The organism is Streptomyces sp. WZ.A104 (assembly GCF_002382885.1).
In the GTDB taxonomy this organism is placed as follows: Bacteria; Actinomycetota; Actinomycetes; order Streptomycetales; family Streptomycetaceae; genus Streptomyces.
In genome coordinates this window covers 1-114,859 of record NZ_NWVL01000006.1, presented here as the reverse complement: position 1 = coordinate 114,859, position 114,859 = coordinate 1, and the positions used below count along the sequence as shown (strand labels likewise).

The 114,859-nt window shown below is 70.8% G+C and carries 112 protein-coding genes (1 of these 112 cut by a window edge); 65 read left to right on the top strand and 47 right to left on the bottom strand.

Features of this window, described 5'->3' with window-relative positions:
- The 3 genes in view from CIB93_RS04980 to CIB93_RS04970 are tightly spaced (at most 49 nt apart) and all read left to right on the top strand, a layout consistent with a single transcriptional unit that may run on beyond the window.
- Positions 1-2,300: the 3' portion of a helicase-related protein gene (locus tag CIB93_RS04980; protein WP_257002021.1), read on the top strand. It extends 937 nt beyond the left edge of the window; the window shows 2,300 of its 3,237 coding nt (coding positions 938-3,237); its start codon lies off the left edge, out of view; its stop codon occupies positions 2,298-2,300.
- A complete protein-coding gene (locus tag CIB93_RS04975) occupies positions 2,297-5,017 on the top strand; it encodes a DUF1156 domain-containing protein (RefSeq protein ID WP_096624441.1) in 2,721 nt (906 codons plus the stop codon). The genes CIB93_RS04980 and CIB93_RS04975 overlap by 4 nt, the downstream gene beginning before the upstream one ends.
- A gap of 49 nt (positions 5,018-5,066) precedes the next feature.
- The gene (locus tag CIB93_RS04970; RefSeq protein WP_096624439.1) at positions 5,067-8,069 is read left to right on the top strand and encodes a DUF499 domain-containing protein; all 3,003 of its coding nucleotides are present in this window, start codon (positions 5,067-5,069) and stop codon (positions 8,067-8,069) included.
- A gap of 141 nt (positions 8,070-8,210) precedes the next feature.
- Here the strand turns inward: CIB93_RS04970 and CIB93_RS04965 are convergent, their stop codons facing one another.
- Positions 8,211-8,498, bottom strand: a complete 288-nt coding sequence (locus CIB93_RS04965) for a hypothetical protein (RefSeq protein WP_096624534.1) — start codon at positions 8,496-8,498, stop codon at positions 8,211-8,213.
- Between the two features lie 26 nt (positions 8,499-8,524).
- A complete protein-coding gene (locus CIB93_RS04960; RefSeq protein WP_096624437.1) occupies positions 8,525-10,231 on the bottom strand; it encodes a hypothetical protein in 1,707 nt (568 codons plus the stop codon).
- A gap of 341 nt (positions 10,232-10,572) precedes the next feature.
- Here CIB93_RS04960 and CIB93_RS04955 point away from each other — a divergent pair, with 341 nt between their 5' ends.
- The 3 genes from CIB93_RS04955 to CIB93_RS04945 all read left to right on the top strand — a co-directional run bounded on the left by CIB93_RS04955 (position 10,573) and on the right by CIB93_RS04945 (position 13,552).
- Entirely contained in the window at positions 10,573-11,298 is a 726-nt protein-coding gene (locus CIB93_RS04955) for a hypothetical protein (protein WP_096624435.1), read from the top strand.
- Between the two features lie 34 nt (positions 11,299-11,332).
- The gene (locus tag CIB93_RS04950) at positions 11,333-12,475 is read left to right on the top strand and encodes a hypothetical protein (RefSeq protein WP_096624433.1); all 1,143 of its coding nucleotides are present in this window, start codon (positions 11,333-11,335) and stop codon (positions 12,473-12,475) included.
- A 240-nt stretch (positions 12,476-12,715) separates the two neighbouring features.
- Entirely contained in the window at positions 12,716-13,552 is an 837-nt protein-coding gene (locus tag CIB93_RS04945) for a hypothetical protein (protein WP_096624431.1), read from the top strand.
- A 7-nt stretch (positions 13,553-13,559) separates the two neighbouring features.
- Here the strand turns inward: CIB93_RS04945 and CIB93_RS04940 are convergent, their stop codons facing one another.
- A complete protein-coding gene (locus CIB93_RS04940) occupies positions 13,560-14,060 on the bottom strand; it encodes a hypothetical protein (protein WP_096624429.1) in 501 nt (166 codons plus the stop codon).
- 225 nt (positions 14,061-14,285) lie between these two features.
- Here CIB93_RS04940 and CIB93_RS04935 point away from each other — a divergent pair, with 225 nt between their 5' ends.
- Positions 14,286-14,924 (top strand): hypothetical protein, encoded by a 639-nt coding sequence (locus tag CIB93_RS04935; protein ID WP_096624427.1) that lies wholly within the window; start codon positions 14,286-14,288, stop codon positions 14,922-14,924.
- A gap of 26 nt (positions 14,925-14,950) precedes the next feature.
- Positions 14,951-16,117, top strand: coding sequence for an NUDIX hydrolase (locus CIB93_RS04930; protein ID WP_096624425.1), 1,167 nt, complete (start codon positions 14,951-14,953; stop codon positions 16,115-16,117).
- 56 nt (positions 16,118-16,173) lie between these two features.
- Here the strand turns inward: CIB93_RS04930 and CIB93_RS04925 are convergent, their stop codons facing one another.
- From CIB93_RS04925 to CIB93_RS04885, 9 genes are all read right to left on the bottom strand, one after another.
- Positions 16,174-16,860 (bottom strand): HAD family hydrolase, encoded by a 687-nt coding sequence (locus CIB93_RS04925; RefSeq protein WP_257002020.1) that lies wholly within the window; start codon positions 16,858-16,860, stop codon positions 16,174-16,176.
- Positions 16,861-16,998: 138 nt separating this feature from the next.
- Complete coding sequence (locus CIB93_RS04920) at positions 16,999-17,517, bottom strand: hypothetical protein (protein ID WP_096624423.1); 519 nt, start codon at positions 17,515-17,517, stop codon at positions 16,999-17,001.
- A 95-nt stretch (positions 17,518-17,612) separates the two neighbouring features.
- The gene (locus CIB93_RS04915) at positions 17,613-18,341 is read right to left on the bottom strand and encodes a coenzyme F420-0:L-glutamate ligase (RefSeq protein WP_096624421.1); all 729 of its coding nucleotides are present in this window, start codon (positions 18,339-18,341) and stop codon (positions 17,613-17,615) included.
- Positions 18,342-18,469: 128 nt separating this feature from the next.
- Positions 18,470-18,901: an NUDIX domain-containing protein gene (locus tag CIB93_RS04910; RefSeq protein ID WP_096624419.1), complete on the bottom strand. Its 432-nt coding sequence runs from the start codon at positions 18,899-18,901 to the stop codon at positions 18,470-18,472.
- A gap of 74 nt (positions 18,902-18,975) precedes the next feature.
- Positions 18,976-19,932: a phosphotransferase family protein gene (locus CIB93_RS04905; protein WP_179499971.1), complete on the bottom strand. Its 957-nt coding sequence runs from the start codon at positions 19,930-19,932 to the stop codon at positions 18,976-18,978.
- 100 nt (positions 19,933-20,032) lie between these two features.
- Positions 20,033-20,590 carry a peptide deformylase gene (locus tag CIB93_RS04900; protein ID WP_257002019.1) on the bottom strand — a complete coding sequence of 186 codons (558 nt, stop codon included), beginning with the start codon at positions 20,588-20,590 and terminating at the stop codon, positions 20,033-20,035.
- A 259-nt stretch (positions 20,591-20,849) separates the two neighbouring features.
- On the bottom strand, positions 20,850-21,320 hold the full coding sequence (locus CIB93_RS04895; RefSeq protein ID WP_096624415.1) for an NUDIX domain-containing protein: 471 nt from the start codon (positions 21,318-21,320) through the stop codon (positions 20,850-20,852).
- Positions 21,321-21,368: 48 nt separating this feature from the next.
- Positions 21,369-21,965, bottom strand: coding sequence for an AAA family ATPase (locus CIB93_RS04890; protein ID WP_096624413.1), 597 nt, complete (start codon positions 21,963-21,965; stop codon positions 21,369-21,371).
- A 375-nt stretch (positions 21,966-22,340) separates the two neighbouring features.
- Positions 22,341-23,171 (bottom strand): bifunctional 2-polyprenyl-6-hydroxyphenol methylase/3-demethylubiquinol 3-O-methyltransferase UbiG, encoded by an 831-nt coding sequence (locus CIB93_RS04885; protein WP_096624528.1) that lies wholly within the window; start codon positions 23,169-23,171, stop codon positions 22,341-22,343.
- Between the two features lie 137 nt (positions 23,172-23,308).
- On the opposite strand from CIB93_RS04885, the gene CIB93_RS04880 reads away from it, so the two are divergent.
- The 9 genes from CIB93_RS04880 (at position 23,309) to CIB93_RS04840 (ending at position 33,481) form a co-directional block, all read left to right on the top strand.
- Positions 23,309-23,929, top strand: a complete 621-nt coding sequence (locus CIB93_RS04880) for a nucleotidyltransferase domain-containing protein (protein WP_096624526.1) — start codon at positions 23,309-23,311, stop codon at positions 23,927-23,929.
- Positions 23,929-24,405 carry an NUDIX domain-containing protein gene (locus CIB93_RS04875; RefSeq protein WP_096624411.1) on the top strand — a complete coding sequence of 159 codons (477 nt, stop codon included), beginning with the start codon at positions 23,929-23,931 and terminating at the stop codon, positions 24,403-24,405. The genes CIB93_RS04880 and CIB93_RS04875 overlap by 1 nt, the downstream gene beginning before the upstream one ends.
- Before the next feature lie 539 nt (positions 24,406-24,944).
- Positions 24,945-25,790, top strand: coding sequence for a hypothetical protein (locus CIB93_RS04870; protein ID WP_143659990.1), 846 nt, complete (start codon positions 24,945-24,947; stop codon positions 25,788-25,790).
- Positions 25,787-26,689 (top strand): hypothetical protein, encoded by a 903-nt coding sequence (locus tag CIB93_RS04865; protein WP_257002018.1) that lies wholly within the window; start codon positions 25,787-25,789, stop codon positions 26,687-26,689. Before CIB93_RS04870 ends, CIB93_RS04865 begins: the two co-directional genes overlap by 4 nt.
- Positions 26,686-27,576, top strand: coding sequence for a hypothetical protein (locus CIB93_RS04860; protein ID WP_257002017.1), 891 nt, complete (start codon positions 26,686-26,688; stop codon positions 27,574-27,576). The genes CIB93_RS04865 and CIB93_RS04860 overlap by 4 nt, the downstream gene beginning before the upstream one ends.
- Positions 27,573-28,373, top strand: coding sequence for an AP endonuclease (locus CIB93_RS04855; protein WP_096624407.1), 801 nt, complete (start codon positions 27,573-27,575; stop codon positions 28,371-28,373). Before CIB93_RS04860 ends, CIB93_RS04855 begins: the two co-directional genes overlap by 4 nt.
- 38 nt (positions 28,374-28,411) lie before the next feature.
- Complete coding sequence (locus CIB93_RS04850; RefSeq protein ID WP_096624405.1) at positions 28,412-29,449, top strand: phosphotransferase enzyme family protein; 1,038 nt, start codon at positions 28,412-28,414, stop codon at positions 29,447-29,449.
- 59 nt (positions 29,450-29,508) lie between these two features.
- The gene (locus CIB93_RS04845) at positions 29,509-32,214 is read left to right on the top strand and encodes a Gfo/Idh/MocA family oxidoreductase (RefSeq protein ID WP_257002016.1); all 2,706 of its coding nucleotides are present in this window, start codon (positions 29,509-29,511) and stop codon (positions 32,212-32,214) included.
- A 55-nt stretch (positions 32,215-32,269) separates the two neighbouring features.
- Positions 32,270-33,481, top strand: coding sequence for a hypothetical protein (locus CIB93_RS04840; protein ID WP_096624403.1), 1,212 nt, complete (start codon positions 32,270-32,272; stop codon positions 33,479-33,481).
- A gap of 514 nt (positions 33,482-33,995) precedes the next feature.
- Here the strand turns inward: CIB93_RS04840 and CIB93_RS04830 are convergent.
- Positions 33,996-34,622 carry a hypothetical protein gene (locus CIB93_RS04830; RefSeq protein WP_096624399.1) on the bottom strand — a complete coding sequence of 209 codons (627 nt, stop codon included), beginning with the start codon at positions 34,620-34,622 and terminating at the stop codon, positions 33,996-33,998.
- 288 nt (positions 34,623-34,910) lie between these two features.
- Positions 34,911-36,332 carry a hypothetical protein gene (locus CIB93_RS04825; RefSeq protein ID WP_143659989.1) on the bottom strand — a complete coding sequence of 474 codons (1,422 nt, stop codon included), beginning with the start codon at positions 36,330-36,332 and terminating at the stop codon, positions 34,911-34,913.
- Between the two features lie 221 nt (positions 36,333-36,553).
- On the opposite strand from CIB93_RS04825, the gene CIB93_RS37695 reads away from it, so the two are divergent.
- From CIB93_RS37695 to CIB93_RS04815, 3 genes are all read left to right on the top strand, one after another.
- Positions 36,554-36,724, top strand: coding sequence for a hypothetical protein (locus CIB93_RS37695; RefSeq protein ID WP_179499970.1), 171 nt, complete (start codon positions 36,554-36,556; stop codon positions 36,722-36,724).
- Between the two features lie 65 nt (positions 36,725-36,789).
- On the top strand, positions 36,790-36,963 hold the full coding sequence (locus CIB93_RS04820; RefSeq protein WP_257002031.1) for a helix-turn-helix domain-containing protein: 174 nt from the start codon (positions 36,790-36,792) through the stop codon (positions 36,961-36,963).
- Between the two features lie 327 nt (positions 36,964-37,290).
- Positions 37,291-38,127 (top strand): TrmH family RNA methyltransferase, encoded by an 837-nt coding sequence (locus CIB93_RS04815; protein WP_096624395.1) that lies wholly within the window; start codon positions 37,291-37,293, stop codon positions 38,125-38,127.
- 7 nt (positions 38,128-38,134) lie between these two features.
- Here CIB93_RS04815 and CIB93_RS04810 read toward each other — a convergent pair whose 3' ends face one another.
- From CIB93_RS04810 to CIB93_RS04770, 9 genes are read right to left on the bottom strand one after another with little or no spacing between them, the layout of a single operon-like run.
- Complete coding sequence (locus CIB93_RS04810) at positions 38,135-39,136, bottom strand: glycosyl hydrolase (protein ID WP_096624393.1); 1,002 nt, start codon at positions 39,134-39,136, stop codon at positions 38,135-38,137.
- Positions 39,133-39,987, bottom strand: coding sequence for a glycosyltransferase family 2 protein (locus tag CIB93_RS04805; protein WP_179499969.1), 855 nt, complete (start codon positions 39,985-39,987; stop codon positions 39,133-39,135). Before CIB93_RS04805 ends, CIB93_RS04810 begins: the two co-directional genes overlap by 4 nt.
- The gene (locus CIB93_RS04800) at positions 39,984-40,763 is read right to left on the bottom strand and encodes an HAD family hydrolase (protein ID WP_096624391.1); all 780 of its coding nucleotides are present in this window, start codon (positions 40,761-40,763) and stop codon (positions 39,984-39,986) included. Before CIB93_RS04800 ends, CIB93_RS04805 begins: the two co-directional genes overlap by 4 nt.
- Positions 40,760-41,782, bottom strand: coding sequence for an NAD(P)-dependent oxidoreductase (locus CIB93_RS04795; protein WP_096624389.1), 1,023 nt, complete (start codon positions 41,780-41,782; stop codon positions 40,760-40,762). The genes CIB93_RS04800 and CIB93_RS04795 overlap by 4 nt, the downstream gene beginning before the upstream one ends.
- A gap of 25 nt (positions 41,783-41,807) precedes the next feature.
- A complete protein-coding gene (locus CIB93_RS04790; protein WP_096624387.1) occupies positions 41,808-43,013 on the bottom strand; it encodes a polysaccharide pyruvyl transferase family protein in 1,206 nt (401 codons plus the stop codon).
- 14 nt (positions 43,014-43,027) lie between these two features.
- Positions 43,028-44,062, bottom strand: a complete 1,035-nt coding sequence (locus tag CIB93_RS04785) for a glycosyltransferase (protein WP_143659987.1) — start codon at positions 44,060-44,062, stop codon at positions 43,028-43,030.
- Entirely contained in the window at positions 44,059-45,072 is a 1,014-nt protein-coding gene (locus tag CIB93_RS04780) for a glycosyltransferase family 2 protein (protein ID WP_096624383.1), read from the bottom strand. The genes CIB93_RS04785 and CIB93_RS04780 overlap by 4 nt, the downstream gene beginning before the upstream one ends.
- Positions 45,069-45,728: a phytanoyl-CoA dioxygenase family protein gene (locus CIB93_RS04775; protein WP_179499968.1), complete on the bottom strand. Its 660-nt coding sequence runs from the start codon at positions 45,726-45,728 to the stop codon at positions 45,069-45,071. The genes CIB93_RS04780 and CIB93_RS04775 overlap by 4 nt, the downstream gene beginning before the upstream one ends.
- A complete protein-coding gene (locus tag CIB93_RS04770) occupies positions 45,725-46,681 on the bottom strand; it encodes an NAD-dependent epimerase/dehydratase family protein (RefSeq protein ID WP_096624379.1) in 957 nt (318 codons plus the stop codon). Before CIB93_RS04770 ends, CIB93_RS04775 begins: the two co-directional genes overlap by 4 nt.
- Before the next feature lie 451 nt (positions 46,682-47,132).
- Here CIB93_RS04770 and CIB93_RS04765 point away from each other — a divergent pair, with 451 nt between their 5' ends.
- The gene (locus CIB93_RS04765; protein WP_218839754.1) at positions 47,133-48,431 is read left to right on the top strand and encodes a hypothetical protein; all 1,299 of its coding nucleotides are present in this window, start codon (positions 47,133-47,135) and stop codon (positions 48,429-48,431) included.
- Positions 48,428-49,141, top strand: coding sequence for an SDR family NAD(P)-dependent oxidoreductase (locus CIB93_RS04760; RefSeq protein WP_096624375.1), 714 nt, complete (start codon positions 48,428-48,430; stop codon positions 49,139-49,141). The genes CIB93_RS04765 and CIB93_RS04760 overlap by 4 nt, the downstream gene beginning before the upstream one ends.
- A gap of 88 nt (positions 49,142-49,229) precedes the next feature.
- On the opposite strand, the gene CIB93_RS38645 is transcribed toward CIB93_RS04760, so the two are convergent.
- Positions 49,230-50,231: a DUF6624 domain-containing protein gene (locus CIB93_RS38645; RefSeq protein ID WP_179499967.1), complete on the bottom strand. Its 1,002-nt coding sequence runs from the start codon at positions 50,229-50,231 to the stop codon at positions 49,230-49,232.
- A 551-nt stretch (positions 50,232-50,782) separates the two neighbouring features.
- Here CIB93_RS38645 and CIB93_RS04750 point away from each other — a divergent pair.
- From CIB93_RS04750 to CIB93_RS04690, 12 genes are all read left to right on the top strand, one after another.
- Complete coding sequence (locus tag CIB93_RS04750; RefSeq protein WP_096624371.1) at positions 50,783-52,447, top strand: ParB/RepB/Spo0J family partition protein; 1,665 nt, start codon at positions 50,783-50,785, stop codon at positions 52,445-52,447.
- Between the two features lie 140 nt (positions 52,448-52,587).
- The gene (locus tag CIB93_RS04745) at positions 52,588-53,145 is read left to right on the top strand and encodes a hypothetical protein (protein WP_096624369.1); all 558 of its coding nucleotides are present in this window, start codon (positions 52,588-52,590) and stop codon (positions 53,143-53,145) included.
- A 129-nt stretch (positions 53,146-53,274) separates the two neighbouring features.
- Positions 53,275-53,508 (top strand): hypothetical protein, encoded by a 234-nt coding sequence (locus CIB93_RS04740; RefSeq protein WP_096624367.1) that lies wholly within the window; start codon positions 53,275-53,277, stop codon positions 53,506-53,508.
- Positions 53,509-53,628: 120 nt separating this feature from the next.
- Positions 53,629-54,072 (top strand): hypothetical protein, encoded by a 444-nt coding sequence (locus CIB93_RS04735; RefSeq protein ID WP_096624365.1) that lies wholly within the window; start codon positions 53,629-53,631, stop codon positions 54,070-54,072.
- 81 nt (positions 54,073-54,153) lie between these two features.
- Positions 54,154-54,915 (top strand): hypothetical protein, encoded by a 762-nt coding sequence (locus CIB93_RS04730; protein ID WP_096624518.1) that lies wholly within the window; start codon positions 54,154-54,156, stop codon positions 54,913-54,915.
- Positions 54,912-55,838 (top strand): hypothetical protein, encoded by a 927-nt coding sequence (locus CIB93_RS04725; protein WP_096624363.1) that lies wholly within the window; start codon positions 54,912-54,914, stop codon positions 55,836-55,838. Before CIB93_RS04730 ends, CIB93_RS04725 begins: the two co-directional genes overlap by 4 nt.
- Complete coding sequence (locus CIB93_RS04720; RefSeq protein ID WP_096624361.1) at positions 55,835-56,836, top strand: DUF6884 domain-containing protein; 1,002 nt, start codon at positions 55,835-55,837, stop codon at positions 56,834-56,836. The genes CIB93_RS04725 and CIB93_RS04720 overlap by 4 nt, the downstream gene beginning before the upstream one ends.
- Positions 56,837-56,940: 104 nt before the next feature.
- Positions 56,941-58,167: a hypothetical protein gene (locus CIB93_RS04715; protein WP_096624359.1), complete on the top strand. Its 1,227-nt coding sequence runs from the start codon at positions 56,941-56,943 to the stop codon at positions 58,165-58,167.
- Positions 58,168-58,467: 300 nt separating this feature from the next.
- Positions 58,468-59,031: a hypothetical protein gene (locus CIB93_RS04705; RefSeq protein ID WP_096624355.1), complete on the top strand. Its 564-nt coding sequence runs from the start codon at positions 58,468-58,470 to the stop codon at positions 59,029-59,031.
- 245 nt (positions 59,032-59,276) lie between these two features.
- Entirely contained in the window at positions 59,277-60,125 is an 849-nt protein-coding gene (locus CIB93_RS04700) for a hypothetical protein (protein ID WP_096624353.1), read from the top strand.
- Positions 60,125-61,276, top strand: a complete 1,152-nt coding sequence (locus CIB93_RS04695; protein ID WP_096624351.1) for a hypothetical protein — start codon at positions 60,125-60,127, stop codon at positions 61,274-61,276. The genes CIB93_RS04700 and CIB93_RS04695 overlap by 1 nt, the downstream gene beginning before the upstream one ends.
- Positions 61,277-61,644: 368 nt before the next feature.
- Entirely contained in the window at positions 61,645-62,694 is a 1,050-nt protein-coding gene (locus tag CIB93_RS04690) for an XRE family transcriptional regulator (protein ID WP_257002015.1), read from the top strand.
- Positions 62,695-62,765: 71 nt separating this feature from the next.
- On the opposite strand, the gene CIB93_RS04685 is transcribed toward CIB93_RS04690, so the two are convergent.
- The 10 genes from CIB93_RS04685 to CIB93_RS04640 all read right to left on the bottom strand — a co-directional run bounded on the left by CIB93_RS04685 (position 62,766) and on the right by CIB93_RS04640 (position 74,910).
- Positions 62,766-63,578: a class I SAM-dependent methyltransferase gene (locus tag CIB93_RS04685; protein WP_096624349.1), complete on the bottom strand. Its 813-nt coding sequence runs from the start codon at positions 63,576-63,578 to the stop codon at positions 62,766-62,768.
- A 44-nt stretch (positions 63,579-63,622) separates the two neighbouring features.
- Entirely contained in the window at positions 63,623-64,471 is an 849-nt protein-coding gene (locus CIB93_RS04680; RefSeq protein ID WP_096624347.1) for a phytanoyl-CoA dioxygenase family protein, read from the bottom strand.
- Positions 64,468-66,627: a phosphoketolase gene (locus CIB93_RS04675; protein ID WP_096624345.1), complete on the bottom strand. Its 2,160-nt coding sequence runs from the start codon at positions 66,625-66,627 to the stop codon at positions 64,468-64,470. Before CIB93_RS04675 ends, CIB93_RS04680 begins: the two co-directional genes overlap by 4 nt.
- Positions 66,624-67,787, bottom strand: coding sequence for a hypothetical protein (locus CIB93_RS04670; RefSeq protein WP_096624343.1), 1,164 nt, complete (start codon positions 67,785-67,787; stop codon positions 66,624-66,626). The genes CIB93_RS04675 and CIB93_RS04670 overlap by 4 nt, the downstream gene beginning before the upstream one ends.
- A complete protein-coding gene (locus tag CIB93_RS04665; RefSeq protein ID WP_096624341.1) occupies positions 67,787-68,494 on the bottom strand; it encodes an HAD family hydrolase in 708 nt (235 codons plus the stop codon). The genes CIB93_RS04670 and CIB93_RS04665 overlap by 1 nt, the downstream gene beginning before the upstream one ends.
- Positions 68,491-69,630, bottom strand: a complete 1,140-nt coding sequence (locus CIB93_RS04660) for an enolase C-terminal domain-like protein (RefSeq protein ID WP_257002014.1) — start codon at positions 69,628-69,630, stop codon at positions 68,491-68,493. Before CIB93_RS04660 ends, CIB93_RS04665 begins: the two co-directional genes overlap by 4 nt.
- A gap of 23 nt (positions 69,631-69,653) precedes the next feature.
- Positions 69,654-70,718: a radical SAM protein gene (locus CIB93_RS04655; RefSeq protein ID WP_096624337.1), complete on the bottom strand. Its 1,065-nt coding sequence runs from the start codon at positions 70,716-70,718 to the stop codon at positions 69,654-69,656.
- A 257-nt stretch (positions 70,719-70,975) separates the two neighbouring features.
- Positions 70,976-72,223 carry a helix-turn-helix domain-containing protein gene (locus CIB93_RS04650; protein WP_096624335.1) on the bottom strand — a complete coding sequence of 416 codons (1,248 nt, stop codon included), beginning with the start codon at positions 72,221-72,223 and terminating at the stop codon, positions 70,976-70,978.
- Between the two features lie 86 nt (positions 72,224-72,309).
- Positions 72,310-73,458 (bottom strand): helix-turn-helix transcriptional regulator, encoded by a 1,149-nt coding sequence (locus tag CIB93_RS04645; protein ID WP_179499966.1) that lies wholly within the window; start codon positions 73,456-73,458, stop codon positions 72,310-72,312.
- A gap of 492 nt (positions 73,459-73,950) precedes the next feature.
- On the bottom strand, positions 73,951-74,910 hold the full coding sequence (locus CIB93_RS04640) for a hypothetical protein (RefSeq protein ID WP_143659986.1): 960 nt from the start codon (positions 74,908-74,910) through the stop codon (positions 73,951-73,953).
- A gap of 188 nt (positions 74,911-75,098) precedes the next feature.
- Between CIB93_RS04640 and CIB93_RS04635 the strand changes: the two genes are divergently transcribed.
- From CIB93_RS04635 to CIB93_RS04600, 8 genes are all read left to right on the top strand, one after another.
- Positions 75,099-75,425 (top strand): hypothetical protein, encoded by a 327-nt coding sequence (locus CIB93_RS04635; RefSeq protein ID WP_143659985.1) that lies wholly within the window; start codon positions 75,099-75,101, stop codon positions 75,423-75,425.
- A 394-nt stretch (positions 75,426-75,819) separates the two neighbouring features.
- On the top strand, positions 75,820-77,856 hold the full coding sequence (locus CIB93_RS04630) for a hypothetical protein (RefSeq protein ID WP_096624327.1): 2,037 nt from the start codon (positions 75,820-75,822) through the stop codon (positions 77,854-77,856).
- Positions 77,857-77,903: 47 nt separating this feature from the next.
- Positions 77,904-78,149, top strand: coding sequence for a hypothetical protein (locus CIB93_RS04625; RefSeq protein ID WP_096624325.1), 246 nt, complete (start codon positions 77,904-77,906; stop codon positions 78,147-78,149).
- Positions 78,146-78,520 carry a fic family toxin-antitoxin system, toxin component gene (locus CIB93_RS04620; protein ID WP_257002013.1) on the top strand — a complete coding sequence of 125 codons (375 nt, stop codon included), beginning with the start codon at positions 78,146-78,148 and terminating at the stop codon, positions 78,518-78,520. Before CIB93_RS04625 ends, CIB93_RS04620 begins: the two co-directional genes overlap by 4 nt.
- A 190-nt stretch (positions 78,521-78,710) precedes the next feature.
- Positions 78,711-80,207, top strand: coding sequence for a hypothetical protein (locus CIB93_RS04615; protein ID WP_143659984.1), 1,497 nt, complete (start codon positions 78,711-78,713; stop codon positions 80,205-80,207).
- Between the two features lie 297 nt (positions 80,208-80,504).
- Entirely contained in the window at positions 80,505-81,239 is a 735-nt protein-coding gene (locus tag CIB93_RS04610; protein ID WP_096624321.1) for a hypothetical protein, read from the top strand.
- A gap of 38 nt (positions 81,240-81,277) precedes the next feature.
- Entirely contained in the window at positions 81,278-81,700 is a 423-nt protein-coding gene (locus tag CIB93_RS04605; protein ID WP_143659983.1) for a hypothetical protein, read from the top strand.
- A gap of 74 nt (positions 81,701-81,774) precedes the next feature.
- On the top strand, positions 81,775-82,125 hold the full coding sequence (locus CIB93_RS04600; RefSeq protein WP_096624317.1) for a hypothetical protein: 351 nt from the start codon (positions 81,775-81,777) through the stop codon (positions 82,123-82,125).
- 50 nt (positions 82,126-82,175) lie between these two features.
- On the opposite strand, the gene CIB93_RS04595 is transcribed toward CIB93_RS04600, so the two are convergent.
- The 3 genes from CIB93_RS04595 to CIB93_RS04585 form a co-directional block, all read right to left on the bottom strand.
- The gene (locus CIB93_RS04595; protein ID WP_096624315.1) at positions 82,176-82,562 is read right to left on the bottom strand and encodes a hypothetical protein; all 387 of its coding nucleotides are present in this window, start codon (positions 82,560-82,562) and stop codon (positions 82,176-82,178) included.
- A gap of 208 nt (positions 82,563-82,770) precedes the next feature.
- Positions 82,771-83,040, bottom strand: a complete 270-nt coding sequence (locus CIB93_RS04590) for a hypothetical protein (protein WP_179499965.1) — start codon at positions 83,038-83,040, stop codon at positions 82,771-82,773.
- Between the two features lie 74 nt (positions 83,041-83,114).
- Positions 83,115-83,843 carry a recombinase family protein gene (locus CIB93_RS04585; RefSeq protein WP_257002012.1) on the bottom strand — a complete coding sequence of 243 codons (729 nt, stop codon included), beginning with the start codon at positions 83,841-83,843 and terminating at the stop codon, positions 83,115-83,117.
- Between the two features lie 483 nt (positions 83,844-84,326).
- Here CIB93_RS04585 and CIB93_RS04580 point away from each other — a divergent pair, with 483 nt between their 5' ends.
- Complete coding sequence (locus CIB93_RS04580) at positions 84,327-84,932, top strand: hypothetical protein (protein ID WP_143659982.1); 606 nt, start codon at positions 84,327-84,329, stop codon at positions 84,930-84,932.
- Positions 84,933-85,194: 262 nt separating this feature from the next.
- Here the strand turns inward: CIB93_RS04580 and CIB93_RS04575 are convergent, their stop codons facing one another.
- On the bottom strand, positions 85,195-85,599 hold the full coding sequence (locus CIB93_RS04575) for a ribonuclease domain-containing protein (RefSeq protein WP_096624307.1): 405 nt from the start codon (positions 85,597-85,599) through the stop codon (positions 85,195-85,197).
- A gap of 541 nt (positions 85,600-86,140) precedes the next feature.
- On the opposite strand from CIB93_RS04575, the gene CIB93_RS04570 reads away from it, so the two are divergent.
- The 12 genes from CIB93_RS04570 (at position 86,141) to CIB93_RS39400 (ending at position 98,063) form a co-directional block, all read left to right on the top strand.
- A complete protein-coding gene (locus CIB93_RS04570; RefSeq protein ID WP_096624305.1) occupies positions 86,141-86,761 on the top strand; it encodes a DUF11 domain-containing protein in 621 nt (206 codons plus the stop codon).
- A 182-nt stretch (positions 86,762-86,943) separates the two neighbouring features.
- Complete coding sequence (locus CIB93_RS04565; protein ID WP_096624303.1) at positions 86,944-87,612, top strand: response regulator transcription factor; 669 nt, start codon at positions 86,944-86,946, stop codon at positions 87,610-87,612.
- Complete coding sequence (locus CIB93_RS04560) at positions 87,609-88,736, top strand: histidine kinase (RefSeq protein WP_373558711.1); 1,128 nt, start codon at positions 87,609-87,611, stop codon at positions 88,734-88,736. Before CIB93_RS04565 ends, CIB93_RS04560 begins: the two co-directional genes overlap by 4 nt.
- A gap of 152 nt (positions 88,737-88,888) precedes the next feature.
- Positions 88,889-90,175 (top strand): sodium:proton antiporter, encoded by a 1,287-nt coding sequence (locus CIB93_RS04555; protein WP_096624301.1) that lies wholly within the window; start codon positions 88,889-88,891, stop codon positions 90,173-90,175.
- A gap of 315 nt (positions 90,176-90,490) precedes the next feature.
- Positions 90,491-91,069: a SigE family RNA polymerase sigma factor gene (locus CIB93_RS04550; protein ID WP_096624299.1), complete on the top strand. Its 579-nt coding sequence runs from the start codon at positions 90,491-90,493 to the stop codon at positions 91,067-91,069.
- A gap of 279 nt (positions 91,070-91,348) precedes the next feature.
- Positions 91,349-91,504 (top strand): hypothetical protein, encoded by a 156-nt coding sequence (locus CIB93_RS37690; protein WP_179499964.1) that lies wholly within the window; start codon positions 91,349-91,351, stop codon positions 91,502-91,504.
- A 238-nt stretch (positions 91,505-91,742) separates the two neighbouring features.
- Positions 91,743-92,318 (top strand): TerD family protein, encoded by a 576-nt coding sequence (locus CIB93_RS04545; RefSeq protein ID WP_096624297.1) that lies wholly within the window; start codon positions 91,743-91,745, stop codon positions 92,316-92,318.
- A gap of 131 nt (positions 92,319-92,449) precedes the next feature.
- A complete protein-coding gene (locus tag CIB93_RS04540; protein ID WP_096624295.1) occupies positions 92,450-93,031 on the top strand; it encodes a TerD family protein in 582 nt (193 codons plus the stop codon).
- Between the two features lie 339 nt (positions 93,032-93,370).
- Positions 93,371-94,609 (top strand): DUF418 domain-containing protein, encoded by a 1,239-nt coding sequence (locus CIB93_RS04535; RefSeq protein ID WP_179499963.1) that lies wholly within the window; start codon positions 93,371-93,373, stop codon positions 94,607-94,609.
- 189 nt (positions 94,610-94,798) lie between these two features.
- Complete coding sequence (locus CIB93_RS04530) at positions 94,799-95,038, top strand: hypothetical protein (RefSeq protein WP_096624291.1); 240 nt, start codon at positions 94,799-94,801, stop codon at positions 95,036-95,038.
- Between the two features lie 109 nt (positions 95,039-95,147).
- Positions 95,148-96,935 (top strand): ABC transporter ATP-binding protein, encoded by a 1,788-nt coding sequence (locus CIB93_RS04525; RefSeq protein ID WP_096624289.1) that lies wholly within the window; start codon positions 95,148-95,150, stop codon positions 96,933-96,935.
- A gap of 75 nt (positions 96,936-97,010) precedes the next feature.
- Positions 97,011-98,063: a TerD family protein gene (locus CIB93_RS39400; protein WP_096624287.1), complete on the top strand. Its 1,053-nt coding sequence runs from the start codon at positions 97,011-97,013 to the stop codon at positions 98,061-98,063.
- Between the two features lie 139 nt (positions 98,064-98,202).
- Here the strand turns inward: CIB93_RS39400 and CIB93_RS37685 are convergent, their stop codons facing one another.
- On the bottom strand, positions 98,203-98,379 hold the full coding sequence (locus CIB93_RS37685) for a hypothetical protein (RefSeq protein ID WP_179499962.1): 177 nt from the start codon (positions 98,377-98,379) through the stop codon (positions 98,203-98,205).
- Between the two features lie 209 nt (positions 98,380-98,588).
- On the opposite strand from CIB93_RS37685, the gene CIB93_RS04515 reads away from it, so the two are divergent.
- The gene (locus tag CIB93_RS04515; RefSeq protein WP_096624285.1) at positions 98,589-99,023 is read left to right on the top strand and encodes a hypothetical protein; all 435 of its coding nucleotides are present in this window, start codon (positions 98,589-98,591) and stop codon (positions 99,021-99,023) included.
- Between the two features lie 513 nt (positions 99,024-99,536).
- Here the strand turns inward: CIB93_RS04515 and CIB93_RS04510 are convergent.
- Together CIB93_RS04510 and hemC are read right to left on the bottom strand one after the other, a co-directional pair.
- The gene (locus CIB93_RS04510; protein ID WP_096624283.1) at positions 99,537-102,575 is read right to left on the bottom strand and encodes a Tn3 family transposase; all 3,039 of its coding nucleotides are present in this window, start codon (positions 102,573-102,575) and stop codon (positions 99,537-99,539) included.
- Between the two features lie 27 nt (positions 102,576-102,602).
- A complete protein-coding gene (gene hemC, locus CIB93_RS04505; RefSeq protein WP_179499961.1) occupies positions 102,603-103,355 on the bottom strand; it encodes a hydroxymethylbilane synthase in 753 nt (250 codons plus the stop codon).
- 131 nt (positions 103,356-103,486) lie between these two features.
- Here hemC and CIB93_RS04500 point away from each other — a divergent pair, with 131 nt between their 5' ends.
- Complete coding sequence (locus CIB93_RS04500; protein ID WP_096624279.1) at positions 103,487-104,143, top strand: hypothetical protein; 657 nt, start codon at positions 103,487-103,489, stop codon at positions 104,141-104,143.
- Positions 104,140-104,994, top strand: a complete 855-nt coding sequence (locus tag CIB93_RS04495) for a hypothetical protein (protein WP_096624277.1) — start codon at positions 104,140-104,142, stop codon at positions 104,992-104,994. The genes CIB93_RS04500 and CIB93_RS04495 overlap by 4 nt, the downstream gene beginning before the upstream one ends.
- Before the next feature lie 694 nt (positions 104,995-105,688).
- On the opposite strand, the gene CIB93_RS04490 is transcribed toward CIB93_RS04495, so the two are convergent.
- Together CIB93_RS04490 and CIB93_RS04485 are read right to left on the bottom strand one after the other, a co-directional pair.
- A complete protein-coding gene (locus tag CIB93_RS04490) occupies positions 105,689-106,147 on the bottom strand; it encodes a hypothetical protein (protein WP_096624275.1) in 459 nt (152 codons plus the stop codon).
- Positions 106,148-106,173: 26 nt separating this feature from the next.
- Complete coding sequence (locus CIB93_RS04485) at positions 106,174-106,386, bottom strand: helix-turn-helix domain-containing protein (RefSeq protein ID WP_096624273.1); 213 nt, start codon at positions 106,384-106,386, stop codon at positions 106,174-106,176.
- A gap of 108 nt (positions 106,387-106,494) precedes the next feature.
- Between CIB93_RS04485 and CIB93_RS04480 the strand changes: the two genes are divergently transcribed.
- The 7 genes from CIB93_RS04480 to CIB93_RS04450 all read left to right on the top strand — a co-directional run bounded on the left by CIB93_RS04480 (position 106,495) and on the right by CIB93_RS04450 (position 112,653).
- Entirely contained in the window at positions 106,495-107,307 is an 813-nt protein-coding gene (locus CIB93_RS04480) for a 3'-5' exonuclease (protein WP_257002011.1), read from the top strand.
- Positions 107,308-107,381: 74 nt separating this feature from the next.
- A complete protein-coding gene (locus tag CIB93_RS04475; RefSeq protein WP_096624269.1) occupies positions 107,382-107,912 on the top strand; it encodes a hypothetical protein in 531 nt (176 codons plus the stop codon).
- Positions 107,913-108,180: 268 nt separating this feature from the next.
- Positions 108,181-108,966 (top strand): hypothetical protein, encoded by a 786-nt coding sequence (locus CIB93_RS04470; RefSeq protein WP_096624267.1) that lies wholly within the window; start codon positions 108,181-108,183, stop codon positions 108,964-108,966.
- Positions 108,967-109,026: 60 nt separating this feature from the next.
- Complete coding sequence (locus CIB93_RS04465; RefSeq protein WP_096624265.1) at positions 109,027-110,016, top strand: hypothetical protein; 990 nt, start codon at positions 109,027-109,029, stop codon at positions 110,014-110,016.
- A 485-nt stretch (positions 110,017-110,501) separates the two neighbouring features.
- Complete coding sequence (locus CIB93_RS04460; RefSeq protein ID WP_096624263.1) at positions 110,502-110,981, top strand: hypothetical protein; 480 nt, start codon at positions 110,502-110,504, stop codon at positions 110,979-110,981.
- Positions 110,982-111,156: 175 nt separating this feature from the next.
- Entirely contained in the window at positions 111,157-111,624 is a 468-nt protein-coding gene (locus tag CIB93_RS04455) for a hypothetical protein (protein ID WP_096624261.1), read from the top strand.
- Positions 111,625-111,825: 201 nt separating this feature from the next.
- Positions 111,826-112,653: a sugar nucleotide-binding protein gene (locus tag CIB93_RS04450; RefSeq protein WP_096624259.1), complete on the top strand. Its 828-nt coding sequence runs from the start codon at positions 111,826-111,828 to the stop codon at positions 112,651-112,653.
- A 134-nt stretch (positions 112,654-112,787) separates the two neighbouring features.
- Here the strand turns inward: CIB93_RS04450 and CIB93_RS04445 are convergent, their stop codons facing one another.
- The 4 genes from CIB93_RS04445 to CIB93_RS37680 form a co-directional block, all read right to left on the bottom strand.
- Positions 112,788-113,069, bottom strand: a complete 282-nt coding sequence (locus tag CIB93_RS04445) for a hypothetical protein (RefSeq protein WP_096624257.1) — start codon at positions 113,067-113,069, stop codon at positions 112,788-112,790.
- 21 nt (positions 113,070-113,090) lie between these two features.
- Positions 113,091-114,368 carry an integrase gene (locus CIB93_RS04440; protein WP_096624255.1) on the bottom strand — a complete coding sequence of 426 codons (1,278 nt, stop codon included), beginning with the start codon at positions 114,366-114,368 and terminating at the stop codon, positions 113,091-113,093.
- A 5-nt stretch (positions 114,369-114,373) separates the two neighbouring features.
- Complete coding sequence (locus CIB93_RS04435) at positions 114,374-114,580, bottom strand: hypothetical protein (RefSeq protein ID WP_096624253.1); 207 nt, start codon at positions 114,578-114,580, stop codon at positions 114,374-114,376.
- Positions 114,577-114,859, bottom strand: a 283-nt coding sequence (locus CIB93_RS37680; protein ID WP_179499960.1) for a hypothetical protein, incomplete at its 5' end; no start/stop codon positions are given. The genes CIB93_RS04435 and CIB93_RS37680, both read right to left, overlap by 4 nt.

The following is a 114,859-nucleotide window of genomic DNA, read 5'->3' as shown; positions in this document are numbered from 1 at the left end:
TGGTCGACTACGACGGCAAGACGCGCCTGTTCAAGGGCCGTACCGCCCACAACCACAGCGTCGCCCTGTCGCAGACCGAGTACGGCTTCTACCAGGCCGCGCTGGACATGGTCGACCGGTACTTCGCGCCCTCGGCCCAGCCGCTCGCCCGCATGGTCTACGGCAAGCGGGCCGCGTCCAGTCTGCATGCGCTCGCCGAGACGCTCCGCCGGCGCCACGACCACATGGGCGCCATGAGCGAGGCTGAAGCGGCCCTCATCGCCGACCGCGACGACCAGGGCGACGAGGCGGAGATCGACGAGGCCAAGGTCATCCACTCGGGTTCGACGTCCACGCGAGCCGAGCGGACGGCGATCAAGAACCTCGCGGACCAGATCAATGCCACGATCGGCAACCCGGCGTGGACGCCGTCGAAGTGGAAGCGGCTGACCGAGGACTGCCTGTCCAAGCACGGAATCCTCCCGGGCAACGGCGAGCAGGCCGTGGTGTTCACCGAGTACGCGGACTCGGCCGAGTGGATTGCCCGGCGCCTCGAAGCAGAGGGGTTCACCGCCCGCCTGTACTCCGGGCGGCAGAACAAGGCCGAGCGTGACGAGGTGCGCCGGGCCTTCATGCGTGGCGAGTTCCAGGTCATCGTCACCACCGACGCCGGCAACGAAGGCATCGACCTGCAGGCCGCGCACGTGCTGGTCAACTACGACATCCCCTGGTCCCTGGTCCGCCTTGAGCAGCGCATGGGACGCATCCACCGCGTCGGTCAGCTCCGCGACGTCCACCTGTACAACCTGGTCGCCACCGATACGCGCGAGGGCGAGACGCTCCTGCGGCTGCTGGACCACTTCGTCACCGCTGCGAACGAGCTGCGCGGGCAGATGTTCGACAGCCTGTCGGCCGTCGCCGAGATCACGGGCATTGACTACGACAAGTGGCTGTCCGACCTGTACGGCAACGACGAGATCAAGAAGCAGCAGGCGATCGACGCCGCCCGCGCCGTCCAGGCACAGGAACTCACCCGCGCGGCCCGGCAGGTGCGCGACAACGAGCGTCGCCTGGCCAGCCAGGTCGACGCGGTCGCCGCGCTGACCCTGCTCCAGCGCGACCTGTTCGCCCGGATCAACCCCGCCATCGTCGAGGCGTACCTCGATCGGCTCGCCGCCGCTGGCGTGCTGCGATCGGCCCCTACCGCCGCCGGCACCGGATTCCGGCGACTGTCGCTGACCGGCGGGGCACGGTTCCCGGCCACGCTCGGCAACGCGAGCGAGGTCCACATCGCCACCAGCGGCGACGCGGTGCGTGAAGCCGCGGAGAGCATCGACGTCGGCGACACCATCACCCTCGGGCCCGGCGAGCCGGGCTTCGCCGACCTGATCGGCATGGCCGAGCACGCCCTGGCCGAGGACCTGCACCAGTCCGGCGCCGCCGCCGATCCCACCAGCCTCACCCCGTACGACCTGTACGCGTACACGGCGACCATGACCGAGAGCGACGGCAAGCGCGCCAGCATCTGGGCGAGCCTGGTCAAGGTCGACGACAGCGGCAACGCCCGTCCGGTGCGGTGGGAGACCCTGGCCAACCTGGTGCCCACCGGCCAGCACGGGACCGCGCCCCATCCCGCACGCGAAGGGCATGCGCTCACGACGGCCCGCGAGGTGGCCGCCGCCACGGTCAACGAACACCGGCGGGTACGGGCCGACTGGTTCGCCCAGGCACGCCGGGACCTGACCAACCTGCCGCTGAGCCTTACCGAGAACATCGACGACCGGACCAAGCGGGTCGAGCTGCGGCGCCAGCTGCAGGCCCAGACCGCCCAGCGGCTCGACGAACTCGAACGGCTCGCGGACGTGCAGCTGACCGACCCCAAGCTGATCGGCCGGATCCGTGTCCTGGCCGCGGCCGACGTCACAGTCCAGGCGGAGATCGATGCCGAGCTGGTCTCCATGCGGCACGTCCAGAACCTCCTCGAAGACGACGGGTGGACCGTGGAAGACGTCCACACCGAGAGCCGCGGCTACGACCTGGAAGCCCGCCGCAACAGCCAGATCCGGCACGTCGAGGTCAAGGGCGTACTGGGCAGCGCGGCCAGCGACGGCATCCGGATGACCGGCAACGAGGTCCTGATCGCCACACAGCACCGCAAGGACTACTGGCTCTACGTCATCGACCAGTGTGCCGACGGCCGGGGCCGCTTCTTCGGCGCCTACCAGGACCCCGCCACCCTTTTCGCCAACGACATGACCGGGAGCGCGGTCTTCCGCGTCCCCGGCAGCAGCCTCAAGAACGCACCGGGGAGCAACGCATGACCAGGATGATCGAACGATGGTTTCCCAGCGCGGAGGTGTCGGCCAACAGCGACAAGGGCTGGGGGTCCGGCAACAGCGAGATCTCCCTGTTCATGTGGTTCGCCAAGCGGCCCACCGCTCAGGCCAAGGCCGCCACCATCTGCTCGCTGCTGCCGTGGCCCGACGACGCCGAGGAGCAGACGCGGCTGCAGAATCTGGTCCGGGACGCGATGACAGGCCGCTACGCCGCATGGGGCGACCTGCAGGCCGAGATCGCCAAGACGAATCCCGAAGGCGCGACCACGCTCGACCCGTTCTCGGGCCGGGGCATGATCCCCCTGGAATCCGCGCGCCTGGGCGTGCGGGCATCGGCCGTCGACTACAGCCCGGTCGCGGTACTCGCCAGCCACCTGCTCACCTCCGCGCCGTTCGAGGACTGGAGCGAGGAGCCCGAGCTTCCCTTCGGGGAAGAGCGCGACCACCTCCTGATGTCCCGTACGGACCGGCTGCTTGGCGATCTCGAATCGCTGTTCGCGGAGATCCAGACCCGGCACGCGGCCGCCATGAGCGACGTCTACCCCCGCCACAACGGCGCCCTGCCGTGGGGCTATCTGTGGTCCGTCACGATCCCCTGCCAGGAATGCCACCACCGGTTCCCGCTCATCGGCTCCTACGAGCTGATGCCGGCCCGTGGCGACAGAGGCGCCGTGTCGTTCTACATCGACGCGGACCGGGCCTCCGGCACGTGGGAAGCGGTCGTGACCCCCGGAAAGCCCACCCGGACGCCCACGCTGACCAACGCCGTGGTGAACGGCAAGAAGGTAGCGGGCAAGAGCGCGATCTGCGTGTTCTGCAACCACGTCCACCCGCTCGCCGTGCACCGCCGCCTGCTGGACGAGGAACAAGGTCAGGACGCTCTGGTCCTCGCTGCGGACACCGACGCCAAGAGCCAGAAGACCTTCCGCCAGCCCACGGACGCAGAACGCGAGGCAGTCGCAGCGGCCGACCGGGCGCTGATCGCGGAGCCGGCGTTCAGCCCGTTCCTGCCAGCCGTTCCGGACGAAGGCATCGCACCGGGCAACAACAACATCATCGGCCCGAGCATCTACGGGGCGAAGACCTACGGCGACTTCATGGTCACCCGCCAGACCCTGTCGTACGTACGGCTCGCGCGCATCATCAACGAGCTCGGCGACGAACTGACCGCCGCCGGAATGTCACGGGACTACGTGCGGGCCCTGACCGGGTATGCGACCGCGGTCGTGGTGAAGAAGCTGCGCCGCTCCACACGCGGCGCCCGGTTCCAGAGCAAGGGCGGTGCGCAGGTCGGGGACCTGTTCGTCAACGAGGGGTCGATCACCTTCTCCCACGACTTCTTCGAGGCCGGCATCGGAGACGGCCCCGGCACATGGAAGTCGATCGCGAGCAACGTGCTGGCCGCGTGCCGCAACCTGTTCGCCGACCTGCGCGGTGCACCGGCCTCCGTACAGCGGGGAACCGCCACCGCACTGCCCTTCCCGCCCCGTACCTTCACCGCGGTCGTCACCGACCCGCCGTACGACCAGATGATCGCGTACGCGGACGCCTCCGACCTCTTCTACACGTGGGCGAAGCGGTGCCTGCACAACACCTGGCCGGAACTCGCGATCACGGCCGATCCGCACGGCTGCCAGGACAAGAGCCAGGAGATCATCGTCAAGCGGGTACGGGGCGAAGCCCCCGACGAGCACCGCACCCGCGAGCACTACGACACCCTCATCGCCGACGCCTTCGCCCAGATGCGGCAGGTCGTCCGGGACGACGGTGTGGTCACGATCGTCTTCGGCCACGGGGAACCCGAGGTGTGGCAGCGGCTGCTGCACTCGATCGAGCGAGCCGGACTGGTGATGACCGGCTCCTGGCCGGCCAACACCGAGTCCGGCGGCCAGCAGGGCAAGGCCAACATCGAGACGACCCTGACCATGGCCTGCCGCCCGGCTCCGGCGGGCCGCCCGGCCGGCCGTAAGGGCGCCGTCGAGGCGGAGATCAAGACGGAGATCAAGCAGCGCTACCCCGACTGGGAGCGGTGGGGCCTGGCACCCGCGGACATGCTGATGGCCGCCGCCGGCCCGGCCATGGAAGTCGTGGGCCGCTACAGCGAAGTCCTCGACGCCAAGGGCGCGCCCGTCGACATCCACACGTTCCTGCCGCTGGCGCGCGCCGCGGTCCAAGAGGCCATGGCGGTCGAGGTCAACCGGCAGCCTCTGGCAGCCTTCGACGCCCGCACCCGGTTCGCCCTGTGGTGGATCAGGCTCTACGGCCGTCAGGTCCAGGCGAAGTCCGAGCTGCGGTGGCAGGCGCTCGCGTCCTCCCTCGACCTGGCCTCGGTGCGCAACCTCGTCGCAGACGCCGACAAGGGCGTCCGCTTCATCACCTCCCGCGAATACAGCGGCAAGGTCGACGGGGACTCCGCTTCCATCGACGTCGCCTTGGCGCTCGCCGCAGCATCCGGCGAGGGACTGCAGGCCATGGGTCAGGTGCTGGCGGCTTCGGAGCGAGGAGTCGACGACACCTACCTGTGGTCGACCGTGCAGTTCCTCGCCGACCGGCTCCCCGACAACGACCCGGACTCCATCGCCTTCACCCGCGTCCTGCGCACCCGAGCCGGAATCGGCAGCGCCGCCGAAGCCGCCGCTGCCAGCGCGTTCGCGAGCGCACGCCGCCAGCAGGAGCAGGACGCCCAGCTGAGGCTGCACTGATGACGAACACCGTACGAGCCCCTATGACCACCAGCCCAGGAGACCAGCAGTGACGACGAGCGTGACACCGTGGTGGAAGGCACTGAAGATCCGTGACGAGATCCTCAATGCCTCCGGCCAGATCGATGACGTGCAGATGTCACTGTTCCGGGCCGTCCACGCAACCGGCACGGACCGGCCGCCGTACGCCGACGCCGGCTACTACGGCGACATCACCCACCCCACCGAGCGCCTGATCGACCTGCTCACCGAGATCGCCGTCCGCATCGGTGGCGGCGAGGACCACCTCAAGGCCCGGGCCGTCACCCGCCTCGACCAGGGCATGGGCGGCGGCAAGTCACACGCCTGCATCGGCGCCTTCCACCTGGCCTCCTCCCCCGAGGCCCTGCTGGCCACAGAGCTCGGCGAGAAGGTCGCCGAGCGGGCACGGGCCAAGATGGGCCGCCCGCTCGCCCACGACCTCGGCCAGCCGCACGTCGTCGTCCTGCCCTGCGACAACATGACCGCAGGGGCCGGAGTGAAGGAACTCGACGGGCCGGCCGTCAGCCTCCACGAAAGGTTCCTGTGGCGGCTGTTCTCCAAGGACTACGCCCTCTATGAGCGCTATCAGCCGTTCTGGAGCGACAAGCACAAGATCGCCGAGGCGATCCGTGCAGTGAACCGGCCCGTGCTGATCATCGTCGACGAGATCCTCGACTACATCGGCAACGGCCTCGACGGCAGCAACAAGCCCGACCTCGCGGCCCAGGACATGGCCTTCCTCCGAGCCCTGCTCGACACGGTCAACGACGTGCCCCACGTCGCCATGCTCGTGGTGATGATCGCCTCCGACACCGACAAGACCGCTCTGTCGGCGGCCGCCAAGGAGCGCCGCGACGACCTCAACACCCTGCTCGAACGCAACGGCTTGCCGGCCACGGTCACCGAGGTGGGAGACTTCGCCGACATCCTCCGCCGGCGACTGTTCGACACCGAGCCCGCCCGCGAGGTCCTCACCGCGACAGCCGCACTCTACGAACCGGTGCTCACCGACCGAGCATGGGCCAAGCACGTCTGGGAGCAGATCGGTGCTGACTGGCGGCGGAACTGGTCCGACGAGGTCGCCGCCTGCTACCCCTTCCATCCCATGCTGATGGCCCTGGCGAAGGACGAGTGGAGCCGGGTCACCGGGTTCCAGCGTGTCCGCTCCACGATCCGCATCTTCGCCGCCACCGTGTACGCCCTGCAGCAGCGGGGCAAGGCCGGCGCGTGGGCACCGGCACTCATCGGGCCGGGTGACCTTCCCCTGTCCGACAGCACCGTTCGTGAGGCGCTCCTGGGCAGCGGCCTCGTCGAGGACGACCGCACCATCGCGAACTACCGCAGCCTCGCCGAGATCGAGATCGTCAACCACGACGGCTCCACCGGAACAGCACGCCGCCAGGACCTCGAGCGTCCTGAAACCCCCTGGACCGAAGCCAATCCGCACGCGGCCGAGCGCGCGGCCACCTTCATCTTCCTGGCGAGCATCGTCGGCACCCTTCGCCCCGGACGGGGCCGCGGCGCCAGCGCACCCGAGGTCAAAGCCGTCACCAGCGTGCCGGACATGCGCTACACGATCACGGACGCCGACAGCGTGGTCGACGAACTCGTCGACCAGGGCAGGGGCATAAGCGCCCTCGACATCGTCCGCGGGCAGGGCAACAACAAGCCGGCCCGGTACTTCCTGTCGACCCGGCTCACCCACCGGATGCTCGTCACCAATATCCGGCGCACCATCACCGATGACGAGCGTGACCAGGTCATCTCCGAGTTCGCCCAGAAACTGGCCAGCACCGGCCCGTTCCGCGAACTCAAGTTCCTGCCCGCCGACCCCCAGCGCACCGCGGCCGAGGTCATGGCCACGAGCGGCCTGGACACCGCCTACACCACCCGCCTCATCGTGCTCGACCCCGCGCAGTTCAGCCTGCGCAACGGCATGGAGAAGGCGACCCTCGAGGCGCTCACAATCGCGATGGGACTCGGCCAGGGCGCCCAGCAGCTCCCCGTCCAGTGGGCCAGCAGCGCCGTCTACGCGGTAGCGAACACCCAGCGCCGCAGCCTCGTACGCTCCCTGGCCGTCGAGTACCTGGCCCGGCAGCGAGCCCTGGCTGCACCCGAAGTGCAGAACGACAGCGAACTCAAGACGACCGGAACCAAGGAGCTCGCCGCCGCGAAGGACCAGCTGGAGAAGGCCCTCAGGCGGGCCTACCAGCACATCGTCTTCCTCGCCCAGCCCGACCCGGACGGAGAACGCTACCTCGACGAGCTCACGCACGACGACGACAACTTCACCGCTCTGAACGGCACCGCCGTCTGGAAGGCGCTCGCCGCCCGGGACAAGGTCTTCGACGTAGGGGAATTCACCCCCAGGGCCCTGCAGCACAACCTCCGAGACCAGGACTACGGAAAGACCCTCTCGGACATCCGAGCAGCGTTCTACAGCGCCCCGCGGCTGCCCCTGCTCTACGGCGGCGACCGCGACCTTCAGCAAGCGATCCACGACGCCGTCAACGAGGACCTCGTCAGCATCGTCGACGGCACGGGCACAGAAGTCGCCGTCACCGCACCTGGGCAGGTCAACCTTTCGAGCACCAGCCTGCGGCTGGCGAAGCCACAGCCCCGGGCGTGCCCGACATGCAGCGCACCGGCTCACGAGGGCCCGTGCGCGACGAACAGTGCTCCCGAAGCCCCGGGTGGAACCGCCCCGAGCGGGGCGACCAGCCCCGGCCCGTCCAGCGGCCCGAGAGACAACGACAGCCGTGGAACCAGCGGCCGCGGTTCAGACGTCGACACTCCTCCAACCGCTAAGGACAAGCAAGCGGCGTTCTCGTTCACCAGCAACCTGCTGGCCAGCGCCGACGGTGCCGACGGGTTCGCCGCACTGTTCCGGGCGTTCTACATGGCCCTGGACGAGCGGCAGATCAGCTACCTGCAGGGAACGATCCAGGTCGTCCTCAGCGCCGATGCCGCCGAACAGATCCAGCAGCGCCTTGAGGAGCTGGGCATCACGGCCAACTTCAAGGAGATCTAGGCACCGGATCGAGCACGCGCCCGGGCCACGCCACCGTGCGCCAAGGGTTGGGAGCTCACGTTCCCGTCGGCGACCGAGCTTGCACGGTCGCCGACGATGAGCCGCGTCGTCGATGCCCCGTGTCTGGCTCCACACCGAGGTCTACGCCGTGGGCCCAGCAATGTGGCCGATCAGCTCGTGCCACTGCTCGATCCTCACGACGCGCGTCTGGTCACGCCGAGAGGACATGCGCAGGAAGACTTCTTCGCCGCCGGGCAGCAGGGCGAACTCGACGTGGTCCTCGTCCCGCGTCCCTACGGGGTAGTACCAGTCGAGGCCGTCGCCGTCCTTCACGGTGGCGACGGTGCGGACTTCCACGGCCGCCGCCAGCGCCTCCAGGGCGGCCTTGGGGATCCGCAGCTCCGCCTTCTCGGGCTCGGGTATCTCCATCACGATCAGCCTCTCCATCCCTCGTCTCAGCGCGCCGCGGGCGTACCGGTCAGGAGCCAGAGCGTCGTTTCCGAGAGCACGTTCGGTTCTGGCGGCCACGGCGCCGGAAGCTTGCGTCCGGTCAGCGCCCCGGCGTCCTGGAGTTCGGCCCCGGGCGTGCAGATGCCGGCGAGTACCCCGGTGAACAGGCTCAGAGCGTACGCGTGTTCGGCGTACAGGGCTTCATCCGTGGGATGGGGTTCCGTGCCGTTCTGGACCGCGGCGTGGTCGTAGTACGCCTGCGTGGCCTTCACGGCGTCGAGGAGGGTGTCGCCGCTGAGGAACACGGTGAGCTTGGTGATGTCCTCGAGCATGCGGGTCGGCTGGCCGTAGTTGGAGATGAGGACGAGTTCGGCGTCCGCGGTGCCGCGATCGTCGACTTCGTCGAGGTAGGCGAGCATCAGGTGGACGGTGCCGTTGTCGTCGATGACCAGGCCCAGTCCGGGAGCGGGCATGGTCTCGGTCAGTTCTGCGGGGACGCGACCGCTGGCGGTGGCCTGCAGCGGGAGCGTGGTGAGGACGCTGTGGCGCCCTCCGCTGCGCCAGGCCCCCAGCGCGGCGATCCTGGGCCCGTCCCACGAGGCTTGTTCGATCGGCGCGTCGTACATCTTGATCAGCCATGCCGAGACGCGGATGCTCGGCATCCAGCACCAGGGCTGCCACTGCGAGCTGTTCTGTGCGCGCAGTTCTTCCAGCCCCTCGAAGATGCCGGGGTACCGCTGGGTGACCTGCATCTCCAGGCGGTGCCAGTGGTCGGCCGCCTCCCGGTAGATGTGGGCGAGGCGCCGGTGGCCGGCGTCGAGCTGGTGGTCGAGGGTCACGTCGAAGACGCCGTGCTCGGCCTTCTTCGTGGTGGCGGCGAGCTCCGGCGCGGGGTCGAAGTAGTCGGCCCCGTCCAGGTCGCGCATCGTCTGCGCGGCGCGGTCGGTGATGCCCCTGTGTGCGGTGCCGGCTCCGCTGGTCGTGGCGACCTGGACACCACGCTTCTTCGCCTTCAGTTCCTTGAGCGCCTGCGTGACTGTGGCCTGTGGCCGCTCCTCGCGGAGCGTGGTGCCGTCCGCGGTGAGGGCGTACCAGGCGGCGACCACGCTGCGCAGCGGGACGGCCGAGTAGATCAGCCCGGAGGGCAGCTGCTGGCGGTGCAGGCGGGTGTCGAAGTGCGGGAGGAAGGACAGGTGGAGGTCGAAGTCCGGAACGATCGGGATCAGCCGACCCCGGGCAGCAGCGTCCTCTTCCTGATCTTCCTCCCGCATCGGCGCCCACCAGGTCAGATGCACTCCCGGGGAGAAGCCGTCCATGGGCGGCCCCCAGGTGACCGCGACCACCGGGAGCCCCGTGGGCAGATGGGCCAGCGGCTCGTCGGCGGAGAAGACGAGCATGCCCGACGGCGCGGGCAGCACGTCCGGGGTGAACGGCAGGGGGATCGACTGGTCCTGGCCGATCTCACGCGCCGCTCGCACGAGGTCGTTGGCCATCGCGAACGTCGTACCGTCCGACACCCGTTTCCCCTCTGCGGCGAGCAGCCCCTCGATCTGGCGAGAGCGGGGCAGGGCCGACCACGCGGCCGGCATCACGAACGTGTGCCCCCGGTCGACGAGCATGTTCCAGAACTCGCGGCTGACCGGGGAGCGCAGGAACGCGAGAGTGCGGGAGCGCAGGCCGGCTGCCAGGTCAGCAAGGGGGTGGGCAGACATACGGCCAACCCTAGACGGCGTCTTCGCGCCTGCGGTAGCCGTGACCATCCCCCTCCGCGGATCCCTCGTGGGGCGCACGACTGCCCGCACGCCGCGCGTCTCGCACGCCACCGGCCTGGCCTGCGGTGTTCAGCTGACGCTCAGCCAGGACGACGTCGTGAACCGGCCATCCAGCTTGTACGTGCGGGTGTTGGCCGACCAAGATGGCATCCAGTCGATCGACGCCGCCGGCGGCGGAGTCTTCCTCATCAGCTCCGGCCGCCGGTGCCTTCCCGGCCCTGGCGGCGTGCCTGCCGGACCGGCCGATCGCACCGGAACTGCATACCAGGGGGGAGCACGACGTGGGCAAGGGCAAGCGGCTGCGGGCGCAGCGGGTGAAGGAGCAGGCGGCACGGCTTGCACGGGAGCTGGCCCCGGAGCCGGCCCGGCCGGTATCGACGGATGACATGGGCGGCGGGCGGCTGTCCTCGTACACGCGCCGGGAGATCGGCAAGCAGGTGTACGCGTGGATGATCCTCCTGTCCTACCTGGAGGGTGCCCTCGACGGCGGCGACGGCCTTCCCGAGGACCTGTTCGCCCCGCAGAAGCCGGGTGAGAGCGAAGAGGACTACGCGGCGCGGATCAGGGCAGATCGCCTCGTGGTGGAGACTCAGGCCATGGCGGGCAGCCCGGCGGAGCAGGTCGCCGAAGTCCTCTCCAGCTGGGTGCCGCGCTCCCTGGTCTCCGGCGTGGTCGAACAACTCTCCGCGGAGGGCTTGCGACACCTCGACACCGCAACTCCGGACCCTGACCAGTGGCAGTCCGGAGCCCGGCCCCTCCTCGGCATCCTGTGCCCTGCGAAGCACTGGGAGGCCGCGCTCGACCAGCTCGAAGCCCTCGCCGCCAGCCGCCTCAAGGTCACCGGCACCATCGCCGAGCGCCTGGACGACCACCCGGTTGCCACGGTGCACGCGGCGGCCGCCCTGGTCACCTGGCTGTACGGGCGCCCGGACATCGTCGCCGATCCGGCCGCTGCGCGCCTCGAACTCGCCGAGCGGGCCGGTAAGTTCGGGGAGTTCGTCTTCTAGGCCCGCGCACCGACCAACCGGCAGGAGCCAGCCCATGCCCCCTCGTTCGCCGGCCCCCGACCCGTGGAGCGAGGCCGTACGGCGCGCCACCGACGCCACCGCGGCCGACCAGCCCGGCGGGATGGACGAGCAGTGTTGGGACGACGTGGCGATGCGCGGCATCGTCGCCACGGTCCTCTACGCCCTGCACCTGCGCGAGCGCCGGCCGGTCGACGCGATCGGCTGGCCGGCGGTGCTGTGGCAGCTGCGCGACGACGAGCGGGTGACCGAGTTGGTCACCACCGTCCTCCCCCGCGCGGGCCACGACCTGTCCCGCACCGCTGCGCCCGGCGACCCGGTGACCGAGTGCTGGCGGTGGTTGACGCGGACCTGGGACCCCCACGCACCTGTGAAGTCGGCCTTCCTTCAGCCCGCCCTCTCGCACAGCTCTTACAGCGGTTGGGTGCCTGACGCGCCGGAGCCCCGGTGGGGCGGCATGAGCCGGGGCATCGCAAGAGGCCTGCCCGACCCTGCGCTGGAGGTGTGCACGCACTGGGCGGCGGGCGTCGTCCAACGGCAGATGATCACCGAGCGGGGCCACCACGCCCTCGACCGGGTCAAGGTCACCTCCGGGGCGTTCACCGGACACCGCGGGTACGTACGGGATGTCGGCTGGTTCTTCGACGACGCGACCGAGACTGTTCACGGGCCGGCCGGGTACGTGGTCGACCTCGACGACGTCGAGGGAACCCAGGACATCGACGCCGACCAGGTGGAGGCGTGCGCCGATCTGCACTGGCCTCACCGTCCCGAAGGAACCCTCAAGGACGGCCCTCCCCCGGGCCTGAACGATCCGCTCCCGCCGGCGAAGACCTGCGCCGAGGACCTGCGGGAGCTCCTCGACCGGGCCGGCAACCCCGACGTCGTTCCGGAGGAGCTGCGCCGTGCCGTCGCCGCGGCCCACCATCATCACCATCTCGAACTGGACTGGCAGGCCAGCCCCGCCCCGCAGCGCTTCACCTGGCGCGTCCTGCACCACTGGTACCAGCTGACCGAGCACTACGCCGACGACCAGCGCGCCGACTTGTACGAGGTCGTTGTCACCCGGTACCTCCGCGATGCCGAACCCGCCCATCACCTGGCCCTGAGCAAGGACGAGCTCCCCGGCCTGATCGCGCGGTGCACCACCGGAGCTTGATCTCGACCGCTCCCCCGTCGCACGCCCGTGCGCTACGTTGGGTGCGGCGCAGGACATGCACGCGCCGAGACCGCCGGGCGTCGCGCCCACGCCGCACTGCCCGGCACAGGGTCGAAGGCTCGCCGGACACTAGTCCGGCACCCGGACCGGTGTCCGGCGCGGGCCCATGCCGCTTCGCTCTGACCCGACACGGACTTCAGGGCGGGAGGGCGTGGGCACCCCGCCCGCCGGGAGCCGGTCATGACCAAGCGTGGGAGCAACGACCGCAAGGCCAAAGCACGCCGCCTCGCCAAGGCACGCGGTATCCGGATCACCGAGGCACACGGTCTCCTGATCCGGGAGAAGAACCGCAACGACCCCCCGTCGTCCGGTGCGCCGGCCGGGGAAGCCGCCGCCACCGGCGTAGCGCACGAGCTGAGGATCCACCGCACCGCCGCCGACGGCACGGTCGAGGTCCTCGACGGCGATGCAGCCGCCCACGCGGTGTGGTGGGACAGCACCGGTGCCCTGACAGCCGGGTGCCGGTGCGGCTGGGTAAACCCCCACGCCGGGCCGCGCTTCCCGGACCTGCCCGCGCCCTACGGCGTGGAGCCCAACGAGCAGAAGCACTGGCGGTGGTACCAGGTGGTGGCCTGGGCCGAGCACGCCGGCGACGCGGAAGGAGAACCGCCATCGGCCGAGTTCGTCCAGGACCCGAGCGTCACGGTCAACGACGTAACCGTCCAGGTGATCTTCGACTTGCGGCTGCTCCTGCACCACGCCCAGGACGACCGCGAGGCTGTGTCCGCCATCTACGAGGCGGTGGAGACCCTTCTGCGGACCGCGCGGGTGCGCGTCGCTCACGAGCGAGCGCGGGGCTCGGGTCGGCAGGCGGACGGACAGCCGGATCAGGGCGAAGCCTCGGCATCGGAGGAGATCCCGGCCAGCCTCGATGTCCTCCTCCGGCGTACCGATTCTGGAAGGAGCGGCGGGTACTGGGAGCTGCTCGCCGTCGAGTTCGCCGCCGCGGAACTGCGCCGCCTGGTGCTGCACGAGCGCTCGGCGCTCGGCGCTGACCGTGCCGACGTGCCTGTGTGATGAGTGGTCAGGCCGCCGCGGGCAGACGGCGAGCGGACAGGTCGTGTCCGGTGAGCGCCGCCAGCTGCGGTTCCAGGGCGGCCAGCTGCTCGGCCAGCACGCCGACGCGCTGCCGTGCCGTCTCGTAGCGGGGCCAGGCCCGCACCCGGGCCGGGTCGGGGAACTCGCGGTCCAGGGCGACGACGATGTCGTCGGCGCCCGGCCGAGCCCGCTCAGCGCAATGGGAGACCCAGCTCTCGTGGAGGAGGGACACGTCTGCGCAGGCGCGGCCCGTCTCGAAGACCGGCAGGGTCAACGCATGGTTCGGGCCGAGGACGTTCAGCAGCCTGGTGAGCGACTCATCGATGTGGACGCTGTGCTCGACGGTCGCACCGACGACGCTGTCCGGCTCGGCGGCGGCGGACCTGGCAGGGTTGCGCGTGGCGAGCATCAGCTGGGCATTCCACACCGCGGCGCGGACCTCCTCCTCGCGTGCCCTCGTCCTGCGCCTCTTCACGATCCACCGCATGTGCGGGCCCCTCTCCTGAGCTGATCCGTTGATCGCCACCGTCACTGTGCCAGCCCGCCACACCTCGTACCAGGGGCCGCCGGTCTTTCAGTCAGTCTCCCGAGACAGACCCGGCAGACCTCCGCGCCAGGCGCAAGAAGATGACGCACGTCCGGAATCCGCAGGCGCCCCATGGACTTCCCGATCCGGCCTCCGAGCCCGCGGCCGAGGCGATACGTTGCCCGGATGAAGCCGTTCGTCTTCCAGCAGGGTCAAGATTCCTGGGTGAAGGGGTCCCTGCTCCACGTGTACGTCACCGTGGACCTCGGCCGGAACCCGGAACTCGCCGACCTCGTACGCGGCGTACGCGCCGCGACCGCCGGCGACCCGCTCACCCACGTCGGCGACGAGTGGCTGCACATCACGCTCTACCAGCTGTCCCAGAAACCGGCCGCGGACATCCCCGACGACGTGCGCCGGACCCTGGCCGCCGAACTGGCCCGGCAGCTATGCCCCGTCGAGCCCTTCACCGTCACGGTCGGCAGCCCTCTGGCGTACGGCACCGGCATCATCTTCGACCTCGGCCCCGACGAGCCGCTGAACGCGCTGCGCACCGCCACCACCCGCGCGTTCGAGACGGTCCTCGGCAAGGACGCCACCGCCTACGACACCGGCGTCCCGCACCTGACCGAGTCGTACGCGACCGACGAGGTCACTCTGGAGCACTTCCACCAGATCCACCGCCGGCTGCGCCGCGTGCGCCCCAGCCACGCACCCCTGCGCGTCGAGACCGTCGAACTCGTCGACGTGACCGCCGACCCGGCGAAGAAGATCATCACCTGGGAGCCCGCAGCCCCGCCGATCCCGCTCACCGGCCGCGCTTGAGTACCGGAAGGAAGCACCGAGAGCCCGTGACCGCCCCCAGCGACGTACAGCCCGTCTACGCCGGGGAGGAGCCGCCCGAGATCTACACCGCGAGCCTCTACCTGGCCGGCGCCCCACTCGATCCGCAGTCCTCCCGGGAAGTCCTGCGCGAGGCGACCCTCCAATGGCGCCAGCCCGGCTCCCTGGTGGTGCTGCTCCCGCACCCCCGCGGCAACGCCCAAGGCCCGGGCGCCGCACACCGGCTCGCCTGGGAACGGATTCAGCGCGCCCGCGCCGACGAGATCATCCACTGGCACCCCCAGCCCGGCCCGGGCACCGAAGCGTGGCTGGGCGATGGCCTGGACGACGGCCGGTCCGTCCTCGGCTGCCCCGACATCGCGGCCGACGCCGGCCGGCGTCGGCGCCTGCTCGCCGAGGACCTCCAGGTCCCCGTCGCCGATACCCTGCCGCAGGCCATCGCCCTGGCCCTGGACCGCATCGGCCCCGGCGCCCCACGCGCCGGCGGACAGCGCGATGTCCCGCTCCTGCTGTGGCGGACCCCGTCCTTCAGTGCCTGGCTCGCCGCCCAGGAAGACGCCGGAAACACGCTGCTCGGCGGCCGGGTCTCCTGGACCTTCCGCGTCGGCCCCGATCGGTCCCACGTCCTGTTGTGGGCGTACGCCGCCCGCATCCACGTCGCCGCCGAGGACCGCGTGAAGGACACCGAAGTCGTCCTGGGACGACCCGACCTCACCAGCGTCGTCGCCTACCGGCCCGCAGCCCGCTGGCAGGACACCGAGATCGTGCTCGTCCGCGAGTTCCGCTCCCCCGCCCGCACTCCGGACGCCTACATCCGCGAAGTCCCCGGCGGATCCAGCGCCAAGCCCGGTGACCCCCGGCTCACGGCCGCGGCCGAGTTCACCGAGGAGACCGGCCTGCCCCTCTCCCCGGCCCGGCTCCACCTCGTCGGCACCCGCCAGGCTGCGGGCACCCTGTCCGTCCACACCCAGACCGCGTACGCCGTCGAGCTCAGCGCGCACGAGCTCGAGGAGCTACGGGCCGACACGACCAGCCACGGCAATGCCGCCGAGACCGAGCACACCCACGTGGAAGTCACCCGCCTCGCCGACATCCTCCGCCCGGACAGCCCCCACGCCGTGGACTGGGCGACGCTCGCCGTCATCATCCAAGCCCTGCAACCGCTGATGCGGTAGCGGGCTGGCCGGGGAACAGCCGATTTTCGTCGGATGAGGTGGCGCGCGACTGACGGTCACCTGGCCAGGAGCCAGGCGCACGCCTCCACGACGTCGTGGACGGTGTGCCAGGGCAGCGGGCCGCCGGGGTGGGGACGGCCGTAGGAGGTCCAGAGGGTGCGGAGCCCTGCGCGGTTGCCTCCGGCGATGTCGGCCGTCAGGCTGTCGCCGATGACCCAGATCTCCTCCGTGGCGGAGGTGTCGAGCTGGTCGAGGGCGGCGTGGAAGAGGGCGGGGTCGGGCTTGCGGACGCCGTGATCGGAGGAGACGACGAGGGTCGGCAGCAGGTCGGTGAGGCGGGCGGCGGCGAGCTTGGCGTGCTGGGCGTCGTGGTCGCCGTTGGTGACAACCGCGAGTTGCCAGCCGTGGGAGGCCAGGGCCTGGACGGCGGCGTTGACGGCAGGCCGGTACGGGACGAGCTGAGGGGTGCGGCGGCGGAAGGCGTCGTAGTGCTCCTCGACGGTGCCGGGCAGGTCGTAGGTGGCCTTGGCAAGGGCGAAGAAGTCGCGGCGGCGCCCGGAGTGCGCGGCGTCCGCCTCGTGGAGCCACTGTTCGGGGATCGAGTGGGCGGCGGAGAACTCCGTGGCCCAGGCGGCGAAGGCGGCGGCGCGGTCGGTAAGAGTGTCGTCCAGGTCTAGCAGGGCGATGGGCCGTGCAGAGGAGCCCATCCCGGCGTCGGGGTGCGGGTAGGGGGTGGGAGTCATGAGCGCCGACGATAGCCCGGGGCGCAGGGATCCGCCGGACTGCTCCCGCAGCCCTGGGGCGATCACGTCGGTCGTCGGTGTGGACGGTCACGAAATTCCCCACCGCCGCGCAGCGCGGCGGTGCCCGAGCTCAGGCGCTCAGGCGAGGGTGTCGAGCCAGCGCTCGCAGTCGCTCCTCAGCGTGGCCAGTTCCTGTTCCAGGCTTTCGGGCAGCTGCAGCGGGCTACTCGTCGCGGCGTCGCGGAGTGCCGTGACGAGCTGAGTGGCTTGCTGTGCGGGCATGAGGGGAACGAGTCCGCCGAAGAGGCCGAACCGCAGTGCCTCCTCGAAGGCGTCGAGGTCGCGCTTCATTTCCGCAGGCTCGGCGCTCTCGGGGAACTCGAAGAAGAGCCGTACGGGAGAAAGACGGCGGCAGACTGTGGTGCAGGCGCGCCGGACCAGCCGCAGGCCCAGGTTCACGACGGCGATCGCGGCAACGACGGTCCCGCTGACGAGCACCCCGGAGAGGAACGAGGGCTCCATGAGCAGGGCGAGGACCGCGGCGATCCCGAGCAGCACCAGCCCGGCCGCCGTCGGCAGCAGCGCAAGCCTCCGGAGTCGGGCGCGTATCACGGTGTGATCGCCGCTGTGGCGATTCTGCAGGTGGGAGCCGGTCATCTCAGCACTTTACCTGTCGGCCGACGGGGCAGGAGCGCCTCGCGGGTGGGTCAGGGAGGGCGCGCAACTCGATGGTCCCCCCGTGATCAGCAGTGTCACGGCCGGTGGTGGAGCATCGTGGAAACTCCCTCATCGCTGGCGGTGTGGGCGATGCCGCGAAGTACGGCGACGGGGGCGCCCCGGCCGCGCTGCCCGAGGATGATTCCGGCGGCGGCGGCGATGAGGTCGGTGAACGTCTCCTCCTGCCGCTTGCCGCTGTGCTCTGTCACCCGAAGAGGTGTGACGCCGGCGGCGCCGATGGAGATGACTGTGGCCCCGCGCCGGTCGGCGCGGCCGTCGGAGTCCGCGACGACCACGGCGACCTCGGTGCCGGTGTAGGTGATCAGAGCGTCGCGCAGGGCGCGGGCGGAGGCGTCTGGGTCCACGGGCAGCAGCCAGGCGCCCTCGGTGCCGGCGCGGTCGATCCCGGCGGAGGTGAGCTGGTAGCCGAGGGTGTGCCGGGCGATGATGGGGCCCTTCTCGGTGGCCAGGAAGTGATCGCTCGATGAGTCCAAGATCAGTTGCACGATCTCGGCGGGCTTGCCCGTCAGGGCAGACAGCTCCAGGGCCCGTGGACCCGGGGTGACGCTGGCGAGGTCGACGTAGCGCTTCTCCGCGATGGAGACGACCTTGCTGGCGACCACGACGATGTCCCCGTCGCGCAGATGAGTGCCGGTGCTGCTGAGTACGCCGGCGATGGTGCCCGCCAGGTCGTCGCCGGGCTGGAGCTCGGGGAAGGGCTCCAGGGCGAAGGCGGAGAAGCCGGAGGTCGGGGCGGCGGTCATCGGCAGGGCTCCTGCGGTGCGAAACGGCGGTGTGCAGGCGGCGTGTGCGGCGGCCAGGGCGTGGTGGTAGGGCCCACGATCAGGCGAGGGTATCGAGCCGAGCCCCCCAGCCGAGCCCCGTTCCCCGCCTACACGGCGAGCAGGCTTCCCCTGTCGAGGGCCTGGCGCAGGACGGTGGAGATCTCCCGGGGCAGCAGGTTCAGGTTGGCGATGGCCTCGGCGGTGAGCGGGACTTCTTCGAGGATGTACTCGCCGCGGTCGGTCCGGGCGAACTCCGGGCCGGTCCGGCGGTCGAAGTCCCAGGTGTCGATGCGGGCCAGGTAGAAGTACTCCTTCTCGCCCTTGGCGTTCTCTGTCTCGTGGAACAGGCGGACGATCTCGGCGTCGCCGGCGATCTCCTCGCGGACCTCGCGCAGGAGCGCTTCCTCGCGGGTGGCGTCGCTCTCCTCAACGCCACCGCCGACGATGACCCAGTAGGGGTCGATGCCGGGGCGGACGCGCTTGATCACGAGCGTGGTGTCGTTCGGCGTGACGAGGACAGCGCGAACGCGCTCTTTCATGGGGTTCGTCTCCATGGTGAGTGGTGGGGCGGGACAGGCACTGGCGGCGGGGTCGACGTGGGGCGGGAAGGCCATCAGCTCCCCCAGTCCAGGTCGCGCAGGACGGTGACGGCCCACTGGTAGTGGCCAGTGGCCTGGAGAGGCTTGTGGTTCTCGGGATACAGGTCGCAGGTGAGGATCGCGATGATCTCGGCGTAGGCGCGCAGGAGGTGGCGGCGGCTGGAGGGCGTGCGGTCGGCGGCCTGGTCGAGCAGGCGCCGCCAGACGGTGAGGCGGTCGGCCTCGTACTGGCGGTAGTAGACGCAGGCGCCGGAGACGTCGTAGAGCGGGTCGCCGGTCATGGTGAAGGTCCCGAAGTCGACGACCGCGGACACGCTCCCGCCGGCGAACAGGAGGTTGTCGGGGTAGAGGTCGCCGTGGACGACGGCCTCGGGCCCGGTGTAGGGGCTGTCGAGCAGGGTGTGCAGGTCCTTGACGATGGTGTCGATGCGGGGGACGTCGGCGCTCAGGATGTCGTGGACGGCCTCGAGCCGGGTGTCGAGCAGGCGGCGCAGGAAGGGGTGCCAGCCGAGGCCGGGCTCGGCGCCGGGCGTGCCGGGGCCGGCGAGGAGCATGCGGGGGCCCGCGCCGCTGGGCGGGGGCAGGGCGCCGAGGGCGGTGACGGCGTCGAGGTAGAGGGCCTCGGCCTCGGGGATGGTCAGGTCGCAGACCTCGCCCATCGGGCGGCCGGGCAGGAGCGCCTCGCGGGTGGCCAGGAGCGGGCCGTGCTGCTCGACCGAGTGGATCACGGGCAGGGCGTAGGGCACCCGGCCGCGATCGAGCCGGTCGTAGAAGGTGCGCAGGGTCTGCAGTCGGGCGGCCTGGGTGCCGTCGGGGTCGGCGTACACCTTGAGCACCTGCTCGGAGTCGAGGAGGTAGACCTTGGCCTCGGTGCCGGTGGCGATGAGGTCGGCAGAGTTGAGGTGATGGGCGGCGAGGAGGTCGCGTTCGGCCTGGGCGGTGATGCCGCTGACGTCGCGTCGGTGGATCACGGGGTGACTCCCGGAGGCGATGGCGGTGGTGCGGTTGGCGGGCCGGTTGGATTTGAAGGAGAAAGTCACCGGACAGAATTCGGAGGCACCGCGTCGGCCTTCACTGCTCGTAGGCCCATGCCCGGCCGGTCTGGCGGTACTCCTCGACGGGCATGGGCGCGACGCCGGCCCGCATCCGCGCGGTGTAGAGCACGCCGTTCAGGTGGTCGATCTCGTGGTGGACCAGTCGGGCGATCCCGCGCTCGTAGATGGTGGTCACCGCCTGGCCCTCCAGGGTGGTGGTCTCCACTGTGATCCGCAAGGGCCGAGGGACGAGGCCGCGGACGTCGAAGAACGACAGACAGCCTTCGAACTTCTCGTCCGTCTCCTCCGAGGCGACGGTGATGCGGGGGTTGAGCAGCACGATCGGGTCGGCCCCAGGGGGCTGGATGACCGCTGCGGACCGCGGGATGCCGATCTGCGGGGCGGCTACGCCCAGGCCCTTGCCGGAGAAGTCGTGCGCGCCGCGGATGCGCTCCATGGCGTCAAGGAGCTGACCCACGACGGTGTCGGCGGTCTGCCGCTCGTCGGGGAGGGCAAAGGGGCGGGCAGGCTCGCCCAGGCCGGGCGCGCCGTACTGAACGACGCCGAGATCGCGCATCTTCTGGCTGGGTCGCACCGGACCAACTCCCCCTTCACGGACGGTCAAAGGAAGTCTGCACCACGGCTTGCCGCGAGGCGGCTCGTTTCGCCCTCAACGGGCGGTGACCGTCCGTGGCGGCCGTTCACCTTGGTGTGGGCGTGCCGGTGGTGAGGAGAAGGGCGGGTGCGCGGACTTCGGCGTCGATGGCCAGCGCTGCATCGGGGAGGAGACGGAGGCGCGCCAGCACAGGTCCAGGCGCCGCTGGTCGGCTGGAGGGGCCCGTCCGTGGCCGATGTCAGGCGATGTCGCCGAGGTAGCGGGTAGGGGACTCGGTGTGGGCGAGGCCGGCGATCAGGGGGCGCAGGCCGTGGGGCAGCAGGTTGAGGGCGGGCACCTTCGCCAGCTCCACCCATTCCAGGCCGGTCTGCGCGTCGTCTTCGGCGTGGCCGCCGAGCTTGTCCGGGTCACCCTCGGCCCGGCACAGGAAGATCGCTTCGACCCGGTGGTCCTGCGGGGCGCCGCCGTGGTTGGCGCCGATGTACTCGCGCAGCCACAGCAGTCGCTCGGGTGTGACGTCAAGGCCGGTCTCCTCAAGGACTTCGCGGCGGACCGTGGTGTCCAGGGCCTCGCCGGGCTCCTGGCCGCCGCCGGGCAGGAAGTAGCAGTCCTGGCCCTCCCAGTGGGCGCGCTGGAGCAGGACGCGGCCGTCGTTCAGGACGACAGCCTTGGCCGCGTTGCGGACGGTCGCGGTGACGGAAGGGCCCATGCTGGGTTTCCTCTCGTGCTGGTCATGGGGTCCGAACGGGGGCACGATTCAGTGCGGATCCGCTGATCGGCCTCCGGACAACGTCCGGTTGCGAACGGGTGCGAGAGCGAAATCGGCGATGTCGTGGAGGCCCGGCTGGTAGCCGTCCGAGGTGTCCACCGTCAGGGTGGGGACGTCCAGGGAGATCGGCGCCCAGGAGTCGAGGGAGTGTTCTCCGGCGGCGATGGCTTCGAGCAGGTCCTGGTCGCCGTGGGCGGCCCGGTGCGTGTCGGCCTTGGCGCGCTGGACGATGCGGTCGTGGGCGATGTCGGCCTGGGTGGTGCAGCGGATGACGCGGAGGTGCGCGAGGCCGGTGAGCGGCTCGAGGTTCGGGCGCCACAGCCGGTCTTGGAAGGCGGCTTCGGCGACGAGCGTGACGCCGGCCTTCAGGAGCACGTTGAGCGTGCCGAAGAAGGCATGCAGGGTGGGGTCGTTGAGGGGGTCTTTGCCGCCGCTCTGGTAGCCGGGGTGTGACAGGACCATGCCCTGCTTGATCTCGTCACGGATGATCGCGGGGCATCCGAGGACGCGGGCGAGCTCATGCGCAAGGGTGGTCTTCCCTGTTCCGGGTCCGCCGCTCACGACGACCGCGGTCGGTGTGCTCATCGCGTGTTCTCACAGGTCAGCATGGGGATTTCCTGTTCGTGGCGTTGTCCCGTCAGGGCAGGGGTGGATCGACGTGGTGTTCCCTGTGAGCCGGAGAGCGATGATTCCGGTCTCGCGGGCTAGTTTGGCGTATTGGCACGGATGAGGTGGGGCCATCGTGGTCGACGACGGCTTCTCCTCCGCCCTGCCGTGCCCAGTGCCGCAAGGCCTCTGGCAACGCCGAGCCGTCGACCACCGCCGCCGGGACGGCGGGTGGCTTCGGCCCCCGGCGGCCGGTGCCGCCTCTCCGCCGCCCCGGCATTCACTGCGAGAAGGACCAGGGCGACGGTCTGGAGCGAAGCTGCTCCCATAGCAGCAGGTCACACCGTGGGTGGTTCATTCTCGGGCCCGTCCGGTGACGAGAAGGTGCGCGGATGCGTCGGCGAACTCTGGATGCCCGTCGGCAAGCCGCGCCGTCTCGAGGGCGCCGGGTAGCAGCGGCGAGTCGTAGAGGGGTGTGCCGGCGGTGCGCTCGGCGGCACGGAGGTAGGCCCAGCCGGGGCCTTCGATCCCGGTCACGGTGATGCCGGTCAGGCCTGCGTCGGCGGCCTCGGCCGTGAGTTCGGCGGCGGTGTGAAAGTGAGCGGTGGTGAAGCCGCGGCTGCCGTCGTACGAGCCGCTGCGCAGGACGGTGGCGACTTCGCCGTGGAGGAGCTCGGGGGTGAGTTCGGCGTGCACGGTGTAGTCCTGCAGGAGGCTGTAGCGGCTGATGCCCGCGGCGGCGACAAGGGCTCCGGGCCTCGCCGCTCTGGCGGCTTCTTCGAGGGCGCGGACGCGGTCGGCGCGGGCGGTGAGGTGGTAGAGGGGCCCGAGCAGCAGGACTGCTTCGTAGGAGTCGGTGGCGGCGGTGAGGTGTCGGGCGTCGCCGAGTTCGGTGGTGCATCCGGGGGCGTGAACGGCGGCCTGGTCGAGGTGCCGGCGGACAGGGTCGATCAGGTGGACGGTGTGGCCGTCCTCGATGAGCCACCGGGCGTGGGTGCCGGGACCGCCGCCGACGTCGAGCACCCGTGCGGGGGCGGGCGGAAGGTGGCCGCGGAGGAGCTCGCGAGTGCGGAGGAGTTCGAGGCGGCCGCTGGCGGTGGTGTGGAGCCGGTCGGCTTCGTCGTACTGGGCGGCGTAGTAGGTGACGATCTCGGACGCTGTCTGAACAGGGCGCGATGTCGGCATGACCGGAGGGTAGGAGCAGGAGGCGGGGCGGGGCATCCGGTTTCCCGGGCGCTTTGTGAAGCTCGGTGTGCCCCTCGTGGCTGAGCGGTAGGGTTTCGCATCCACGCTGGGCGACGTTGCAGGGGAAGGGTGCGGTGATGCGGGAGGGACAGCCCGGGCGGGACTGGGAGCCCGCCGACTTAGCCGAGGTCGTCGCTTTGTTCTCGAAGACGCCCCGCCCCTGGTGGGTTGCGGGCGGCTACGCCGTGGAACTCGCCGTGGGCCGGCCGTTTCGGGAGCACGACGACATCGACGTCCTGCTGCTGCGCCGAGACCAGCTCGCGGTTCAAGAGGTCCTTGCCGGGTGGGAGTGGTGGGCTGCGGACCCGCCGGGCTCGTTGCGCCGGTGGCTGTCCGGCGAGCTGCTGCCGGTCGGCGTGCACGACGTGTGGTGCCGGCCCGGTCCGGGTACGCCGTGGCGGATTCAGGTGATGCTCGACGAGGCCGACGGCGAGACCTGGGTGTCGCGCCGCGACGTCCGGGTCCGGCGGCCTGTGAAGCGGCTCGGGGCAACAGCCGCTGACGGTACGCCGTTCCTCACGCCGGAGGTCCAGCTCTTCTACAAGGCGAAGGCTCCTCGGCCGAAGGACGAGCAGGACTTCACCGAGGTACTGCCTCACCTCGGCCAGGAGGCCCGGACGTGGCTGGCCGAGGCACTTTCGGCCGCGTACGGGCCGCACCCGTGGGCCGAGATCCTGCAAACCAGGAAGGAAGGCTGATGCCGCAGAAGACCGCCCCGTCCGGTTACTCCTACGCCGCGCACTACGCGGACGTGCACCTGCTCGTCCGCCGGGGGAACGAGATCCTCATGAGCCGCCGCGTGGAGACACAGCGCGTATTCCCGGGCATGTTCCAGTTGCCCGCCGGGCTCATGGAGGAGGGCGAACCCGCCGCCGTGGCGGCCGCCCGCGAATTCGCCGAGGAGACCGGCGCCGGCGTCGACCCGGCCGACGTCCGGTTCGTGCACCTGATGCACCACGTATCGACGCACGCCGGTGACCAGCGGATCGCGTTCTTCTTCGAGACAGACCGGTGGCACGGCGAGATCGGCAACCCTGAGCCGGACAAGTGCGAGGGCTGGACCTGGCACAAGACAGCGGCGCTGCCCGAGCCGATGCCGCCGTACCTCGCGGTCGCGCTGCGGCACATCGCCACCGGCACCCCCTACAGCGAATACGCGTGGCCCGCGATGTAGAGCCAGGGAGGACGGCCGCGGGAGCCCGGTCCCGTGGGGCTCGACTCGGCCTGATCTGGGCGGCCCGACCGGTGATTCCCGTACTGAACGCCTCTGCGGCTCATCGGAGCGTCGCCGCCAGTAGATCTTCGAGTGTCAGCGCGATTCGCTTCGTCTGCTTGTGACTTGGGGTACCTGCGCATTCGCCCTGAAACGGGGGGCAGAGTGCGTTTCCGATTCTTTCGTGTCCGAGAAGGGGCGTATTGGTGGTCGTTGACGCTGCACTTGGCGATGCGGGCCCCGCTGGGGGCGTCTCGGCGCAGAGGGAGCGGATCGCTTTGGTCCTTGAGGGGTGGCGGTTACAGGTGGCATCACCCTCGCACGGTGCTCTTGGATCCGTCGTGGAGATGCTGGCTCCGGCGTGTTCCGTGGAGTCGTCGGGTGCGGGTGCGCAGTGGAGGCTCGAGGTCGAGCGAGGCGCAGGTGCTCCGCTGCTGGAGGCGGAGGATGCCTCTGGTCGCGGAGGGCTGGTTCTCGGGCTTCCGTACGGAGGTCGCCGCTTGGCAGTGGTCGGGCTGACGGACGGCGTGATGAGGCTGGTGGCGCGCTACCGGTCCGGGGCGCCGCCGGCTGAGATGGAGGTCGATGCCGTTGCGGGTGTGACTCGCCTGATGGTGTCGCCCGGTGACGTGGTGGGGCTGCGGTGGGCGGACTGGCTGGCCCGGGTCTTCTTCGCGTCGCGGCTGCTGACGTCGGGGTGGCGGATGCTCCACGCTTCGGCGGTTGCCGTGGAGGGGAAAGCTCTGGTGTTCCTGGCGGGGCGGTGTGGGGGGAAGTCCACGCTCGCCCACCGTGCGGTGCGGGAGCTGGGCGGCCGGTTCCTGGCCGACGATCTGGTTCTGATCGGCCCGGGCGGCATGGTGGTGGGCTGGCCGACTCGTGTCGCTGTGCCCGAGTCGCTGGTAGGGGGTGTCACCGGCGGGCGGCGTGATCGCTCGGTTGTGGCCGGGGTGGCGCGTGAGCGGGTCCTGTTCACTCCGGCCGAGCACCGTGCTGCCCTGGGGATCTCGTATTCGCCGCCCGTCCGGCTCGGTGCAGTGGTGGTCGTCGACGGTTCCGGTGCGGCCGGAGAGGGGGTTCGGGTGTGCGAGGCGGAAGCCGGCGTGCTGGAGCGGGCGGTGGCCGGGGCGGCGGACATCACGGATCAGATGGTGTACGTGAGTGATCCGCTGGGCCTGATGGGCGGAGCGCGGCTGGCGGACCAGTCGGCCGGGATGGGGCCTGTGGACGGGTTGTTGTCCGGCGTCCCCGCCACCGTGCTGCGGGTGGCGGTGGAACAGCTGCCGACGGCGCCGGTGTGGCGGGCCTTGGAGGGCGCTGTTCCCGCAGCCGGTCGAGGCCGGTGAACATCTCGATGGGACGGGTGTACGAGGTGGTGAGCGCCGGGCGCGGGCTTGAGGTGAGGGCGGACTCGGTGTTCGTCTCCCGGTGGGAGGAGATCGCGCCGCACCTGCCCGGTGTGCCCCGTGACGGCCTGCGGCCCGGCCCGGATACGTCGACGGACGCAGTGCGACTGCCCCAGGGGGCGCGGGTCGGCGATGTGCGCCGGCTGTTGAACGCCCATCTGCATCTGCTGCATCTCGCCCATGGAACGCTGTGCCTCCACGCCGTTGCCCTTCGGCATCCGGCCGACGGCCGGGTGGTGGTGCTGCTCGGCGGGCACGGAGCGGGCAAGACGCTGGTCGCGCTGGCGCTGTTCCTGCGCGGCTGGCGGGTGATGGCCGGGGACGTCACGCTCATGGACTGCTCGGCCCAGGGCCTGTCGCCTCGCGTGGTGGGCGGCACGGCGGCGTTCCTTGCCCGCCCCGGTCCGACGCGGCGTTGGTTCCCTGACCTCGTACCGTCGGTGGCCGGAGAGGATCGTGTGGACCTGAGCCGCGTGCCCGGGCTGTGGGAATCTCCGCTAACTGCGCCGGGTGCGGTGGCCGCGGCGGTGCTGGTCGATGTCGATGGTGATCCGGCGGCCGGTGAAGGGGCGGTCGGGGTGCTGGACGGTCACACGGCTGCCAACGTGTGGTGGCGGGCCAGCGGTCATCTGCTGGAGCGACTGCTCGACGACGCCCCGGTGGTGCTGCGCCTCCTGGAGGACGACGAGGCCGCTGTCCGGCGTCTGTCCCTGGTGCGAGCCCTGGCCCGCACGATTCCCCTCCATGCGGCGTGGGGGGCGCCTGAGCCGATAGCGGACCGGATCGAGCGCCTCGCCCACGCCGCCATGCCCGTACCGGTCACGGAGGTTTCTTCATGAGGGGGCAGGAAGGGGTGCGCCGGTACGCGGGAGCCCGGGTGCGCGTCGGTCGCGGCCAGGCGCGGCTGCTGCCGGCGGTAGGTCCCGGGCCGGGCATGGTGGCGGGGCAGTTCAGCGTCCTCAGCCCGGGAACCGAGCGCCGGCATCTGGCCGGCGCGGACCGCGAGGCCGGATATATGACGCTCGGGCGTACGGACGAGGCCGCGGGATGGCTGGTGGCCCCGGTACCGCACGGAGCCGCCTTCGACCCGGCGTGTCCGGGTGCCGTCACGGCCCCCGCGGGTACGCCGCCGAGCCTTGCCGCACTGGCCCGGTTTGGGCAGATGGCCTGCCTGGGCCTGGACCGCGTACCGGCTGTCGCCGTGAACGGCGCCCTTGTCGTCGGCTCCGGCCCGGTCGCTTTGGGCTGCGTACTGGAACTGCACCGCCGCGGCGCCACCAGGATCCGGGTGGTGACCTCGCGCAGCAAGGCGCCCATCGGCCGGGCCCCCGGGGTCACGTGCGAGCCGCCGGACACGGCAGGGCGAGGCCACCTGGTCATCGACACGACCGGCGATGCCCGGCGCGCGGCCGCCCTGACCGCACCCGGCGGAGTCCTCGGACTGCTGGGCACACCCAAGGCCGGCGACGCGCTCGGGGCGCTGGAGGTGCACCGGGGCGGGTGGACGGTGGTGGGCATGCACGAACTTGCGCCCGCGGCCCCCGGCGCCTACCAGGCGGCTTACACCACCGTGGCGTCCTGGCTGGTCGAGCATCTCGATCCGGCCCTGGTAGGCCCGTGGTGCCGGACGGTTCCCGGAGTGTGCGCGCCGGAACTGTTCGCTGTGCTGGACGCGCCCAGCCGCCCGGCCGAGCCCGTCGTGCTGCTGGACTGGAGGACCTCGTGACAGAGATCGGCGTCGGCCTCTACAGCATCGGTGTGCGCGGCCTCGGGGTGCCCGAACTGCTGGAGTGGACGGCGTCCCAGGGGATTCCGTTCGTGCATCTGCGGGGCGGGCCGCGCGGATACGACCTGGCCCGGCAGGAGCGGGCGACCCTGAAGTCCTGGCGCGAGTGCGCACGGCAGTTCTCGCCGGTCACCGGTGTGACCGCGGATCTGGACCTGGCCGACCTGTTCGCCGCCGACGAGAGCGCCTGGGACCGCGCCCGGGTGGAGCTGGAGCAGCTCGCTGTCGCCGCGGCGGTGCTGGGCGCCGGATGGGTGCGGCTGCTGGGCCGCACCGTGCCGCGGGGCCAGTTGTTTCAGGCCATGTACGGTGGCGGGCTGCCGGAGGTCGAACTCCCGCTGCTGGTCGAGCTCCACGATCCCGGCTGGCTCGAGCCCGCCGCGCTGGACGCTCTGGAGGTGCTGCTGGAGCGATGGCCCCGCCTGCGGCTGCTGGCCGATACCGCGCAACTGGCCGCTGCCGTACCGTCCGCAGGCCAAGGCGCGGACGAGGCGCTGCATCGGCTGCTCGCGTTCGCCCGGGTCGTGCATCTGTCCGACGACGGCTCCGGCCTTCACACGGCGGGCCACAGGATGGTCGCGGCGCAGGCCGCGCGACAGATCGCGGGCGGGCGGGACATCGAGGTCGCCGTGGAGTGGACCGGCCGGCCCCGCACGACACGGGCGTGCCTGGAGCGGTACCGGTCCGCCTGCCGGTGGTGGGCCGAATATGGTTCCACCACTCCGGCGAGGCCATAGAGTGTCCCCCTTGTCACGACAGGTCACAAGGAGGGGTCGTGTTGGACCCGGACGCACACGCTGATCTCGCCTCGGTCCTCGCGGGCGCCTACGCCTTGCCTGCCGTGGCCCTTGAGCGGCTGCCGATCGGCCAGGTCACCGTCAACTACCGCGCCCAGGCCGGGGATGAGGTGCTGTTCGTCAAGCAGTACCAGGACGGCGCGGACCTGGCGGCCGAGCAGGAGGCGGTCGACCAGGCCGCCCTGGCCGGCACGCACCAGGTGCCGGTCGCCAGGGTGCGGCGCTCGACCGACGGGCGCAGCATCGTCCAGCAGGACCGAGTCGCGGTCTCCGTGTGGGAGTGGGTGTCCGGCACGGTCGTCGACGACGGGCTGAGCCCCGCCCAGCAGCGTGCCGCCGGCGCGGCGCTGGGCCGCATCCATGTGGCGTTCGCCGATCACCCGGCCGGGGAGCGGCCGTCGTCGAAGCTCGACAAGTGGATGCACCCGGACATCGACAAGCTGGAAGCCACCACCGTCAAGCTGCTGGGCATCGCCGGTGAGCGCGCCCAGCGCGACGCCTTCGACGAGGAGGCGCTTCGGACCCTGGCCGAGCGTCGCGCGGTCCTGCACCGCATCCCCGAGCTCCTGGCCGGCCTTCCCCAGCTGACCTGCCAGGTCCTGCACGGCGACTACTCCGCGGTCAACCTGCTGTTCGACGGGGACACCTTGGCGGCCGTGCTGGACTTCCTTCCCCCGGACCCGTTCCTGGTCGCCTACGAACTGGGCCGCATCGCCTTCGACCCGCGCACCGTCGTCCTCAACGACGACTGGATCACCGCCGGCGTGAACCTCGTGGCCGCCTACCTGGACACCAACCCTCACCTGCCAGCCGCCGACGTCACCGCGTGCGCCCGCGTGGCGCTGCTGCAGCTGATGACCAGCCTGTACGGGGTCAAGCAGCACTACCTCAAGCCAGGTCTGCTCCAGGACGACCTGGACCAGTTCTGGCTGCTGCGGCACGCGGCCGCCCAACGGCTGCTGGAGAACCTGGCCGACGTCGAAACCGAACTCGCCCAGGTGTCCCGCAGCCGCTGACGGCTCTCGACCGGCGCCACAGGGACGGGGAGGGTGTGATGTCCATGACAGTCTTACCAGTGGCTGAGGGTGACTGGACGGTCCTGCGCGGGCCGGTCGGCTCCGACGAGGTGATCGCCACCGCGACCGCGGTCGCCGGACGCCATCAGCTCCAGTGCGACCAGGCGGGCCCCGGCACGATCCACCTCACCAACCCCGACTCGGGCCCTCTGGTGACGGTGCGGTGGAAGACGCTGCCGCCCCAGGCGCCGCGCACGCTGGGCTTTCAGATCCCTGCTCCGGCCGCCGTGGACATCCTGATCGATCCCGCCCCCGGCGCCGGCCGGCTCGCCGCCGAACTCCATGACGCCCTGTCCGCGCGCGCCCTGCCCTACACCGACAGCGAGCTGGACGGCATCCGCGCCGCCATGCCGCTGCTGGAGCGCTACAGCACTACTCCGCAGCAGGCGTTCGACGGCTGGGCGTTGCTCTTCCGCGACCACTACCTGGAACACAGCACCGGCTTCGTCCTGGCGATGGAACGGGCCGGCATCCCCGCCGAGTGGATCTTCACCCTGGACAAAGGGGACCGCACCTGGAACAGGCAGCGGGTCCATGCCACCTTCCTGGCGCGCGGCTACCGCAGCGACGTCCTGGACAACAGCGCCGTCAACGACCCGGCCGCGCACCACACCGACCTCGCCCGGGTCCAAGCCGAAGTCGACGCGTTCCTCGACGCCGCCCACACGGCGCGCCGACGGGTCCTGGTCGTCGACGACGGAGGCCTGCTCGCCCGCGGCTACGGCGCGGCCGGCGCCCCGCGCCGTGTGGATGCCGCACTCGAGCTGACCGTCAGCGGCATCAAGCGCATTGCCGCAGCCGGCCCCTTGGCCATCCCCGTCCTCAACCTGGCCCGCTCCCAGGTCAAGACCCGCCTCGGCTACCGCGAGATCGCCGACTCGTGTCTGCGCCGCCTGCGCGCCCTGCTGACGGACCGCAAGATGATCGGCCGCCAGGTCCTCCTGCTCGGCTACGGCACGCTCGGCTCCCGGCTCGCCGCCCAGCTGCGGGCGCTGGGGTGCCGCGTCGATGTCGTCGACACCGACCTGCCGGCCCTCATCGACGCCACCGAGGACGGCTTCACCACCTACCGCACCGCCGCTGACGCTCTGGCCTCCACCACACCGTTCCTCGTCATCGGCACCTCCGGCGAACTCGCCCTCACCCCGGACGACCTTCCTCATCTGCCCGACGGCGCGCTGCTCGCCCCGTTCGCCACCCGGGACTTCTCCGCCCTGACCGAAGGCCCCCACCGCGCCCGCGCGACCGACATCCCCGGCGTCGGTATGCGCTTCGACCTCCCGGACGGACAGGCCGTCACCCTGCTGGGCAACGGCCGTTCCATGAACCTCTTCGAGGCCGACTCCATCCCCAACCAGGGCTACGACGCCTACCGCGCCGGCACCCTCATCGCCGCCGCAGCGCTGTGCGCCGACCCCGGCCGCGTTCCTCCCGGACTGCACACCGCCCCCGCCGACACGGCCATCGCAGCCGCCGGACTCTGGGAGGCGTACTACGACCTGTACGCCGCGCCGAGACCCGCGCCCCGCCAGCCCACCACCGTCCCCGCCCCTCGCCCGGCGAAACCGGCCGCCGTAACCGGACTGCGGCGCGCCGCGGTCGTCGGCTACGGCGTCGCCGGCCGGCTGCACACCGCAATCCTCACCGACCTCGGCGCCACCCCGGCCGTCATCGACCCCAAGCACCAAGACCTGCCCGCAGCCGTGCGCACCTTCCCCCACGAGGTCGGCGAGCTGTCCCCGGCTGTCGCCGCGGGTATCGACCTGTGGTCGATCTGCTGCCCCACCGCCGAACACCTTCCCGTACTGCGCGCGGTGCTCGCCCACAACCCGGCCGCCCGAGTCCTGATGGAGAAACCGGCCTGCCGCGGGCACGAGATCGACGCCTTCACCCGCCTGCTGGCCGAGCACCCGGACGCGCGGATCGTCGTCAACGACCAGTACCGGCACTCCACCACCCTGCCCGCGTTCACCGACCTCATCGCCACGCTCGAGCCCGACGCGCCCATCCAGAAGGTGTCGGTGCTCTTCACCAAGGACCGCCGCCCCGACAGCACCTCGGGCCGCTTCATCGACCGCGACTACGGCGTCCTCGGCTACGAGTGGCTCCATATGCTCGCCGTGGTGCGCGGCATCCTGCCCACGCCCGCGTGGGAGAACTACCTCGCCTCCGACCCGGCCACCACCACGACCGCACCGACGTACGACCCGGGCCTTTTCGTCGCCGCCCTGACCGAACGCACCCACCTGCCCCAGCCCGGCACCGGGACGGGGCTCCAGTTGGAGCTCACCTCCTCCATCCTGGGCCCGGGCCAGGCCGAGGACACCGCGCCCGCGCCCCGACCGCCCTGGCGCCAGGGACTGCGTGCCGCCGACGACCGCTACCGGCACGTCACCGTCCACGCGGGACGGACCCGGTTCACCCTGCACCTCGAACCCGTCACCGCGCCCGGCGGCTGGCAGTTGGAACGCAACCACCACCGCCTCACCGCCGTACGCGACGGCGCCCTCCTGCACGACGAAGTCCTCACCGACTCCCCGCTGGACACCTCCGTCCGCCATGCCGCCACGGTCCTGTTCGACGACACACCTCTGCCGCCGCCCGACCTCGCCCCCTTGCGGCACATCGCCCGGCTGGCCGACGTCCTGCGTGAGAGGGCACCGCGCACCCACCGCCCACAGGCCGAGTCCCCGACAAGCGCGTAGCCACGCGTCCCTCACCCCGGCCCTGCGGGGCCGGCCCACCGGAAGGGCTCCGCTCATGACGCACACCCTCACGCTCGCGGCAGGCCGACGAACCGTCAGGGTCCGTTCCAACAGTGCTTCCGTCACCGACTGGGCAGCCCGGTACTTCGGTCCCTACTGGCGGGCAAGCCCCTCAACCAGCGCCGAGGGGCCGACGGTCACCGCCACCGACGCAGACCACCAGGCGCCCGCCCCCCTCGCTCACTCCCAGCACGCCGTCTTCGCCCGTGAAAGCATCGGCTACACCCGCCACCCCGACGGCACCGTGACCGCGCAGACCCTGTCCGACCCGGCACTCGGCTACCACTACAACCCCGCAGAGCAGCACCTTGCGATCACCAGCCGTGAGGACCTGACAGCCTCCTCCCGCCCCGGTCGGCCGACACGGCTGGCCACCGCGACCACCCGCTTCGCTCGCGAGATGATGCGGGCCCAGCTCATCGCCGACGGATGGGTCCTGCTCCACGCCTCCGCCGTCACCTTCCCGGGCGGGCGGACGCTCCTGGCACTCGGCGACTCCGGCGCGGGCAAGACCACCACCGCTCTCACCCTGGCCACCCAGGGCACCGCACTGCTGGCCAACGACTGCTGCTTCGCCCGCCCCCAACCCGACGGCACGCTCCGACTTCTGCCGTGGCCCTCCGCGGCCGCCATCGGCCTCGGACTCCTCAAGGCCCTCTCCCTCTCCACCGCAGCCGGTCATCACCTACGGACCGGTGAACCACCCCACCCCACCCAGGACCAGCGCGTCACGGACGCCCTCGTCAACGGACAGGTCACGCCTCTGAGATCCGAGTCCGGGCGGGAGCTCAAGGCGCACATCTGGCCCGAACAACTCACGCGGTGGCTCGGCCTGCCCCTTGCTACCTCCGGAACCGCGACGGCCGTCCTCCTCCCCCGCATCACCCCGTCCCTCACGGCTCCGGCCGGCATCGACACCAGCCGCGACGCACACGTCACAGCCGAAGTCTTCGTCGCCTCTGACACAGAGCGGTACCCCGACCTGTTCGGCTTCCATAACGGCAGCAACGCCGGCATGCCCAACGCCCAGTCCGCGGTCCTTCAATACCTGAACCGGCTGCCACGACACGCAGTACGCCTGGGCCACAACCACGAGGCGAACAGGGAGTTCCTCACCACGCTCTCCGCGCCGTTCGTCGCGCCGACACTCGACGGAGGGGCAACATCATCTCCGGCATGGGCAACAAAGGGCAGTCCGGGCGAGTAAGAGCGGTCTCACCCAAGGGGAGCCGCGCTAGGCGCAGCTTCACCACCCACCACGCCCCCGCGTGTCCTACTCGTACGCCACCGGTCCGTCACTCCGCAGGAGTCCGCCGATGAGCTCTGCCCCGACCACCGGCTTCTCCGCCGTCGCTCTGGAACCCTCCCCTGAGCTCCAGCCCGGTGACGACCTGGCGGGCACAATCACCGCCGTTCCCACCCGCACCAGCACCGGGCCGAAGGACGCAGACGTCGTGGTAGTGCCTTCCAAGGTCGTGTCGAGAAGCGGTACGTCGACCTGGCCAGCATCATCCCGGGCTCCGAAGCCGTCCAACTGCCCGCCAGGACAGGCATCGTCCATCTCGTCCTGGACCACTCCACCGACTACTCTCTGGGCACGGAACGCGGACCGATAATCGCCCGGCACACGCTCGGCTACCAGGTCACCTCGGCTGGGGTCGACAGCACTGGCACTCGACCGGCACAGACGCGTGTCGGTGGAACTAATGAGGCGACGCCACTCAGCCAGTCAGGGGCGGGCGAGTCAACCACCGCTTGATCAGCACGCCGGGCATCCTGACCGGCTCGTAGGGCGCGATGGACTCGGCGATGACCTCGGCCAGCTCGTCGACAGTCTGCACGGTGTGCCCAGGCGGGGTGATCCAGATCCGGGGTTCCGCGTCCGGGCCGTCCTGGTTGGGGATCAGCTGCGCGTATAGGTGCTGGTGTCCGCTCGGGTCCTGCTCGTAGCCCCAGGTGCTGTACTTCTCCCAGCCGGGGAGCCAGAACGGGTGCGGGCCGCCGCGGGTCAGGTCGGGCTCAGCGGGCCGCGGCTTGGGCGGGCGGGTGTACGACGGCCCGTAGACGATTTCCCACAGGCCGTCGGAGTGCTCCAGGACGTCCATCTTCACGTGCTGCTTCAAGGCGCGCAGCTGCTCGCGGAACTCCTCCGGGTCGAGCCCGGCCCGGACGGCGAGCGCGGGGAGGTCAGAGTTCTGAAGGTGCACGCCCATGATGTCGGGGATGTCGTCGGGACGGCGGGGGTCCCCTGGTGCGTCCGTGCGCTCGGCCAGCACCTGCAGAACGGTACGGACGGTCGCGTCGGTGATGCCGAGACTGTTCACGTACGCAGTGGCGTGCCTGCTCATCCTGCTGGTCCTCCCCAAGTCGGGGCCGTGGCGGCCGGAGACGTGTTGATCACGCTACCGCTGAGCAGCCGGCATCGTGGCGTGATGGATCAGATGGCCGGATCACGGCCGTCCGGCGGGGCATCGTCCACCGCTCTACTCGATCAAGGCGAGCGCGTCGAATCCGGTGTTCTGCAGGGTCCCCGCTTGTATGTGCGAGCGGATCATCGGGGTCGACGCGCGGTGCCGCCGGAGACGGCTGCTCCGGCGGGCCGGGACGGTTGTGCCTGCCCACCCGGTCAGAGCCGGTCAGCGGCCGGGTCGCATGGAGACGACGATGTCTTTGTCCGTGTTGCGGGTGATGAAGAGGCCGGAGTCGTCCGGTGTGGTCAGGTAGGGGAGCTCGGTGCCGACGCTGAGCACCTTCGGGTCCCCGGTGACGGTCCTCAGGTTGAGCTGGGCGGGGACGGGTTCGGTGTCGCTGCCGATGGAGTCGTCGCGCACGGCGCCGTAGGCGGTGCCGTCGTCGCGGATGGATGCCAGGACGATGGTCTTGCGGTTCCCGTCGCCCTGGAGGCAGATGCCCCGCTTGGTCTGCAGGTCGAAGGCGAGGGGACCTGCGGCGAGGTAGCGTCCGTCGGGTGAGGTGATGACGGGGTAGTCGCGGCTGGCGCTGGTTTCGTCGGGGATGTCGTAGTCGCAGACGACCTGGGCGGTGAGCGTGCCGGTGCGCAGATCGTGCACGGACCACACGGCGTTGTCGTCACGGCCGTACCTGCCGCCGGTGTTCCAGCCGGCCAGGACGTACCCGTGGGCGGCTGCGTAGACGGTGCCGTTCCAGGAGTCGAGGATGCCGGTGGTGGCGTTGACCTGCTTGGGCTTGATGGAGTCGCTGAACCACTTCCCCGGGATGCCGAAGCCCCCGCCGCCCATGCCGACCAGCGGCCCGTCGCTGGTGGCGGCCATGACGCGGCTGCTGTTGCAGGCGGCCGCCTTCTCGCACTGCGGCAGGAGCTTGTTGGCGTCCTCGTAGACGGTGATCTTGCCCGTGGCGGCATCCACCGTGGCCGACGAGCGGGGGAACGAGCCAGTTTCTCCCCAGGCCACGAGCAGCCGGCCGCCCGATGCCTGCACGCGGATCCTCCCGGGGCCGGCGGAGACGGGCACGTCGATCTCCTTTACCGGCTTGGCCGAGGACCCGGACGCATCCGCCGGGTAGAGGGCCAGGCGTACCACCTCGACGCCCTCGTGGAGATCGTCCCTGCCGCGCATCCCATGCGCGTACGCCACGACGTAGCGCTGGCCGTCCTGCTCGAAGCCCATCACGTCGGGAATCTCGATGGCGCCGTCGGTCGAGCTATCGCCCTGGGCACCCTCGACGGGCGTGGGCGGGTTCCACGGTGCGGACCGCCAGACGACCTTGCCGCTGCTCCCCGACCGCGCGGTGACCGTGTAGCCGTTGGACGCCGCCTGCATCACCGCGACCGTCTGCGTGCCCGGAACGGTCGTCACCGGCAGCGTCGTCACCGACTGCGAAACCCAACCCAGCTTCTCGTCCCAGCCCTTCGCCGCGTCGTAGGCCGCCGGCACGCTCAGCTTGGTCAGTGGCTCCGCGCGATCCAGCGGCCCCGTGCCGCCAGACTTGGCCGAATCGGCATCCGGCCCGGAGCCCGAACAGCCCGTCAACACCGTCAGCACCAGTGCCCCGGCCACCGCCGCACGCGCTCGCATGATCCCCCGCCCTCGTGATTGCCATGACCTGAACAGCTCCGAACCCTAACAACGCACCCCGGACCCCTTCGTCCACCAGGTCCGCGATCAAGCCACCGCCTGCGACATCGCCCGACGAGCACCCACAGGACGGGCAAGACGAGAGGCGGCAGGCACGCGTCTGGCCCCGGCCTCCGGCCGGGCGTGACTATCCTCAGCCCGGTGAGGGGGAACATCAGCTCGTGATCTATGCAAGCCACCGCGTCAAGGGCGCCCCGGTGCTGGGCGCCCTCCCCGGACAGGAAGGCCCCTTCGGCCGCCGACCCGCCCCGGGCGAGGACGAAGACTCGTTGAGGGACCTCGAGGAGCGGGCCGCTGACGTGCCCGCTCCCCGGGCCCGGAGCGAGCGGTGACCCTATGGCGGCAGGTGTTGGCCGCACTGAGTGACGACACCCTCGACGACGCGACACGTGAGGCGATCGTGGCCCCCGCGGTGCCGCCCAGCTCGCCGTCCGCCGTGCGCCCGAGGGCCAGCATCCGGGCGCTGGCCGAGGAGACAAGCCGCTCGTACGGTGGCGTGCACCGCCTGCTCGACGGCGCAGGAACCACGTTCCGCTCGCGCAGCGGCGTCCCGCGCCGTCCCGAGTCCTGACGTTCCCGCCACCTCGGGTTCCTCCGCAGGGGGCCGAGCATGGTCGCCAGGTCCCACCTGGGAAGAGGACGGTGCTCTCGGTCGGCGTTGCCTGGCCGGGGAGCCGAGGCCGACACGAGGACGGGTGCAGGGGCACGGTCCCGTACGGGCGCGACTCGACCTGATCTGGGCAGCCCGACCGGTGATTCCCGTACTCACCGCAGCGCCCGTGGCGCCGGTCGTGAGCCCGTATGCGTGGTTGTGCCGGTGTAAAGTTCCGAGCTGCGCTGGTGCGGACTCCGCCGTGGTCGGAACGCATCGAAGTAGTCGGCTCATCTTGGAGGACAGGTGCCAGCGATCCAGCGGATCACCTCCCGCAACGCGAAGTTCCAGCAGTGGGAAGCGCTGCTCACCAACCGGAAGAAGCGCAACCAGCTCGGTGAGTTCCTGGTCCAGGGGGTTCGGCCGATCTCGCTGGCCGTGGAGTACGGCTGGCCGATCAACGCGCTGCTCTACGACGACCGGCGGAAGCTGTCGGGCTGGGCGCAGGAGCTGTTGCGGACGACGCGGGCCGAGCGGATCGTAATGGCGCCGGGGCTGCTGGCGGAGCTGGGCGAGAAGGCCGAGGGCGCGCCCGAGGTGATCGCGGTTGTCGGCATGCCGGCGGACGACCTGGGCCGGATCGAGGTTGGACCGGACTTCCTCGGTGTCCTCTTCGACCGGCCGACCACGCCGGGCAACATCGGGAGCATCATCCGGTCGGCGGACGCCTTCGGCGCGCACGGGATGATCGTTTCGGGTCACGCCGCCGACGTCTACGACCCGAAGGCCGTGCGGGCGACCACGGGCAGCCTGTTCTCGCTGCCGTCGGTCCGGGTGCCGGGGCCGAACGAGGTGATGGCCTGGGTGGAGCAGCAGCGTGCCGCCGGTCACCCGCTGGTTCTGGTGGGCACGGACGAGAAGGGCGACGCCGACGTCTTCGACTTCGACCTGACCCAGCCGGTGCTGCTGCTGGTGGGCAACGAGACGACCGGGCTGTCCAGCACTTGGCGGGAGCTGTGCGACTTCACGGTGAGCATCCCGATGACGGGGGCCGCCAGCTCGCTGAACGCGGCGAACGCCGCGACCGCGGTCCTGTACGAGGCTTCCCGGCAGCGGATCGCGGCCGGGAAGCGTTCGCGTTGATCTCGTGTCAGGTCCAGGTGCCGCCCTCGGCGGCGCGGCGGTAGACCTCCAGGTACTTCGCGGCGATCACGTGGTGGCCCCAGTGCTCGATGGCGGCGGCGCGGAGGTGCTCCGGGGCCGGGAGGCCGGCCAGGATCTTGGCGGCCTCCTCCCCGGTGGGCGTCTGCTCGACCGGTAGGGCGATGCCGACGTGCGGGGCGATCTCGCCCAAGCATCCGTTATCGGTGGCGATGGCCGGGGTGCCGCTGACGGCCGCCTCCGCGACGACGGTGGCCCCGGGCTCGATCCACTCGCCTCCGAAGGGGCCGCCGAAGGGCTGGGAGAGGACGAGCAGAGCACGGGCGGCGGCGAGCAGGCCGGTGCGGTGGCTGCCTCCGACCTCTCCGATGTACTCGACGGTGTCTGGGTAGTCGGTGAGGATGCCGTGCAGGTAGTCCGGCTCCCAGGCCGGCCCGGCGAGTTTCAGCGGGAGGCCGGCGGCCTGGGCGAAGGCTGCCGCGTCCCGCGCGCCCTTGTGGACCGAGACCCGGCCGAGGAACAGCAGGAAGCCGTCCTTCTTCTCGCGGTAGGTGTAGCGGTCGGGGTTGACCGGCAGCCGGATGATCGGCGCGTCCGTGGACCCGGCGGCTCGGCGCTGGGCGTGGGAGAGGTAGACGCCGTTCCCTCGGTGCTTGGGCACTCCGTTGAGGTGGTGGGTGCGTACGGCGGGCCAGTCGGGCTCGGCGGGCAGGAGCTGGCCGTTGGTGTGGTCGTGCACCACGTCCGGGCCGAACGCGCTCAGCGCGGCCCGAGTGGCGTCGATGGTGGTGGCGTCGGAGACGGTCAGGCCCGGCCGGACGCTGCTGCCGGGGGCACCGACGAGGAGGATCTCGCACCCAGCGGCAAGCAGTCCGTCGATGAGGGTGGCGACCACCCACTGGATACCGCCGTAGCCCTGCGGCGGGACGGTGATCCACTGGGTGGTGTCCTGCCCGTACCGGTGGGGCGGGTTGAGCATGGCGATCTTCACGGGCGCCTCCGGGCCTGCTCGAGGAGTTCGCGACCGATGCCGGTCAGCACCGCGGCGATGTAGAGGACGGCGAGCACGGCGGGTCGCGCGCCGGGGCCGCCGGAGCGGTTGCGTCTCCACTCCTTGTGCAGGCCGCTGCCGGCGGTGCGGCGGCGGACTTCGCTGCGGCCCTGCCAGTAGGCCCGGCGCAGGAGGTAGCCAGGGCGGAGCCGGTGGGCGGGGATCAGGTGGCGGACCTGCCTGTCGTGGAGGACCGCGGTGGTCGCGCCGAGGGCGGCGAGCCGGCGCACGAGCGTGGTGTCCTCGGCGGAGGCCAGGTTGGTGCCGACGCGGCCCAGACGGCTGTCGAAGTCGATGCCGAGCAGGCGGGCGTGGTCGCGGTCGAGGGCGAAACACCCGCCCCAGATGCTGGCGGGCAGGTCCGGGTGGTGGGAGCCGAGGTAGTGCAACTGCCCGGCGGTGAGCCACCACGGGGTGCGGCGACCTTGGAGGTCGGCGGTGATCCGGGTACCGGCCACGTGCGCGCCGCCGGTCAGGGCGGTGCGCAGGTCCTCCATCGCGTCGGTGGTGGGGACGATGTCGTCGTCCACGAACACGACGTGCCGGGTGGGGGCCTCCTTCAAGGCGAGGTTGCGACTGTAGGACAGACCGATGGTGGCCCCGTTGAAGAAGACGGTTCGTCGCCGGTCGGCGGGCTCGGCGAGCCGCCGCTGGGTGGCGGCGTCCGCGGCGGTGTCCACGATGACCACGAGGTGGTCGTCCGCGCCGAGGACGCCGGAGAGCCGGTCGAGGGCGGACAGGAGCAGGCCCGGCCGGTTGCTGCACAGCGCAACGGTGAGGGGGACGCTCACCGGACCACCTCCGTACGGCGCCGGGCCGGGGCGCGGTCGGTGAGCCGGGTGGCCAGGTCGGCGAGGTCGACGGCGTGCAGGCTGTGGTCGGCGGCGGCGGGGTGGCGGCGGACCTCCAGGCGTTCGGCCCGCACCTTCTCGTACGCGACGAGCAGAGCCGGATCGACTCCGGACGGGGCGTTCCAGCCGGTGGGCGGGGTGACGAGCGCGGTGTGGGCGCCCAGGCACTGGGCGGGGGCGGCGTCGTGGTCGGGCCGGTCGCCGACCATCAGAGTGGTGGCCGGGTTCCAGCCGAGCTGCTCGATGGCCCAGCCGAGGAGGCCGGGGTCCGGCTTGGCGATGCCCACGGTGGTGTCGAGGGCGATGAGGGCCAGGTGCTCGGTGGCTCCGCTGGCGCGCAGGACCTCCTCGCACTCGGGGGGCTGGTTGGCGACCACGCACACCGGACGGTGCTCGGCGAGGGTGGCGAGCGCGGCGTGGGCGCCGGGTACCAGCTGCGCGAGGTCGGCCCAGCGGCGGCGGACGCTGGTCCAGGCGTGCGCGCCGGCCGGGCTGTAGAGGCCGGGGCTGGCGGTGGCGCTGGCCCGCTGGAGGTAGAAGCGGCGCATCTCGGCGGTGAACCGCTCGATGGTCAGGGTGGGGTCGGCTTCGCCGGCCAGCTCCAGCACGGCTTGGAGCCAGGCGAGTTCGAACGGCTCGTCGTAGTAGAGGACGCCGCCGACGTCGGTGGCGATGGTCTCGACGGCGGGGGCGGTGGTCTTGGCGGGCTTGGTCACGGGGTGTCCGTCCGGGAGGTGGCGGTGGCGTACCACTCGGGGTGGGTGGCGGGGGCGGTTTCGAGGGCGAGGGTGGAGTGGGGCCGGACGGGGCCGTGGGCCTTGGCCCAGGCGGCGGTGGCGGCGAGGCCGTCGGCCAGCGGGGTGTCCTTCCAGCCTCCGAGCAGCATCCGGGCGAGTTCGCTGCTGGTGTAGGCGGCGTGGACCTCCTCGCGAGTGTCCAGGTGGCGGATCGGGTGATCGGGCACGCCCATCGCCTCGCGCACCGCGTGGGCCATCTCCAGCACGGTGCAGGGCTGCTGGCTGCCGACGTTGATCACCCGGTTCCAGTGCCGGGGGGTCTCGGCGGCGTCAAGGAAGCACCCGACGATGTCGTGGACGTAGGTGAAGGCGCGCTGCTGGCTGCCGTCGCCGTACACGGTGATCGGCTCGCCGCGCATGATCTGGTTGAGGAAGATCGCCACCGCGTTACGCAGAGGGTCGCCGAGGTTCTGCCGCTCGCCGTAGACGTTGTGCATCCGCAGCGCGGTGAACGGCAGGCCCTGCATCTGCGCGGTGATGGCGAGTTCGCGTTCGATGGTGAGCTTGGCGTTGCCGTAGCTGTCGACGGGCTGCGGGTGGTCGTCCTCGCACATGGGGACGCGGCCGGTGCCGTAGACGGCTACGGAGGAGGCGTAGGAGAAGTACCGGACGCGGGTGCGCAGGGCGGCGTTGATCAGGTGGGTGCTGCCGAGGACGTTGACCTCGTAGTTGTGGGCCTTGACGGCGTGGCTGATGCCCTCGGCGGCGAACGCGGCCAGGTGGAAGACGCTGTGGAAGGCGTGCGAGGCGAACAGGTCATCCACCACGGTGCGGTCGGCGATCGAGCCGGTGACGAGCCTCGCGCCGACGGGGATGTTCTCCTTCTTGCCGCCGTCGAGGTTGTCCAGGACGACGACCTCGTGTCCGGCGGCCAGGAGGCGGTCGGCGAGGTGGGAGCCGATGAACCCGGCTCCGCCGGTCACCAGGTGAAGGGCCATGCTGTGCTCCGATCGGGTGGGCGGGTCAGGAGTTGGTGAGGAGGGCGCGCACCCGGGCGATGTCCGCCGTGGCGAGCGCGACCTGGGCGGGAACTCGGGTGGCGAGGTGGTCGCGGAGCTTGTCGGAGTCGAGGCGGGCGAGGTGCTCGGCTGCGGCCGGGTCTGCGGTGAACGCGGCGATGTCGCTGTGGATGTCGCTGACTGGGACGGAGGGGCCGTAGGTGTCGGCGAGGACACCGTGGAACTTCGGGGAGTGGCCGAGGGCGACGGCCGGGGTGCCGCTGGACAGAGCGGCGATCGAGGCGTGCAGGCGTTCGGAGATGACCAGCTCCGCGCCGCCGAGGACGGCCTTGTAGTCGCCAGCCCCAGTGCCGTCGGCGTCCAGGACGTGCACCGGCACACCGGGGAGGCGGGCCGCGATCTGCCGCGCAAGGAGGCGGTCGTCGTTGTGCTCGCGGGAATCGTGGCAGTGCGGGACGAAGACCAGCGGCCGGCAGCGAACGCGCCACAGCATGTCGGCAAGACGGGTGAGCGCGTCCAGATGCTGGGCGTCGCTGATCGGGCTGTAGCGGGTCACGCCCCGGCTCGGCGCCAGGCACACGTACTCCTGCCCGGCGTCCAGGCCGGCGGCGGCGAGCAGCTGCACGGCGCGGTCGGGGCCGGACGGTTCGAGGAGGAACGCGGGGTCGGCGGAGAGCACCACCGCCTCTTCGGGTAAGGCCAGGCGCCCGGTGAGATAGGCCAGGGTGGTGGTCTCACGAACGGTCAGCAGGTCGAGCTGGCCGGCGGTGGTGGTGAACGCGGCCTGTTCGGCGGGGTCGGTAAACGGGCCCACGGACTGGCCGACCATCGCGGTGGGGACGCCGAGCTTCTGGGCCCGGTCGAGCACCGCGAGGTAGGGGGTGGAGACGCCGTAGTCGGAGGTGTGCAGGTCTCCCCCAGTGGCCAGGACCAGGTCCGCGTGCTTGAGGAGGCGGGCGGCGCGTTCGCGGCGGTGCGGCTCGGTTTCGACCGGCCGCAGGGTGGCCCAGGACCGGGAGACGACGAACGGGTCCGCGGTGCAGTCGGCGCCGCTCCCGGCGAGCGCTGCGGCATCGAGGTCCGGGGTCTGGGTGAGGACGGTGACCGTGATGTCCGGCGTGGCGGTCAGCGCGGTGGCCAGGGACCGGGCGAGCGCCTCGACTCCTCGGCTCTCGCAGCTGGTGATGCCGGTGATCAGGATGTTGGGCACGGGGGCCTCCCGGACTAGTGGGTGAAGGCGAGGAGCTGGCCGAGGACGCGCCGGTAGTTGAAGCCCCGGCGCAGTTCCTCCTGGATGCGGCCCAGGCGCTGGCGGTTGGAGGGACCGTCGCGCAGGAGCCGGGCGAGGTCCTCGGCCGGGTCGTCACCGAGGATGAACGGGGTGATCTCCTCGCCGTAGAGGCCGGTGGTGTAGGCGAGTTCGGGCGGCAGGGCGGGCATGGTGCCGGCCGCGACGGTCTCGAACATGCGCGGGGTGAGCAAGCGCTGGTGGGCGAGCAGGGGCCGGGCCAGGACCGGGGTGATATCGGCCTTCGCCATCTGCGCGAGGACCTGACCGAACGGGACAGGGCCGGTGACCTTGACGCCGCGCTCGGCCAGCCAGCCGGGCCGGTTGGCGGTGGCGGCGAGGTGGTCGGGATGGGGGTCGCCGTCCCACCAGCGGCCGGCCACCCGCAGCCGCACCAGCGGCGGGCGCGCCGAACGGGCGGCCTCGATGAACTGGGCGAGCGCGTCCCAGCGCCACCAGTTCGCGCCGACGTACTGGAGGTCGTAGGTCGCGGCCGGTGCCCGCTCCGGGCGGTGCACCGGCTTGGGCATCCCGAAGTACGGGAAGAACTGCACGCCGTCCGGGAGCTTGCCGAGGCGCGGCTGGAGGATGAGGTCACTCAGCTGCCGGTACAGCTTCTGCCACTGCTGGTGGCCGTAGGCTCCGGCGGACTCGTCGGCTCCGAGAACGGTGTGCTCGCCCCAGTGGGCGTCCGGGTCCAGAACGATCCGGCGCTCCCGCGGGAAGCGCTCGCACAGCTCCCGCCGCCGTTCGTCCAGGAACTGGCGGCCTTCGAAGACCAGGACCAGGTGGGTGCCCCAGCCGAGATCGTCGACGACCGGCAGCAGACCGGGGACCTGGTCGTCCAGGCGGCACAGCGGACCGGCGAGGGCGACTTCGCAGTCCAGCGCGGGGGCGGCGCGCACGTATTCGCCGACCATATGCGCCGATCCGGCCTGCCAATGGAAGTCACCGGCGAACAGCAGCCTCACCGCGCGCCCCCGGCAGCGCGCAGGCGGCGGTGGGCACGGCGGCGACGCGCGATGGTCGGGGCGAGCCGCAGCAGCCACCACGCGGCAGTGGCCGTCTCCGCCCACCCGCGGACCACGGTCGTGTTCCCTCCGACCGAGCGGCCGGCCAGGTCCTGGCGCAGCCACCGCCCGGCCAGGGAGAGGATCGCGGGCCACCTCCACGTGATGTCCGTGAGCAGGAAGTAGTAGCGGTTGCGGCGCATCTGCACCCGCCGGTAGGTGCTCGCGCCGGTTCCGCCACCGCCGTAGTGCTGGATGCCCAGGTCCAGGTTGAGGGCGACCCGCCAGCCCGCCCAGCGGACCCGGCGGCACAGGTCGGTCTCCTCGTAGTAGGTGTGGAAGACCCGGTCGAACAGGCCGAGGGTGCGCAGGACCTCGGCGCGGACGAAGAGGGCCGCGCCCTGGACGTAGGCGTGCTCCAGGGTGGCGGGGGCTCGGCCGTGCGCGGGGCCGGCCGGGGAGGGCCGGTTGGGGCGGTCGCCCACGAAGCCGTCGGCCTCGCCCAGTTTCAGCGCGAGCCGCGACCAGTCGTTGTGCTCGTCCAGGGAGACGGCCCCGCCGTCGGCGTCGGTGTAGGTGTACTGCATGGGGCCGCAGATGCCGTACGTCGGCCACTTCTCCATGAAGGCGGTCAGCTGCTGGACGAGGTCGGCCGGGGTGCGGGTGTCGGGGTTGACGAGGAACACGTAGTCGGCGCCGGCGGTCAGGGCGGCGCGCATGCCGACGTTGTTGGCGCGGGCGAAGCCCAGGTTGGCGTCGTTTTCGATGATCCGCACGGCGGGGAAGTCGTCGCGGACCATCGCGGTGCTGCCGTCGGTGGAGGCGTTGTCGACGTACCAGACGGTGAGGTCGAGGTCGGGGGTGTGGCTGGCGAGGAGGGTGGAGAGGCAGGCGGGCAGCCAGCGGGCCTCGTTGGTGCCGACCGTGATGGTGGCGACCTTCGGGCGGCGGGCGGGTGCGGTGCTGGTCACGGTACCTCCGTGTCGGCGGGGACGAATTCGATGACGAGGCTGCGGCGGGGCCGCTCGGTGGAGTTGGGGCGCGAGGCGTGCACGGCCCGGACGTCGTGCACGGCCACGTCGCCGGCCCGTGCGCCGACCGGCAGGACAGGCCCGGCGTCGCGAACCTGGTCTACGTCGGCGTCATCGGCCAGCAGGTGGCTGCCGGGTACGAACTCCAGGCAGCCGTTGGAGGCGTCGGAGCCGTCCAGGAACAAGCTGAGGTTGATCGCACGGCCGGGCTCGGCGTCGGTGCGGTCGCGGTGCCAGGGGACAGCGGCGGCCACGTGCGGCATCTTGACGATCATGGCGATGACCCGGGCACGCGCCGGGCCGCCGAGGAGGGTCGCGGCGAGGTGGTGCAGCGGGCCGGTGGCGAACAGCCCGGCCGCGAGCGGGGCACCGGGCTGCTGCTCAAGGTTGTGGATGCGGTAGAGCACCGGCGTGCTCTCGCCCTCGCGGGTGAAGTGCCAGAAGTCCTCGCTGCGGTGGCCGCTCTCGAACGCGGCCACCAGGGCATCGGCCTCGGCACGCAGCCGCTCCAGCAGCGGATCGGTGACCACGGCCGGGACGAGCGTGTATCCGTCCGCCCAGAGCTGGCCGAGGGCGTCGGCGGTCGGCGCGGTCACCGGGTGGCCCCGGCGGTGAACTGCTCGGTGAACCAGGCGACGGTGGCGGCCAGGCCGTCCTCGATCGCCGTCCGCGGCACCCACCCGAACACCTCCCGGGCCACGGTGGTGTCGGGCTTGCGGCGGACCGGATCGTCCTCAGGCAGGGCGGTGAACTCGACCGCCGCGGCGGAGCCGGTGAGGTCGAGGACCAGGTGGGCGAGGGCCAGCACCGTGCGCTCGTCCTCGGTTCCCAGGTTGACCGGGCCCGGGTGGTCGCTCGCGGCGACGGCGAGCAGCCCGGCCACGGTGTCGTCCACGTAGCACAGCGAGCGGCTCTGGTGGCCGTCCCCGGTGACCCGCAGCGGCTGCCCGGCCAGCGCCCGGGTGACGAAGGCCGGCACCGCGCGGCCGTCGTCGGTGCGCATCCGCGGGCCGAAGGTGTTGAAGATCCGCACGATCGCGGTGTTGGTGCCGAACTCGCGGCGGTACGCGGCGGTGGCGGCCTCCGCGAAGCGCTTGGCCTCGTCGTAGACGCTGCGCGGGCCGATCGGGTTGACGTTGCCCCAGTACGCCTCGGTCTGCGGGTGCTGGTGCGGGTCGCCATACACCTCCGAGGTCGAGGCCAGGACGAACCGGGCCCCGCGCACCTTGGCGAGCTCCAGCGCGTTCAGCGTGCCGATGGAGCCGACCGACAGCGTCGGGATGGGGTGGCGCAGGTAGTCCGCCGGGGAGGCCGGCGACGCGAGGTGGAACACCACGTCCACCTCGCCCGCGACGGCAAGCTTGTCGTTGACGTCCTGCTCGACCAGCTCGAAGTGCTCGGTGCCAAGCAGGTGCGCGATGTTGTCGCGGCTGCCGGTCAGGAAATTGTCCACGCAGACCACGGCGAAGCGGTCGCGGATCAGTGCGTCACACAGGTGGGAGCCGATGAATCCGGCTCCGCCGGTCACGACAGCGGTCCCTCGGCGCATGGGGCTCCTCCAAGCTCAGGCACGCTCGACCTGCCCGGCGGCACGTGGGCACGGCGGGGCTGGAGCAGCGTGCACGGTGAACAGATGCGGGCGCGGCAGGCCTGTTGCGCCCCTGTGATCGGTGCGAGTGGTCCGTCCGTCGTGGACGTCTTCTCGCTGCACGGCCAGGTCAGCGTCAGGTCTCTGAGGTGGTCCCCGGCCTCCCCCGCGACGTCCGGCCGCACATGCGCCAGCCGGTCGCCCTTTGGGGAAGCACCAGCTAACCCCCGCTCGACTCGGTCTGAACAGACCAGGTTTGTCGTCTTCCTGTCGTCTTCTGGCCCCAGGCGCCACGGATGTAGCATCAGCGCGCAGTGGTGGGCCGGCTACAGTCCGGTGAACACATCGGGGGTTGGGGATGGGCCGATCGACCGGCTTACGCGCACCGGTACGGCTCGTTCACCCGCTGAGCGTGGTGCGGGACGAACGGGGCTGGACCTACCAGGACGTTGTCGACATCGTCGCCAAGCCGACCCGCCGCTCGGCCGACCGACGCAAGGCGTGGAAGTGGGAGCACTGGGGCGTCGAGCCGGACGCCGAGAGCCAAGCCGCCCTTGCCGCCGAACTCGGCGTTCCGATGGGCGAGGTGCACCGGCTCGGCTGGCCCGGATGGCTGCCGGACGGCGGCCCGGTCCACACCGGTTTCCCCTGGACCCGGGCGGGGACGCTCCAAGCGTTGGACGACACCCTGGAGCACGCCATGCTCGACCGACGCGGATTCATGAAGCTGGGCGGCGAGGCCCTGACTGCGCTGGCCGGCCAGTGGCTCACGCGAGCCCCCGAGCCGGTGGCCGCGGCGCTCGCCGGAGGCCGGATCGACAAGGAGTTCGTCGCGGACCTGGAGGACGGCCTTCCCCGGCTCCGGCGCCTGGAGGCCCGCCTCGGCGGACCATGCGCCCGCCACCTCTTGGACGCCGAACTCGACACGGTCACCGGCATCCTCAAAGAGGCGTCCTACACCAACGAGGTCGGCCAGAGGCTGCACCGCCTCGCCGCCGAGCTCGCCCGCCTGGCCGGGTGGTCCTCCTTCGACGCCGGACTCCACGCCGCGGCACAGCGGTACTGGGCCAGCGGCCTGCGCGCCGCCCACACCGCCGGCGACCGCGCACTGGGCGCCAACATCCTCAAGTCACTGAGCCTCCAGTGCTACGACCACGGCCTCTTCGCCGACTCCCGCGCGCTCGCTGCAGCCGCTATCGACGGCGCGGGCAAGGTCACCCCGCGGACCCTGGCCATGCTGCTGCTACGGCAGGCCCGTGCGGCAGCGGCCTGCGGCGACCACGCCGAGTGCGACCGCCTGCTGTCCGCCGCCGAGACGCAGATGGTCCGCGCCGAGGCCGGCGATGACGATCCCGCCTGGACCAGCTACTTCGACGCGGCGGAGTTCCACGCCCAGACCGCAACCTGCCACGCCGACCTGCGCCGTCCGCGGCTCGCCCAGAGTCACTACGCCACCGCCCTGGCCCTGATGCCGGCCGCCAAGCACCGCGACCTGGCCACCTACACCATCCAGAACGCCCGCACCCACACTGCCCTCGGCGATGCCGACCACGCCGTCCATCTCCTGGAAACGGCCATCCCGATGATCACCGCAGCCCCGTCCCAGCGGAACGCGGCCCGCGCCGCAGCCGCCCGTGCCGAACTCCCGCTCCCCGCCAAGGACCCGAAAGTCCAGCGCCTCGACCAGTTGCTCGCCACACTGGCCGCATGACCACACAGCCCACCCCGCGCGTCGCTCTCGTCTCCGGCGCAAACCGTGGCCTCGGCCTCGCCATCGCCACCCGCCTCGCCGAGCAGGGCATGCAGGTCGTCCTCGGCGTGCGCGACCGCCTCGCCGGCCGCGAGGCGGAGGAAGCACTCGGCCGTAAGAAGTTGTTCGTCCACTCCCACGAGCTGGACGTCACCGACCCGGCCAGCGTCGCTCGATGCATCGCCGACGTCGCCGCCCCGCTCGGACGCCTGGACGTACTGATCAACAACGCCGCCGTCGCCATCGACCGCGGCCAGGCGGCCACCGCACCGGACTTCGAGCGCGTCCGGGCCACCCTGGACACCAACCTCCTCGGCGCCTGGCGGCTCGCCGCAGCAGCGGCCCAGGAGATGAGGAAGAACGGGTACGGCCGCATAGTCAACATCACTAGCCACCTCGGCTCACAGAACAACATGGGCACCGGCAACGTGAGCTACCGCGTCTCCAAGGCCGGCCTCAACGCCCTCACCCAGATCCTCGCCGCCGAACTCGAAGGCACCGGCATCCTCATCAACGCCGCCTCCCCCGGGCGCATGGCGACCCGCATGGCCTACGGCGAAACCGACCGCACCCCCGAAGACGCCGCCGACACACCCGTCTGGCTCGCCACCCTCCCCGACGACGGCCCCACCGGCGGCCTTTTCTACGACCGCGAGCCCCTGGGCTGGTGACCTTCCAGGGAGGTCGGACGAACCGTTTAGGACAAACCCGCACGAGGAAATCTGGTCTCGGGGAGCCGGGGTAAGACGTTGACTCGCCTTACCCGACGCTGGCCGCGACCTGCTCGATGTAGCTCTCCAGCGGCTCGAACCCCCACGCCGCCCGCAACGCCTCGACCTCGTCCGGGTTCGCAACGGGGTATGGGACGAGCGCGCCGTCGGCGCCCTGCGTCAGCTGGGTGCCGAAGACCTGCTCCTGCCCCTGGGCGATCCGTACCCGGTCCTCCAGCAGGGCGCCGTGCTGCGGGTCGGCGTCGCCGGCGGTCACGGCCGCCGAGAGTAGCTCCAGGCACTCCTGCTGGAACTCGGGCTGCCGGTCGGCATGCTGCGCGATTAGCCAGGCGGCTCCGGCGGCCTGTCGGCCGACCAGGGCCTCGCCCGGCCAGCCGCGCTCGGCGATCAGCTCCCGCAGCCAGGCGGTGTTCTCCTCGTCGATGGCCTGCCACCGCTCCATCAGCTTCGGCGTCCGCTCGGCCGCCGGGACCAGCCGTACGGCCTGGTCTTCCTGCTGACGCCGCAGCAGCTCCGCGGCCAAGGCCTCGTCGACCGCCGGCCGGGGCCGCACGGCCACAACTCGGTCGATCGTCTCGAACAGCTCACCGGCCAGCTCCCGGGTGTCCTCGGGAAGGTTGATCCGGTCGAGTGCGCTGCGCTCCACCCAGTGAACAGTGTGCTCGGGCGTCCCGTGCACGGCGAACGGCCGGTCGACGACACCGACGACGATGTGGTCCCGGTGCTCGTGGCGCCGATCGCACCGGCTGTCCGCAGCGGCCGGCATCGAGACCACATGCCACACCGACGCGGTCGCCGGGTGCGGGTACCCCTCGGGAAGCGGCGGCGGCAGCAGGCGCACGCGATGTCCCGTCTCCTCCGACATCTCCCGCACCGCGGTCGCAAGCGGATCTTCACCAGCCTCGGCGTGCCCGCCGGGCACGAGTTCACCCTCGAGGCGCGGGTGCTCGATCACGCACAGCCGCCACTGCCGGCCGAACCGCGCGAAGGCGTAGCAACTCGCCGTCTCATGCACCACCAGATCACCCATGCCCCGATTCTCGGGCTCGTGGGGTATCGGGCGAACCGCTTCGGACAAACTCAGTCGTCCCGGCGTTGCCGGGGCTGGTTGTCCCCGTACGGTCCTTCGCTGCGCTGCGGTCCGTACGGGGTTTCCCCCGCCCTCCCTGCTTTTCGATTCTGGGGGCCGGGCGGCTGCGCGCAAGGTCGTCCGGTCCGTGTCCTCGCCGGCCCGCTCCTTCGTCGCTCTACCGGCTGCGGTACTCCCTTCCTCCCCTGCACTCCGCCGCCCGGCCCCCGACATCTCACAGCGCAGGGAGGGCGGGGGAAAAAGGGTCCGCGGCCCCAGGCCGTCCACACCACCCGCCGCACCCGACCAACCCGAGCAAGTGGCGCTCGCACACCCTCCGCACGTAGCGCGGACCCACGTGGGATCCACCTCGCATAGGACCCGGCACCTCGGAAATGAAGGCCGGGACGAGTTGACCCTGATAGCCAGTTCTAGTAAACTAGTACACGTCGGAACGGGGAGGGCAAACCCCGGGCCGGACGCCACAGACCTACGATTCCAGGGAGACGGCCATGACCGCCACCGTTGTTGAGATCGCCACCACCGAAGCAGCCGAGTCCACCTCGCACAGCGCGAACATGGAGCTGATCTGGCTCGATCCCAAGGCCATTCAGGCCGGGCGCAACATCCGGCCCGTGGATCTGGACCCCGACTTCGTCGGTTCGATCCGTGAGCGTGGCGTTCTGGAGCCCGTCACCGTGGTCGGCGACGAGTTCTCCGGCTACTCCCTCGTCTTCGGATTCCACCGGCACGCCGCCGCGATCGAGGCGGAGCGCGCGCTCATCCCCGCCATCGTGCGTAACGACATCAGCACCACCGCCGCCAAGATCATCGACCAGCTCACCGAGAACATCCACCGTACGGAGATGCGGCCCAGTGACATCGCCGCCGCGTACGACCAGCTCGCCCTCGAAGGGCTGGATGTGGAGGAGATCGCACGCCAGGTCTCCCAGGACAAGCAGAAGGTCGCCGCCTCTCTCCGGCTCCACCAGATGCCGAAGGAAGCCCGGGACGCGGCGGACGCGGGACAGCTCGACTTGGAGCAGTCCATGCAGATCGCGGAGTTCGAGAACGAGCCCAAGGTGTACAACCGGCTCCTCAAGGTCATCAAGGACGGCGGCCACCTCAAGTACGCCCTGGAGACCGAGCGTCGCCGGAAGAAGAACCGCGAGGCCAAGGCCAAGGCGAAGGCCGAGCTGCTGCTCGCCGGAGTCACCGTCATTCCCAAGCCGAGCTGGGGCTCGGTGCCGCTCAACCTGCGCGACATGCGGGACGCGGCGGGCGACACCTACACGGAAGAGACCCACGCGAAGTGCCCCGGCCACGCCGCCTACCTCGATGAGACCGGCTACATCACCTACGTCTGCCGGGAGCCGAAGAAGTACGGCCACCAGATCCTCGGCTACTACAAGCACCTCAGCGACGAGGAGCGCGCGGAGAAGGAAGCCGCCGAAGCCAGGGAGGCCGAGCGGAAGGAAGCCCTCGCCACCGCCGCCCAGGTGCGCCGCGAGCACGTCACGGAGATGGCGCGCGCAAACAAGACCCCGAAGGGCCTCTACAAGGCGGTCGTCACGCACCTCTTCGGCCACGGCCTGACCAGCAGCGTCGAGACCGCCCGCCTCCACGATGTGTTCACCCTGTTGGGGGCCAGCCCCGCGAAGGACGTGCCCCTGGAGGAGGCCATGCGCCGCCGCGTCGAGCGGACCCCCGAGCACAAGCTCCCCCTCGTCCTGTTCGCCCAGCTCGCCGTCTACGCCGAGGCGAACATGCGCAGGGTCGAGTACGGCCGCTGGGGCCTCGACCTCGACTTCGCCATCGAGTGGCTGGAACTGCTCGCTCGCTACGGCTACACGCTCACCAACCCGGAGGAGGAGCTGATCGCGGAACTGCGCCAGCGCCGAGAGGAGCGGGACAACCCTGCCCCGGCGACGGAGGACGAGTACGACGAGTACGAAGAGGACGAGGAAGACGACGAGATCGAGACCGATCCCCAGGAGGACAAGCCGGAGCACGCCCACCCGGCCGATTCCGACACCCAGCCGGCCCCCGACACCGAGCGTGGCATCGCCGCCGACGAGGCCGAGGGCTGCCAGGACGAGGCCGGTCAGAACGAGGCCTCCCCGCTGGAGGACCCCTCGGACCACGAAGCCGAGGTCAGCCTCTCCCTGGCAGCGTGACCACCAAGGCCGGGGCGGAGCGCGATACCTCCGCCCCGGCCTTGTCACCATGCTTCATTTGAGGTAGATTAGTAAATGTCGATCAGGGGAGGGCAAACCCCGGATCGGCCGCCGCGAACCCCCGACAAGGAGAGGCCGTCATGGCTCACATCACCGCTTCCCGCACGTCTGGCCACCGGGCGAACTTCGCCGTGTACCTGGTCGGCCGCCACACCACGCAGGCCGTTCAGATGGCCCAGTCCCTGCTGATCACCATGCCTTCAGCCAGGATTCGCATCAAGCACCCGCAGGCCCTCTACGCGGCGGTCACCGGTTGGTACGAGGCCGAGCGGCTGGCCCGCAAGACGTTCAGTGCGACCGTCGTTCCTCACAGCGCCCCGCCGCGCACCGACTCCGAAGCCGCCGCCCACATCAGCTTCAGTGGCCCAGTTCCCGGCCCCCAGGTGGACGCCCGCGCTGCCGCGGTCAGCCTGAGCGGCGCCGGTGAAGTCCGCGTCCAGGCCGGCCCCCTGGCCATCACCACGGGCGACCTCGCCTCCTTCCAGGACCAGCTGGCCCTGTGGACCCGCGCGTACAAGCTCGGCTCCTCGATCTGGAGTGAACTGCCCCAGCTGGAACAGACCATCGACGACATCGCACGGGGAGACAGGTGCGTCGCGGCCCTCCGCGACCGCCTCGCGCTCGCACCGGCAGCCTGACCGACCGCCCCGATCGCGGGCCGAACTCGAACCCGGCGCCTCCCGCCGCGGGCGGCAGCGAGTCGCTGCCTGCCGCCGAACCGGATCGGCCTGCGGCAGGGCCCGCCTTCAAGATCATCCAGAAAGCCCATGCAGGACTTCGAGATCACCGACGCAGCCACCGGCCGACTCATCGCGACCTGCGACACGATCGACGACGTCATCCCCGCCCTGGACGACGCATGCGAGAGCTTCGCGCGGCAGCTCGCCGCCAACGCCGAGGGCTCCAGCGGCATTCGGCTGCGCCTCGAAGTGCATCAACGGACCCCCGACGGTCATCGGATCTGGTGCGCCGAGCGCGTCTTCTTCCCGGGCGCGCGCTGAGCGCGGCCGATTCGGAACGACGTCAGCTGCCCCGGCCCCGGGGACCGGTCATCCGCATCGCAGCAGGAGGGCACCTGATCAGCCGAAACACTCATCCACCAGGAGAAAGCACTGTCCCCAATGAACCCCATCGTCCGCATCGTCGAAGGACGCGTCCTTCTCCCCACCGGCGCGTGGGAAGTCCTCCCCGACGTCCACCGTGACATCCGCGGCCACGACTTCTACCCGCCGTTCCCCGACCTGGCCGGCATCCCGGCACTGGGCAGCACCGCAAGCGTTCCGCCGCCCGCCAGGACCCTGCACATCCACTACTCCATTCCGGCGGAGCAGTTCGACTGGTACGTGGCGGAGCTCGACCCCGCGACCGGCCAGGCCTTCGGCTGGCTCCGGGCGGGAGGACCGTACGGGGAGTGGGGCGACTTCATCCTCGGCGAGCTCGAGGCATTCGTCCGGACCGCCGACGGACGCCACCGAGGCCAGCCGGAGGCACCCCAGCTCATCCAGCGCGACACCTCGTTCAAGGCGGCCCCTGCCGCGCTCTGCCTGCCCGCCCCCACCATCTGACAAACAAAAACGTCCGTTTTTGCATTGAGGAAGCAGACAGGAAGCAGACATGAATCGCTCATCCGGCCCGTGGAGGCGGGCATGACCCAGCACATCGTCCAGTACAGCGGCGGGATCGGGTCCTGGGCCGCCGCCATGCGCGTGGCCGAGCGGCACGGAGTCGACGACCTGGTCCTCCTCGTCGCCGACTCCCGGGCCGAGGACGAAGACCTGTGGAGATTCGTCGAGGAGACGGCCCGCTACCTGACCGTGGAGCCCGTGATCGTCGCGGATGGCAGGGACCCATGGCAGGTGTTCCACGACGTCAGGTTCCTGGGCAACAGCCGCCTGGCCCCCTGCTCGGTTCACCTCAAGCAGCTGCCGTGCCGGCGCTGGGTCGAAGCGAACGCCGACCCGGACGACTCGATCCTCTACGTCGGGTTCGACCACACGGAGATCCGACGGATTCCCGGGACGACGCGAGGGTGGGCGCCGTGGCGCGTCGAGTTCCCCATGTGCGAGGAGCCGACCATGTCCAAGGAGCAGATGCTCCAGTGGGCGCGCGACATCGGCATCGACCCCCCGCGGCTCTACGCCTGGGCCGACCACAACAACTGCGCGGGGATGTGCGTCAGGGGCGGGCAGAAGCACTGGGCGAAGCTCCTGGAGCACGAGCCGGAGCGGTACGCGGAGGCTGAGCGCCGTGAAGCCCGGCTCCGCGCCCACCTCGGGAAAGACGTCGCGATCCTGCGTGAGCGCCGCGGCGGGGTGTCACGCCCGCTGACCCTGGCCGAACACCGACGGCGTCTCCAGGCGCAGAAGGCCGGCGGCCGCGTCGAGCGCACCATGGCGAGGGCGGCATGATCCTCGCCCAGCAGCTCGAACTGCAGCAGCCGGGTGCCGACACCTGGTGCCAGAGGTGGAACCACCGGGAGCCGACGTGGAAGCGGACTCGGGACGGTGGCTTCGATCCGGAGGTCCACCGCGTCGTCCGGATCCCCGAGGCGCCGGCGAAACGCTTCGTCGTCGCCCACCACTACAGCGCGAGCTGGCCGGTCGTGCGTCTCGCCTACGGCCTTCAGCGCATCGACCAGCACCCCAGGCCCGGTGAGCCCGAAGGCGGCCGCCTGGTCGGGGTGCTCGCACTCGGGGTGCCGATGAACACCGCCGTCCTCAACGTGTTCCCGGATCTTACGCCGCTGAAGGAATCGCTTGAGCTATCGCGCATGTGCCTCCTGGATTCCGTGGCTTCGAACGGCGAGTCGTGGGCGTGCGCGAAGGCGTTCCAGGACGCGGCCGCCAAGGGAATCCGGGGGGTGATCGCACACGCCGACCCAGTCCCGCGGGTCAGGAACACGGAGAGCGGCCCCGTGCCGGTGATGCCGGGGCACATCGGCCACGTCTACGGCCACGGCCAGGGCTTCGCCTACCTCGGCCGGACCCGCGCGCGACGCCTGGTCGTACTGCCTGACGCCACTGTGCTGAGCGACCGTGCTGCGGCCAAGGTCCGCCAAGACGAGACCGGGCACGCGGCAGTCGAGCGTCGCCTCGTCGCGCTCGGGGCAACAGCCCGCCGAGCCGATGAGGACGGTGCTCGCTGGCTCTGTCGGGCGCTCGAGGAAGTCGGGGCGACGACGCTGCGCCACGGCGGCTGCCACAAGTACGCCCGAACCATCGGCCCACACCGCACCCGGCTTCGACTGGCCGGCCCCACCTATCCAGCCCCCCGGTACGGGGTGGCGCCTCTCCCACCGTTTACCAAGCGAAACGAAGGAACCATCAGATGAGTCACGGGCTCAGCCCCACCGGGGCAAGAATCCTCAACACCAACGACGACGGTGTCGTTGCCGGGCACGCCGCTGCGCTCGCCAAGCTGGAGGCCGACGGTCTCGTCGTCCCACACGACGGCGACGGTGGCACCCACCGGATGACCGAGGACGGATGGGAAGCCCTGGAGGCTTGGCGGCAGGCGACCCCAGGGCGCAGCCCGCTACCCGAACTTCCGAGCGTCCCGCCGAAGCTGCCCGCTCGTCAGCACGACGCGGTGCTCACCGCCGCGCGGCGCCCCGACCAGAACGTCCCCGGCCGCGACGACCCGGCCTACTGGGCAGGGGAAACCTGGTTCCGCAGCTCCACCCTGCGGAAGATCGCCGCGATCGGCTACGCAGCCATCCGGCCCGAGCCGTACGACCAGGGCCCGGCGACGTGGGAGGAAACGGGCCGCCCTCTCTACCTCACGGAGGCCGGCCGGGAGTACGCCCGGCAGCGGGGGAACATCGACGTTCGCCGGCGGCGCGTCGTCGTCATCGCCTGCGGGGAGAAGAAGTTGCCGGACCCCGGCGTCGACGAGTACGGCCACCCGCTCCCCGGCTACCCCGCTGGCGAGCTCTACATCGGCGACTACCACCGGTCCCTGCGCGGGGCGGCGGACGCCCTGACCGACCAGAAGTTGATCTTCATTGCCTCCGCGCTCCACGGTCTCGTCCCGCTCGACCGGCGTCTGCGCCCCTACGACGTCACCCTCCGGGACGAGAGGGCCATCACGCCGGAGAAGATCGGCTGGCAAGCGGCGCGCCTCGGCCTCGACGACGCGGACGTCGTCTTCCTTGGCGGTCAGGACTACGCCGCGCTGCTGCTTCCGTCCGTTCCGCACCTGTACGCGCCGCTGGCCGGCGGCATGGGTGACCAGCGCGGCCAGTGTGCGCGAGCCCGAGAGGACGCCGACGTGCGCGAGGCGTGGTGGAAGAAGGCCGCTGTGCTCCACGACGAGCACGCCGCCTGCTGAACCGGAGTGTAGGCCCACCGCCTTATGGTAAAGTAGTCAATGTCGAAACAGGGAGGGCAAACCCTGGGTCGGCCGCCACAGACCACCACTTCCAGGGAGAACCCGTGCCTCCGCACGTCGACTTCCGCATCCCTGCGGACTGCCCCGTCATCGCCAACGTCGGCATGGGCGTCGACAGCTCCGCCATCGTCGCCCGCTGGCTCCTCGAACCGCAGACCCGCGGATTCGACCTCGACCAGCTCACCATCCTCATCGCCAGCGTCGGAGAGGAGTACCAGCACACCAAGGACGCCATGGAGCAGGCCCTCTTCCCCCTCGTCGCCAAGCACCGCGTACGGACGGTACAGATCGCGAGAGCCGGTCAGACGGCGGCCGACGGCTACGTCGTCCTCGACGACACACGCACCCCCGCCCGGCTCGTCACCGACGTCCCCGTGACCCTGGGCGAGCGCATGCTGGACGCCAGCACGGTGCCCCAGGTCAGCTCGACCCGCCGTTCCTGCAGTGACTGGATCAAGCACTTCGCACTGGACTCCTGGCTGGCCGCCAACGTCGGGCACGCGCCCTTCGTGCACTGCATCGGCTACAACGCCGACGAGACCAAGCGGGCCGAGCGCGACCTGGACCACAACAAGGGGCACCGGCTCCCGGACTTCCCGCTCATCAGGTGGAACTGGGGCCGTGATACGGCCTCCGCGTACCTCCGCACCAACCTCGGGCGGGAGTTCGGTCGCTCGTGCTGCTTCTTCTGCCCCTTCCAAAACGGAAAGAACGGACACGAAGCCCTCGTTGAGAACTGGCGCACCGAACCCGAGGCGGCGCTCCGATCCCTGCTGATCGAGCACAACGCCCTCGTGATGAACCCCAAGGCCAGACTCTTCGGCCGCCACGCCGCCTACGAAGTAGTACGAGACGCGGGCCTCCACCACCTGCTCGAACGTCACCACGACCGGCTCGAACGCGCCGACTGGAGCGTGTACGAGGTTCGTCGCATCTTCCACGCCCGCGACGGCGACCCCCGGCTCAAGGGCCACGCCTACCGAAGCGTCCTGCCGCTGGAGACCGGCTCGCGTGCGGCGATGACCGCCGTACTCTCCAGCCTCGCCGCCGAGCACGACGCCCGCGTCACCGTCGACGAGCACGGCATCACCCGCGCCCACCTGCGCACGGTCGGCCCGTCGTACCCCACCGCTGAACACTTCCTCGCCGTCGGACCCGCTCTCGCCCCGGCCAAGGCCAGGGACAACTTCGACGACGTCTACGCCGAGATCACCGGCGGCGAGACCTCTCTCGCCGCTCGACACGCGCGGCCCGTTCCGGCCGCCGCCTGAGTCCCTGGGGCGGCCGGCGAGCCCGCCGCCCCCCTGTTGAAAGTGAAACCGCCCGATGCACCGTCACACCGCCCACCTCCGGGCCCACCATGCCGACCCGGACAACACAGTCTGCCCACCCGACCACCGCTACACGACCAGCGGAAAGCCCCTCACGCCTGGCTGCCCAGGGCGGGCGTACCACGAGGCGACGTGCAGCTGCGGCAGCTTCACCTGCCGCGCTGGGTCGAAGTTGTACGTCAACGAGGAACGCAAGCGCCACCTCCTCACTCACCGCACCAACGACACCGGGAACCGCCGATGACCTCCCCCTTCGGGCGCGGCGCCGACGCCGCCCTTCCGCCTCCCGACTCCCCTGCCTACTGGGACCTCGTAGCCCGCGCGGCCACCGGCTTCGTCAAGGCCACCCGGGAAGGGCTGATCAACAGGGAGGCGATCGGGATCGTCATCGCCCTCCAGCATCGGTATCCCCACGGGACACTCGACCTGGCCACGGTCCTCCTCACCGGAGTTCAGGAGCGGTGCCTTCCTGAACAGTTGACCGATGACGGCATCCCCGATCTGGATCTGCTCGCGCCGAACCAGGTGGACGCCGTCACCGTGCTGGAGGCCACCTCCAAGGCGAACGCCTTCTTCGGCCGGGGGGCGGCGACGGCCGCCGATATCGAACACACCCAGCAGCAGGTACGCGTTCATGGAGAGGTTCGCGCGCAGGTGACGGCCGCCTGGCGAACCGCCGCGGCGGCACCGCCCTCGTCCAGGCGCTCCGCCATCCGCTTGGCGCTGTCCGGCCTGGAGTGTGACGCCCGCGCCACAGCGGCAACGCTCAGCCTGGCCGTCGCAGCCGCGCTGAAGGTTCCCTGAGCTGGCCCCTGCCGCCGCGCGCGCCGCCTCACCTGGGCAAATGTCGCTGAATGGAGCCGGGGAGGACTTGACCGCCCTTCCCTAGTCGGGTAGACTAGTCAATGTCGAAACAGGGAGGGCAAACCCTGGATCGGCCGCCACAGACCACAGTGACAAGGACCCCACGTGACCATGCGCACTACGGTCGAAGCCGGAGCCTCTCCGGCGCGACCCGCTGCCGCCCCCGTGCCACCGGGGGCGGCCCCATGACCAATCCGCAACAGGCCAGAGCCACCGACCAGGGACGGTACTACGAAGACCCCCAAGGCGGCCCGGACCTCATCTCGGTGACGAACGTGCTCGACCACTCGGTCGGTAAGCCGATCCTCATCCCCTGGGCCTCCAAGGTCGTGGCCAACTACGTGCTCGGCAACCTTCCGCGGGTCGTCTCCCAGGCCCGTAAGGACCCCGAAGGCATCCTGAAGGAGATCAAACAGCAGCCGGCCCTCATGCGTGACGCGGCGGCGGACCGCGGCTCCAGAGTCCACAACCGCGCCGAGGCGCACCTCCTACGCGCCCCAGTGCCGGACGAGGAAGACCCCGAAGTCACGCCGTACTTCAACCAGTTTCTGAAGTTCCTCGATGTCTGGGGAATCGCCCCTGACCGGGACTTGGTCGCTGCTGAGGCGACCGTCGCACACCGGGAACTGGGCTACGCCGGGACCATGGACATGCTCCTGCACCTGCCCACCGGGGCGACGCGGAAGCGCCGACGGCAGCTCTGGCTCATCGACATCAAGACGAGCGAGACGCAGGCGTCCACCACCGTGTGGCCCGAGTACGACATGCAGCTGGCGGCCTACCGGTACGCGCCGGTGATCTGGGCGCCGGACGGCACGGACATCCCGATGCCCAAGGTCGCCGGAGCCGCGATCCTCAACCTCCGCCGCCGTCGCGTCAACCTCGTCCCGATGCAGGCGAACCGGGCGTCCTTTGCCGCCTTCCGCTCGGCTCTGACCGTGGCCAAGCACCTCCAGCACATCGACAAGACCAAGTTCATCCCGCTCACCCCACCCACCGACCTCGACCCCACGACCCTGAGGAGGGCTGCCTGATGGCCGGACGACTTCTGAACCTCCAACGGCAGGCCGCCGAACTCGGACGCCTTCGCACCGGCTGGAGCGTGCCCACCGACAAGGGCCGGAACCGACCCGTCAAGTCCGAGACATGGATCGTCTCCAGCCACGACCGCTCACGAGTCGATGCCGCCGCCGAGATGTGGGGCGGCAAGGTCGAACGCTGGAGCCCGCAGGGCAACCATCCCGACCAGTGGAGGGTCATCACCGAGGCGACCACCATCGAAGCCCTCTTCCCACCCGGCGACCCGCTGTCCCAGTACAACGAGATGTGGACGGGCGGCGGCTGCGCGCGCCGCTGCGACGGCATCACCGAGAAACTGTCCAAGAAGCCCTGCATCTGCCTCGACCGGCATGGAGAGAACTGGTACCTGCTCGGCCCCCAGCAAGTGTGCCGGGCGACCAGCAGGATCAAGGTCTACCTTCCCGACCTGCCGGGGATCGGCGTCTGGAGAGCGGAGACGCACGGGTTCTACGCCGCCAACGAGTGGCCGGGCGTCGTCGACATGGTGCTCTCCGGCACCGGTGGTCGCGGCGTCATCCCCGTCGGCATGCGAATCGAGCAGCGTCAGCGCCTCGCCGAGGGCAAGACCAAGAAGTTCCCCGTCGTCGTCGTGGAGGTCAGGGCCACTGCACGGCAGGCACTCACCGGCACCATCCCCGGCGCCGAACTCAGCCCCGTCCCGCCCGCCCACCTCGCGCTCGAAGGGAGCACCCGCGACTACGCGGCCGAGGCCCGAAGGGCCGCAACGGCGGACGCAGCGCTGAAGATCTACCGGGAAGCGGAAGCCGCTGGTGACATGACCGACGAACTCAAGGCGGAGCTGGTCGCCATCGGCACGGCGAAGCGCACCGCCGAGGCCAAGGCGGCGAACTCCACGAAGACCGGAGGGAAGAACATGAACGCGGCGAACGCCGCCGAAGAGGAGCCGATCGACGCCGAGATCGTCGAGGACGACGACCCGGAGGTGATCTGGTTCGAGATCGTCAGCGAGGCCGGGGAACGCGGCTGGAGCGCAGACCAGCTCGCCAGGCAGTTCGCCGCTCGCAACGGCGGAGTCGCTCCCGACTCGGCAGAGGCCACCCAGCTCCGCCGCTTCCTCGCCGACCTGCGCGAGGCCGCCGCCTGAGCACAGCGGCCGGTGCCGGGGACGGCCGGCGCCGGCCGAACGCGTCAGCCGCCCTCCGCCGCTGGCTATAGTTACTCCTACGAATCTCCTTGTGGGTGACCTCGCTCTTCGAGTTTGAGGAACCCTGCGAGGTGGTTTGTGGTGAGGGGCCAGACGATTTTGCCCAAGCCGGTCCTCCGAGGCCGGTACGGATCCTCGGATCCGTGTCGTCTGGCCCCGACTCATTTCCGGTGCCGGCGAGTGCTCGCCCAGCTGCAGCTCCTGTGAGCCCGAGCAGTGACTTAGGGAAGATCTTCCGCAACACGCGCGACGCCCTGGCCCGAGTGGGTCAGCGGGTTCCCTGCCCAGCGGACCCTACGATCGCTACCGTGGGGGGCGTACCGATGCCGGGCGAGGAGGACGCGGTGCGTCGCAGGACAGTACTGGTTGCGCTGACCGCCGGGGCGTCGACCGTCGCCATCGGCACGGGCACCGCGGTGGGGCAGCCCTCCTCGCTCTTGAGCCCGGACGACATGCTGTTCCGCTTCCCGGGCGCCGAGCCCGCGCCACTACGGGCACTGGTTTCCGGGACGGCCGCCGCACGCGAGGCGTTCACCGCTGCCCGCTACAACGAGCTCGCGAACGCCCTTCCCACTCTGCTCTCCGCCGTTGAGGCGACGAGGGACGCCTCAACCGGCCGGGCTCGCCAGCAGGCCAGTGCCGTCCTCGCCCGCGGCTACATTCTCGCCGCCGAACTCGCCGCGAAGCAGCACTCAGACACCGCATGGGCCGCGGCCAATCACGCCCTGGCCGCCGCGCGGGCCAGCGGGATGCCAATCCCCATCGGAGAAGCCTCCCGCGTGCTCGCCATCACCATGCGTCGCTCCGGCCACGCCTCCTCCGCCGTCCGCCTCCTCACCCACGAAGCCGACCAGCTCGATCCCGCCGAAGCGCGCACCGGAGCCGTGCGCACCAGCCTGCTGCTCACCGCGGCGTACTCCGCCGCAGCCGGAGGCGACCGTACGACGGCGCTCGCTCTGCTCGACGAGGCCGACGCGACCGTCGAGCGCCACCCGCAGGCCTCCCGCGGGCTTTTCACCGTCGATGCCACCAGGACCCAGGTCGCCGTCTACCGCATCGGAGTTCACACCACCCTCGGCACCCCGGACGAGGGCGTACAGATCGTCCGGGACCTGAACGTCAGCCTCATGCCGACCGCCGAACGGCGTGCTCGCGCCTGGACCGACACCGCCCGCATGTGGCATGCCCTCGGCAACGGCCAACAGGCGTTCGTCGCCCTGCGCCGCGTCGAGCAGGAGGCAGTGCAAGAAGTCCGCCGGCCAGCGGTGCAGGCACTGACATCGAACCTGCTCTACGGCCCGGCACGCATGGCGGGCCTGCGCGAGTTCGCCCTCCGAACGGGGGCCGTGCACGCCTAAGTGGCCCAGCCCCGCCACGTTGCCGATCCTGGACACTGTCACGCGGGCTGCCCGAGCCGGCGCCGGCCAGGCTACGGCCTGGTGGCGATGATCGCCTCGGTGCGGATCACCTCGTCGAACCGCCCGGAGGGGTTGAAGGCGAGGAGCACTGCGCGCAGGTCCTGCTCGAAGGCGTCCTTCTGCTCGCCGAGCTGGGCGGGGCTGGAGTAGGAGAGACTGAAGACCCAGCCGATGACCTCGTCCACGGTGCGGGTCAGGGTGTGGTCCCAGCGCGCGGTATCGACCTGGGAGAACGGGGAGCGCGCGAGGACGTCCTGGTGGCGTTCCTTGGGGTGGGAGTAGGTGCCGGAGCCGGCGCGGCGCTCGGGGCCGAGGTAGCGGGTGCGGACCTCGTCCACGACGTGGCGCCAGTCGGCGGGCTCGAGGTCACCGGGGGCGCCGCCGGAGGCGAGGACGATCGCTCCGCCCGGCTCGATGATCCGGTCGAGGTCCCGGGCGACCTTGTCGCGGTCCATCCAGTGGTAGGCCGCGCCCATGACGGTCAGCAGGACGGGCCCGAGGCCCATCGCCGGGAGGGTGGTGGAGTCCCCCTCGCGCCAGTCGATGTTGGTGACGCCCTGCTCGGCGGCGAGGCGGCGGCCCTCTTCGAGCATGCCCTTCTCGGGGTCGACGGCGATGACCTCGCCGACGAGCGGTGCGAGGTCGAGGGCGATGATGCCGGGGCCGGCGCCGAGGTCGAGGACGCGCTGGGTGCCGTCGAGGCCGAAGCGGTCGGCGAGCAGGGTGTAGAACTCGGGCGCGTAGCGGGGCCGGAAGGCGGCGTAGTACGGCGCGGTGGACGCGAACAGTTCGTCGGGCGTGTACGAGGGGGTGGAGGAGGTCACGGGTCCAGTCTCTCGCGGGGGTGCGGTCAGGGTCGGGCGTTCGGTCAACGAGCCGGAACCGCGTTCAGGTGCTCCCACCACGCGGTGAGTGGGCGGGCGCCGGAGCCCTCGCGGGCGACGGAGCCGTCGGGGTGGCGGTCGCGGACGCCGAGGAGCTGCCGCTCGACGTCGTCCAGGTTCGGCCGGTCGAGGAGGCCGGGGGCGGGGTCGTCGACGGCGTTGAGCCACCGGTAGCCGTACTGCATCATCACTGCCAGCCGGTCGTGGCCGGAGCGGTTGAGGCCGCCAGCGTGCCAGGTGCGGTTCTCGAAGAGCACCACGTCGTGGGGGCCGATGTCCGGGGTGATCGCACCGGGCGGGTCGGTGTCCCCCTGCGGGACGGTGACGGGCCCGGTGCGGGTGTGGCTGCCGGGCACGAACATCGTGAGCCCGGCATCCGGGCCCGGGTCGGTGAGGAAGTACGCCACCTTGATCGCCAGGCGGGGTGTGTGCTCGACGCCGAGGTCGGCGACGGTGGAGGACATGTCGCGGTGCCATCCGTGCCGGGACGGCACGCGGATGGTGCGCTGCTCGTCCGGCAGGGACGGCATGGAGATCAGGTTGCTTGACGTCAGGTGGATGTTGGGGCTGAGCAGGCCGACGAGCGTGGGCAGCACGGCCGGGTTGGCGAGGAGCGGGAGGAAGGCGTCGTCGAGGGCGACGACGCCGCGGAAGCCGTCCTTGCCGTCGACGGAGCGGTCTCGGCCCTCGGTCCGGTCGGTGGCCAGGAGCCGTACGGCGGCCTCGGCCGCGCGGTCGCGTACCTCGGGGGCGAGGGCGCCGCGCAGGATGAGGAGCCCGTCGCGGTCGAAGGCGGCCAGCTGCTCCGGGGCGGGTGCGAGCGGGGTGGTCATCGCGGCTCCTTGAGCATCGTGAGCGCCTGGGCGGTGAGCGCGGCGGCGGACATGCCGCAGTGCTCCAGCAGATCGGCGGAGGGAAGGGGACGGCCGGGGTCGCGGTAGCCGACGACGCGGACGCGGGCGGCTTCGCCGCGGCCGGCGAGCAGGGCTCGTACGGCCGGGGCCTGCGTGACGGTGGCCAATAGCACCGGGACTCCGGTCGGGAACAGGCGGGCGAAGGTGGCGGCGGGCAGGGCGGCGGGCCAGGTGTTCGGGTGGCCGAGGGCGGTGAGGTCGTTGACGTGCACGTAGCGGATGCGGGCGTCCGGGCGGGCAGCGGCGAGCCGGCCGGCCGCGGCGGACAGCTCGCGCGCCGCGACGTCCCCGGCGGAGGCCAGGACGATGTCCGGGCTTCCGGGGCCGGGGGTACTGAGGTGGGGCCAGATCGCGGCGCCGCAGGTCAGCTCCTCGCGGAAGGTGTCCGGGGGGAAGGTGAGCGTGTGGTGCTTGTCGGCGATCAGGAAGTTCGCCCGGTCCCGCCCGGTGAGCATGACCGAGAGGACGGCGGCCGCGCGGGTGGCGTCGGCCGGGGTGTAGACGTGCACGGTGGGGTTCTCGGTCTCCAGCATCGCGGAGACGAGCCCGGGGTTCTGGTGGGTGTAGGTGTTGCGCCAGCCCAGCGAGGTGATCAGGTAGTTGATGTTCGCCAGCCCGCCCGCACCGGTCGCGGTCCGCGCGCTGCGGTGCTTGAGGTGCTGGACGAGCAGGCTGGTGTTGACCGCGGCGAACGCCTCGTACGTGGCCAGCAGCGCGTCGCGGCCGGTCTCGGTGTAGCCCTGCAGCCAGGCGTGGCAGATCTCCTCGTTGAGGATCTCGCTCGCCCACGCCGGCATCCCGCCGTCCGGGCCGTCGGCCAGGCGGAGCCGGTTGGAGGCGGCCTCGTCCGGGCTGAACAGCCGGAAGGCGCCGGCGGCGGCGCGCTCGCGGATCACCGCGCTGAGCAGCGGCCACGCTTCCGCGCCGCGGACGGCGAGCGGGGCCACCGGCGGGGCCGGGCGGGGCCGGGGCGGCGAGTGCGGCAGTGCCTGCCGTACGAGGTCGGACGGCTTCCCCTGGTCGGTGAACAGCGTGGCGGGCGCGTACGAGGTCAGCCACGCGGTGAGGGCGTCGAACTCCTCCCGGTTGTGGGCGGGGTCCTTCAGCGGGGTCTTGTGGACGGCCGGGGTTCCGGCGATCCGGCGGCCGGCGACCTCCTCGGGCCCGGTCGCGCCCTTGGGCATGGTCAGGACGAGCACCGGCTGGGGACGGGCGACTCCGAGCGGTCGCAGCCGGGCGAACACCTCGGCCAGGACCGTACGGAAGCCGGCCGTGTCGGAGCCGTCGTGGAGGAACGGTTCGTACCCCAGGCCGGTGAAGTACGCGCGCAGCTCGGCCTCGTCGAGCCCGGCCAGGACGGAGGGGCCGCCCATCCGAAGGCCGTTGGCCAGCACGACGGGCAGCACCGCGCCGTGCAGCCCCGAGCCGAGCAGCGCCCGCCGGGCCGTCCACGCCGCCGCGGCGGCGCCGGTCTCCAGCTCCCCGTCGCCGAGCAGTGCGACCACCAGGCGGTGCGGGGCGTCCAGGACCATGCCCTGCGCGACGGCGAGCGCCGGCCCGAGCTGGCCGCCGGTGTAGCGCACGCCGGGGATCAGCGGGGTGATCTCCCCGCCGTAGGCGCGGGTGTGCGGGAAGCCCGCGGCCAGCGTGCGCATGCTGGCCGCCGACCAGCCCGGTCCGTTGCCGGTCAGCGTGAGGGTCTTGGTCAGGTAGGCGTGGGCGAGTGCCGACGGGCCGGCGTGTCCGGCGCCGTGGACGACGAGGACCTCGCTGCCCGGGGGCCGCCATGCGGTGAGCGGCCCCAGGTGCGCGAGCATGAAGTTCACCGGCGGGCACACTCCCCAGTGTCCGCTCGGCGCCTTCTTCACGTCCTCCACCCGCAGCGGCCGGGTGGGCAGCACGTTGTCGGTCAGGTACAGCTGCGCGGCGCACAGGTAGTTCATCGCCCGCCACGCGGCCGTGACGGCCGCGTCCGGCACGCGCGCCGCGGCGTGCGCGGCGGCCTGGCTCCAGTCGGGGAAGTCCCCCGGGCCCGCGGTCGCGGCGGGCCCGGGAGCCATGACGGTCTCGCTCACCGTGCCGTTCCTTTCCGCGCGGCGACCGCGTCCACGGCGGCAGTGATCCGCCCGGCCCGGATCTCCTCGGTGCCGGCCTCGGTGACCAGGTGGAGGATCTGCGCCTGCTCGTGGGCGGGCACCGCCGCCCAGTCCAGCCCGGCCCGCTCCAGGGCGGCGGCCAGGTCCTCGGGCACGCTGCGCGGGGTGCGGTCCCGCACGCCCTGCACCGTCAGCGGCACACCGGTCACGCCGTCCGTGACGGCCGCGTACGGCACCGCGGCCTGCCCCCGCAGCGCGTAGGCCACGACGGTCTTGGAGCTGCCGGTGGGGAAGGTGACGCGCAGCTGGGCGCCGCGCTGGCCGACCGGTCCGCGGCAGGGCAGCAGCAGGAAGTCCCGGCCGCCGATCCGCTCCGGCCGCGCCACCACATGCGCGATGTCGGCAGCGGCCGGCAGCGGCAGCAGGACCATCGGGTCCGGGCCGGCCGGAACGGGTTCGGTGAGCTGGGGAGGGCGGGTGACGGCGATGATGCCGCCGGGGCCGCCCCCGGCACGCCGCGCAGCCTTGTGCGTGAACAGCGTCCGGTCCACCGTCGCGAGCAGGGTGTTGGTGAAGTCGTGCTTCCACCCCCTCTCCCGTTCGCTGGGCAGGTCCCCGGCGGTGACGAACATCAGGCCGAAGGAGACCGTCACCGGCAGCGCGGCGCCGAGCCGGTCCCGCAGGACCCCGAGGGCCTGGTGGAACTGGCCGGCGTCGTCCACGACCGCGGCGAGGATCACCTCGTCGCCGCCGAACGTCGCCGCGCAGCCGGAGTCGAAGGGCTGCTCGCGGAACCACGCGCGGGTCGTGGCCCCCACGGTCGCCATGACCTCGTTGCCGGCCAGGTGCCCGTAGGAGGTCGGGTCGGTGGAGTTCGTGCGCTCCACGTGGTCCTTCAGCCCGTCGACGTCCCCGATCGCCAGCGCCACCAGCCGCCCCGCCTCCAGGGCGGCGGCCAGGCAGCGCGGGATGTGGCTGTGGAAGTCCGGGAAAGCGACCAGACCGGTGACTGCGTCCTCCCGGCTGCCCTCGCACCACGTGCGCAGCGGCAGCCGACTGGGGTCGAACAGCGGCACGGATGCGATCAGCGGATCGGGAACAGGGGGCGTTGCCGGGCGGGACGTACGGGACGGCTCCATCAGCCGGCCACCTCCGATGTGATCGCCTCCGCCGCCGCCCGGGCGGGCAGCAGCAGGAGGAGGGTGTTGAGGGAGTGCAGGCGCAGCGTGGACGCGGCCGGCATCAGGGGGCCGGTCGTGTGGTGCCGGTCCACCCAGGCCGTGTGCCAACCGGCCGTCGCGGCCCCGCGTACGTCGGCGTTCACCGAGTCGCCGACGTGCAGCAGTTCCTGCGGCCGCAGCCCGCTGGCCCGCTCGACGGCCGCGAAGGCCTCCGGCTCCGGCTTGATCGCGCCGGTGCGCGCCGAGTAGAAGACGCTGTCCAGCAGCTCACGGAACACGGTGGGCTCCTGCTCGGGCACCGAGGAGCCGAGCGCGTTGGTCATCGCGTACAGGGCGAAGCCCCGCGCGCGCAGCGCGGCCAGGGTGTCCGGCACGTCCGGGTACAACTGCGGGTCCTCGGCCCGGCGCCGGGCCCGCTCCAGCACCTCGGTGAGCACGCCGGTGACCGCGGGCCGCCCGAAGTCGGCCGCGATCTCCTGGGCGAGGCCCTGCGGGGAGACCAGACGCCGCTTGGCGCCCCTGCCCATGAAGGCGCGGGCCTCCTCCAAGGAGATGCCGAGGACCTCGGCGACCTGGCCGGTCGTCGCCACCGGCTCCGGGCGCACCAGCGTGCCGCCCATGTCGAAGCAGACCGCCCGCACCCCGGACCACGTCCGGCCGCTCATGACCCGATCTCCCACGCCGGGAGCGGCGAGGAGGTGACCGGCAGCGGGGCGAGCCCGGCGCCGGGCCCGGACGGCAGCATCCCCGCCTCCACCTCGGCGGGTTCGGCGAACACCTGCTGCCGCAGCGGCTCCAGCGTCAGGTGCCACTCCACCGCCGGGACCTTGTCCCGGCAGCACGCGCCGGCCAGCGCGAGCGCTGCCCACAGCCGGTCGCCGTGCGGGAACGTCGCCATGCCCAGGTCCGCGGCGACCTCGGTGGTGTGCAGGGAGCGGGCCAGCCCGCCCGACCAGCCCGGGTCGGTCTGCCACACGTCCACCGACCCGCCGGTCAGCAGCCGCATCTGCTCGTGCTCGTCGACCGCGTGCTCCCCGGCCGCCATCGGCACCCCGGCCCCGGCCGCCCGCACCCGGCCCCAGGCGAAGCCGCCCGGTTCCAGCAGCTCCTCGGCGAACGCGACCTCCAGGTCGGCCAGCACGGGCAGCAGGGCGAGCGCCTCGTCCAGCCGGCACCGGCGCAACCCGTCGACCATGAACCGGCCCTCGCCCGCCGCCTCCCGCAGCGCCCCCAGCACCCGGGCAACGGTCCGCGGCCCCTGGCGCAGCAGCTCCTTGGTGAGCGGCCACTTCTGCCCCCAGAACCCCTGCTCGGTGATCCACGCCGCCGCCTTCACCGCCTCCGGACGTGCCGGGTCCAGGCCGAGCGCGGACGCGTACGCCGGCACCCGCTCCCGCACCGTGCCGCCCAGCAGCTCTGGCACTGACCGACCCGAGGCCCGCGACGCCAGATCCCAGCACGCCAGCTCGACCGCCGAGACGGCCTGCCGGGCGTGCGCCCCCTGCTGGTGCCGCCCGGTCCGCGGCCGGTAGCCGAGCTTGCGCGGCGCCGCCGCATCGTGCCCGACCAGCCCGTCGGCGAGGGCGTCCACGACGAGCCGCGCCACACCCTCCCCGACCGGCGCGTGCCAGCCCGAGACCCCGTCACCGACCACCTCGATCGCGAACCGCGTCCGGTGCTCCGCCCACGACGGCCCCGCCGGCGCGACCGCCACCGCGGCCACCGCGTCCGGTAACCCCTCCGGCAGACCGGCCGGCTGCCCGGCCACCGGCCAGATCCGCACCGCCCGCACCACAGTCACGGCCCCGCCGTCCCGCCCGGCCATCAGATCCGCGCCCCGGTCAGCTGCTCCCCGGCGAACGTGTACGCCCACGGCGAGCGGTAGTTCTGCCACCACTGCGGCCGCAGCCCCGTCTCCGCGAACAGCTCCTCGACCGCGCGGCGCATCGTCAGGTTCCACTCGATCGTGTCCGACCCCGGCGTGCGGTAGACGTCCATGTACGGGTTGTGCGCCTGGAACGTCTGGAACCGCGGGAACGTCGTCGTCACCGGCACCAGCCGCTTCAAGTTCTCCACGGCCTCCTCGATCGGGTCCAGGCCCACGATGTAGGTGAAGTCCGTGGTGATGCCCCGCTCCTTCGCCGCTCCGAGCGTGGCGACCATCTGGTCAACCGTCAGCGCGGCCTTGGACTGCTTGAGGATGTCCGCCCGGTTGGTGAAGCACTCCACCGTCAGGGTCAGGTGGAAGGGCCCGAGCTCGGCGGCCCGGTCCAGGCCCGCCTCGCTGGTGAGCACCGACGACAGGAAGTGCAGCGTCCCCTCGCAGCCGGTGCTGCGCATCGCGGCGCGCACGCCCTCCAGGTGCTCCAGGGCCAGGTGCTCGTACAGGAAGCAGCCGGTGCACACCGTCACGGTCTCGACCCCCGACAGGTCCGGCACGCCGGAGTTCGCCGCGAGGGCGGCGAAGTAGCCCGGCAGGTCGAGCTCGCGGATCGCCGGGTCCGAGGCCCCCTCCAGGGTGTTCGGGCAGAACGTGCACCCCACGCACTGGGAACGCTGGTTCGAGTTGAGGGTGAGCATCTTCGTGCCGTTGCGCCAGTACCCCAGCACGGCGTCGTCGTCCTCGATGCCGGCGACCGCGCCGACCCGCTCGCCGTGCAGCCGCAGCTCGTGCTCGTCGATCTCGAACGGCGAGTCCTCGCGGCCCAGCGAGAGGATCAGGTACGACGGGTCGGCCGGCCGCGAGTCCAGCGAGAGCTGGAACCGCATCCGCGGCTTGTCCAGCGGCGAACGCGCCCCGCAGCTGTTCAGCGCGATGAGCAGCACGTCCTCGGGGTTGATCTTCCACTCGCGGGCCACCTCTTCCAGGTGGCGGACGGATTCGAGCATCGGCTTCCCTCTCTCGCCTACGGAGCCGGGCACCGGAAAGCCGGCACCCGTCGGAGTCGTGCGTCGCGGCTTCGGGCGAAGACCTCCCCGCGAAGCCGGAGCCAGACCGTAGGCGGAGACACCCCCCTGTTTGCTCACAGCCGTGAACATGCAGATACCTGCAACCACCCGCCGCCAGCAGGTAACCAAAAACGGACGTTTTCGGCTCGGGTGGTGAAAGAGGTACGCGGCCGCTGTCACTGCGAACTACAGGAGGGCTACCGGCTGATGCCCATCCGGTGCGCCAGACCGGCAAGGTCGCGCTGAACATGGGAGGGAAGCCGCTTGCCGAGGAGGTAGCTGACGGAGTCTCCGATCAGTGCGTCGGCGTGGACCCGTTGGGGGGCGATCAGCTCCGCCCGGAGGAATCGCTCGGCGGCGGCCGACTCCTGCCCGCGGACGTGAACGAGCGCCCGTCCTAGATCGGAGTGGTAGGCCGCCTGCCGGCCGGGCGCGTTGATGATCTCGGGATGCACGCCGGTCCCCGCCGTGACCGCGTCGCCGTGGTGTCCGAGATCCGTGTTGAGGCTGACCCGGTGGATCTGGACGTTCGTGGGTCCGAAGTTGAGATGGAACGCGCGCGTCTCACCGATCCCGGCCGCTAGGCGCGTCGCCTCGGTCAGGTGGGAGCGGACGTCGGCCGTGCGGTCACCAGCGGGTCGGTTCGGGTCCTTGGTGATGGTCGTGGCCGAGATCAGGTGGAGCTCGCCGAGCAGCGCCTCGGCATTGGGGAGATCGAGGTGGCGTTCCAGCAGGTTCACCGTGGCTGTCGCCTTGGACAGCGCCTGCTGGGGGCTCCCGGCTGCCATGAGGATGTGCGTCGCGAAGAAGCCGCTCAGAGCGGTGTAGACTGGGTCCTCGAGCTCGGCAATGGCTTCGCTGGCCCGGGTGACCGCGATGAAGGCCAGATCCGTGTAACCGAGCGACTTGAGCATCAGGGTGCACGCCGGGTGGTAGGCGTCCGCCAGCAGCCGCAGCACCCTCAGCCGCGTACGGCCCTCGCTTGCCGCGGCCGCCGCCTGGAGGTCCGCCAACAGTTCCGGAAGCCGCACCGCCAGTGCGCCGTACTCCGCCGAGTGGTACAGACGGTTCGCCCGCCGCACCCGCGCCGCCAGCCGCGTGACGGGCTCCGCCGGTGGGCGACGGTCCGGCGGGCTCCCCAGAGTCATGCCCATCAACGTCAGCCGCAGTGCCGGGATCGCGGCATCGGCCTCCGTGGCGTGCGGGTCCGTAGGAAGGAAGGGCTGCCCGAGTAGCTCCGCCGGCGCGACCTTCAGCGCGTCGGCGAGCGCGCTGATGTAGGAGGAGTCCTTCAGGAGGCGCTTCCCTCCCTCGATCATCGACAGGTAGCTGTTCGAGACACCCGCGAGGCCGGCCAGCTCACGGAGAGTCAAGCCCCTCTTGCCGCGGAGCGTCCGCACTCTCTTGCCGATCTGCTTGGCCAGCTCCTGCTGCCGTTCGTCCATGATCGCCTGCCCAACTCCCCTGGGATCATGCGTAGGTTAGGCCAGGTGTGGCCGCCGCAACCCGGCATTCCCCGAACAGGCCAAGATCACTTCATGCCGAGCCGCGCCGCGATCCCGCCCAGCACCTCGGCATGTTCCTGGGCGCGGGCGGGGAGCACGCTCACAAGCTCGCGAGCCAGCGGGTCCAGCCGGGTGTGCAACGGCGCGAGGGATTCCGCTGCCGCCAGATCCTCGACCGCCGCCCCGTACTGGCCGAGCCTGGCTCGGGCGGACGCGGTGAGCACAAGAAGGGTGGAGCGGTCGCCGGCCGGAAGGCAGGTCGCCCCCTCCGCCCGGGTGAGCACGTCGTCGTAGGCAGCGCCCTCCGCTGCCGCAAAGGCCCAGGCGGACGCGACCTGGGCTCGCTGCCGCGCGCTGATGGCCTTCTCCTGAGCAGATGCGAGCAGGCGCTCACTCTCCGCCTCCTGCCCGAGCGCCGCGTGCGCGACGGCCAGCGGCAGTAGAACCTCGTCTGGGACATCGGCCTCCCCCCGCACAGTCCGGGCGACCGCGAGTTCGGCCTGGCCCATGTCGAGCAGCAGCCACACCTCTTCCCCGAGCACCGCAGGGCGGGCCTCCGGCGGGGGGCACGCGTAGGACAGCAGGCTCCAGGCGAGATCTCGGTACCCGAGGCGGCGCAGGAGCCGACTCACGGCCACGTGCGCGACCGCGCGAAGTGCGGCGACCCCGCGGTCGGTGTTTCCAGGACGCGGCGGGCCGATCACTTCCAGCAGCCCCGGAACCATCTGGGCGGCGGAAGCGAGCTCACCGTCGTCGGCCGCCGCCCTCACTCCGTCGACGAGCTCGGCCAGTCGAATCTCGTCAGCCTCTCCCCCGACGCCGTCCGCGGAGAGCATGCGCGCCAGATGCCGACGTGCGAACCACCCGACCGAGTGCACGGTGGAGTGGCCGGGCCCGCACGGCATGTAGGGCTGGCCCGTCAGCTCGGCCGGATCCAGCCGGAGACCGGCGGCAAGCGAGCTCAGCACGCGGCCTTGGTCGACCCACTCCTCCCCCGCCTCCAGGTCCTCAATCAGTTGCCCCGGGACGCCAGCGCGCGTCGCCAAACCGGCAACGCCGAGGCCTCGGCGTATTCGCCAGTCGGTGAGGCGACGGCCAACAGGGGTGGGGCCGCCGCTGTCCATCTCCTGCGTCACCAGGGTGCTCGCATGGCCAATCGCGGGCTCCGTGCTCATCCTCGGGCGGCTAACGCCGATCGCGGGTCGGGCCCCTCTACGGGACCACATGGGCTTTGCCGCGACACAGTAGCCACACGGAACCAGCCAAAGCGAATATGCCAGGTCCGATACGTGTACGAACCCAACGAGCCCCAGGAGCAGAGGACTTCGGCAGCTGCCCGACCGACACCGAGCGGGCAGCCAAAACGGCCGTTTTTGTTACCCGGCGAGGTAGTGGCACGACGAAGAGCTCGCACCCTCTCAGGTGCGAGCTCTTCGTCGAGGTTCTTTGGGCTGCCGCCCCCTCCTGGGGGTTTGGCGTACGGTCAGCCGAAAGAACCTGCTCGACTGAGCGAGCAGACAGGGGAGCCCGGGAGACTTCCCTTCCACCCTGGACAACGAACAGCCGGTCAAGGGGTTACGGGGCACCCACTCGTGACCCAGCCGGGCCGTCCTGCGCCTGGGTGCTCTCGGTCGGTCTTACGGGACAAAGTGAGGGCCAGCCACACCCTAGGCCGCCAGATCGAGGCGGACGATCTCGATCTTCTTCACGGACCGCCGCAACTGCTCGACCGTCTTCGGGAGCGGCGTCCAGGCCGACTCCTTCTCGGGCATGTCCCGGTTGAGCTGCGAGATCGCGCGGCTGTAGGCCCGCTCCAGGCCGCGGATCTGCAGCGGCATGCCGGACGGGCGCCGGCGCATCCCACGCCCTTGACCGGAGTGGTTGTTCCGGAGCGACACCCAGAGAGCGTCCTTGGTGCCCTCGACGAACTCGATCCTCTCGGCGCGGATGTCGAGCCATGCCCTCAGCGCCGCCCGGGTGAACTGGCTGAGGCGGATCGTCTCGACGATCGGCAGAGCCGCCTCCCCCACGCCCTGGGGGCGCCGGATCAACGAGATGGTCGACAGGTCCGGAGCGAGGGCATGGGTCGTCATCTCGACGAGCTCGCCGGAGCGAGCCCGGGTGTCGAGGATGACTCCGTACATCGCGAGGGTCCGCACGCGCCCCGCCTCGGACATGGGGGTATGGGCGGGCCGGGACAGCTCCCGGGTCAAGGCGCGGCGCTGCCGGTCGGCGACGGTTGCCTTCGGCGGGTCCTTCGGCGCGAGGGGGAACCGGACGGGGCGCCCGAGGAACTTCGCGACGGCGTTCCAGGCGGTCGCCCGGGTGCGCATGCTGCTGTTGCTGGCCGGCACCTGTACCTCGTGGTCGGGATGCCGGTGGCGTTCTCGTGTGAGTCCCGCGCCGGCCAGGTCCGAGTACACCCCCCAGGTGGACAGCGTCAACAGATCGTCGAAGGACGTCCTGGCCTTCTCTGGGAACTCGTCGAGCTCGGCCGCGGCCTGGACGTCCTTCACCACCCAGCGGAGGTTGGCGGCGCGCTTCTTCTCCGCCTGCTCCTGGCGGATCAAGGTCTCGACCAGCATGGACATCCGCGCGACGGCGGGGTGAAGCGTCTGCTCAGACATGCGGTCCAGCACCTCCGATGAGCCCGTCACCTGACCCGTGACGATGGATAGAAGGCCGTAGAGTCCAGGGTACGCAGCCCCGGACGGCTGTGCAGCGGTTGGCCCCGGGCCGAGATCACGAGAAAATTCGCCGACACACGCGGCTGAATTGATGCACATCACTAGTCGAGACGCATAGGATGATCGCCATGACCACACCTGGGACACCCATAACGCGCCGCCGGCGCGGCCGTCCCGTGGAGTACGTCGCGGGATCCGGCCTCCCCTGGCGAACGACGTTGTCCTTCGACCCGGACAACGCCGAGTTCATCGTGGGCCTGATCAAGCAGGTCCACCCGGACCTCTCCGCCGCGACCGTCATCAACGTCGTGATCGACCTGCTGCTGAAGACCAAGGCACCCGAAGGCGAGCCGCTGACCCCGGCCAGCCTGGAGGCCGCCCTGCGGAAGATCACGAAGGACTGGCCTGCGGCAGAGCACGCTGCCACTCAGGAGGAGCTGCCGATGACCGGGTGATCTGACCGCGGTGGAAGGCGTCCAGACACACGAAAACGCCCCTGTCCTAGACCAACAGAGGCTTCCCGTGATGAACGCCAGCTCCCCCGCTACCTCCCCTAAAAAGTTCTGCTCCGGGATCTCAGCTGCTTCCTACGGCGACCACTGAGACCCGCTCCATATCGACCTGTAGCGAGACCAACCTGTCGGGGACCAACCGCCGGGCCGGGCTCACTGCTGTCCTTCTCTGACCCGAGAGGACGTTGTCATAGTAGCAACGACCCCCCGGGACGGCACCCCCTTGCCTTTCCCCGGCGTGTCCGGTGAAAGCCTCAACGGCCCCGTCCCAGAAGACGAATGCCCCAATAGGGCTACCCTCATCCGCTTTCTGTCCTCCCTTTCACCGCGGCGCGACATGCGCGCCCTGGCCCGGGACGAGAAGACGGGTAGCTGGTCCACGTACTACGAGGAAGAGATCACCGTCGACCAGGCCGCAGCCGTGGCCGGCCGGCCCGTGGTCGTCTACCTCACCCCCAAGAAGGGGCGTCACACCGATCCCCCCTTCACCCGGATCGGCTGCGACTTCGACGCCAAGCACCACAGCATCGCCCTCGCAGCAAACGACGCCTACCTGCTGGGGGCCTACCTCGACGCAGCCGGCATCCCCTACGTACGAGCGATCTCCGGCCCCAGCGGAGGCCGGCACGTCTGGTTCGCCGTCCCGGCCGGAGTCCCTGGCGAACTCGTCCGTCGCTTCGCGCACGCGGCCAACCTGATCTTCCCCACCTTCGACCCGCTCCCCCTGAGCAACCTGTCCGGCTACGGCGCACTCCGGCCGCCAGGCTCTCCGCACCGGGACGGCGGACACTCCGTCCTCGACGGCGTCACCGTCGACGAAGCCATCGACCGCCTCAAGGCCGGCGCCACCCCCGCGCAGTTCGAGATGCTCACGCAGTGGCTCGAGGAGGAACTCCCTTTCCTCCCCCAGGCCGAGAACGAGCACACCCCGGCCGGGGATAGAAGGCCCTATGCGGAAAACGATCATGAAAGCCGGAAACCCGCACCCAGCGGCGGGGGGCTCCCCCCGAGCGTGGTGGACGTGCACGGTGCGGACCGCGTCCGTCCTCTTGAGACCGACGAGAACGGCCACCTGAAGCTCCCCGGCCAGCGGCGCGCCCTGGACGAACGAGCCCGTGCAGCCCTGCACACTCCCCTGGAGCCGCACCAGCAGCACTCCGACCGGATGTTCTCCTGCGTACGAGGCCTCGTACGCGCGCGCTTCTCCCACGACGAGGGCTGGAAGACCGCATGGTCGGGCATGTACCCGGGCCTCGCCTACATCACCACCGAGCGGGTCGCCGGCAGCACGAAGCGCCGTCAGCGGTCCGAGGCCGACGCCCAGAAGATCTTCATCCGTCAGTGGATGCTCGCCGCCGAAGTCGAAGCCCGTCGCCCTGAAGGGCACGCGGAGACCGCGGACCCCGCTCCGGAGGTCACCATGGCCGTCGGCGTCTTCCTGGAGTTCCTCTCCGACCTGGGGCCCGCCTACTGGAGCCAGAAGGGCCGCCAGTCCCATCTCGCCGTCGCCTTCTTCGCCGGCCTCCAGATGCTCGCGGCAGCCCGCCTGGACGTCTCCCTGGGCTCCCGCCGCTGCTCGGACGCCACAGGCTTCAGCCACGAGACGTGCAACGTCGCCCTGACCCGCGCGGTGGACGCCGGCCACCTGGAAGAACTGGATCGGGACCCGAAGTACGGGAACCGGCGGGTCACCCTCCCGCAGAGCCTGCTCGGAGAGCTCCTCCACCGGCCTGCTGTCACTTCAGAAGCACCAGACACAGGTCTGACACAAGCCCGGAACGGGCGCCGGGGGGTGCTGGGGGGACCCTCAGGAGGGATCGAGGGATCCAGGTCCGCGCTTCGTGATCATGTTGAGTGGCTCCTCGAGCTGCTGGCCAGCGACCTGTTCGCCCACGGCGGGAGGCTCGGACACCACGGCGCCCACACCTGGATGATCATGGAGACGGCACAGGGCCTTCTATCCCTGGACCGTCTTATCCAGGAGACTGGATTCGGGAAGCGTACCGTCATTCGCCACATGCGTGAATTCAGCCGCGCCGGGCTCGTCACCGGAGACCCCAGCGTGGGGTGGACCAGGACGGGGAGGACGCTTGACGAGGCCGCGCAGCGGTGCTCCACAGCCGGGATCAGGGAAGCCCGGGCGGCACGCCACGTGATCGACCGCATCGTCTGGCGCTGGTTCCAGGACGACGTGGAGTGGATGCGGCTGTCCAAGGAAGAGAAGAAGAAGGCCCGCAGGGCGCCGGCCGAGCAGACCTGCATCAAGGTCGACGGAGACAGCAGTGGCGGCCGCCGCTTCCCACGACGGACCTGCGGGTCCCCAGACCACTCCGAGGCCGCGCGCCTCCTCGTCGAGGAGCTGATCGGGGCCTAGTCAGGAACGTCTCCCACAGGACAGCCCGGCCCGGTACCTTCAAGGGCATGGCCGACACACAGCAGACCCCGGTCCAGATCGTCGGGGAGACCGCAGCCCTCGTGCGTGAGCGGGCTGACCAGAGGCACATGTCCGTCGACGACTACGTGGGCGAGCTCGTGCGTGAGGACAGCACCGTCGACCGTGAGGACAGCACCGTCGACGCCCGCGAGCGGTTCATGACGGGCGCCCGAGAGGTCCTCATGGACTTCGGAGACGTCATCGATGAGGCGGTCGGAGAAGCCGCGGCGTGAAGCAGCTGAGCATCGACCTGTCCTGGATCCTCGACGTGGCTCGGGAGGCCGGCCACGAGGACCCTGCGATCCTCGACTACGGGGTCGCCATCGCCGCCGTCGAGCGGCATCGAGCGATCTGGGCCGAGATCACCGTCTACGACGGCCCCTTCGTCCGGGCGGCCGCGCTCGCCCACACCCTCGGCCGGCTCCGCTGGCTCGAACGCTCCAACGTCCGCGTCGCCATCGCCGTCGCCTACGGCTACCTCCTCGGCTGCGACCTCCTGGTCAAACTTGACCAGCCCAAGGTCAGCGCCCTGGCCATCGAACTCCGGAACGAAGAGTGCACGGCAGAGAGAATCGCCGCGCTCCTGCGAACCTGGACAACATGATCGAAAAGTAATGCTGCTGGCGGTCTGTCCTGGCGTACGGTAGCCCGCAGCGGTCGGGTCCCAGGCGTACCCCTCTCGCCATGGATCCGACCGCTACGCGCTCAGCCTCAATGTGCTGGAACCTGAAGTGCACTCAAGCAACGTGAAATTCAGGCCCGTTCGGTACGGCCCGCAGGGAACAATCAGGAGCATGCCCCGCTTGTTCTTCCGCTCCCCTGTCGCCGACCGCGAGTACGTCCAGAGAGTCCGCCGGCACCCGCCCAGCTCCCTCCTGCCGCTGATCGCGCGAACGAGCGCGCATTGGCCGACGAAGGAACGGTGGACCACCGACCGCACCGGGCTGTACAGGCCTTGGGGCCTTGCGGACGCGGCCTGGGTGTCGCTGGCCCACGGTAACGAGCACCGGCAGAAGGCAGCCACCGAGAACGACCTGCGCGAGATCCTCGCCCAGTACGTGGCCTTGGACGACCCGCTGCGGCACCTGCCCGTCGGCGAGCGCCTGGAAGGGTTCCTGCTCCGGGTCGCGGGCCAGCAGTTCACCTGGCAGGAAGACGACTTCTCCGAACTCGCGCGCAGCCTCGCCGTGCTTGTTCAGACCAGGCCGTCCAGACCGCTGGAGGTGCTCACCGCCGGATGGGAGCAGGACCTGCTCGGCTGCCCACTGGCTGACTACGTGGGGCTGGGGCTGTTGCTGTACACCGTGGCGACCGCCCGGCAGGGCCGGTTCGACCTTGCCTGGCTGCCTGAGAACGAGCTTTCCGTCTTCGAGGCCATGACCAGCCGGGCGGCGATCAAGACCGTGGTGGAACGGCACTTCGCTACCAGCGCCACAGAGGAGCGTGCCCGCGTCGAGGCCGGCCTGCTGACTTCCGATCCCCTGCTGCGGCGCTACACCCCCAACCCGCTGCGAGCCCGCCCGCTAGTCCGCGGCTACGGATGTGACTACCTCATCCCGGTCACGCCCGCTGTACTGGGCAAGGTCAGCCCCATGGGCCTGTTCTACACCGGCCGCGACCACTACACGGACGACAAGACGTTCTTGGCGTTCACGAGGGATCTTGCCGAGCTGTTCGAGCAGTACGTCGGCCGGCACCTCCGCCTTCTGCCCGGCGCCGAGGTCTTTCCGGAGATCGTCTACGGGAAGAACGGAGAGAAGAGCGTCGACTGGATCGTGGTCCTGCCCGGCCTCGTGCTGCTGGTCGAAGTCAAGTCGGTCCGGCCCACCGCCAAGCTGCGGCTCGGCCCTCAGCAGGAGTTCGCTGACGAGCTGGACAAGAAGCTGGGTAAGGCCATAGGGAAGCAGATCACTACCACCGCGAAGCTGATCCGTGACCGGCACGCGAAGTTCACCCATATCCCCACCGACCGCCCGATGTTCGGCATCGTGGTCACCATGGAGCCGTACCACCTCGTCAATACCCCCGACTTCCGGGACACCCTGCCGACCACGGACGTGCCCACGCTGGTCGCCCCGGCGAGCGAGCTCGAGGACGCCGTCATCGCGACCGACCCCGGTCTGGAACAGGCGCTGCTTGCCCAGATCGAGCAGCCCACGCCCGCAGGATGGTCGCTACGAGCCCTCGCCGACGGGCGGCCCGCCATCAACCCGATCTTGGACGAGGCCTGGGCGGCCTACCCCTGGACAAAGCCGCGCAACTTCGAGACCGACGCTGTGGCGGCACCGTGACCGGCACTCTCCCACCCGTCGCCGGCGCGATCTACGAATCGCTCCGGCCGTGTGCCCTGGAGCGCCGGCCGACCCGTCTGATGATCACCGCCCCTGGCCCGAGTGAATCCGTTGTCGTCGACGCCTACACCGGCCGTCGGCCACGCACCATCCCCTCCGCCCGGCTCCACGAGGCTACGTACGACCCGGCCCGCCGCCGTTACGCCCGGTCCGGGTACGTCCGTGCCGAGGCGTCGCGCCACCTGGCCGACGTCGTGCGAGCCGCGCTGACCGCCCGAAGGATCCCCCGACGACCTGGTGAACGGGGCGAGCTTCTCGAGCGACCCCGTCCTGGGCGGCACGCTTACCCTCGTCTGCCAGCCGGACCATCCTGCAGTCCGGGCCTCCACGGCGGCGCTGGCCGCCATCGGAAGATCGGCGGTCGTGATCCCCGACCGCGATCCGCGTACCGTGCTGCGCGTGCGCTACGGGCCCGGCAGCGCCCTCTGCCCAGTACGGTGGATGACGCGGGACGACTGGACGATGCACTACTGCGGGAAGCCCCTGGGACACGCTGACGGCGAACACGAGGAGCCCCGCACCTACGAGCTGCTGCTGGACGGCGACGACGACGGGTTGGACTGGCCCGGCCACCGTCCTCCGGCGCCCCCGGCTCCAGGGCCCGCCCGCGCGCTTGCCCGGAGCCAGGCAGGCCTCGCGGTCACGGACGACTGCGTGCTCGACCCCACGGAAGCCGGGCGCGTCCCCGGCTTCCGCCAGCACTTCACCGTCCAGCTGCGGACGACGGCTCTTCGCCGTACCCAGCGACCCGACCTGATGACGTACGGCCCCCTGGACCAGGAGGAGGTGAAGGCTCCCGTCGCAGCGGTCACCGACGGCGCGGGTAGGCCGTGGCGCCGCCGGGCCAGCGGCGCCTGGATCCAGGCCGGGAGCGGCAGAGAACCCGACACCGTTCTGCCTTGGCACCTTCTCGCCTTCCGCCACGCCCCACTTACGAACTGGCCCGCCGACCGAGCCGGCGGCAAGGGGTGAACGGCGCGCACGCGGCGGAAGCACTCCTCCACGTGGGCGTGGGACTGCTGCCAGGCACCGCTCCGGAGACCGTCGCCCAGAGGCTCGCCGACGCCGTGGTCCACCTGCCCGTGCCAGCCGCCGCTGTGATCGGCACGCACCCGATGCCCGCGGACATCGCTGCCCAAGCCCAAGCCCTCGGCGAGCAGCAAGGTCTGGCCGCAGCCGCCGAGGAGCACGGCACGCTGTTCGCCCGGATCTGGTTCCAGCCGTCCGAGGTCCTGCCCGCGGAAGCCGAGACGGTGGCCATCGCCCTCGTACAGGTCTGGGAAGAGCACGTCCAAGGCCTCGCCACCGGCCTGATCTCGCTTTCGTGCCTGCCCGCCTTCAGTCAGGAGACCTGGTTCCGTGGGGCCGCGGGCTGCACCAGCCTGGCCCGCACCTCCGCAGGGCCTGACGGGCTCATCCCCGCTCAGGCCTGACAGGCAACCGAACGCTTGTCGGTGCCATCAGCGAGGATGGCGGGAAGAGGATCATCCACTTGGGGAGGAATCGCATGCCCGACATCTGGGTCCTGGGCACGACGCAGCACGAGCGCCGGAGCGGACAGCTCGTCCGTGCCGACGCCATCACCCACCTGAGCGCCACCGTGGACAAGGTCACTGCGTCCCGGATCGGCTCCGACGACGCGGTGACGCTGGTCCACAAGGACGCCTTCGGACTCGGGGTGCCGGAGCCACTGCCATCGCTGCCCGAGGACTTCCACCTTGCTCTCCTGGTCAAGCTCGGAGAAGCCCGCACCCAGGCTCGTGACGGCAAGGAGGACCTGGTCCTCGTCCCTGGCGTCGACGACAACAAGGAATGGGACTGGACGATCGTGCCGGCCTCGGAGCTCTGGACAGGCTGATCTCCGCATCGCGGGCAGCCGCTGCCTCACCGTCCGCACCACCTCGGCTTTCAGGCCCCGGGACGAGGTGGTGGTGCACCGTCCTCGCCGGCTTCGCGTGCGAGGGCAGCCAGGTGACGCAGATTGGCGGCAGAGGTCTCCCTGATGATCGACGCAGAGGAACACCCGAAAACTATGCCCTCGGCCCGCAGTTCGCCGAGCACGACGATCGCCTCGATCTTGTCGAGGGCCCGGGCGCAGGCGACATCGTCGAGAGCGTTCGCCGCCGCGATTCCTGCCAGGTGGTCGGTTAGTTCCTGCTGCTGAAGCTCGCTGAGGCTGATGGTGTTGCCCGCGCGGAGGGTGGAGAACCACGCCGGTTCCGGAGCGCTGCGCTCGGCGAGGTCGAATCCGGCTTGGAGCAGCGCCGTACTGAGACGAGCGACCCGGGCCGGCACCTCAGGATCTGCCGTCGGCGCGGGGGGCGGGGTAGGGGGAAGGGGAGGCGCCGGTGTGGTGGGGCGACGGCGGCGGAGCTTGGCGAACACCCCTCGATGATGCCGAGCGGTTTCCACCGGATGCCAACCGTGACCCCGTTACACGCTGTGACAAGTCCCACGTCAGTGGTTCGGAACGCGCGCCCTAGGCTCCTCTCCCAGCCGGACGTCACGCTCGTCGGGACGCGGCGAGGAGCTCGTTCGCACCTTGGCCGATGAGGTCCTCGGCCACACCGCGGCCCACTGCCTCCGGGGTGTACCCCGTCAGCTCGGACGACAGCGCCACGGAGCCGTCGGGGGCGTAGACGCGGCCCGCCAGGCGCACCGCCCCGGACTCGTCGGCGAGCGCGTGCCCGGCGATCGGTGCGTGGCAGTGCCCGGCGAGGGCACGCAGCAGCGCTCGCTCTGCGACCGCCGCCCGGGTGGCTCGCGGGTCCACCAGCGGCGCGAGAACCGCGCATGTGGGCCGTGTTCTCGTATAGCTACGGCCACCAGACAAGTAGCGCTGAGTAACTACACGGGGCTGCGGTCGCCCTGACGGAGGGCGGCGAAGTCGGCGTGTGCCGCGGTGACGGCCTCAGGGTATGACTGCCGCTTCTCATGCTCGGCCAGGGCCCGGTAGATGCTCGACAGGCTCGGGTTGTGGCCCTTGCGCTTGCCGGTGGGGATGATCAGGTCGGGCTGGATCTGCTCGACGCTCTCGCCGCCGGTGCGGCGGCGCAGGACGGTGTGGAGCATGTCGTCGGTGATGACCGGGGGCCGGCCGCCGTGCTTGCCCTTGCGGGCCGCGGTGTCGAGCCCTTCCAGGGTCGACTCGCGGATGTTCTCCCGTTCGGTTTCGGCCATCGCGGCGAAGAACGCGAACAGCAGACGGCCGTGCCCGGTGGGGTCGTAGATCCCGGCCAGCGGCCCGGCGAGCATCTCCAGGACCAGGCCGTGGGCGGCGAGGTGGTCGGCGAGCGCGGTCAGCTCGGCGGCGTCCCGGCCGAGGCGCTTCATCTCGTACACGGTGAAGATGACCCGGCAGTGCGGGGCGTGGGCCTTGATCTCGCGGGCGGCGGCGAGCGCGGCCTCGAACTTCGGGCGGACCCGCACGCGGGTGCTGATCTTCTCGGCGAAGATCTTGTCCCGGGGGATGCTCTTGGCGGCGAGCGCGTCCAGCTGGCTCTGGAGTTCCTGGGTCAGGGTCGAACAGCGGGCGTATCCGATGCGGATGTCCGCGCTCGGGGTGTCTGTGTCCACCGGAGCCGGCGCGGGGGTGCCGGGCCGCCATGGCTGCCCCGGACCCCGGTCGGCCGGGGTCGGCACCCGCAGGAGCTTCGCAAGCCGGGGCACCTTCGTGAAGCGGCCGGTGTGATAAGTCCCGGCGACCGCGCCGGCGCGCGAGCGGCAGGGTGAGCCTGGCGCTGCATGACAGCGTGGGCAGGGGTGGCGCTCGACGTCGTCCGCTTCGGACGCGAGTGCGGTTTGAGGGTCCGTCATGACCCCGAATGCTGTCACAAACAATTCCCAGAACGTACCTGGTTCCACTTTTGAGTGAGAACGAGTTGTGACAGTGAATCCGGGATTCGGAGCGTTCCCGTCGACTGTTTTCGATCTTGCTCCGGGAAAGGTTCGTTTCTGAGAACCGCATCCTCCTCGAACGGATGGCATCGACGCGTTCGCGTCCGGGGTCGACGGCCCCCGCCGTACGGTGGCCACCACTTCGAAGAAGGGAGACACGTGGTGTCCGAGGAGAGTCAGAGGTCGCCCGTGGGCGGTATCGACTACACCAGGTTCATGGGCGACAAGACCGTGCCCGGCACGGTCCCGCTCGCTGACGTTCCCAAGCCGCAGCGGGTCGACTTCGGGATCGACACCCTCGGACAGTGGCGTATCGAGGTACGCACCGAGGACGGCACCCTGCTCGACTGGGCTGACGACGGTCTCGGTGAGGAGCCCGCCGACCTTTCCGCGTATCCCGTGGACAGCCCGGTCGGCGCCGTCGACCTCCAGGCCGAGCTGAAGCGGCGCTTTCCCGACTCGGCGATCGTGTGGCGGCCCGGGGTGATGAACAGCCTCGACGAACACCGCGCCGCTGCCCACCGGGCGCTGGCCACCGCCGCGGCGGACCGCGCGAAGGCCAACGAGGCCGCCGACGACGCCGAAGTGTCCCTGCGCAAGGCCCTGCACCTCGCCCGGCTGGCCGGGATCGGCCCCACCGAGATCGCCGAGCGCACCGGATACGCCCGCAGCACCATCACCAAGGCCCTGCGCAACATGCCCCGTCTGCCCGCTGTGGCTGCGGCCGATGGCCGGGTGCCCGCCCAGCCGGACGGCGCAGGCGGGTGATCCCCAGCCTGCCCCCGCTATGCGGTGCGCAGCGCGTGTTCGGTGGCCTCGGTCGGTCATCTGTGCGGGGACGGGGACGAGTGAAGGGGCTGGAAGCCGTCCTCAGGAGGGGACCGGTGGGAAGCGGGCGTGCCTCGCCCACCGGGCCCGGCGCTCCGCGTAGGGGCAGTTGTCGGGAGTCGGCTGGGGGGTGGTGCATCGGCGGCCTGCTCCCTGGGGGGCGGGCAGGCCGTCGTGCCGCAGACTGGACCAGCTGCCCGGCTTAGCAGCTGAAGTTGATCCGCTTGAACGTGGCGTAGTGGTCGGCCGTGTAGTAGTCCTCCTGACTCTGCCGGCCGGTGACGATACGGCGCGCGCCGCGGGTCGAGGAGCCTGGGGTTTTGACCGTGTACTCGTGGTAGTAGCCCCTGTTCTGGCTGGGCAGCACGCGCTCGCGGTTCTGGAAGACGGTGCCGTCCTGCCGGTACGGGAAGGGGCCGCCGGCGTCGATGAGTTTCAGGGTGTCGTGCGCCTGGGAGGGCAGCGCGGAGTGGCAGATGCTTCCAACGGCCTTGATGGAGACGGAGGCCGTGGATGTGGGGGCCGCGGTGGCGGTGGGCCCGACGAGGAGGGCGGCCGCGACGGCGGCGGCACCACCGAGGGCCAGAAGGCGTGGGGGAATCTTCATGGAGCACATAATGACGCGCGTAGACCCGGACACGTCAACACCAACGTCGTTGATTCTTTGACCAGTTGACTCCACGGGCGGCATGCGTATCGGGTCGCCGCCCTCCACCCGCTCTGTCGACATCGGCCCCTCTCAGTGCCTCTCTGGCTTTGGAGGGCGGGGCTCCCTGGCAGAGCCCCGCACCACGCACCAGACGAGGTCGAAAGACCCACTCGCGGGCACTTTTGGGAAGGGTCGGGAAGTGTGCCCACCGGCGGGCGCCCATCCCCATTAGCGCCTCACGGGACGTCACCCGGGGCTTCGTGAAGGCCGTCCCTGTTCTTCGAACCACGTGTGAACGTGGGGTTGAAAAGACTCGTTGAAGGGGCTGTCTCGTACTTCCGGACGAGGCTGCGTTGCGGCGCGGCGGGCCGAAGGACCTGCTGAGTAGGGTCCTGTGCCGAAGGGGTGAGGTGCGAAGCCTGGGCGAGGCTTGGCGGGTGCCGTTCCGCGCTGTGGGCGGCACGTCGTTGTTTCCACCCTCCGAGAGGTTTTCTGCTTCATGTATCTCAAGCCGACCCGCACTCTGCGTCGCCGTGCTGCCGCCGCTCTCCTTGCCGCGAGCGCCGTCGGAGGTGTCTCGCTCGCCGTGGCAGCCCCGGCGTCCGCAGCCTACGGCGGCGACTACGCCAAGAGCTGGGTGGACCGCTACGCCAACCCTGACTACGCCAAGAACTGGACCGACGCCTACAACAAGAACCACGGCAAGCCCTGGGGCGGTGGCGTCCCCGACGTACCGGTCGCCAAGGCCGACGTCGCCGTGACCGCGTCCGGCCCCGCGAACATCGATCACAACGAAGAGCAGCTGTGGGAGGTGAAGGTCACCAACTTGGGCAAGGCCACTGCCCAGCAGGTGCGCGCGGAGGTCACGCTGCCGAACGGCATCGGTTACCGCGCGCACCGCATCTCCCAGGGCGATGCCACTGCCGAGCGGGCCGCTGACGGCCGCATCCAGGTCGCCGTCGGTGCCCTCGAGCCCGGCGAGAGTGTGATCCTCCAGATCGCCGGTCGCGGACCTTCCTACGGCGGCGGCAACGTCCAGCTCACTGCCAAGGTCACGACCACCTCTGCCGAGTCGAACACCGGCAACAACACCGCGACGGTAGCCACCCGCATCGCCTGATCCGGGTCTGACCCGAACCCTGCCGGTCGGGCGCGGTATCGGACAGGTACCGATGCCTCCGCCGACTGGCGGGAACGGACCCCCCGACCGGCTGGAACCGGGCTCGCAACCTCGTGGGACCTGGTGGGGGACCTTAGGGTCGAGCAGGACAGGGGATCGATGGACGACGGGGTGCGACGCACGTGATTCGGGTAGTGGTGGTGGATGACGAGGCGCTGGTCCGATCCGGTTTCGGCCTCATCCTGGGAGCGGCGGACGACATCGAGGTCGTCGCCACGGCGTCGGGCGGGGACGCCCTCGACACCGTGCGGGAACACCGTCCGGATGTCGTCCTCCTCGATATCCGGATGCCGGACGTGGACGGCCTCACGGTTCTGGCTCAGCTGCGCGCCCTGCCCGCTCCCCCTGTTGTGGCGATGCTTACCACCTTCGACACGGACGAGTACGTTCTGACGGCCCTCCACTCGGGCGCGGCCGGTTTCCTCCTCAAGGACACCGAACCGGATCACCTGCCCCAGTTGGTCAGGACATTGGCCGACGGTGGAGTGGTGATGTCCTCCAAGGCCTCCCGGAGCCTGCTGCGCACGCATCCTGCTGCTGGGGGGCCTGCGGCCGTGGACGAGGAGGCGGCCCGCGTGGAGCGGCTGAGTGACCGGGAGCGGGACGTGCTCGTGCTGCTGGCGGAAGGTTTGTCCAACGCCGATATCGGAACCCGGCTGCATCTGGGCACCGGCACGGTCAAGGACCATGTCAGCGCCATCCTCACCAAACTGCGGGTGGCCGGCCGGGTCCAGGCGGCGCTGCTCGCCCAGCGAGCCGGGCTGCTGGATGCCGGCCGGGAAGGCCGATGAGCGCCATGCCTGAGGGGAAGCGGCTGTGGAACCGAGTACCGCCACCTGCGCGGGATGCCGCTCTGGTCGCCCTCGCCGCGCTGGACGCATGGCTCAGCCTCGGGGACGGTACCCCGCTCGGCATCGCACTCGCCACGATCGCGTGTGGCGCACTGGCCCTGCGTCGGCGGTTCCCGCTGGCCGCCTTCCTGCTCACCCTGCCGGCCACCCTGGTCCAGGACATCCTGGTCGCCCCGGTCGCCGCCCTGTACGCCCTTGCCGAACGGACGCGGGACCGTCGCCTGCTCGGCGTATGCGTCTTCTTGTCCGCTGCCGCCATGGCGGTGCACTCTCCGCTGAACGATGACCCGTCGAGCGGCCGGGCCTGGACGCTGATCTACTTGCTGTACAACCTGGCGACGGCCACCGCTCCGGTCCTGCTGGGCCAGTTGGTCCAGGCGCGCAGGGACTTGGCACGGCGTCTGGTGGAGATCGAGGATGCGCGGGAGCACGAACGCGAGCTGCACGCGCAGGCAGTCCTGGCCCGGGAACGCGCCCAGCTGGCCCGCGAGATGCACGACGTCGTCTCCCACCAGGTCAGCCTGATCGCGATTCAGGCCGGAGCCATGCAAGTCGCGGCCAAGGACCCGGGCAGCAGGGAAGCGGCACGCACCATCCGCTCCCTGAGCGTGGACACGCTCGACGAACTGCGCACCATGGTCACGCTGCTGCGCGCCTCCGGTGGAGCCGCGACGGAACTCACCCCGCAGCCCACCCTCGCCGACCTGCGCAGACTGGTGGCGTCCAGCGGCATCGAAGCGGAGCTGACGGGCGATCTCCCCGCCACTGTGGGCACGCCCGCCCAGCGCGCTCTGTACCGCACGGTGCAGGAAGCACTGACCAACGTCCGCAAACACGCCCCCGGAGCCACGGCGACCGTAGAGCTGTGGCACGACGGCGACGCCGTCGGCGTGACGGTCACCAACAGCCCGCCGTCCCGCCCCTCGCTGCCCCTGCCCGGCGCACACCAGGGCCTGCTGGGCCTCAAGGAGCGCGCCGACATCCTGCACGGCACCTTCGAGTCCGGCCCGACCGGCGAGGGCGGCTACCGGGTACGGATACGCATCCCCTCCCGCACGGACTGACGCGCGCACCCCACCCCCGCACCGGCAGTCAGGTCCGTCGGCAGTCGGCAACCCCCTGGTCGGTGCGGGGGCCGCCCGCTCGACGCGCCGACGCGAACCCAGGCCGACTCCCTCTCCCCCTGTTCTCGCCGTTGTCCCGAACCGGAATCCACATGATCCCCACCTTGATCGTCATTACTGCTGCGACCGCCGGTTGGTCACTCGTGGCCGGGTGGCTGGAGCAGCGGCACCTCAGGGCCCCACTGGTGCTGGTCCTCGCGGGGGTCATCACCGGGATGTTCACCCACAGCGAGATCGCCGCCACCTTGAACTCCCAGGTCGCCCAGCACGTGGCCGAAGTCATCCTGGCGGTCCTGCTGTTCGTCGACGCGACCGAACTGCCGGGCGGCCGCCTGTTCGGCCACGATCGCGGCGCGGCCGCCCGGGCACTGCTGGTGGCGCTGCCCCTGAGTCTGGCCGCGATGGTCCTGCTCGGCTCGCTGCTGCTGCCCGGGCTGCCCGCGGTGCTCCTGCTGCTGATCGCATGCATCGTCGTCCCGACCGACTTCGCCCCGGCCGAGACCCTGGTACGCGACACGCGCATCGCGACACGGGTGCGCAACCTCCTCAACGTGGAGAGCGGCTACAACGACGGGATCGTGTCGCCCGTCTTCCTGTTCGCGCTGATCCTGGCCGGCTCGACCTCACAAGCCCACACCCCCATGCAGGCGCTGGGCACGGCCGTTCCGTCCGCGGCGAAGGCAATCGCCGTCGGCATCGCGCTGGGGCCGCTGCTCGGGTGGCTGATGAACTCGGCTGGCCGAAGGAACTGGATGACCGCACAGTCACGCCGGATCCTCGTGCTCCTCGCGCCCCTGCTCGCCTACACCGTGACCGTGGCGGTCGGCGGCAACGGCTTCGTGGCCTCCTTCGTCTGCGGAATCGCCTTCCGTTACGTCCGCCAGGCCCCCACCCGGCGACACGACGCCCAAGCCCCCGACACCTCGGACTTCCGGCTGATCGAGGACACCAACTCGATCATGACCATGTGCATGTGGTTCTTCTTCGGAAACGCCGTGGTGCTCACGCTGGACGGCGGCATCGACTGGCCCACCGTCGTGCTCTGCGCCGCCGCACTGACCGTCGTACGCATCGTTCCGATCCTGCTCGCCTTCCTCGGATCGGACTTCACCTGGCGCGAACGGCTCATGCTGGGAGCCCTCGGACCACGCGGCACCACCTCAATCGTGTTCGGACTGATCGCCTTCAACGCCCTCCCCGACGGCCCCTACGCAGATGCCGCCCTGTACGCCATGACCCTCACCGTCCTCGGCAGCGTCCTGCTCCACGGCGCCGGCTCGACCACCATCGCCCGCCTGCTCACGCGCCCCTCGGCTCCGTCTTCCCCTCAAGGCCACGACTGTGGAGCGGACAACGCCATGACCCAGCGCCGAGACTGAGACAGCGACAGCGCGCCTGGGCCCTGCCTCTCCTCCAGCCGGCGCAGCCACTGGCCGGTCGTGTGCCCCGGCCCCTGGGACCGCCACCCGGCGGGGCGCGGTCAGCCAGGTGGGGGAAGGGCTCCAGACGCCCGGCGGATACTTCCACGGCCTGATCGTGTCCGAGGCTTGCACGGCAGGGCGGGGCACAGCCGGGCACGACCACGCCCGTATCCCGCCGGACGCGGAGGTATCCCGGCACCTCCGACCGCCACGGGCCGCTCTCCCTCCACCGGTGCGGGCGCACGCCGGCCCCGGAACGAGGAGGACGCGGACGTGTTCAGCGGCAACGAGGCTCTGGGCTTCGAGGAGTACGTACGGCTCAGGCAGGACGCGCTGCTGCGCACGGCCCGCCGCCTGGTTCCTGACCCGGTGGACGCCCAGGACCTGCTCCAGAGCGCCTTCACGCAGACCTTCGTCCGTTGGGACCAGATCGCCGACAAGAACCTCGCGGACGCCTACCTGCGCAGGGCGATGATCAATACCCGGACGGATTGGTGGCGGGCCCGCAAATTCGAGGAAGTGCTCACCGCACACGTCCCCGACACCAGCGTCCAGGACAGCACGGACCGGTACACCGACCGCGCCCTGCTCCTCGACGTCCTGGGCATACTGACCCCCCGGCAGCGCAGCATCGTCGTACTGCGTCACTGGGTTCAACTGAGCATCGAGGAGACCGCGCAACTCCTCGGTCTTGCGACGGGCACGGTCAAGAGCACCCTGCACCGGGCGCTGATCCAGCTCAGGGAAGAGCTTGAGCGGCGCGAGCGGGACTTCTATGCCGCAGCCGGTACCTGCCCGCCGGGGAGAGGGATCGCTCGGCCCCGTCAGAAGCCGCTGTCCGCTGCGGCATGACCTCGGCCGCCCATCACACCGTGGCCGCCCCCCGGTCCTTGGGCCCCTGCCTGCTGCCGCGGGCCCGCCGGGTGACGGGTGGCGCACCCGCCGGTCGGCGGGGAGAACCGGACACCTGTGGGATACCGGCCACCCCGGGCGGCACGTGAGTCTGGAGTTCCGCAAGAGGAGAGATTCCGGACGACCGGCCCCCACCAGGGCGGTTGCGGACCGTCCGGCGGACGCCCATCCCGACACCTGGCCGGCGCGTCGGCCGAGCACAGAAGCATGGAGCCCCCGATGTCGATCACCACCCGCACCCTGCTCGCCGGTGCTGCCGCCGCGGCCATCGCCGTCCTCGTCGCCGTCCTGGCGCTGACGAGCGACAGCGCCCGGTCCTACGTCCACGACTACGCCCGTATCCAGCTCCGCGCGGTCGGTCTGCCCCTGTCCTGACCCCCTTCGTCCGGCCCCGGCGCCATCGCTATCGCCCGTGTCATCTCCTGCGGCAGGGGCCGCCGCACCACCGACGGCGGCGAGTCGGATACCGCCGAGCGGACCCCTTCGCGTCCGCCACGTGAAGCCCCGGACGTGGTGACGCACCTGGCGCCACCCGCCCCACAGATGTGTCCACCGGCACCGTCCCGCACCGTCGGGCCGGACCGGATCCCACCAAGAGCAAGGAGAGGACCCCATGGGTGTTTCGCTGTCCAAAGGCGGCAACGTATCGCTGAGCAAGGAGGCCCCGGGGCTGACCGCGGTGCTGGTCGGTCTCGGCTGGGACGTACGTACCACGAGCGGTACCGACTACGACCTCGACGCGAGCGCGTTGCTGTGCGACGAGAGCGGCATGACCCCCTCCTCCTCGCACTTCGTCTTCTACAACAACCTCAAGAGCCCGGACGGTTCGGTCGAGCACACCGGCGACAACCTCACCGGTGAGGGCGAGGGCGACGACGAGGTCATCAAGGTGAACCTCGCGGCCGTTCCGTCCGAGGTGACAAAGATCGTCTTCCCGGTCTCCATCCACGACGCCACCGCACGCTCGCAGAACTTCGGCCAGGTGCGGCAGGCATACATCCGGGTGGTGAACGAGAACGACGGGGCCGAGCTCGCCCGCTACGACCTGAGCGAGGACGCCGCCACCGAGACCGCGATGGTCTTCGGCGAGCTGTACCGCAATGGCGCGGAGTGGAAATTCCGCGCCGTCGGCCAGGGCTACGCCTCCGGCCTGGCCGGTATCGCCCAGGACTTCGGTGTCAATCTCTGACGCCGGAGCAACCAGCCCCCGCCGCCCGCGCCGTCCACGCGGAAGCCCCCTTCCACGTGCGGGCGGCGGGCCCCACCGGGCCGCCGCACTCGCCCGGCCCCAGCCCCCTCAATCCAATCCCGGGAGCCTTCATGTCCGTGAACCTCACCAAAGGCCAGACGATCAGTCTGGCCAAGTCCGACGCGACCCCCCTCATCCGGGTACGCATGGGCCTGGGCTGGCAGGCAGCCCAGCGCAAGGGGTTCCTCGGAAAACTGATCGGGCCCAAGGAGATCGACCTCGACGCCTCCGCAGTGCTGTATTCGGGCGGTGAGGTACTCGAGGTCGTCTACTTCAATGACCTGGTCAGCACCTACGGCGCGGTGACCCATTCCGGCGACAACCGCACCGGCGGTGATGGCCCGGGTGACGACGAGACCATAGCCGTCGACTTCACGCGGATCCCGCAGGAGGTCGATCAGATCGTCTTCACCGTCAACTCCTTCACCGGGGTGACCTTCGACGAGGTCGAACACGCCTACTGCCGCCTGGTGGACGAGGCCACGGGCAGTGAACTCGCCCGGTACACCCTGTCCGGTGGCGGCTCCCACACCGCTCTGATCATGGCCAAGGTCTCCCGACTGGATGAGGGATGGATGCTGGTCGCCATCGGGGAACCCGCGTCCGGAGAAACCTTCCAGGCGCTCCTGCCCGCCATCGACAGCTACCTGTGACGGCGTGATAGACGGGCTGGAGGGCTGAAGGCCGGCGGGGTGATGCGCACATCTTGCGCATCACCCCGCCGACTGGCCCCCTTTCCCGGGGTGGCCACGGCTTCGGCCGGGCGGACACGGCCGCGCTCGGCCGGACCCACTGGGCGAGCAACACGGTTGTCATGGGCGACACCCACTCCCGCCGGCCTGCACGGGCGACACCTCCGAGACCGCCTGATCCTGCCGGATCGGTCGGGACACGGGCCCGCCGGTCGGCGGGGTGGTCACCGCCGAACGGCGGGGCTGTTACCGAAGCCTGGTGGATGGCCCGACTCCTGGCGTCACCGCGAGATTCTCCCTATGACACAGATGCAGCCGCCCCAGGAGACGTCGCCTCCTGAGCCCCGAACCCCGCCCAAGTCCGCCGTGCCGGCCCAGGGCGGTCCCTCGATGGGACGCCTCGTCGGGGTGGACCTGGCCCGCGCGTTGGCGGTGTTCGGCATGTACATCGTCCACATCGGCCCGGCGCTGTCGGCGACGTCCGGCGTCGGCGCCTGGGTGCGGTACCTGGCCGACGGGCACTCGTCGGTCCTTTTCGCCACCCTCGCCGGGTTCTCGCTGATGCTGATCGCCGGACGGCGTGAGCCGAAGACCGGCTTGGCCGGCCGGCAGGCGAAGGCCCGGATCGCGATCCGCGCCGTCATCCTGCTGGCCCTGGGCACCGTGCTGGCGACGGAGTACGGGGGTGTGATCATCCTCGGCTTCTACGGTGTCTACTTCCTTTTCGCCCTGCCCCTGCTGCGGCTGTCCGCCAAGGCCCTGGCGATCACCGCGGCCGGGCTCGCCCTCGTCACGCCGCAGCTGGCGTTCGTCCTGAACTCGCAGGTGAGCGAGTCCGTGCGGCAGACCATCGACGCCTACGACCCGCTCAAGAAGCTCAGCGAGGTCGGCGTGCTCGACCTGCTGCTCACCGGCTTCTACCCGACGATCACCTGGATGTCGTTCGTGGTCGCCGGCATGGCGCTGGCCCGCCTCGACCTGTCGGCCGTCGCCGTCCAGCGGCGCCTGGCCGCGCTCGGTGCCGCCCTGACCGTGGGCGCGTACGGGCTGTCCCCGCTGCTGGCGGGTAAGGACGCGCTGCGGAGCATGGCGGAGGGCGGGAAGTCGTCCGCCGGGTCCGAGGAGGCGTCTTCCTTCGTCAGCGGATCCTTCGAGGCTCCCCGGAGGGAGGCCTCGGAACTGCTCGCCGCCGGGCCGCACAGCGGCACCACGTTCGACATCATCGGCAGCGTCGGCGTCGCCATCCTCGTGATCGTGGGCGCGACGGTGCTGATGGACCGCCTTCCGCGCCTGCGGCGGCTGGCGAAGCCGGTCATCGCCGTGGGCACCATGTCCCTGACGGCCTACGTCGGCCACTTCCTCGTACAGTCGATGCTCGGCGTATCGGCTGGCGAAAGCACCCAGGTGTCCTGGGCGCCCGTGCTCATGTTCATCCTCGGGGCGAGCGTGTTCGCTGCGCTCTGGTCCCGCTTCTTCCGCCGCGGACCGCTCGAGGCACTGCTCAACACCGCCACCAAGCCGGCGAAGTACATCCGATGAGGTCCGGCCGGGGTGGCTCGCCCTCGTGCCCCACCCCGGCCCGGACATTCCGCGCGGCTCGCTGCCGGCACCCCCTTCCTCCCCAGTGGGCGCATCAGCCACCTGGGGGGTCTGCGTCGGCCACCTGGGGGATGCGCTCCGGATGACTGCCGGATACCCATGAGTCGGCCCCTCGACGAGCCTGGACGCATGGACGACAAGCGAGTGGACCGCGACGGCCGCGCACAGGCCCCGGCCGCCCCTTCCGCGCCGCCCTGCAAGAGGTGCGCGACGGGCAGGTGCCTGTCGCACGGACACCTCAGGGGCGGCCGGGAAGCCGGCCTCCTCGTCTTCCTCGCTGCGGCCGGGATCCTGGCGGTCCTCCGGCCCGATCTGTACGCCGGCCTGGTCCACCACGCCGGGGGGATCCTCACCGGGCTGCCCGGCTGAACACCCGACCCCCGATGACACACCGGCACGACCCGGTGCTCAGATCCGCGACCGCAGTGACCGGACGACCGGAAGCCCCGGACGACCGGACGACCAAAAGGGACCCACCATGACCGCGACCGACCTGTCGGCCGCCGACACCGCACGCCTGACCGCCCCGAAGACGTTCCAGGCGCTGTACGCCCATTTCCGACCGCACCGCAAGGCCGTCGCGCTCGCCGCCCTGCTCACCCTGATCGGGGCCGGAAGCGGACTGCTCCAGCCCTTGGCCACGAAGGTCCTCGTGGACCGGCTGGGCTCCGGTGAGACGATCGGCAGGATCCTCCTCGCCCTCACCGCACTCGTACTACTGGGCGCTGTGGTCCAGGCGCTCGGCGCGTACGTGCTGGAGCGGACCGCGGAGTCCGTCGTGCTGGCGGCCCGCCGCACCCTGGTCGGGCGGCTGCTGCGGCTGCGCCTCACGGAGGTCGAGCGGCACCAGCCGGGCGACCTCATGTCCCGGGTCACCTCCGACACGACGCTCCTGCGCGCCGTCACCACCCAGGCGCTCGTCAACGGAGCCACCGGCGCCATAACCCTGGTCGCGGCCATCGTCATGATGGCCCTCATGGACGCCGTCCTACTCGGCGTCACCCTGGGTGTGGGCGTGCTGATCGGCGGAGCCGTCGCCCTGGTGATGCCCAGGATCGCGCAGGCCACCGAACGGGCGCAGGAGGCGGTCGGAGAGGTCTCCTCCGTCCTCGAGCGGATCTTCGGCGCGCTACGGACGGTCAAGGCGTCAGGTGCCGAACAGCGCGAGAACGCGGTCGCCGACGCGGCCCTGCAGCGGTCGTGGCGGCACGGCGTGACAAGTGCGAAGTGGGAGGCGGTGGCGGAGGGGTCAGTCGGTCTGGCCATGCAGCTGTCGTTCCTCGCGGTGCTCGGGGTCGGCGGGGCACGCGTGGCCTCCGGAGAGATCCCCGTATCCACCCTGATCGCTTTCCTGCTCTACCTCTTCTACGTCATCGAGCCGGTGGAGAGACTGGTCCAGTCGGCCTCCGCGTATCAGGAGGGATCAGCGGCCATCACCCGCATCGACGCAGTGGAGCGGCTTGAAATGGAGCCCCTGGCCCAGGAGCACCCCGAGCGTCCCGGGACATCGGCGGCGGCCGACGGCCCCGCGTCGGTCCGCTTCGAGGACGTGAGCTTCCGCTACCGCGATGACCTTCCACCCGTCCACCACCAGGTCGACTTCGAGATTCCGGGCGCCGGGATGACGGCCTTCGTCGGCCCCTCGGGAGCGGGCAAGTCGACGGTCTTCGCCCTGATCGAGCGGTTCTACGAGACAACCGGAGGCCGGGTCCTGATCGACGGCAAGGACGTCCGGGACTGGTCTCTGCCCGAGCTGCGGGGCGCCATCGGATACGTGGAGCAGGACGCTCCGGTCCTGGCCGGGACGCTGCGGGAGAACCTGGTCTTCGCGGCCCCCGACACCACCGACCAGGACATCCACGACGTCCTGGTCCGAGCGAAGCTGGACACGCTGGTCAACCGCCTGCCGCAGGGCCTGGACACCCCCGTCGGACACCGCGGCACCAAACTGTCCGGCGGTGAACGACAACGCATCGCCATCGCCCGCGCCCTGCTGCGCAAACCCCGGCTGCTGCTCCTGGACGAGGCGACCTCGCAGCTCGACGCCGTCAACGAACTCGCGGTACGCGACGTCATCACGCACGCCGCCCAATCGACCACCGTCCTCGTCGTGGCACACCGCCTTTCAACGGTGACCCACGCCGACCGGATCGTGGTGATGGACGCAGGACGCGTACGCGCGGCGGGCACCCATACAGAACTCCTCGACCAGGACAGCCTGTACGCACACCTGGCCGCCACCCAGTTCCTGGCGCCGGCACGGTAACCCCGAGCGGAGGAGCCCCTGCCGCCCGGGCCACGCATTTCACACATTTCGCAAGCGCCGTTGTGGAGGAAGCAGATGAGTACGTACCTGACCAAGGGCGGCAATGTGTCGCTGAGCAAACAGGCTCCCGGTCTGACCGGCGTGCGTGTAGGGCTGGGCTGGCAGACGGGAACCGCCGCGGGGGCCGGCTGTGACCTCGACGCCAGTGCACTGCTGTGCGGCCCGTCCGGCAAGGTCCTCTCCGACGAGCACTTCGTCTTCTTCAACAACCTGCGCAGCCCGGATGGCTCGGTGCGGCACTCCGGGAATGGTCTGACGGCCAACAGGGGCGGGGACCGCGAGCAGATCGAGGTCGACCTCGGCACGGTCCCGGCCGGCGTCGCGAAAATCGTCTTCCCGGTTTCCCTCTACGAGGCCGAGCAGCGCGGCCAGAACTTCGGCCAGGTCCACAGCGCCCACATCCGCGTCGTCGACCAGGACAGCGGCACCGAGATCGCACGCTACGACCTCAGAGGCCACGCCGCAGCCGAAACCGCGATGGTGTTCGGCGAGCTCTACCGCCATGGCACGAACTGGAAATTCCGCGCCATCGGCCAGGGCTACGCCTCCGGGCTCGCCGGCATCGCGCAGGACTACGGCGTCGACGTCCTGCGGCCGAACCCGACACCGGCCCCCGAAGCAGCACCGCCGCGCACGCCGTCCCCCCTACCACCCGCTGCCATGGCATCGGGTACCGCCGCCCAGGAGATCCCAGGGCAAGGCGCCACCGTCACACCACCGCAATCAGCAGGGAGTTCCACCATGACGTGCTTCTTCGACCCCCACCACGGCCCCGGCACGATGCCGGTGATGTGGTCCCCGCATTGGGGCGTACCCCGGCAGATCCAGACGTGCGGCGGCTGCGCCCAGCACATACAGACCACGCCCGCGCCCTACTACACGCCGCAGGCGGGCTATCCGCAGCCCGAACAACACGGCTACGCGCAGCCGATGCAGCAGGGCTACCCGCAAGAACCGCAGCAGGGCGGCAACCGCCGCTTCGGCATGGGCGCGGTCCTCGGCGCCGGCGCGGCCGGCCTGGTCGGCGGCGCTCTGCTGAACGAAGCATTGGATGACGACGACCACTGACGATCCCGGCCAGGGCCCCGTCACCTGAAGGCGAGGGGCAACGGCAGCTGCCAGGCTGCATGCTCCCTGGCACGCCGCCCCTTGCCTGCCCGCCGGGACGGCCAGAGGCGGACAGCACAAGCTCGCCTGAGATACACGCTCACGACGACAGGGGGTGAGCTCGGGCCAGTTCGACGGCCTGCGTGGTGAGCGTGTGCACCACGGCAACGCAGAGCTCAGGACGGATGACGGCCAGACCGAGGCCATCCACCACCAGCGCCATGCCGAGGAACTCCCGGAGCCGGATGCCACGTCGCCCGGCGTCACGACGGCCCACCGCACCTGCCGGTGGCGGACTCTAACGAGACCGACGCCTTCGTGGCCACCACCGTGCTGGAGGAGTACCGGATGTCTGACGTTGGGGCAGCTGGCAATCAGGTCTCGTCGACGGTGGACGGGTGTCCCACATGAACGACCCAGACCACCAGCTCTCCGCTGCCGATCAACGGATCGGCAGTACACGACGCCCAAGGAATAGGAGTCGCCATGAAGCCTTCCCGGACGGGCGGAGGCGTGGCGCTCCTCGGCGCCGCGATCTCGGCGGTAATAGCGAGCAGTCCCGCACAGGCCGCAGAGGGAGAAGCCGAAACCAGGCACGGCATTTTCATGGTGCACAGCGAGTCGTCCGTGCGCGACGGCACCGCGCAGGGAGACGCCACCTTCAATTCCACCGCCAAGCCGGGCCCCGCACCCACCACTGAACCCACCACTGGGTCGACCACCCAGCCGACCACCGATCCCGGCACTACCCCCGGCGCCGCCCGGGTGCCAGCCACGCCCAGCGGCGTCGCCGTAGGCGCCGAGACCACCGGTTGGGTACGCGCCGAAACGGTCCTGCTGGTCGGTGGCCTTTCCGCCGCTGGCGCTGCCGCGGGCCTGGGCCTCGCCGCTCGGCGCCGCATAATGCGCCGCAACAACTGACATCTGAGCCACCCCCGCTCCACCGGGCGCAGTCGGGGGACAGGCGTCCGCTGTTCCGCAGGCCCCGCGTCCAAGCCGACACTGAGCCTTGGGTCCGTTGTGCCGCCTGTGCGCACGTCTGACGGCTACCCAGCCCGGGGGCCGGCACGGTGACTCAGCACCGCACGACCACGCCCCGTCCTGCTGCACAGTTGCGGATGTCTCTCGTTGCGACGCTTGGCGCCGAGCTGGGGCTCGCTGTCACCTGGCGCCGCGAGGCGCTGCCCGCAGCCGAGCGGGGAGCGGAGGCTCCTGCTGGCGAGGCCCTGAGCGGAAGGCACCGTGATCAACCTGGCCCGATAGCGCCCACCCTCTCGCCGCGACGCCCCGAGAGGGGCACCGTCCAGGCTGGTCAACGACCGGCCGGGGCCTGCGTCCGGTGCGACTTTTCCCTGCGCGGGCCGCTCACCCAAGGGACGCCGGGGCGCAAAAAGAGAGAGCAGCCCGAGAGAGGGCCGCCCCGTCCTTGCCAGCTCAGCTCGCAGCGCCGGCCGACTCACCTTGTGGACTGCGCGGGCCAGGCACCATGACCGTCGCGGTGAGGTCCAGGTCAAGACGGCTGTTCATATCCAGATCGAACCGGCCGTACGGGTTCACGTGGGTCCAGAACAGCGGCGACAGCCCCCGCCGGTCCGCCGCGGTGAGCTTGTCCGCCCACTTCGGGTCGGCCAGAACCTGCTGAACGAGCAATGTGTTGACATGAACAAGACTGCTCTGCAAAAGGTGCAGGGCGAGCATGGAGACCTCCTGGCTCTCCTTGTCCGCACCCGTCAGGTCGCCGTCCTTGCCGTAGAACAGGTCGGAGTTCGCCGAGTTCCAGTTCTCCACTACCTGCAAGCCCTCGCCGATCTCCTTCCGCATCTCCGGATCCGACAGGTAGTCGCAGATGAACGCCGTGCGCACCACGCGCCCCAGCTCCTCGATCGCCTGGTAGGTCGGGTGCTTGGGGCCGCCCTTGGTGAAGCGGCGCAGGACCTGCTCGGCCTCCGCGGTACCCAGGCGCAGGGCGGTGGTGTACTTCACGATCTGGTCGTACTGCTGGGCGATCAGGTCCCAGTCGATCGTGCGGGTGGACAGCACCGGGGCCAGGTTCGGCCAGTTCTTGTCCTCGCCCGCGGCCGGCCGGTACAGCCTCGCCCGCCCGATGTTCTTCAGCCTCGGCATCAGCTTGAAGTCGAGCATGTGCGCGAACGCGAACCCGACGATGGAGGCACCGTGGGTGTCGGTGTACTGCCGGTCGACCTCCATGTCGGTGCAGTGCCGCAGCACGCCCTCGATCATCGAGGCGACCTCGGAGGCCGAACAGGACTTGAGCTGTGAGTAGATACAGACCGATTTGCGCTCCACGTGCCAGTAGATCATCACTCCGGGGCCTCGGTAGCGCTGGTGCCACTCGGTCATCAGGTTCGAGGACCAGGCGCCGAACTTGCGGCTGTCGGAGGCGCACGCCGTCCCGGTGCCCCACCACATCTCGTCGCGGGCCGCGAAGGTGGCGTTGACCAGCTTCACCAGGGCCGCGCGCAGGTTGGCCCGGTTCACGAACAGGTGCCGCACCCGGCGAAGCGTCGCCTCCGACTCGCCGTGCTTGCCGGTCACCGCGACCCGCTTGATCCCCATGTTCGTGCCCAGACCGAACAGGACCAGAAGCAGCCGTCTGCGCAGGACCTCCCGGGACAGGTTCTCGCGGGTGGCCACCGTGGTGAACTCGGCGATGAAGTCGGTGTCGAACTCGGCATACTTCAATATGTCCAGGAGGTCGATGGTTCCCCAGCGCCGTTCGATCTCGGCCTTCACCGCGACCAGGTTCTCCGGCTCCTCCTGCTTGGCACGCGGCGAGACCTTGATCCACGGCTCGCCGTTCTTCTTCACGATGGCCACCCCGCCGGTGGTGTCGTCCTTCAGCGCCTGCTCGAACCGGTCGAGCGCGTCGCGGTGCTTCTTCTTCAGGGCCTCGATGAACTTGCCCGGGTCCTGGGGCTTTTGGATCGCGTCGTAGTGGACGTCCCGGTTGTCCTCGAAGTCCTGCGGGAGGTCGTCCTCCGGGTTACGCCAGTGGTTCGCGCCCACCACCCAGATCTCCCGGCGCCGCAACGCCTCACGCAGGCTGACCAGCACGCACAGCTCGTAGGGAATACGCTCGACGCGGCCACGCTCGTCCACCACCGCGGCCCGCCACTGATCGGGCACCACACCCTCCAGCGGCACGGCCTCCGCCGCGTCGAAGAACGCGCCCTCCTTGGCGATGGGCTGGTCCAGGTACCGCTGGAGCAGGTCGATGGCGTCCATCACCGGCCGGTAGGCGGTGTTGTTGCACTTGAGCGTCAACGCCTTCAGCAGCGGGGTGAGCATCCGCCGCCAGTGCGCCGAGTACGCCGACCGCAGCACGGTACGCACACGCGCCTTGTACTTGGCCTCGTTCGCGGCGGCCTCCGCAGCGAGGGCCTTGAGCGTCTTCTCCCCGCCGACGACGGGGTAGATCACCCTGCGGACCGTGCCCGACGGCTCGGACAAGGCCGCCTCAGCGACCCGCAGCATCATCGCCTCCTTGCCCCGCACCTTCTTCAGCTCACCCGTCAGCTCCTTGTCGACCTTCTTCTCCGCCCGGGTGTTGATCTTCAGCACCAGTTGGATGAACAGCTCCACCAGCGAGTCAGTGATCTCCCCGTGCCGCACGTGGCACAGCGCGGCCAGCAACGTCAGGCGCATCGGCGGCTTCATCCGCTCCAGGTTCGCCGGGTACTCCTTCGCCGCCCTCGCCCGCCAGGCCTCCACCTGCTTCTCCGACACGTCCGCGAACAGGTCCGCCGGCAACTCCAATTTCCGCACCCGCTGGAGCTTGTCCACCTCCGCGAACAAGCTCTCCAACCCCGGCGCCCCCGGATCCGCCTTCAGCTCGGCGAAGAACGACCGCCCGCCCCCGGCCACCGCCTGGCCCCCAGCCGCCTCGTCGCCGTCCTCACTGCCCGCGACCAGATCCTCCAGCCGCGAGCGCGTCGCGCGGGACAGCCGGTCCACGGTATTGCGGCAGAACTGCGCGTCGAAGGCCTTGACCGCCTTGCCCACCAGCCGGCCGACCTGCCCCGGCGCCGGCGGCTCGATGTGGTCGTTGCGACAGCGGGCCACCACCGCCTCCGCCAGCCGATCGCGAGACATCTCCACCCCGCACAGCTCCGCGGTCAGCCACTCGGCCAGCTTTTCCTGGTCCTCTTCGGTGTTCGCCCGAAAGCCGAACGCCTCCCGGATCTCCGTCCGATGACGGGTCGCTGTCCGGCCCTGCCAGTCGTACGCCGCCCACTCCTGCACCGGCACCTTCACCTGCTGGGCCACGTAACCCACCGCGGCCGCCGGCACCTCCCCGATGGTCTCCGGGAACCGTGCTTCCACCTCGAAGAACTTCAGCAGCATCGCGAAGCCCAACCGGTTCGCCCCGGACTTGTTCCGTAACCGCTTCATGTCGTCTTCGAGCAGCGTCCAGACCTCAATGAGGTCTTCCGGCTCCCAGTCTTGCCGCACCCTTACTCCTTCGCCCAGTCAGTTGGATCACCACATCGTGGCGACCGACCAGAGGGAGTGGAGGTAAGGAATCCAAACCGAAGCCAGATGGTTACGCAGCGCTACTTGTCGGGTGGCCGTAGCTATACGAGAACACGGCCATGTGGCCGCATCGTCCTCGTGGACCTGCATCGCCAGCTGACCAGCACCGAGGGCCGGCATCATCCGGTACGCGCCGAGGATCTCTGTCCCTTCCTCCTCCCGTCCGATCCGGCGCAGCCCGGCGTTGGCGAGGATCACCGCGTCGACCTGGCCGCTGTAGGCGAGTTGGAGGCGGGTGTCGGCGTTCCCGCGTACGGGGACGATCACGAGGTGGGGGTGCGAGGCCGTCAGCTGGGCGATGCGCCGTGGAGCGGACGTGCCCACGCGGGTGCCGGGCGGGAGGTCGTCCAGCTTCAGGCCGCCGGGGTGGACCAGGACGTCGTTGAGGTCGTCGCGCGCGGGGTACAGGCAGACCAGCCCCTTCGGCGCCGGCACGTCGCCGGGCATGTCCTTGAGGCAGTGGAGCGCGAGGTCGGCCTCCCCCTGGAGGACGCGGTCCGTCACCGCGCTGATGAACGCGCCCTTCCCGCTCTTACCCAGCTCTGACAGAGGTCCGGCCCACCGGTCACCCTCGGTGGACACCGGAACGAACTCCGGTGCCACGCCGGGCGTCGTACGGACGATCTCCGCCATCAACCACTCCACCTGTGCGGTGGCCATCGCCGAAGCCCTGCTCGCGATCCTGATGCGCTGCGTCATACCCCCGGACCCTAGGCCCGCCCGGGGCGTGCTCATGCCGACACCGAGTCCGCCTCCCGCCCGGCGCGACCGTGACCTGGACTGGGCTGTATCGCCGCACGGTGCGGGTCCGAGCACTTACACTCACGCGCATGACGAAGGACCGGCTCGTCGACGAGCTGCTCTTCTGGGCCCTGGACGCGAGCGGTGGCGACACCACATGCGACCTGGGCCCACACACGGGGATCGATCCCTCCAGGCTCCCGTTCCCGGACGAGGAGGCGGTGCAGCAGGCCGCCTCCGGCCTGGAAGTCCAAGGCTGGGCGCGAGCGTTCCGCAACGCTGCCGGTGACGTGGTCTTCTTCCGTCTGACGCCCGCCGGGGTGCGGGAAGGCGAGCGGCGCCGTACGGCGGTCGCCAGTCGACGCGAGCGCCTGGCGTACGCCGAGAACGCGCTGATCACCTGGGTGTTCGAGACGGCCGAGGCCAGCCGGCCCGTAGAGCTGTTGGACTTCGTCAGCTCGCCAGCGAACTGCTTCTACGGCAGTCGGCTGAGCGTGGACGAGGTCGACGAGGCGTCACGGAACCTGGTCGGGTTGAAGATGCTCAGCACCACGGGCGGACCACTGACCGGCGTACGGCTGGAACCGGAGGGCACCTCCTGCGTGATGTCCGGCCAGCCGGTACGCGCCTACCTGCAGCGGCACAGGTCGGTCCACCTGGAGCAGCACATCCATGCAGGGGGCGTGGGAGCGCAGGGTGTCAACGCCCACCAGCGGCTGGACGACCGGGGAACCGGCGTCTCGTGACGACGGAAGACCTCGCGTGCGTCTTGCTGATGGGGCTCAGCGATCGCACTCAGCGCGATACGTACGCATCCGTAGCTCTGACCGAATTCGCTGACGACGACGTCCGCGTCGAGCAGGTTGAGGAGGCCGCTCGTCTGTTGGAGAAGCGCGGTCACGTCTCCGTCCTGGAGACGCTGGGCTGGATCGGCGCATCAGTCACTTTCGAGGGCCTGCGCGAGGCAGACCGGATCACCGCTGAGCGTGCCAACCACGGCGCCCGGCTCAGCCACGCTCTCGACCAGTTGGTGGAGCAGGCGTTCGCCGCCCCGGACGCTACTGTGCGCCTTCAGACATTCGTCGCGACCACGCTCTTCCTGGGCGAGCACCTCGGAGTCGCGGTCGTCCTGCGGGCCGCCCGCTACCTGCACGATCACGGCCTGGCGGTCCTCACCCCCGCGGCCGGCCAGCCCGAGACCCTGACGCTGACGTCGGCCGGCGAAGACTGCGCCCTGTCCGGAACGAAAGTGAGAAAGTACGTGAGCGACCAGAACACCCCCGTGGCGGGACCGACGTTCACCCAGATCGTCCACGGCGGCACCGCCGCCCAGGGGTACCACGTCACCCAGAACGTCGGAGTCCAGCCCGATCAGCTGGCCGACCTGGTACGCGAGCTGCGGGGACTTGTGCAGCAGGTCCCGGAGCAGGCTCGGGAGGAGTTCCTTGAGGACGTCGAGGTCCTGGAGGACACCGAGCAGGACCCCCAGGTGCGCAGCCGCGCCGGACACCGGATCATGACCGCGCTGAACGCCGCCCCCGGTGTGCAGGCGGTCGTCGAGACCCTCGGCCAGGTGATCGGCGCCTTGAGCGGATGACGCGCTCAGGACCGGGCTAGCCTCAGCCCCGACGGGACGCCGCGAGGAGCTCGTTCGCCCCCTGGCCGATGAGGTCCCCGGCCACCCCGCGACCCACCACATCCGGGGTGGTCCCGGTCAGCTCCGACGGCAGCACCACGGAGGCAGTGGCCGACGAGGGCGTGCGGCAGACTCCGCTCCGCGACCGCCGTGATCGTGGCCAGCGGGTCCACCAGCGGGGCGAGGACCGCGAGGGTGGCCGCCGGGCGTACGGTGAAAGCATGGCCGCCGAGCGAGTACGCCGGTGCGCGTACGTCCTGTGCTCGAAGCCGCTGCCGGAGGGTTCCCGCAGCGACAGGCGGTTCTGCGGGCGCGCGTGCCGGGCGGCGCATCGACGATGGCTCCGCCACCAGCGAGAAGCCTTCGCGATCGGGCTGGCGTTCCTGTGGGGCGAGGAGCCCGAGCAGGTCGTGCGCTGCCCGGTGTGCGGACGCCGCTTCGCGCTCGGCCACCCGTACCGCAGGGACAAGATCTACGACCGCGACTCGTGCCGGCAGAGGGCGTTTCGGGCCCGCCGCCCGGCGCAGAGGGTACGCGAAGCCGTTATGCCGGACAGCGCCCCAGAACCCCGTCGCAGGCCGCTGACCAGCACTCCGTCGCCTCATGAAGGAGACCGTGACGTCGGGTCGGCCACGGGGCTGGTCGAGTGGAACCGTCAGACCACCCGTGACCTGGCCGTTTGCAGTCCAGCGGCAGGGGACGGCCCGGCGTCGATGGGGATTCGCGAAGGGCGCCGACCGACCGACGCGGGCCGGTGCCGTTCCAGGTGGCGCAGCCGGTCGTGGACGCGCTCCAGGCCGCCGGCCCCGAGCCCGTCGCCGTGGAGGTAGTACAGGCCCAGGTCGCCGTCGAGGGCGGCGAGCAGGGCCGCCACGCTGCGGATCTGGTGCGACCACAGAGCCCGCTGCACCTGGTGGCCCTGCCGGTCGTGGCCGAGGAGATCGGCCAGCTCAAGGGCCGCGGCGCCCAGGTACGCGCACTCCGGGCAGGGCTCGGCAGGCAGGTCGGCCTTCGCCTCGTCGAGGAGGTGCTCGTACTCGTCGGGGTGCGCGGAGATCAGGCGCCGGACCGCGATGTCCTGGGCCTGGAAGTAGCTCGGCTCCCACCTCGCCATATCCCCACCGTACGCCCGCCGTGCGGTCAGGACTCGGCGCTGCGCCGGTCTCCGCCCCGGGAGCGGAAGGTAACCCCGGCGTCCGCGAGCAGGCGGTGCACGCCGCCGTACGAGCGGCCCGTCTCCTGCGCCAGGGCCCGGATGCTCGTCCCGGAGTCGTACTTCTTCTTCAGCTCCGCCGCGACCTTGTCGCGGTCCGGGCCGGGCGCGAGACGGCGGACCTTCGTCTTATTCGACATGGGCGGATTCCTCCCTGAAAGACGGCGGACGCTGCCATGATCGCGTGAGGCGGTGGCCGCGGCCACCGGTTCGGCCAAGGTGCTCGGACGAGAAGAAGGGGGCGGCTGGTGACGATCGCGGACCCGGCTCAGTGGGAGGACCTGTTCACCCGCACCGTCGACGAACAGCCGGTGCAGTTCGTACGGCCCGCCGACACCGACCGCCCTGTCTGGGCGGTGTATGAGGCGGCCGTGTACGTCGGGAGCGTGGCGGCCGAGTGGGACGGCGGCCGGCCGCTGTGGCGGGTGCAGGGCAGCCGCGAGGCCCACCGCAACCTGGACGACGCGATCCGTTCCCTGCGGCGCCCGTCGTCGTGGACCCGCGAGCGCGAGCAGGTCGCCGCCTGGGCCCGCCGCCTCCTCGCCGACGAGACGCTGATCGCGGTCGATGTGGAGACGACCGGGCTGGAGAACGCGTACGCGGTACAGATCGCCGCCGTCGACCGCCGCGGCACCGTCGTCTTCAACGAGTACGTCCAGCCGAACGCCCCGCTGGAGCCGGCCGCCGTTGCGGTGCACGGCATCACCCCGGACCGTCTCGCCCAGGCCCCGGCCTTCGCGGATCTGCTGCCTTGCCTCACCGACGTCTTCCACGGCAGGGTCGCGGTCGCGTACAAGATGGACTTCGACCGCGGCGTCTTCGAGCGTGAGCTCGACCGCCACCACGACGGCGACGCCGCGGCGACCGGCGACTGGCTGGGCCGGGTCCGGTGGGAGGACGCGATGGTGCCGTACGCGGTCTGGCGCGGTCTGTGGTCGGTCAAGCGCGGCGCCTACCGCAACCAGGCGCTCGGCGGCCCGCACGACGCCGTCGCCGACGCGCGGCTCCTCATTGCGAAGCTCGATCAGATGGCCGCGACACCGTCCACCTCACCCTGGTGATCTCCTCCGAGGGGCGTGTGTCTTCCGTCCAGGCGCCCTGGTTCCCCCGCGGGGTCTCCCCTAGCCTCGCGTAGGTGAGGACTGAAGAAGCCCGCAAGGCCATCGCCGCATGGGTCACCCAGCAGATCAGCGCCGGATTCCGCCTCGATGTCGAGGAACTGAACGAGGGCCGTGGGGCGCACCGCAGGAGCCGACCGGGGCGGCTTCATCCCGCCTACGACGCGACGCGGGCCCCGGAGGTCCCGCCCGCCGTGGTCAGGACACGGCAGGTGCCGGCCGGGGAGCGAACGGCGGTGATCTTCACATGGAAGGTGGAGAGCGGCGCCCCGCCCTACTTCATCATCGACATCCCCACCTATTGGCCGCGGCGGATCGCCGCCCCGGGGTGGGTGATCGTCGCCGACCGCCCGGTCGTCGATGTTCTGGCCTGGGATGCGCAGCGTCGCCCTGCCACGATCAAGACTGTCAGCCTGCACTCCTTCTTCGACTCCTCGATCCACGGCTGGCGCAGCTGGGCGAGCAACGTGGAATACGACATCGACTGGAGCGACCCCGAGGTCCCCGCGCTGCGGGACCCCGCCCCGGAGCCGGCCGCCCGCCCGTGACGTGGGGCGCTATTCATGCTGGGCGGTGTGCCCCTTAGAGGCTCTCCCGGCTGAAGGGGCGCCGACCGGAAGAGCGTTGAGGGGAATGCGGACGCGCGGCTCGTGGGATCCGGTGCTGTCCAGCTCCAGCAGGTCATCACAGCGGTCGATGAGAGAGAGCTTCAACTCCTGATGCGGGCGCTGGGAGAGGCCGCGTACGGCGAGGGACGATGACTGCGCGTCCGCTGTCGCGGCCACAGGGCCCCGGGGTCGCCGCTACGCTGGCTGGGTGACCTCCGCCCCGCCGGCCCTCAAGCGCCCGCTCAGTGACATGCCCTGCGATCCCGGCTACATCCAGTTGTCGTACGAGCTGGAGGCGTCGCTGGACAACAGCGACCGCGAGGACACGCTGGAGAAGTGGCGGGTGACCGCCCACCTGGGCGAGGACGGCTTCCGTCTGGAAGCCATCCCGCCCTGCGACCAGTGCACCGCCAGGTGGAACCGGACGGAGGACGAAGGCGGGTTCGTCGACGAGGACGAGGACTGCCCGCACCGCCTCCATGTCGGCGTGCTGGAACTGGTCAAGGTCCGATGGGGCGGCTCGCAGAACCCGTTCTGGGCGATGGAAGAGGAATCGCAGAACCTCTACGAGATCGCCGAGACCGTCTTCAACGACGAGCACGACGGCTACACCGAGGAGTTCGAGGAGCTCACCGAGGCCTGGGGCGAGGACCTGCTCGTCCTCGACAAGGCCGAGCTCGACGAGGGGTGGCGGGGCTTCGGCCTGGGGCCGATGATCGCCGCGGACGCGTTGCGCCGCCTGGCGCCCGGCTGCCGCGCGGTGATGGTGCATCCCGCTCCGATCGACGCGACGGGCATGAGCAAGGACGAGTGGGCCCGCGCCCGCGATCGTCTGCGCGAGCTGTGGGCGACGGTGGGGTTCGTCCCGTACGGCGAGACCCCCTACATGATCTTCGCGACCTGCTGGGCCGACCCGGAGAACAAGCAGTACGCCCTGCGCAAGGCGAGCCGTGAGCTGAGCACCCAGTGGCGAGCGGCGCGGCAGCGCGGCTGAGGCCGGCCCACGACACAGCGGCCCCGAGACGTTGCCCAACCGATCAGGAAGCAGAACCCCGTGTCCAAGGTGTACGACAACCTTCCCTCTACCATCACTGAGGCCGGAGAGAACGTACTGCGCGCCTACGCCGAGGGCACCGCTCCCACCACGGACCCGGGCCTTCTGCAGACCGTCGAGGCCATGCTGTTCGCCGAGGCAGCAGCCCTCGAAGCCGTCGTCCTCCTGACCGAACGCCACAGTTCCAGCAGTGACCTGGTGTTCGCCGAGCTCCTGGAGGAGCCGGTCTTCATGGACCTGGCGCCCACGATCCTGTCCATGCTGCGGTTCCTGCGCGGCCGCATCGCCGGCCACGACCCTGTCCTGCGCCTTGACCCCTCCACACCCCAGCCCGCCCTGTGCTTCCTCCTGCTGGCCGGGCAGGCCCTGGTCAGTGCCGCGGCCGACCGGCCCGGTACCCAGCCGGTCCGCGATGCGCTCGCCGAGTGCCTTCACCGGCTGGCCACCGCACCCGCCGAAGAGCGCTATCCCGCCGGAGACCTGGGGTTCGGCCTGGAGGACCAGCAGCGCGAGGAGGTGGACGAGGAGACGTACCTGCTGGACGAGGTCCGCAAGGTCCTCACCGAGTCCGTTCCGCTGCGGCGGGTCCTGACTTCCGTGCGCGGTAAGGGAGGGGCGGCGTTTCTGACCGTGGATCTCGCGGCCCGCCCCGATGTGGCCGACCTGCTGCGGATGCTGGCAACCGACCCGCCGGCCGGGGGCGCGGACACCTCGACCCGGTGGCGGGCCTTCGCGGCACCGGCAGCCACCCTGATCCGGCTGGAGATCGAATGGCTCCAGCCCGTGAACACGACCCTGGCCCTCGTTCTCGACGTCGACGAGTACGCGCCCGCCCTCGAGGCCCTCACCCATTCAGACCACGTGCAGTTGTCCGCCACCGATCCTGTCGGCCAGCCGCGCGACGCCGTCATCCACAGCGTCAAGATCCCCACCAACGGACCCGAACTGCGCCACCTGCTCGCCGAGGCCGCCCGGCGCCGCCAGGACTGAGCACGCGGCCTCACCACGGCGACTGGCGGGATCCGACGCAGCCAACGCTTCCGGCGCACTCGGCGTCCGAACCTGAGTGTTGCGGCGGTTCGACCAGACCTATCATCACGGGCGGGCGCGCGTTGTGGGTGCGGGTACCGCTCACCGTCGAACGAAACTGAGGGGCCGGGGAGAGTTCCCCACAGGGCAAGATCCATCCCGCCGCCAGCCACTGCCCGGATGTTCCCGGAGGGCAGGACCTTCCGGGGCTCCGCTGCATGCCCCCCCTCAGCTCGGCGGACGACCACAGCCGGGTGAATGGACCGCCTTGTGCCGCCGTCCCGAAGCCCACGCCGGTAGCGTGAGGACATGCACCACGTGCGGCACTAACTCATTGGCGAGTCAGGCATGTTGAGCAGTTCCGTGTCACAGCTCGGCCACGGCGATGCCTCCGGTGAGTGCGGCCCGCATTCCCCGATCAGACCAGGAGACGAGGACGCACGCTCATGCTCGACCTGACCGCCTTGAGTGAAACCGTGGAATCCCTGGGCAACCGGGCCTTAGCCCAGGAGCTCACGGTGCTCGACATGTTCGTCTTGGTCGAAGTCGCAGTCATTCCGGAGCCGGCTCGACGCCGCGAAGCCGCGCGGCATGCTCTTACTGCGGCCCGGCGTGCCTCCTGGGACAGCACCGACCCGGAGTGGGTCACGCCGCGCACTTGGGCTTCGGCCCAGCGGCGGACTCCAAGTGCGGGGCGAGCCCGTCGCGTCCTTGACTGTGACGGATGCGCGTGGGAGCGCCGTCACGTCGTCGAGGACGGTGACGTCTTTGAGGTCGACGTCTGGTCGCCGGTTTCCCAGCGCCGGGGGGTGCCCCACCTCGTCGTCCACGAGTGGGGGGAACTGCTGCACCACTACGGGCCGTTGACCGAAATCAGCAGTCATCTCTGGCCCCAGCAGCCTCCTTGGTCGTCAGGCAGCTCATGAGCGCCGACCGCCGCGACTCCCGAAGCTGCTGTCAGGTGACAAGTACCTCTGGGTGAAGCCTTGGACACCGCTCGGGCTGCCCCCTCGGGCCGAGTGCGGTCTTGGGGAACACCGGTTGACACCAAGCAGGTGATCTTGGTGAACCGGGCTGTGCGTTGCCGGTAGGTTTGCCGTCATGGTGTCGTACGCGAAGGACGAGCGGTGTGTCGCGCTGGCGAAGGTGCTGGTGCCGCTTCTGGAACGCAGCGGGCCCGAAGGCGCCGGCGGGTACGGCGGTACGTTCCAGGTGCACGTGCCGCACGAGACCGTTGAGCAGCTGGGCGGCCTGGATCTGATCCGGGCCGCGCTGCGGAAGGCAGCGCGCGAGCTCGACTGGAAGTTCGGAACCTACGGGTTCGGCGGCGGTCAGGGTTCGACGACGCTCATCGGCATCCACGACAAGCGTGAGATCCCGGATCCGTACGCGAAGGCCGTCGAGGAACACCGGCAGCGGCAGATGCGGGCTGCGGTCGACCGCGTGTCCGCGAGGTACTCGGGCCTGGATGGATCGGCGCCGGCGTCGAGTCCGCCGTTGCGCGGAACGCCGGTGGTGCAGACGAAGGAGTTCTTGGCGGCTGTCGCCGACCACGGCCTGGTGGAGTAGGGCGTCGTCAGTCGGGGAAGACCAGGATCCGTCCCCTGTTTCGGCCGGACCCGTACGCGGGTGGCCCCGGCAGGTGTGGCGGCCTCGGGCGAGGCCGCGTGTACGGCCGAGCCCAGCCTTCTGCCGGAGCGGGGTGCCTGCCGTCGGCCGGCCTCCCCGTTTCGCTGCGGGTGGCATGCGGTTCCGCTACCGTGTACCGGCATGACGGTGCTGATCATCGGCGGCAGTGGGTTCCTGGGGACCGAGCTGGTGCACCAGGCGACGTCCGCCGGTCGCGTCACGGTCGCGACGTTCAACTCCCGCCCTGGCGACGCCCCCGGCGCCTCGTGGCACCGTCTGGATCTGAGGGAACCCCGTGGGCTCGACGAGGTCATCGACACGGTGGCACCCCGTGTGGTGATCAACGCGTCCAGCGGGGAGGCCGACTGGGCGGTCACCGCCGACGGCCCCGTCCGCCTCGCTCAGGCGACCGAGCGGCGGGGGATCCGTCTGGTGCACGTCTCCAGCGACGCCGTTTTCTCCGGTTCCGATGTCAACTACGACGAGACGGCCTTCCCGGACCCGGTGACCCCCTACGGGGCGGCGAAGGCCGCCGCCGAGACTGCGGTGCGTCTCCTTCACCCTGCCGCGGTGGTCGCCCGCACCTCGCTGATCATCGGCGATGGCCGGTCCGCCCACGAACGGATCGTGCACGAGCTGGCCACCGGTGGACGGGAAGGGGCTCTCTTCACGGACGATGTGCGCTGCCCCGTGCATGTCGCGGACCTGGCGGCTGCCCTCTGGGAGCTTGCGACGTCCGACGCGGCCGGTGTCTTCCATCTCGCGGGGCGTGATGCCCTCAGCCGCTACGAGCTGGGTGTGCTCATCGCCCAGCGCGACGGAGTCGACCCCTCCCTGCTGCCCGCCGGCCGCCGGGCGGACACGCGCCTCCCGCAAGCCCTGGACGTCCGGCTCGACAGCCGCGTCACGCAACGCCGGCTGCGTACCAGGCTCCGGGGCGCCAAGGACTTCCTGGACAAGAGCCGATGACCAGCCAGCCCCGCCGCCCCCTGCCGGTACCCAGGGATGAACACCAGGCCGGGGGCGCCATCACGTCACTGCGCCCGGACCGCATCCCGGGCGCCCCGGCAGGAAGAGACACAAGCCCGGACCTCAACGCCAGATCAGAACTCCCCCGGCACGCGCAGGGTCACCCGCCACCGACCCGGCGCCGATTCCTCGGCCGCCGTCGCCGTCGCGCCGCGCAGGTCGTCCTCGTACGCGCGGTCGATGTAGGCGAGCAGGCGCAGCTCGGCCTGTTCGGCGGTGCCGGCGTCGAGGGCGAAGTCGGCGACCGCGACCGGCCGCCCCTCGGCGGGCCGCTCGATCCCCCGGTCGGCGAGCTTCTCGGCGTCCCACCGGTTCTCGGGGACGGCGGGCAGGCTGGTGGGGTAGGTGGTGGGCACGGTTCTCCTCGGTGCGCGGGGTCAGGCCGCCAGCCCGAGGGCGGCGGTGGGGTTCTGGTCCCAGGTCAGCTTCTTCTTGCGGTAGGCGTCGAACGCGGCGGAGCGCGGCGAGTGCCGGGAGTGGACGGCGACCGCCTCGGGCGGGTTCCCGGCGTCGAGCATGGCCTGGATGCAGCCGCGGCGCATGGAGTGTCCGGTGATCCGGCGGATCGCCGCCCGCGCGGCGCGGCGGGCGGTGCGCCACGCCTTCATGATGGCGTTGGACTCCTCGGCGGTGGCCGCCTGCTCGGCCGCCTCCTTCGCCTCCCGCGCGGCCAGCGCCTCGGCCGCCCGCTCCTCGGGGGTCGGGGCCGGGGTGAGTTCGGCGGCACGGGCGGCGGCCTTGACGATGTCGTTGACGGTGTCGGCGGTGATGCCGCCGCGCCGCCTTTCGTCCTTGGTGTGGCGGCCGGCGGCCTTGGCGCCGATGTTGCCGTGCCGGTCGATGCGGCGCAGCAGCGGGCCCGGGGTGAGCTGTCCGTCGTCGGCCAGCACGTCCAGCCACGCGCGCAGCGCGAACAGCGGGCACAGCTCTTCGTCGTCCGGGGCGAGGATGCGTACCTCCTGGCCGCGGGCCTGCTGGTCGGCCTTGGAGCGGCGGATCTTGACGATCAGCGCCGGGCGCTGGGTCTTCTTCCTGGTGGCCGGGTCGGTGACCTTGACCGTGGTGAAGTGGATGTCGTGGAGGTTCAGGCGGGCGGGCTCGGAGGCTCGGCCGGCCATCCACCAGTCCAGCAGCAGCACCGCCGCGTCCCGCTTGCCGCGCACGGTGGTGCGGTCCAACTGCCGCACCATCAGGCGGAGTTCGTTCAGGTCGACGCCGTCGGCCTGCAGCGGACCGGGCTCCACCAGCGGGTCGTCGGCCTCCTCGCCGCGGCGCTGGGAGATGATGGCGAGACAGCTCTTGATCTCCACCTTGTCCAGCGGGGTGCGGTGCATGGCGCGCAGCATCCGCAGGGTGCCGAAGTGAGCGTCCAGGGTGGAGGCGGGGTGGCCCCGGTCGGCGAGGTCGTCGAGGAAGCAGAGCACGGCGTTGGCTTCGGCGGTGTCCCAGCCGTAGGTGTCGCACCAGTCCTGATAGGCGTTCCAGCGCGAGTCACGGGCGCTGCGGGAGTTGCGCGGCACCGCGTTGTTCAGGCGGCGGGCGGCGGAGGCGGTGATGCGTCCGCCGCCGGGCAGGTGCACGTCGGCCTCGGCGCGGGGGCGGCGGCGGACGGCCGGGGCGGGCCCGGCGGCGGGGACGAGTTCGGTCGACGCCATCGGGGTTACGGCTCCTCGTACGGGGTGGGCGGGGCCTGCCAGGTCAGGGTCTCCAGCGGCGAGCGCGTCGTGCGCACCCACTCGGGGATCCGGGCGGTGCGCATCACGGCGGACGCCTCGTCGCTGAAGAGGACGACGGGCCGGGCGGGCGCGGCCGGGGCGGGCGGCAGCGCCGGGCGGCGGCGGGCGGCGGGGTCGGGTTGGGGTGTCACCGGCCGGTCTCCGGCCGCTCGATGTGGAACGCGGTGACCTCGCGGCCGCCGCGCACCGCGGTCTCCTCCCGGAAGGAGGCGCCCTCGGCCGTGAGCTCGGCCCGGATCCGGTCGGCGTCGCTGGGCGCCTTGCCGCTGCCCATCGTGCCGAAGGCGACTGCGTCGTCGGGGAGGTCGGCGGCGTTCTGCGGCAGGGCCCAGCGCAGCGTGCCGCCGCGCGGGCCGGTGTCGGCCGGGGCGTGGCGGCGGCCGGCGCGGGCCAGCCGGCGCAGCAGCTCG

Coding starts and splice junctions, on each gene's coding strand:
- CIB93_RS04645 (WP_179499966.1), bottom strand. CDS start 73,458: ATGAGCACGGAGCCCGCGATTGGCCATGCGAGCACCCTGGTGACGCAG.
- CIB93_RS04925 (WP_257002020.1), bottom strand. CDS start 16,860: ATGACTCCCACCCCCTACCCGCACCCCGACGCCGGGATGGGCTCCTCT.
- CIB93_RS04860 (WP_257002017.1), top strand. CDS start 26,686: ATGAGGGGGCAGGAAGGGGTGCGCCGGTACGCGGGAGCCCGGGTGCGC.
- CIB93_RS04830 (WP_096624399.1), bottom strand. CDS start 34,622: ATGAGCAGGCACGCCACTGCGTACGTGAACAGTCTCGGCATCACCGAC.
- CIB93_RS04460 (WP_096624263.1), top strand. CDS start 110,502: ATGCTCGACCTGACCGCCTTGAGTGAAACCGTGGAATCCCTGGGCAAC.
- CIB93_RS04555 (WP_096624301.1), top strand. CDS start 88,889: ATGATCCCCACCTTGATCGTCATTACTGCTGCGACCGCCGGTTGGTCA.
- CIB93_RS04975 (WP_096624441.1), top strand. CDS start 2,297: ATGACCAGGATGATCGAACGATGGTTTCCCAGCGCGGAGGTGTCGGCC.
- CIB93_RS38645 (WP_179499967.1), bottom strand. CDS start 50,231: ATGGGTGATCTGGTGGTGCATGAGACGGCGAGTTGCTACGCCTTCGCG.
- CIB93_RS04760 (WP_096624375.1), top strand. CDS start 48,428: ATGACCACACAGCCCACCCCGCGCGTCGCTCTCGTCTCCGGCGCAAAC.
- CIB93_RS04615 (WP_143659984.1), top strand. CDS start 78,711: ATGCCCCGCTTGTTCTTCCGCTCCCCTGTCGCCGACCGCGAGTACGTC.
- CIB93_RS04885 (WP_096624528.1), bottom strand. CDS start 23,171: ATGCCGACATCGCGCCCTGTTCAGACAGCGTCCGAGATCGTCACCTAC.
- CIB93_RS04535 (WP_179499963.1), top strand. CDS start 93,371: ATGACACAGATGCAGCCGCCCCAGGAGACGTCGCCTCCTGAGCCCCGA.
- CIB93_RS04530 (WP_096624291.1), top strand. CDS start 94,799: ATGGACGACAAGCGAGTGGACCGCGACGGCCGCGCACAGGCCCCGGCC.
- CIB93_RS04965 (WP_096624534.1), bottom strand. CDS start 8,498: ATGGAGATACCCGAGCCCGAGAAGGCGGAGCTGCGGATCCCCAAGGCC.
- CIB93_RS04945 (WP_096624431.1), top strand. CDS start 12,716: ATGACCAAGCGTGGGAGCAACGACCGCAAGGCCAAAGCACGCCGCCTC.
- CIB93_RS39400 (WP_096624287.1), top strand. CDS start 97,011: ATGAGTACGTACCTGACCAAGGGCGGCAATGTGTCGCTGAGCAAACAG.
- CIB93_RS04450 (WP_096624259.1), top strand. CDS start 111,826: ATGACGGTGCTGATCATCGGCGGCAGTGGGTTCCTGGGGACCGAGCTG.
- CIB93_RS04705 (WP_096624355.1), top strand. CDS start 58,468: ATGACCTCCCCCTTCGGGCGCGGCGCCGACGCCGCCCTTCCGCCTCCC.
- CIB93_RS04890 (WP_096624413.1), bottom strand. CDS start 21,965: ATGAGCACACCGACCGCGGTCGTCGTGAGCGGCGGACCCGGAACAGGG.
- CIB93_RS04485 (WP_096624273.1), bottom strand. CDS start 106,386: ATGTCGAATAAGACGAAGGTCCGCCGTCTCGCGCCCGGCCCGGACCGC.
- CIB93_RS04750 (WP_096624371.1), top strand. CDS start 50,783: ATGACCGCCACCGTTGTTGAGATCGCCACCACCGAAGCAGCCGAGTCC.
- CIB93_RS04770 (WP_096624379.1), bottom strand. CDS start 46,681: ATGCGCCGAGGGACCGCTGTCGTGACCGGCGGAGCCGGATTCATCGGC.
- CIB93_RS04700 (WP_096624353.1), top strand. CDS start 59,277: ATGACCAATCCGCAACAGGCCAGAGCCACCGACCAGGGACGGTACTAC.
- hemC (WP_179499961.1), bottom strand. CDS start 103,355: ATGACGCAGCGCATCAGGATCGCGAGCAGGGCTTCGGCGATGGCCACC.
- CIB93_RS04575 (WP_096624307.1), bottom strand. CDS start 85,599: ATGAAGATTCCCCCACGCCTTCTGGCCCTCGGTGGTGCCGCCGCCGTC.
- CIB93_RS04570 (WP_096624305.1), top strand. CDS start 86,141: ATGTATCTCAAGCCGACCCGCACTCTGCGTCGCCGTGCTGCCGCCGCT.
- CIB93_RS04635 (WP_143659985.1), top strand. CDS start 75,099: ATGACCACACCTGGGACACCCATAACGCGCCGCCGGCGCGGCCGTCCC.
- CIB93_RS04515 (WP_096624285.1), top strand. CDS start 98,589: ATGAAGCCTTCCCGGACGGGCGGAGGCGTGGCGCTCCTCGGCGCCGCG.
- CIB93_RS04840 (WP_096624403.1), top strand. CDS start 32,270: ATGACGCACACCCTCACGCTCGCGGCAGGCCGACGAACCGTCAGGGTC.
- CIB93_RS04745 (WP_096624369.1), top strand. CDS start 52,588: ATGGCTCACATCACCGCTTCCCGCACGTCTGGCCACCGGGCGAACTTC.
- CIB93_RS04915 (WP_096624421.1), bottom strand. CDS start 18,341: ATGACCGCCGCCCCGACCTCCGGCTTCTCCGCCTTCGCCCTGGAGCCC.
- CIB93_RS04725 (WP_096624363.1), top strand. CDS start 54,912: ATGATCCTCGCCCAGCAGCTCGAACTGCAGCAGCCGGGTGCCGACACC.
- CIB93_RS04440 (WP_096624255.1), bottom strand. CDS start 114,368: ATGGCGTCGACCGAACTCGTCCCCGCCGCCGGGCCCGCCCCGGCCGTC.
- CIB93_RS04640 (WP_143659986.1), bottom strand. CDS start 74,910: ATGTCTGAGCAGACGCTTCACCCCGCCGTCGCGCGGATGTCCATGCTG.
- CIB93_RS04525 (WP_096624289.1), top strand. CDS start 95,148: ATGACCGCGACCGACCTGTCGGCCGCCGACACCGCACGCCTGACCGCC.
- CIB93_RS04680 (WP_096624347.1), bottom strand. CDS start 64,471: ATGACCACCCCGCTCGCACCCGCCCCGGAGCAGCTGGCCGCCTTCGAC.
- CIB93_RS04560 (WP_373558711.1), top strand. CDS start 87,609: ATGAGCGCCATGCCTGAGGGGAAGCGGCTGTGGAACCGAGTACCGCCA.
- CIB93_RS04740 (WP_096624367.1), top strand. CDS start 53,275: ATGCAGGACTTCGAGATCACCGACGCAGCCACCGGCCGACTCATCGCG.
- CIB93_RS04920 (WP_096624423.1), bottom strand. CDS start 17,517: ATGACCGGCTCCCACCTGCAGAATCGCCACAGCGGCGATCACACCGTG.
- CIB93_RS04730 (WP_096624518.1), top strand. CDS start 54,154: ATGACCCAGCACATCGTCCAGTACAGCGGCGGGATCGGGTCCTGGGCC.
- CIB93_RS04500 (WP_096624279.1), top strand. CDS start 103,487: ATGACGAAGGACCGGCTCGTCGACGAGCTGCTCTTCTGGGCCCTGGAC.
- CIB93_RS04655 (WP_096624337.1), bottom strand. CDS start 70,718: ATGCTCGAATCCGTCCGCCACCTGGAAGAGGTGGCCCGCGAGTGGAAG.
- CIB93_RS04490 (WP_096624275.1), bottom strand. CDS start 106,147: ATGGCGAGGTGGGAGCCGAGCTACTTCCAGGCCCAGGACATCGCGGTC.
- CIB93_RS04625 (WP_096624325.1), top strand. CDS start 77,904: ATGGCCGACACACAGCAGACCCCGGTCCAGATCGTCGGGGAGACCGCA.
- CIB93_RS04795 (WP_096624389.1), bottom strand. CDS start 41,782: ATGGCCCTTCACCTGGTGACCGGCGGAGCCGGGTTCATCGGCTCCCAC.
- CIB93_RS04960 (WP_096624437.1), bottom strand. CDS start 10,231: ATGTCTGCCCACCCCCTTGCTGACCTGGCAGCCGGCCTGCGCTCCCGC.
- CIB93_RS04950 (WP_096624433.1), top strand. CDS start 11,333: ATGCCCCCTCGTTCGCCGGCCCCCGACCCGTGGAGCGAGGCCGTACGG.
- CIB93_RS04695 (WP_096624351.1), top strand. CDS start 60,125: ATGGCCGGACGACTTCTGAACCTCCAACGGCAGGCCGCCGAACTCGGA.
- CIB93_RS04455 (WP_096624261.1), top strand. CDS start 111,157: ATGGTGTCGTACGCGAAGGACGAGCGGTGTGTCGCGCTGGCGAAGGTG.
- CIB93_RS04875 (WP_096624411.1), top strand. CDS start 23,929: ATGCCGCAGAAGACCGCCCCGTCCGGTTACTCCTACGCCGCGCACTAC.
- CIB93_RS04630 (WP_096624327.1), top strand. CDS start 75,820: ATGCGCGCCCTGGCCCGGGACGAGAAGACGGGTAGCTGGTCCACGTAC.
- CIB93_RS37690 (WP_179499964.1), top strand. CDS start 91,349: ATGTCGATCACCACCCGCACCCTGCTCGCCGGTGCTGCCGCCGCGGCC.
- CIB93_RS04910 (WP_096624419.1), bottom strand. CDS start 18,901: ATGAAAGAGCGCGTTCGCGCTGTCCTCGTCACGCCGAACGACACCACG.
- CIB93_RS04940 (WP_096624429.1), bottom strand. CDS start 14,060: ATGCGGTGGATCGTGAAGAGGCGCAGGACGAGGGCACGCGAGGAGGAG.
- CIB93_RS04545 (WP_096624297.1), top strand. CDS start 91,743: ATGGGTGTTTCGCTGTCCAAAGGCGGCAACGTATCGCTGAGCAAGGAG.
- CIB93_RS04735 (WP_096624365.1), top strand. CDS start 53,629: ATGAACCCCATCGTCCGCATCGTCGAAGGACGCGTCCTTCTCCCCACC.
- CIB93_RS04665 (WP_096624341.1), bottom strand. CDS start 68,494: ATGAGCGGCCGGACGTGGTCCGGGGTGCGGGCGGTCTGCTTCGACATG.
- CIB93_RS04935 (WP_096624427.1), top strand. CDS start 14,286: ATGAAGCCGTTCGTCTTCCAGCAGGGTCAAGATTCCTGGGTGAAGGGG.
- CIB93_RS04540 (WP_096624295.1), top strand. CDS start 92,450: ATGTCCGTGAACCTCACCAAAGGCCAGACGATCAGTCTGGCCAAGTCC.
- CIB93_RS04880 (WP_096624526.1), top strand. CDS start 23,309: ATGCGGGAGGGACAGCCCGGGCGGGACTGGGAGCCCGCCGACTTAGCC.
- CIB93_RS04825 (WP_143659989.1), bottom strand. CDS start 36,332: ATGCGAGCGCGTGCGGCGGTGGCCGGGGCACTGGTGCTGACGGTGTTG.
- CIB93_RS04670 (WP_096624343.1), bottom strand. CDS start 67,787: ATGGAGCCGTCCCGTACGTCCCGCCCGGCAACGCCCCCTGTTCCCGAT.
- CIB93_RS04720 (WP_096624361.1), top strand. CDS start 55,835: ATGAGTCACGGGCTCAGCCCCACCGGGGCAAGAATCCTCAACACCAAC.
- CIB93_RS04650 (WP_096624335.1), bottom strand. CDS start 72,223: ATGGACGAACGGCAGCAGGAGCTGGCCAAGCAGATCGGCAAGAGAGTG.
- CIB93_RS04895 (WP_096624415.1), bottom strand. CDS start 21,320: ATGGGCCCTTCCGTCACCGCGACCGTCCGCAACGCGGCCAAGGCTGTC.
- CIB93_RS04600 (WP_096624317.1), top strand. CDS start 81,775: ATGCCCGACATCTGGGTCCTGGGCACGACGCAGCACGAGCGCCGGAGC.